The sequence below is a fragment of the Brevibacillus sp. HD3.3A genome (assembly GCF_013284375.2).
GTDB classification, from domain to species: domain Bacteria; phylum Bacillota; class Bacilli; order Brevibacillales; family Brevibacillaceae; genus Brevibacillus; species Brevibacillus parabrevis.
Genome location: NZ_CP085874.1, coordinates 3230102 through 3345444, shown reverse-complemented (window position 1 = coordinate 3345444; position 115343 = coordinate 3230102). Strand labels below are relative to the sequence as shown.

The window sequence follows — 115343 nt, the reverse complement described above, 5'->3', positions numbered from 1 at the left end:
CATGGTCGGCATGGGCGACGAGTTGTTCAGCTGGCTCGCTACAGGTGCCCGGCAGGAGGCGCTCAAAACACTTCGGCCGAAAATCAACGAACTGCTGCATGAACAAATGAAACAGGTGAAGCAATTGGTGCGTCAATACGCCGATTTCGTGCACGCCATCGCGGAGGAGCTGTTGAAGCGAGGCGACCTGACCGGAGAAGAAATCGAGGAACTGTACGTGCAGTTGTACGGCGACAAGCGGCCTGCTTTGTCGTAAACTTTCATCCATGTGCCTTCGGGCCGTATCGAACCGCCAGTCACTTCGGTGTCTTGGCGGTTTTTTGTGTTGATCGACAACTGTGAGCATACGTCGGTTTGCTCAGGGGTTGGAAAGTTTTATCACTTTTTTAGGGAAAATGGGAAAGAAAATCGCGGGATGTTCGTTATACTTGGTGAACATGTCAAAAGTCTGGGAAAATTGGCAACCTGCAACAAGTCCGAGCAGTGGGAGAGTCTGGTGAAAAAACAGACAGACGTGTTTGGACCAAAAAGGCACAAGCTGCGCAGCAAGCCTTTTACATGGGAGGAACAGAGGGAAGATGCAAGACGATAACGAGCTCGTTCGTCTGGTGCAGGGCGGAAATCAGCAAGCCTATGCACGACTTGTCGACAAGTATAAAGGAAAAATCTTTGCCCGCCTGTACCGGATGATTGGACAGAAACAGGATGCCCAAGATCTCGCCCAGGAGGTTTTTACAAAAGCGTATTTCCAGTTGGAAAAGCTTGAGCCGGACGGTAATTTTTCCGCATGGCTCTACCGGATTGCCATCAACCATTGCCTGGATGAACTGAGGAAACGGAAGCGAAGCGTCAAGACGTCGGACGAAGAGGTGGAACTGATCGGGTCAGAGACACCGGAGGAAGCTTTCCTGCAAAAAGAGCAGCAGCAAGTTCTGCTTCGTCACATCATGGGGCTGGAAGAGGAATATCGCGCGGTCGTTGTCCTGCGCTACATCGATCAGCTCAGCTACAAAGAGATCAGCGAGATGTTAGTGCTGCCAACGACGACGGTGCAGATGAGACTGCATCGGGCGAAAAAGAAGCACTCGCCGATCCAACGCGGATCGCTCTGATTTTTGATTTTGTCGACAAGGACGGGAAAAAGCTCGCTTGCAGCCTGGATGACATTGATGTGGACTTCACGCTGACAGACGAAACCGGCCAAGACTTGAATCCGGAGGGAGACGGCTGGACATTGGGAGAATACGGGGGCTACATTTTGGTCGAACAGGAAGTGATCGAACTGTTCAACACCGCACAGAAATCCCCGGACACACTGACGGTCGGAGTCCAGTTCAACGATATCAAAGGGAAGGGCGGTTCTTGGAAGCTGGATGTTCCTATCGACATGAAAAAAGCAAAGGAAGTCGCGAAGACCGTCGCAATCAATCGCGAGTACACGTCACCTCAAGGAGTCGTGGTCAAGCTGGATAAACTGACGAACGTTCCAAGCAACAGCTTATTGTCACTTACGACCAGTTGGAACGAGCAGCGCAAAAAGGAGTATCAAAGCATGGCGGAAAACGCTTCTGGTGAGCTGGGCGACTATTTGAACCGTCACAGTTTGGCATACGAAATTCTTGACGAGAACGGAAAGCTGCTTGCCGGTCGGGATGACACCGTGCTCGATTCGCTGAACGGCATTCGCAAAAATGCGGTAACGATTACCACAAAAGGCGAAGGAGACAGCGATGCGATGATGTGGAGGTGGTGGGACGGATTTACGCCATTTGCCGACCAAAAAAAGGTGACCTTCAAGCTCCACTCGATCTACATGAATGAATTGGCAACTTTCCAGGGCAAGCTTTCGCTGGATGCGTTGAGCAAACAACCCGTCACGGTAGAAGGCAGCGGCAGCCGTTTTACCTTCCACAAGTTTCATCTGAAAACGAACGATCAGCAGGAGAAGATCGCCGGACCGTACGAAGTGAGAAACAAAGGCGGGATCATTGAATTTGAAGCACTGCTGCCAAAAGACATCATCTACATCACGGAATGGAGTGCAACAGACGAGACAGGGAAAACATACAGAGTGAGCATGGACAACGGCGATGGAGAGTACGTCCGCGATCAAGACGGACGAGTGCGGATCAAAAGCGCTCTTTACATCAACGGGTTGGAAAAACAGCCGAAAGAACTGACGATCTCCTACGCGATCCAGGAGCGCCAGTACCGCGATGTGGATATGGAGGTTCCGATTCAGTTGGGCAACTAGGCTGTATGTTTGTGAGAGTTTAATTGGCTTTTTTACAAGCCGGAAGACCGTCAGAGAAATGTTCTGGCGGTTTTTTGGTGTGCGAACAAGTAAGGCTTTTATTGTTAATGCAACCAATATTTAAGCCAAGGCAATAGCTGAACGGATTGATATACTATCGTATGTTGTTTTTGATAGCTGACAGATATAGCTGAGGTGATGGAATACATAATCTTTTTCGTAAAATAGCACGTCGCTGACCCAAATATGCCCTTCATTCATTTCGTTTAAGTTCAAGGAAAGTAGTGAGCAAGAAATGTCCAGAAAGATCATGAAAAGCACAAGTGCAATCCTTCTTTTCCTTCTCTTTTTTCTCGTTTTCGTTCCTCTAGCGAGAGCTTCTGCCGAAGAGAATCCCGCGACAGCGATTCCTCAGATGGATCAAGAGATTTACGGTTTGCTGAACACATTGACTTTCTTTCAAGAGCTTGCCCTGCAAAAAGGCGACAAGAAGCTCGCGAAAAAAATCGAAAAACAATCAGCTGCCTTTTCACAGAAGAACCTCAAGCTGCATCAGACACCGATTGATTCCAACAGGCAAATCCGCCAAGAGAAAATTAACAAGTCTTTGCAAAAACAAGCAGCACACATTTACTCCCTGCAAAAACAACTGGAAGAACAAGTTGATAAATATTGGGAACAGTTGATCCCCGAACTTTCGCTGAAGCAAAAGCCGCAGGAACAGGAGCTTCAACCTCAGTTGGCAAGCAGAACCGCAACCGCTTTTGCCGCTGCTGCTTCTGTCTTGGACCCGTTTGAACCGAACGACGATGTAGACACAAGTTACCCTGTAACAAGTGGAAATTTTTACAATTCGAAGCTGTCTACAGCGAAGGATCTCGATATGTACCGTTTTGATTCAGGGGCGCAATCTGGCGAGCTTACGGTGACATTGCGCGTTCCCGAAGATAAAAACTTCGACCTGGCAGTCATGCAAGCGCCGAACAAAGTAGTGGGCATGAGTACGCGAGGAGGAGTTGGGGTAACGGAAAACGTCACTTTTCAGGTGCAACCGAATACGACCTATTATTTCTCTGTATTTAGCATGAGCCGCGATTTTAGTGAAACGACCTCCTATTTATTGTCATTCAGTAAGATTACGACTGTACTCAATCTGGCTCAACCTATTGATATCAGTCTTCCTACCGGGGAAACCCCTGGCTACCGCTTTACGGCTCCTGTAACTGGTACTTACCGTTTTTATACAAGTCCATACGGAGGATTTGGCGCCCCGTTTGATACGGTTTTGTCCGTGTTTCGTGACGAGCAGTTGCAGCAAGCCCTGAAGTTTAATGATGAGGCAGTCGATGGTTCTCTCTTTTCCGAAATTAAAGTGTCACTGGACGCAGGCGTGACCTATTTTGTTCTGGCTACTTCTTTTGATTCGACAAAAGGACTTCACGCCCGGTTGACAGCTGCTTTGGATGCCAGTGCCAGTGTCGTTTCCGCTGCGCTTCACGAGTCTTCTGCAAACGATGGGACGCTGACAGAAACGCAGACTGTCGTCTTAAAAAATGGCACCTTTACTTCCGATGCAGCCTCTTTTGTGACAGTACACAACGTCGCAACTGGTTTGCAGCCGCTTGTTACACGTGTCAACAGCACGCAGTTAAGCATTCAATTTACGGGAAAAGCGGTTGAACACGAGCAGAAACACCGCGCAACGAATCTGTTTGTGACGATCCCGAAGGCAAAAATAGCTGGTGCAGATGCAGATGTGACGACAGACACATTCGCGCTGGAGTTTACCAATACAGACTCGTTCACGCTCGCAGCGCCGCCCGATCTCGATCTTGCCAAAGGCTCCAAAAAAATCTACAAATTTACGGCGCCTTCCTCTGGAGATTTTGAACTCTCAACCACCTATTTTGGGGGAGTGGAAGGGAGCGGGCCAAGCAATACCAAGCTGGCAATCTATGAAGACTTCGGAGAGACCAGGCTGCTTGCCGCCAATGACGACGGGGATCACCCGCCATTTTCCAAAGCGATTGTATCCATGGAAAAAGGCCGGGATTACTATGTTGTCGTCTCTTCCGCTGACAACAATGCCGTTCACACACGTTTGCTCGCCCGTTATACGGGGGTCGAATACGTGTATAACGCCAAAGGACAACTGACTCAAATCAGGCAAAATGGACAAGTCCTCTCCGAGTTTACGTATGACAGCAACGGAAATCTCAGCAAGAAAACGGACTATTAAGTGAAGAGGAGCATTGGCGCTATGAGAATCAGGTACGGGTGGTCAAAAATGATCACAATCTTGTTGGGGCTTTCTTTGCTGACCCCCAATCTGGCATTGGCGAAGACAGAGGCCGTTCAAGCCAATCCGGAAGCGGCACAACAAGATGAGAATCAGAAGGCGGCGACCAAAAAATGGCTTGCAGCCTATCAAAACGCAAAGCAGCAAGGCAACGCGCTCAAACAGCAAAATCCGGAGGAACAACCTATTTTTACGCAAGAACAAGTGGCGAGTAAAGAGTGGGACTCGATCCGCCCCGAAGATGCTTGGAAGCTCTATCAATGGAAGGATAGAAGCGTGTTGCAGCTTGCAGCCTATTTTTATCCTCAATTCGATCGCTTTTTGTCGCATCACGAGCAAGTAGAGAAATATGGATGGTCGGATGATACCGTCAATCAAAAGTTGGACAAGCTGACAAAAGCACAAATGACGAAACTATCAACACTCCTTCCAGCAATCAAGACGTATCAGGAGCGTCGCAACGAACAAGCAGCCGTTCCGCAAGCCAGAGCTTTGGCTGCGCAAGCGACCACGCTTCCAGAAGACGCCATGTTCGAAACGGAAGGCTTGACCTACAAATACCAGCGCACCAATACCGACAATCCGGTGGACGAGCTGTACCGGGCGGCAAACGTGCAGGAAGTGGATGTGCAGCTGGAAGGCAAGCATGGCATGGACTTGACGGTCGAACGCCGCTACTCGTCGCTGGATGCGATGACGGAAAGGATTTACTTTTCCACATCAGGCAAAAACAAAACAGCTCCGCTGCAAGGAAACAACGATGGTTTGCCGGAAGGCTGGAGCTTTAATTTTCCGCAGTTTCAGGAAGTGTCCAAAGAAAACGCGAAGTGCACGTTCCGGTCGGATGATTCCAAATATACATGCGGTGCGGTCAGTGAGGGAAAGCGCTACATTTTTACGTTGGAAGACGGGACGATTCTTGAGTCTTCTTCCATTAAAGGGGAATGGGTGAATACGCCGTACAAGCCAAATGCCGGCATGTTATCCTACCGCCAGCCTTCCGGGGAGTTTGGCGAGAAGCATATTGTGACGCTGTCCGTGGATGGCAACACGTATGAATTTGGCGAAGATGAAAACTATCGCGGTGATGTCATGTACCGGATTTTCCTGGTCAAAAAGACGAATGCCTACGGAGATACAATCCGCTACCGCATTCCTGAGGACTACCAGGATTCGATTCGAATCACAGACAGCGTCGGCCGCCTGATCGTTATGGAACGAGGCGGTGGTGTCGTTCTCAAAGTTTACCAGGATGCCAGCGAGACAAAGCTGCTGAAACATCTCGAATACGATTCGGATTACGCTACCAACAAAGATCGGGTTGTCGAGCATAGCGTCACAGGGGGAGAGAGCAAGGTCATTGCCGAGTACAGCTATCTCGATCCGAAAACATACGGGAAAGCCGAGTTCGATCTGCATGCCGGATATAGCTTCCCTGCGCCGAATGGCGTGATTGACTTCAACGACGGCGGCCTGGAATCTACCGCGTATACGAATCTCGACAAGGAGAGAAGAAACACCGTCGAATACAAGCTGCTCAAGCAAGTCAACTATCCGGTCGAAGGCTTGTCCATGACCTATACGTACAGCTTGTACCAGCCGGATGCTCCAGGGTTCCTCGACCAGGGCGTGACGCGGATTTATCACGACAAGGAAGCGCTGACGTACACCAGCTATTTGCCTGTCACAGCGGTCAACTTCCGTTTTGCGAAAACGCCGCATCCCGATCAGCCTGCGACAGAATGGTATTCGTATACGAAGTATTATCCGCACATTACAAAAGAAATCTGGAAGTCGCCCAAAGCGCAAGCGGTTCGGTTTGCCAAGCAGTCGCTTGCGAGAGACGGGGCATTGGTCGTGTCCAGAACGTTGCAGGACGGGCTGCCAAGTGAAGATAAAAGCTACACCCCTAATCAGGATCGCAATTTCGTGCTGCAATCGGTAAAAAACTACGTGGGCAACGGAGGAGACAACGAGACGATTCCGGGAGAGCTTTCCTTCACGGAAGAGGGCAAGACCTATCGCTACAACCCGGTTAGTTACACGAGCTATTTGTACAAGGAACGGGATACAAAACCGTCTTACGTCTACAGCTTCTTAGGGCGTCCAGCCTCCATGACCGCCGATGCAGATGTGTATGCGTTTCTTTTGTCGCCCAGCCTTAATCGATTATCGAAGGTGCAAGCACGTTTGGATCGCTACGCGCAAACGATACAATACAATTACAACGCTTACGGCGATGTCACCAAAGAGATAGATCCGAAAGGCAACATCACAACGAGAGAATATGTAAATCCGCTTCTCCTTTCTGCGCTGCGTATGCCTGCCAGTATAACGAAGACGGCCGCAGACAATCCGGAGCACTACCACAAGGAAACGTATGCGTATAATTCCAAAGGGCTTTTGGCAACGGAAAAAATCATCGATTCTTATCCGGATGGCGGATCAGCAAAGGTCATGCAGGTAGACAGAGCTTATACGTATAACGATAACAAACAGCTGACCTCCGCAACGGAAACGAGTACGGGACCAGACGCGAAGACAGTGACGCAAAATATTACCGGGTACGATCCGCTGGGGCTGTATCCTGTTGACATCAACCTGCGAGTCGAAGTGTCGACTGGGCAAATGCAAACTTTGCACCACGGCTTCGCCTACGATGGAATGGGCCGACTGACAAATCGTGTTTACCCGGATGATATGGCTGTCTTGTACGAATATGATTTGCTAGGCCGTCGAACGAAAGAAAGCGTAACGAGCAAGGAACAAACCAGGACAACTACCTACGCCTATGACGATACGGCGCGCAAGGTCACAATGGTACTCCCGAACGGCACCAAGCTGGTCACTCAGTTCACGCCATTCGGAGAAATCGAATATAAAGAGCAAGTTGCAGCAAACGGAACTTCGCGTCCTTTGCTGTACAACACCTATACGCTAGACGGCAACCATCTTTTGTCCAGTGCGCCATACGCCGATCAAGAACGTGCGACCACGTATGTCTACAATACAGACGGAAGTATCTGGCAGAAAAAAGACCCTGTTGGCACCACCGTATACTTGACTGCCAATTCGATCAGCGATGGTACCAGCTTCGCACCCGCACTCACCCGTATGACACTTGCGCCAAACGGGTTGCAAACAGTTCAATATCACGACCGACAAGGCCAGCTCGAAAAAGAAATTCAGCGAGCAGGAGACGGAGCCAAAAACCTGACCGCCGAGCTTGTCCGAAACTCGTTTGATCAAGTGAAGCAGAAGACAGAAAAAGACCAGTCAGGCAAGACACGCGTTTGGGAGTACCGCTACACCAATGACGGCAACCTTACCTATTTGCTGGACCCGGAACAAAACAGCTATCAGTACGAATACGATGCGCTCGGAAATTTGTTGACCGTCACTGAAAATCAGATGCAGACAACCAAAAATCATTACAATGCTCTATCCTGGAAGCTTAGCGAACAGGATGTGCCATCGGGAGCAACTGAATCTTATTCTTTTAATCAAAATGGCACGCTGAACACCTTTACCGACAAGACAGGAAATCGCCACGCTTATCGATATACGCCGTTTAACGAGCTGGCAAGCCTGATGACCCGCAATGCTTCCGGTTCCGTGACCAACTTGGAAACCAGAGACTACGTCCCGAACACGTCACTGGTCCAGAAGGAAACAAACAGCAATGGGGCGGACATCAACCCGGCGGCCAACAACTATCGGGAGATCACGTACAGCTACGATGCGTTTCAGCGGTTGAAAAGCCAAACGGTATTTGGCCGCACGTATCAATTGGGATATACGGACAATGACGATGCGAAAGACTCACTGACCTATCCGGACGGAACCGTAATCCACTATGAATATGATCCGGCAGGGCGGTTACAGGAAGTAAACAGCCCGCTGACAGGAAAAATTCAGTACGACTACCATATGAAAGCCAGCGGGGAAAGCTATCAGCTTGCGTATCCGAACGGTTTCAAAGTAGAACGGGATTTGGACTCGTTTGGGCAAGTAGAAAAAATGACGCATCGAAAAGAAAGTCCCGTGTGGAGTGAAAACAACGAGTATTCGTTCGGCAATGTCGTTTCCAGCGAAAAAAATGGAACGCTGTACCGATACGATTATGACAAAGTCGATCGTCTGACCAAGGAAGTTGTTCCAGGAACCACGAACCAGTATACGTATGACGGCCGCGGGAATCGCTCCGCTTTTGCAGGAAAACGACCTGCCGACAAAGGTGTGACCACCTATACGTTTGACGAACGGAATCGACTGCGAAGTGCGACCAACCATACGACCGGATTGGATGCGACCTACACGTATTTCGGGAACGGGCTGCGTGCCACCAAGACGGAAAATGGTGTGCAAACAAAATACGTGTACATGGACGGAAACGTCTTGGAGGAGCTGGATGCGAACGGCTATGCGATTGCCCGCAATGTTTGGGGTAATGAGCTGCTGTTCCGCAAAGACTTCCTCACCGATAAAGGCGGATATTACGCGTATAACAGCCATGGGGATGTCGTCTCGATTTTGGACGAATCAGGACAAGAACAAAACAAATACGAGTACGACACGTGGGGCAATGTCATCTCCAAGACAGAGGGAATGTCCAACCCGTTTCAGTACAGCGGAGAAATCTACGACGAGAAGAGCGGCTTTTACTATTTGCGTGCCCGGTATTATGATCCGAGGGTCGGGAGGTTTATTTCGGAGGATACGTATAAGGGTACGGTGGATAATCCGTTGTCGTTGAATCGGTATACGTATGTTCTTAACAATCCATTGATTTTTATTGATCCTACTGGACATGCTGAGATTTCTTTACGAGCAGTTTGGCTTGGAATGACCAAAGCTGGTGACGAATTACCAGGGGCTTTGAAAAAAGCAGGAGTCGAATATGTAGGAGTAGAAAATGTTAACACACTTTCAAACGGGAACTGGGATTCAGATGATGCCTTTGCAGCTGGTAGTGTTGCCATTAATATTGTTCCTGTAGGGAAGTTGCTTAAAACCACTAAAGCAGGAACTAAAACTGCAGTAAATGCATTTAAGAGTTCAAAAGGATTACCGCAAAGTATTCGCGATATGATGAAATCCCAGAAGATTGCACCTGACATTTTAGATAAGGGAGTCCATTTTAATGTAGGAAAAATCGAAATAACTGTTGTTCCTACAAATCAAGGAGGTATTGCTTTTAAACCGACTCATCCAGGGATGGCAGCAAAAAATCCTAGTCAATATAATTCTGCTCTTAAACAAGCAGAAGAAGCTATTCAACATCCAGAATTTAGAGAATGGTTATTGAAACATGCTCAAAGAGGATTGGAGTTATCTAAATCGGGAAAACCAGGGAAAGGAGCAGAGTTTAATTTCCTGATAAAAGCATTGGAGGATATGAAGTGAGGATAACAATTGACTTTATGAAATTACTAACAACAGGTAGCCTAGGAAACTTTACAGGAGGAGAAACGGAAGAAGAAATCATAAATTTGATTGGACAACCTGAAATTTATACACCCGAAAGGAAGTCATATCCCGCTTTTGTTATTTATGGGGACTTGGAATTTCGACTCCGTAAAAATAAGATAGAAACAGTAGTGATTACTCTTAATAATGGCACTATAAACATGCCTAATAGTATTGAAATCAAAAACTTCAATGGAGGAAATGAACTAACAATTGATTTCATTAAGGGACTATTAAGCGAGAATGGTGTGTCGTGGACACTAGATAGTGTAATGTCCGATCAATATCAAGCTAATTATGTATCGGACAAAGGTGTTCACTTTGCATTTGATTTAGAAGAGTCAGGAGTTTTAACTAAGATCGGTATCGAGTATAAATTGATGGCTAATTCTTAATCAAGGTATCCCAAACGAGTAATTTACGCTCGTTTGGGGTTCTTTAATTTTTCCTAAAGAAGCAAGGTGAAAATTTATAGTATTCCTGTTTCATAAAGACAGGTGTGTGAACATGTTTAAGCCCGAAACAAAAACAGCCATTCTTCAAGGATACAAAGTAAATACTCAAAAAGCTTATTCAAGAGTTTTTCAACCTAACAATGAAGTTCGAAGTGGAACAAGATAAGGATTTGCTCATAAATCCCTAACGCCAAACCCTCACTGGCAGCCTCACCAGGGCTTGACCAGCAGCGGAAGGTTGCAAATTCGCCTCCAGATCGAAGCCCGGAACAGGTTCAATGCGCGAGAACGCCTTGATGAAGTGGTGAAAAGCTTTGTTTGCTTCCATTCTCGCCAAGGGGGCACCGAGACAGATATGCGGTCCATTGCTGAACGATTGATGCCGATTGTTGTTTTTCCGGTGGATGTTCAAAGCAAAAGGGTCTTCAAACACAGCCTGATCAAAATTGGCTGCGCTCATCCAGGCAATCACGACATCTCCTTTTTTCAACTCAACACCCAAGACATCGTTATCTTCCTTCACCGTGCGATCCATTTTGCTAATGTGAAAACGATAGCGCAGCATCTCCTCGACAAAAAGCGGGACGAGGTCGAGGTCGCTTCTCAGTTCAGCGTAAAGGTTCGGATTGTCGTACAGCAAGGAATAAAACGAGTTGGCCAACAGGAGGCTGGTTGTCTCGATGCCCGCCCCCAAAATAAACATCGTGATGGTAACAATATCTTCATCCGTCAACTTGTCTCCCTCGTATTCTGCCTGAATCAGATCAGAAATGATGTCGTCTGCAAGGTGCGTTCTTTTATCGACCACGAAAGGGTGCAAGTAAGCAAAAAACTCTTTTGCCGCCTGTTCCTTCTGTTGATGAACTTCCTCGTTCTTTTCCTTTTGAATCGGCATGAACAAAAGATCGACCCATTTTTTGAACAGCCATTTGTCTTGATGCGGCACGCCAAGCAGCTCGGCCATGATGATGATGGGCAGCGGAGTGGTAAAATCTTGGACGATATCCACTTCCGTTTTTGCTTCCATTTCGCGAATCAGCTCGTTCACGACTTGTTCGACACGCGGCTCCCACTCTTTTAGGCTGCGCGGCGTGAAAGCAGCCGAAAACAAGGAGCGCGCCTTGCGATGTTCGGGAGGATCACTGTCGTGGATATTGAGACGTTCTGGAAAAGAGCCTTCCTTAGTACCAGCCCCGACATTGACAAGCGTCCGTTGGCGTACGCTCGAAAACAAAGCATAGTCGGTCAGCACCCGCTTCACATCTTCATAGCGGAACACATTCCACGTATTCGTGCCCGCATGATAAAAAACGGGCTGCTCTGCAAGCATTTTCTTGTACCATGCCACCGGAAAAAAATGTTCGGATTTCGTTTGGAAATCCGTTATCTCAGACGGTGAATACGCCTGCTTTTCCATCTACATCACCTCTTGAATTTGTCCATTATAGGGTGGATAATAAAGGGAATTTTATGCGCAAAAGCTTTTCAAAAGGGAATGGAGAAGGACAAGGAGAAGAACAAACATGACGTTAAAAATAGCTTTGGACAGCGTAGTGATTCATGAAACACCGCTGGAAGAAATCCACTTTGACACCAATACCATTGCGGTTACATTTGATGACGCAGATGAAAAAAGATGGAAACTGACGTTTAAACCTTACCAGGCGATCCAAACGACGACAATCGATTGCTACCCGTTTTCCAATCTGGTCATCGACGAGGCGATTGACGAGAACGGATATTTCCAGCGCTATTTGCTGGAAGTGACGGATTCCCAATGGATAAAAGCGTTACAGGATGAACTGAGGTTGATCGACCCGCATGCTACTTTCCTGGAGAAAGCGCATCATTACATTTTCCCATTTCAAGATATTGTCGTGGAAATCATAGCTTGGGGCTATGAGCTGGAGGAAGTGTAATGAGTCTTTTGCGCACCTGACCACATTTTTTTATCGACAAACAATTCCAATCCGAGCAAAGAGCAAATCCAAACCTTCCAGCAGACCAAGGCGTGGTCTAGCTTGCGGGTTTCTTGGGGAGAAGTCGTTCCTACTTGAAAGGAGAGGTCATCATGAAAGTTGCGATCATGCTTTTCGATGGAATCACCGCGCTGGATGCGATCGGCCCATACGACGTTTTTGCTGCTACCTTGCAGTGGGAAGTGAAGTTTGTCGCCAAGCAAAAAGGATTGGTCAAACTAGATTCGAACATGGGCTACCTGCACGCGGATTACGATTTTTCCGAAGTGACTTCCGCCGACATCCTGGTTGTGCCCGGATGCAGCCCGCCTCACTATAAAACGCCGATGAATGACGAAGAAACGTTGGAGTGGATTCGCCGCATCCACGAGACGAGCAAATGGACGACGTCGGTGTGCAACGGCTCCCTGATTTTAAGTGCCGCAGGGCTGCTGAAAGGCGTCGTTGCCACCAGCCATTGGGGGTCGTTCGATTTGCTCGCATCACTTGGCGCCATCCCGACGGAAGAGAGAGTCGTTCGCCAGGAGAAAATCGTCACAGCAGCGGGCGTTTCCTCCGGGATCGACATGGCCCTCCAATTGGTCGCATGGGAATTGGGCGAACAGATGGGACAAGCTGTACAGCTGATTTTGGAATACGATCCCAAGCCGCCGTTTGACACAGGTTCACCGCAGAAAGCGCCAGCGCAATTGGTGGAGCAAATCAGAGCAATGCTGCAAGCGTTTGCCAAAAAGGAACCAAGCATGTAAATACAAAGACCAGCAAGAAAAGAAGGAGCATTCAGCGCTCCTTCTTTTTTGATTGCTCGTTAGCTCCGTCTTTCCACATAATAAACTCTTATAGTATAAAACCCGATCGGAATGATATTATTTATCGCAGTGATAGAACAGTCGCTTCGCAGCAACCGCAACGAGGAGCTGGCAAAATGGACGATCTGTATGTTTTTGTCATTTTCCCGGGAACCAGGGCTTTCTGTTTTGCATAATACAGGCAGAAAACAAAGGAGGTGGTTCAACTGGATGAGAGTCAATTAGAAGCGTGGGTGGAGGCGTACACGGACCGGCTTGTGCGGCTTGCCTATACATATGTGCGCGATTGGGCGCTTGCCGAGGATCGGGTGCAAGATGCGTTTCTCAAAGCGTACTGCCAATACCACCAATTTCAGCCCGGAAAAGACCCGTTTCCTTGGCTGGCCCGCATTACGATCAACGAATGCAAGATGTCCTGGCGAAGAACGTGGCGCGAAGTCGTGACAGAAATTTTTCCGCCCCGCATGAGCAAAAGCGCCGAGATCATCACGATGGAAAAGCTGGATGCAGCGCTCTGCTACCAGTTTGTGCTAGACCTGGTGGAACCATTTCGCACGCCTATCATCCTCTACTATTTTGAAGATTTGTCCATTGAACAAATCAGTGACATCCTCAGCGTAAGCAAAGGCACTGTCAAATCCCGTTTGGCCCGGGGCAGAGAGAAGCTTTACCGGACCATGGTGAAGGAGGGTAGCCATGGAAAAGCAGTTGAAAAATGCGAAACATCAATATGAGTCACATTCAGTGGACATGGAAGCTTTCAAAAAGAGGTTGAACCAAAAAATACAGAAGGCCGAAAGGGAGGGACTGTCCCGTAAAGGGGATGGGTGGACGTTGAAAAAAATAGCGCTTGTGAGTGCTGCTGTTCTGGCAATCGGATTTTCGGGAAGTGTGGCCGTGTCACCGACTTTTGCCAGCTACATCTCGTCTTTGTGGACGAAGAAGATTGACCCGGGTGTCCAGGAAGCCGTGAACAAAGGGTACGCCAAGCTGGCGAAGGCGAGTGTGACAGACCAGGGCATTACAATTGAAACATCTGAAGTGATCGCCGACCCCGCCCGGCTGATCGTCGCCATTTCGATGAAAAATGCGCAGGGAGAGTTTATTTTCCCTGATCCCGATATCGCCGCGAACGAGAACAAGCTGTTTGTGACAGATGAGAACGGCAACGTGATCGCAGACGACATCCAATCGTATTATAAAGAAGGAGATATCGGGTATTTCCAGTTTGTTTTAAACGATGCTGTCTCCAAAAAGATGCAGCTGCGAATGGACGTGAAACGAATCCGTCTCAGCGGCAACCAATACAAGGAAGGCTCATGGAAGCTGACTGTGCCGATCGACATCGAGCAGAGCATGGCGGCAACCACAACTGTCTCTTTGAATCAGACATACACCACCCCGCAGGGAATCACCGTTGCGGCTAAATCTATTGTATATTCGCCAAGTGCGACAAGACTTACGTTTGAGACAAGCTGGACAAAAGCGGCGCGGGAGAGAATCGAGCGAACTGCAAAAAGCGTGGGAGCAACTGCGCAAGAGCGTGAGCTGCTGCATCATCAAAGCCTGGTTTTCCGGATTCTCGATCAAAATGGAAAAGACATGGTGAAGCTTGACGATCTGCTGGTTGTAAGCGAGGGGGATTCTCCAGCGCCGACCGTGTACGCAAGCCAGAAAATCGTAAAAGAAGGCAGCACAGAAAAAACGATCCATGAATACGTCTTTTTCTCCGGCCAGACTGAGAAACCGTTGACCTTTGTGCTGACTGGCGTGTCGACGTTTGAACCAAACGATTTCCGCCTTGCACTCGATCCGGCAACTTTGAAAACAAAGCCTGTCTCTGGCACGAAGGGAAACCATGCCGTCACCGTTACCGACTTGTCTGTGCAACAAAATCCCGCAACGGGACAAAAAGAGGTCGCTCTGCGAATGAAGGAGCAATCCACCAACTTGCGCATATGGAAGTGGTATTTGACAGACGACAAGGGCCAAGCGTATGAGCTGGTGGAAAATCGCGATGGCGAAGGAGAATGCAGCGCGAGCAAAGGGGCGGATGGCGTCTATGTAGAGCAATGCGACAATCAATACTTTGCCAAAGGAATGACCGCCTTGCCCAAAAAAGCGGCGCTGACGATCCGCTTAGAGCCGGTTCAGCACAGCGATTCCCAGTGGCGAGTCGAGCTGCCTGCTGCCACGCCTGCGAAAAAGTAATCGGCTACGCCTGGCTTGCCTTTTTTCCTTGGACGGAAGCGGAGCATTCTCTCCATTCGAAGTCCACGGCAAGAGGAAAAAGCTCTTTTTCGCAACTGTCGACCAATTCATACTTTACAAATAGGATTTATGTGTTTTAAACTGAAACTATAGAAAACCACTCCATCACATCAATCCATTCGGCCGATCAGTCTACTGAAGGCTCCCGCGTCTGTTTTGTTCAAGCGCGCGGGAGCCGTTTTGTATTCGGAAACATTTTTCGATTCGACAGGGGGGACGCACGTGGAATATTATTGTCTGACTTGCCGCCATGTCTTCGCGCCCGGACAAGAGCTGTGCGGACATCTGCAGCAGCTGTTCACATCTGTGCAAGGGGAAAAAATATGGCGGATACGCTTCTTGCATCGGTTTGCGTATGAATTTTACAGCGATGGGCAAATTCAGGAGCTGATTCGCGACCAGCCTCTGATGGTTTCCGAAGTGCTGTGCGTCGATCAGTTTGATACGAGGACACACACGGGGCTGAACGCGATTGGCCAGCGGGTGTCCATTTTCGAGTAGCTGTTTCCTGTCATTGACAAACAGAAATCACCGCTTTAGTATAGTTTTATGACTATCAAACAATCGAACGAGGATGAAAAGCGCGTCAAAATCTTCAAAGCGTTGGCGGATGTGAAGCGGATTGAGATTGTTCGATTTTTGTATCGCGCAAAAGCAATGCATACGTGCGGCCACATCGGGAATACGCACGGGTTGAACAAGTCCAACACGACGTACCATCTGAAAATTTTGCATGATGCCGAGCTGATTGACATTATCCGCGACGGGCAATTCAAATTAATTCAATTGAGGGAGGAGACATTTCAAGCGTTTTTGCCGGGTTATTTGGACACGCTGTAGTGCCGGATAACCATTTTTTTTGGACGACAGTTAAAGAGTTTTAGAACTATCGCAAAACACGAAAATGCGTGCGCATTGTCTGTTCGTCGGCTATTTAGTTCGAAAGTTTTAATACTATAAAATCTTTGGGGTGTCCATGATGCTTGAACAAAAGAAAAGCTTGTATTCGACTTGGCTCGTTTTGACCTTATGCTTTGTGATCATGCTGGCCGTGATCAATGCCGTCCTGTTTAATGTCGCACTCGCGGATATTTCCGAAGAATTGTCAATCGGTCCGTCGCAGGTCAGCTGGATTGTCGTCGGATACTCGATGATGGTCGCGATCGGTTCGATTACGTATGGCAAACTGGCGGATCGCTTTCGCGTCAAAAGCCTGCTGATCTTCGCTCTCGTCTTGTTTCTTGCCGGGTCGCTGATCGGTTTTGGTTTTTCTTCCTTTGCAGCGGTCATCATCGGGCGGATCATTCAGGCAAGCGGCGGCTCCGCGTTTATTTCCTTGTCGATGATCTCGGTAGCGAGATTTTTGCAGCCGGAGAAGCGGCCTGGCGCTTTGGCGATGTTCAGTGCGACGATTGCGTTGGCGGCGGGGATCGGCCCACTGGTTGGGGGAGCCGTTACGCACACGCTGGGATGGCGGTACTTGTTTTTGCTCATGGTCATCGCTATCGTTGCCATCGCTCTTTTGTTCAAGTTCATGCCAAAAGAGGAGCAGCAGTCGTCAACGTCGCTTCCGTTTGATTTTGCCGGAGCAGGGCTGTTGTTTGGCGTCATCGTTTCCGTTTTGTTTGCGGTCAATCTGAACGGACTGTTCTTTCTTTTGGCGCTCGCGTTCGCTTTTGGCCTCAAATGGTGGCTGCCCAGGACTTCTGCGCCATTCGTGGAACGCGACTTGTTTGCCAACCAGGCTTACTTGCGATTGATCGGAATCGGCTTTTTGATGAATGTCGGCGCGATGGCCAACATGTTCCTTGCGCCGCTCTATTTGATCCATGTGCACAAGCTTTCGCCGTTTGTTGTCGGTTTGCTGTTGTTCCTCGGGGGCATTTCGGGCGTTTTGTCCAGCTTTGCCAGCGGAAAGCTGCTGCCGCGAGTCGGAGGGGGAAAAATCATTTTCGCGGCGACCGTGATGATGATGACAGGCTTCCTCGCGATGGGAGTGATTCCGCGGCCAGATATCATCGTCGTCACGATCTTGTTACTGCTGACCATGATGAGCTACTCCGCGATTCAAGTTTCGCTGAACAATCTCGTTCCGCGAACATTGCTGCCAAGCAAAATCGGCGTAGGGCTAGGCTTTTACAACTTGCTGAACTTCGTCGGGATGGCCTTTGGTCCGGCGGCAGCGAGCAGGCTTTTTGAAAAAACAGGCAACTACAGCCTGATTTTTCTCGGCATGGCCGTCGTGATTTGCTTGCATTTCCTGTTAGTGGCGAAACCTGCGGCAGTACAACAGCAGTCTCATTGACAGGCTTATTGGCGCGATAGCGATTGCAGACGCAGATGCTTCACAACCGCAACAAAAAAGCCGCTCTTTTCCTGCGAAGGAGCGGCTTTTGCTTGGCTTATTTGGCTGGCGTGCTTTCGGCTGGCCCTGGATGTGCTTTGACGTACTCCAGCGCATTGTAGATGATTTCCGCTGCTTCTTGGCGCGTAATCGCATCGCGCGGGTGCATTTTTTGCCCGTCATCCAGCTTGGCGATTCCGAGAACGAGCGCCCGCTGAATCGTGCCCTGGTAGCTTGGGTTCAGTTGCTCCAGATCGGCGAAGTCGCGGGGAGCGATTTTGATCATCGGCAAATCGTAGTGTGTTTCCATCGCCAGCATGAGCTGATGAATGAACTGTTCTTTCGTCCAAATCTGCTCCGGTTCAAGGTCGGCTGGCAGATCGAGTCCGTTGTTTGCGGCGATGATCAACACGTTGGAGTACCAGGCATCGTTATCGGCCTTGGCAAAATAGTCGGTTGCTTTCGGCTCTTTGATAAAGCGAATGTTGTCGATGTTGAGACGGAACGCACTGACGATCAACTGGATGCCTTGGGCAGCCGTAATCGTCGCATCCGGCATAAAGCGATGATCGTCCACGCCCCGTAAAATTCCTTGTTGTTGCAACGCCATGATTTTATTTTTAGCCGCTACATTTTGCAAATCGGTAAACGGAGCGGAGGCGGCAAAGCCTTGTTGGGCCATAGACAGTGTCAGTAAGGCAAAAGTAGAAAAGGCGAGCAGTTTGCGAGTGGCTTTCATGATTATCACCTCGGCTGTTTTTGAAAAGCTTCACCTGTAGGACGACGGTTTTTCGCGAATGTTTCACGGAGTCATTTTGCAGAATAAATAGACTGCCTTTTCTGTTTATTATATAATGTTATAAGACGTACTAATTAACTCACAGGGGGAAACGTGATGAAACTGATTGCGATTGGCGATAATGTGGTGGATTACTACAAAGACCGCGGCGAAATTTTTCCCGGGGGAAATGCGCTGAACGTAGCGGTGCTGGGCAAACGGTATCAGGCAGACGTGTCCTCGTACATTGGCATCATCGGCAACGACCAGGCGGCTGATCATGTCAGACAGACTCTGCTTTTGGAAAAGATCGATATTTCCCGCTTGCGTCAAGCGATCGGCCCGAATGGAGAAGCGATCGTTTCCCTCAACGCCGACGGTGATCGCGTGTTCGTCGGTTCCAACAAAGGCGGTGTGCAAGCGTACATGGGGCTAAGGCTGACCGATGACGACAAGGCGTACATAGCCAGGCATGAGCTGCTGCACACGAGCATTTACAGCAATCTGGAGCACGAGTTGCCCGAATTGCACAAAGCGATCCGCATTTCCTTCGACTTTTCGACGCGTTGGACGTCTGCCTATTTGGAGCGAGTATGCCCTTATGTCGACTACGGCTTTTTCTCGGGGAGCGACCTGACAGAAGACGAGTGCCACCAGCTCATCCAGCAAGTGCATCGTCTGGGAACAAAAGTCGTCGGGGTGACGCGCGGCGCGCAAGGAGCGATTTTTTCCGAAGCAGGCAAGCTGTACCGCCAAGAAATTGTTCCGACCGAGGTCGTAGACACGTTGGGTGCGGGAGACTCGTTTATCGCCATGTTTTTAATGAAGTACCATCCAGACGGCGACATGCAAGCGGCGCTGAGGCAGGCGTCAGTAGCGGCGGCCCAGACGTGCGGACATTACGGCGCTTTCGGATACGGCGTTCCCAAAGTTGGTTGATCGGTCAAAAAAAAGAAGCTAGAGACATCTTCTAGCTTCTTTTATCCTTTTATGCCCCCGCTCGTCAGGCCCCTGACGAAGTATTTTTGCATGAACAAAAAGAGCAGGATGATCGGCAGCGCAGAGATGGTCAAGCCAGCGAGCAGCACGCCCCAATCGGTTTGCAGCATGTCCCGGAACGCCATCAAGCCGGAAGGGATCGTCTTCAGCTTGTTATCGTCAATGAAGATGATGGAAAACAAAAACTCGTTCCAGGAAAAGTAAGCCGTCAACAGCGCAGACGTCAGCAGGATCGGGGTGCTGAGCGGCAAGAAAATGCGGGTGAACACGCTGAAGCTGCTACAGCCATCCATGTAAGCCGCTTCCTCGATTTCTTTCGGGATCGTCAGGAAGTGCGCGCGGATCAACAGCACGGTAAAAGGAAGCCGGTAGGCGACGTACGGGATGATCAACGCCCAGTACGTGTTGAACAGCCCGAGACTCTGGATCAGTTTGTAAAGGGGAATCAGGCTGACTTGCGGAGAGAGCATCAATCCGCCGAGAATCAAAACCAGCACGAGCCGCTTGCCGCGAAACGAAAAGCGGGTTAGGCCATACGCCCCGAGAGCGCTTAACAGCACAGTCAAAAAGCAAGTCAGGCTGGTGACGATGACGCTGTTTAAAAAGTAGGCGGAAATCCCTTGCTCCCAGGCTGTCACGTAATTTTCGAACAGCCATTGTGTCGGAAGCGCCCAGCTGTCGCTGAAAATCTCGGAAGATTCCTTGAGCGAGTTCATCACCATCCAGAACAACGGGTAGGCGATGGCGACAAAGTACAGCAGCAAAATGACCAAAAGGCTGGAACTGCCCCATGTCAAGCCTCGTCTGCTGCGCTGTTTCTTCGCTGTCGGCAGGAGGGGAGCTGCGTTTTGCTGTGAAACCGTTTCCATATTTTGCTGCATGTCGATTACTCCTCTCCAGTCTTGGATAGCTTCATTTGCACGAGTGAAATCAACAGCGTGATAGCCAAAATGACATTGGCGATCGTCGACGCGTAGCCCATCTGGTCGTGAACGAAGGCGGACTGGTACAAGTAGGTGCCGAGCACCTCGGAAGCGTGACCGGGGCCACCGCCCGTGAGTATGTAGACTTCATTGAAAACGGTAAAGGCGCCAGCCAGCGTAATCGTGGAGGTAACAAATGTCATCTCCCGCACTTGCGGAACCGTGACGTGAAAAAACATCCGGATTTTGCTTGCGCCGTCGATTTCGGCGGCTTCGTACAGCTCTTGCGGGATTTTCTGGATCGCGACGATGAACAGCATCATGATGTAGCCGATGCTTTGCCACTGGGAGACGGCAATCGCCGCAAAGATGGCTGTCGCAGAATCTCCAACCCACGCCCGTGTCCAGCTCTCCAGTCCGATGGCGGACAAAAAGCCGTTCAGCAAGCCGACTTGCGGATGGTAGATGAAGTCAAACAGCAGAGCGATGACGGTGATCGAGATGATGACAGGCGTGAAGTAAATCGTGCGAAAGAGCGGGGAGATTTTGCGAAACACTTTGTCTTCCAGAACAGCCGCCAGGACAAGCCCGCCAAAAACTTGGAAGATGAGAGAAATGACGGCGTAGTAGATGTTGTTCACAAGGGCCTGGTAAAAGATCGGGTCGTGAAACAGCTTCGCGTATTGGGCCAGTCCGACGAACGTTTTGTCTGCGGAGAAAGCGCTCCATTCAAACAAGCTGAACTGGATGTTTTGGACAATCGGGAAGTAAATAAAAAGGAGGATCAACAAAAAGCCTGGAAGGACATACAAGTAACCCGCATATTTTCGCTGGAGCATATCGTTCCCCCCTAAGTGTATGAAGAGACAGTGGAGCCGCTCGGGACTCCACTGCCGTGCTTTTTGGGCGCTTACCTTGTTACTTGGACTGTTCCCGCACCTGCTGCGCTGCCTTGCGAACATCTTGCATGATTTCCTCCGGCGATTTTTCTCCGTTGAGCATTTGCTGCGTGCCTGCGAGATAGGCGTCGACAATTTTGATATCGAGATCGGTATCGAGCCACAAAGCCAAGCCTTCTGCTGCGTTCACGCGCTCTACAGCCTCGATGCCGAGCGGAGTGGCGGTATTTGCGTTGACAGCCCCTTTGACGGCGCTATACTTGCCGACATCCTTGACGAATTTTTCGGCTTGCGCTTTCGAGGTCAAAAATTGCAGGAACTTCACGGCTTCTTTTGGATGCTTCGTGGTGGCCGAAATCATGAAGCCCTCGGGAGCGCCTGTCAAAAATTTCGGATTGCCTTTGCCGCCTTCGATCGCCGGGAAGTCGAGGAATCCCCATGGAAACTTCGTCTTCGGTTCTACCAGCCGCACTTCTGCGGTCTCGGCGTAAAAAATCGCCGCTTTCTGGTCGATGAACATTTGTCTGGCAAACTCATGATCCAGGCCGTTGACATCTTTGTTGAAATAGGGGATTAGCTCCTGCATTTTTTTCAACGCCTCTATATAGCCTGGATCTTCAAACGTTCCGGTGGCGCGGTTGTAGTCTTTTTCCCGCGTGCTTTCATCGACCATGCGCTGGTTCAGCGTGCCGATGTAGTGGGAAGAAGCCCATGGCGCCTTGTTGCCGAAGGTGATCGGAGTATAGCCGTTGTCCTTTAGCGTTTGCAGGGTGGAGAGGAACTCTGACCAGGTGGTTGGGACGGCGAGATTCAGCTTGGCGAAAATGTCTTTGTTGTAGAAAAACGTTTTGCCGTCGATCGTGAGTGGCACGCCGTACAGCTTGTTGTCCAGCGTAAACGGCACGAGCTGGGATTCCATCAGCTGATCATACCAGGCTTTGTCTTCCTGGGCGTAGCCGGTCAAATCGAGCGCTTTGCCGCCTCGCACAAACTTGTAGGCGTATTCGCCGCTCCACGAAAAGTAAATGTCAGGGGGATTGTCCGTGCCGAGCAGGACGCTGATTTTTTCCTTGTAGGCGTCGTTTAGCACCGCCTCTGTTTCAATCTTGATGTTCGGATTTTCCTGTTCAAACGCTTTGACGACTTGTTCGAAGTAGGTTTTGTCAGGGTCTCTGGGCCAGCGGTGGAAAAAACGCAAGGTGACCTGCTGATCCGCAGCGGGGGAGACTTGATTTCCGCCAGGGTCTGCAGAAGCTTGCTTGGGCGTATCAGCAGTCGAGCAGCCAGTTGCGAGCGAGAAAATAAGCAAAAGACCAGTGGCGAACCGAAGTATCCTTTTCAAGACATTGCCCCCTTTTATCTTGTAGGAATCGTGCAGGAAAATTTTATATCATATTATGACATTATATTATGATATAAAATTAAGAATTGTCAAACAACGAATGTTCTCCGCGTCTTAGTAAGCGACTTTCCACATGTAACGTCTGGTCGAAAGCGGGTGGTTGCGGGCATCTGCGAGTTCATTGGCAAACTGGCGCAAAACGTAATTCAATACGAGCGGAGCGATATAGCCGCGCAGATCGTCGGCGATTTCGGACAGGTCGAACTCTTTGGCATCCAATGTGATCAGCTTTTCGCCGTACTGCTGATTGAACGTCTGCACGCGCTCTTCCAGCGGGCGAGTCTCGTCCAGCCCAAGCAGTTGAATGACGGGCACGTTTTTGTCGAGAATTTCGAACGGACCATGGAAATATTCTCCGGCGTGGATCGCATGCGAGTGAATCCACTGCATTTCCATCAGGATGCAGATCGCGAAGGAGTAGGCTACGCCGAAATTGGCTCCGCTGGCGATGGTGTAGATGATGTTTTCGTCCTTGTTGGCTTCCCCGAACGCTTTTGCCCGGTCCATAAACTGACTTTTCGCCCGATCATACACGGTTTGCAAGCTTTGCAGGGACTGGATGAAGCGGTGGAATTTGGCGTTTTCTTCTTTGACGTAGAGCAGTCCTGTCACGAGTTGATACATGATCGAGTAGTTGGTTTCAAAAGCGGGCGCGTCCGGGCCATAGCTGTACGTGATGACGTGCTCCGACGCTTCGGCCAATGGGGAGGACGGTTCGTGGGTCAAGGAAACGGTGAGGGCGCCTTTGCTGCGGGCAAATTTGGCTGCTTCGGCCGTCTCAGGCGTATTGCCGGAGTGGGAGCACAAGATGACGAGCGACTTCGCGCCGAGCGTGGCGGGGTTGCGGTGAATAAATTCATTGGAGCTGTACAAGTCCGAGTAGATCGTTTTCGCTTCGCGGTCGAGCCAGTATTTGCTTGGATACATCAAGGCAGATGATCCGCCGCAAGCGACGAGAAAGACGTTTTCGATCGGGCGGGAGCTGATTGCATCCAAAGCTTGCTGAACGTGAGGATGTAACATGAGAAGACCTCCTTGAAATGAATGGATTGGTTATATAACAATATATAACATCTTATAAACAGACAATCAACTGATTTTTCGAAAAATTTACCAAGAAGCCGTCCACAACAAAAACACTGGATGCTTCGTCCAGTGTCATTGGCTGCGGTTTTGCCCGGTATTGATGGTAAACGTGACGCGATCGGTCGGGATCAGCGAGCTGGAAGAGTGGAAGGGACTGCCTGTGTTATCGTAAGCTACCTTGTCGATCTGGTAGAGCGGCGTGCCGATGGAACAGCGCAGCAGTTCGGCTTCTTCCTGGGTTGCCATGATCACATTCAGCGTTTTCAGGTTGGAGGCAGGCTCGACCTGGTAGTATTTTTTCAGCACCTGATACGTCGAAATCGACTCGGCAATATACTTTTCCAGTTGGGGGAAGCGCGTCAGCGGATAGTAGACGGTTTCCCAAACAAGCGGGGCGTCGTTGACGTAGTGCAGCCGCTTCAATTGCAGGATCGGCGTCCCGACGGCTATTTGCAAAGGGGACGCGATCGCTTCGTCCGCCTCGATCAGCGCGGTTGAAATAATTTGCGGCTGCGGCAACTGCCCGGTCTGGGTGAGAAACTCGGAAAAGCCGTTGACTGCGATCAGCTCACGCTTCAATTTGGTAGCCGTGACGAACGTGCCTTTTCCTTGCTGGCGCTGCAAAATGCCAGCCTCGACCAGCTCCGTGATGGCTCGGCGGGTCGTAATCCGGCTCACCCCGTACATTTCGCACAGTTCTCCTTCCGGCGGGAGTTGCTGACCTGACTTGTATACGCCACGATTGATATCTTCTTTGATGACTTCCTTGAGTTGGAGGTAGAGCGGCTTGTGACTCGCGTTATTTAATTTCATCGCTTTTGTCTCCGATCAAAAAATTTTAAATCGTCTTATAATAATATATCATATTTCGGTCATGCAAGCATTTTCGCAAAAAGGCGCTTCACTGGCATTACGCTTGACGGGACGCTATGATAAACATAATTGTTGGTGGAAAGGACTGGTACATATGGCTCGTGTCTTATTCGTTAACGGCGGCTCGGAAGGACATGTCAACCCGACAGTCGGCGTGGTCCAAGAGCTTGTTTCGCGGGGGGAAGAGGTCGCGTACGTTGCGATTGAAGCTTATCGGGAACGCTTGGAGCAGGCGGGCGCTACGGTATGGACTTTTGACGGACAAAAATTCATCCAGGCGTTCATCTCAGGGGGCAGAAATTACTTGCTGCAGAGAGTCAACGGACTTTTGCACACAGCGGATATCGTCATCCCGAGCGTTTTGGAGCAGATAAAAGGCGAGCAGTTTGATTATATCATTCACGACTCCATGTTTGGCTGCGGCCGATTGCTTGCCGAGATGCTCCAGCTTCCGGCGATTAGCTCTTGTACTTCTTTTGCCCAGACGAAAGCTTCTTTCGAGGAGACGCTGGAGCAGCTTTCGCGCGAAATGTCTCTAGAGTTGAGGAAAGCGAGCGAAGAAGAATTTCAACGCCTGACAGCCAGCGTGCAGGAAAAGTACGGGGTACAGATTCATTCGCCTTACGAAGTGTTTTGCAATCCGGCACCATTGAGCATTGTTTACACATCAAGGGAGTTTCAACCTTTTGCAGAAGCGTTCGACCATACATACAAATTTGTCGGCCCATCGATCGCTCCGCGCTACTCGCAAGATCGCTTCGATCTAGCGCAAATCAAAAAGAACCATCCGATTTACATCTCATTGGGCACCATCGTGAACCACTCGATTGACTTTTATCAGCTTTGCTTTCAGGCATTCGGCAATACAGAGCATACTGTTGTCATGTCGATCGGGAACAGAGTGCAGCTTGCTGATCTGGGAGACATCCCTGAAAACTTCTTGGTGAAAAGCTATGTTCCCCAGCTCGATGTGCTCCAGCATGCCAAACTGTTTATTACGCATGGCGGGATGAACAGTGCGAGCGAGGGGCTTTACTACGGGGTGCCGCTCGTTGTTCTCCCGCAAGGCGCGGATCAGCCCGTCATTGCCGGACAAGTTGCCAAGCTGGGGGCAGGACTTGCTTTGGACATGCAAAACTTGACCGCAAGCGAACTGCGCGAAGCCGCCGAGCAGGTGCTTCAGCAGCCGTCCTTCCGCAAAGCTGCTGCAACGGTCAGCGAATCGTTTCAACGAGCAGGCGGTTATCGGCAAGCGGTGGATGAGATTTTGCAGTGGAGAGGTCGGTAGCGGTTGGAAGGAACTCGCAGACGACCAGAGCTTGTATCGCAATGGACGCCTGAGAGATTGCCACGACATTTTCTCGTCACAAGTTTGTCATTTCTATAAAAAAGTGGAAAAAGATTGAAATTGACTGGCGGATGGATTAAAATTTTTCTAAAGGAATTACGGACGTTAGCAAACATGCGATCATGAGAAGTCAGGGAAGTATTCGTTCGAAAAAGCCCCGTTTGAATCTAATAGCACAGCAACCTGAGTGAATCTATTGAAGCTTAGGCACTTTAGAGGAATGAAGGGGTCATACGGCAATGCAGCGCAGTGGAGTGTATCGGCAGATTGATACATGAAAGGGCGAAGCATTGCCGTTTTTGGTATGTTTGCCATTCAAAAGCGAAAGAAGTTTCAAAGATGATGGAGGAATCGCTAGACATGGAGCAAATCACGTACTATCCACTGACTCATCCGCAAAAAAGAATCTGGTCAATCGAGCAGATTTATCCTGACACTCCTTTGCACAACATTGGCGGAACCGTAATGATAAAAGGCACTGTACAGATGCCCGCGCTTGAAAAAGCGATTCATCTGCTTATGGAAAAACATGAAGCTTTGCGGCTGCGAGTTTTGAACCGCAGCGGAGAGCCGCAGCAATACGTGAGTCCGTTTGCCCCGTTCCCACTGGACTATATCGATTTCTCAACAGGCAAAGAGCCGCGAAAAGATTTTGCCGATTGGGTGCAAGCGGAAGCGAGAAAGCCGTTCGTCATCGAAAACGAGAGGCTTTTTTATTTTGCCCTGTTTCGCATCTCGGACGAAGAGCATGGCTACCTGGTCAAGTTGCATCACATGATCGCCGATGGCTGGTCGATCAACATTATGACCGAGCATATTCGAGAACATTACGGCAAGCTTGTGCGCGGAGAGGAAGTCTCTGACCATCAGCCTGCCCCGAGCTACCTGGCGTACATCGACCACGAGCGGGACTATCTTGCGTCGGAGCGCTTCTGGAAAAACCGGACGTTTTGGAACGAGAAATTCCGCGATCTTCCTGACGCGTATGTGGAAAAAAGCTCAGACACGTTGCCGGGAAACCGCATCACGCATGAATGGAGTGCCGAGCTTTCCAATCAAGTAAAAGAGTGGGCAAAAGTAAACAACTGGTCGCTGAATACCATTTTTGTGGCGCTGTACTTGCTGTATGTACACAAGTTTACCGGGCGCGAGGATCTCGTGATTGGCACGCCGGTGCTCAATCGATCCGGGAAGCAGCAAAAGAGCATGTTTGGCATGTTTACCAGCACGATGCCGTTTCGTTTTACCATCGACGATCGCTGTTCTGTCGCGGACATGGTGGCTCGGGTCAACAGGGAGCTTTTGGATTGCTTTTTCCATCAGCGCTATCCGTATGACTTGCTGATCCAGGACGTGGAGCTGAAAAAAAGAGGCTACCATCAGCTGTTTGATGTGTGTATCAATTACTACAACACAGCGCTCCAGACGGATTGGGACGGCTGCGCGGTCGAGAATGTCGAGTTTTACAGCGGGCACCAAATTTATTCGATGCAGCTCGTCATCAAGGAATGGTCGGACTCCGGTCGCATCAGCATCAGTTTTGACTACAAAACGAGCGACTACGCGGAAGAGCAGATCGAGGATTTGTTTGCTCGTCTGACCGCTTTGACCCGGAAAATCGTGGCCCGGCCCGACGAGCCGATCAAGCAGCTTACGCTTTTCTCCGAGGAAGAGCAGCAAAAACTGGTAGTGGAGTACAACCGGACGGATGCCTTTTATCCGCGCGACCAAACGATCTATCAGCTTTTTGAAGCGCAGGCAGCAAAAACGCCGGACAAGCTCGCCGTCCAATATGGCGAAAAGTTTTTGACCTACCAGCAATTGAACGAGAAAGCCAACCAGCTTGCCAGATATTTAAAAGAACAAGGGGTTGGACGAGAAACGATCGTAGGCTTGTTGACCACGCACTCTTTGGAAACCGTGATCGGGCTGATTGCCGTCGGAAAAGCGGGCGGCGCCTTCATGCCGATCGATCCTGACAATCCAGCCGAGCGAACTCGCTATTTGCTGCAAAACTCCGGCACCCAGCTTTTGCTGACGAATGTGGACCCGGCGGACGAGTGGGGCTTCACTGGACAGATCATCCGCCTGCCGGACGTCGACTGCACAGCGTATGCATCCACTAACTTGCAGGCTGAAAGCGCGCCTGCGGATATGGTGTACATGATTTATACATCCGGTTCTACGGGCAGGCCGAAGGGCACGATGGTGGAACACCGCGGGCTGGTCAATTACATTTGCTGGGCGAAAAAGATGTATGTCAAGCAGGATGACGAGGTGTTCCCGCTCTATTCGTCTTTGGCGTTCGACCTGACGATTACCTCCGTGTTTACTCCGCTGATTAGCGGCGGCACGATCATGGTCTACAGCCACACAGAAGACGAGTATGTGCTGTTTCGCATTTTGCGTGAGAACAAAGCGACAATCGTCAAGCTTACGCCATCGCATTTATCTTTGTTAACAGATCGTGACAATCGGAATTGTTCGGTGAAAAGGTTCATCGTAGGCGGTGAAAATTTGAAGGTCAGCCTCGCCAAAAGCGTCTGCGACAGCTTCGGAGGAAACATCGAGATTCTCAACGAGTACGGCCCAACCGAGACGGTGGTCGGGTGCATGATTCACGCTTTTGATCCCGTGACGGACACAAGAGCCGCTGTGCCCATCGGGAAGCCGGCCGACAATGTCCGCATATACGTACTGGACAAACAGTTGGCTCCTGTCCCGACCTACGCTGTCGGGGAAATGTATATTGCGGGCGACGGAGTGGCGAGAGGGTACTTCCGCAATGAGGAGCTGACCAGAGAGAAATTTATCGACGACCCGTTCGTTCCTGGCGAGCGGATGTACAAGACGGGAGACCTTGGCAGGTTTTTGCCGGATGGCAAGCTGGAGTATTTGGGCAGAGGCGACCAGCAAGTCAAGATCAGAGGCTACCGGGTTGAATTGGGCGAAATCGAAAACCAGTTGCTCCAGCACCCGCTTGTAAAAAAGGCGGTTGTCCTCGACAGGGAAGACAAACAGCAAACCGTGATGCTGTGCGCCTATTACGTCGCGGCGGGCGAGATCGCCAGTTTTGAGCTGAAACAGCATTTGGCACGGCAGCTGCCGGATTACCTTGTCCCTCATCATTTCATCGAGGTAAAGGAAATCCCGCTCACAGCCAACGGCAAGGTCGACACGCGCTCCTTGGCTGAGATCGAGTTGCCAAGCACGGAACACATCGAATATGACGCTTATTCGAGCGAAAAAGAAAAGCAGTTCATTCAGACAGTGGAAGAAGTTCTTGGCGTCCGGCAGATCGGTCGCAAGCACAACTTTTACCATATGGGCGGAGACTCGATCAAAGCTATTCAGATCGCTTCCAAGCTGAGTGCGAAAGGCTACCAGATCAAGGTCAAGGAGATGCTGTCCACCCCCATCATGGAGGAGATGGCCATGCTTGTCGAAGAAGTTCAGCTGACTGTTGTCGAGCAGGGGCTGGCGGAGGGCAGCATTTTGCCTACGCCGATCGTTGCCTGGTTTTTTGCCCGGTCATTCCCCAGCCCGCAGCATTATCATCAGACTGTTTTCGTGGAAATCAGCCCGGCCGTTACGGTAGAAATGCTGGAACGAGCGCTGTTCAAGCTTGTGGAGCACCACGACAGCTTGCGCATGAACGTCAGAGCTGCTCACGGCGATTTGTTCTACAACAATGACCACTTGCTGGCCCCGTATCCAATCGAACAGCGCGAGTTTACGGACATTGCTCATTCCGAGCGCTATGACAGGCTAGAGCAGGTGGCGCATGAACTGGCGGAGCGCACAGACTTGTCCCGCGACCTTTTGCTGAAAGCTTGCCTGATTCATCTCGGAAGCACGCGCCATTTGCTGCTGTCTGCCCATCATCTGCTAGTAGATGGCGTCTCCTGGCGAATCATCCTGGAAGATTTGAACGCGCTGCTCAAGCAAATTTGTCTCGGACAAGCGGTGGAACTTCCTTTGAAGACGCATTCCTATCAAAAATGGGCAGAGTCTTTGGCTGGCTACTGGCGAGGCGAGGGAGAGGCGGGGGCAGAAAAAGAAAAAGCGTACTGGGAAGCGGTCTTGCAAAAGTTTGTGCCGTTTCCGACTGACCATGATTACGGCGCAGACCGTTTGGCTGTCAGCTGCCCCCTTTCTGCCGAGCTGGGCAAGCAGGAAACGCTGGCACTTTTGACCGAAGCCAATGCTTCCTACAATACGGAGCCTGTCGATCTGCTGTTGACGGCTTTATTCATCGCGATCCGCGAACATACAGGACAGACGGATATCGTAATCGAGACGGAGGGGCATGGGCGAGAACAGCTTGCGGAAAAGCTGGATATCGGCAGGACGGTCGGATGGTTCACGAGTCTCTACCCGTTTGGCCTCTCGCTCACAGACGGAGCTTTGTCCGAGCAGATCAAGCATGTCAAGGAGACGCGAAGAAACGTACCAAACAACGGAATCGGTTACGGCATTTTGCGCTATTTGGCAAAGACTGTCCCGGACTACGCCCCCCAGACGGTCAGGTTTAATTACTTGGGCGAGTTTGCCCAAACGTTTGACGGCGGCTACGTGAAACTGCTCGGCGGTGCTTTCCAGCAAAACACCAGCCCGGACAACCCGCTCACTTGCCTGATCGATGTGAACTGCTTTGTTCTGGATGGTCAGTTGCAAATACGGCTTGCCTTTAGCCGGAACAAGTTTACGGAAAGCAGCATGCAGCGCTTTTTGGGCAACTTCCAGCGCCATCTGGGCGAGATCATTCTGCATGGCAGCCAGCACGGAGCGAAGGAGTTTACCCCTTCTGATTTTGACACAGTGGAGCTTACGCAAGAAGAGTTGGACAATCTGTTCATTTGACGGCGGAAAATTCGGGATGAGAGGTTAAGTGTATGAGAAAAGGAATCGCGGCATGGCTTGTCCTGCTTTTGCTCACCATGACTTTTCCCTGGAAATTACAGGCAGAAACAGCGGCAACAACCAGTTTGGACGAACAAAAAATCGCAGCCATCGAAGCTTGGATCGAGGAAAAAATGCAGGACGGCAAAATACCGGGGGCATCTGTCGTCATTGTCAAAGGCGAAGAGACGATCTACAACCGCGGGTTTGGCTATGCGGACGTGGCCGCGCAACGCCCGGTGACGACACAAACGCTGTTTGAGCTTGGTTCTACGAGCAAAGCGTTTACTGGCCTGATCATGCTGGCGCTGGAAGAACAAGGACTGCTCAGCTTACAAGACCCGGTGCAAAAATATCTCCCGTGGTTTCAGATGAAGGATGCCAGAGGAAATACGCCGCCTATTACGCTGGAACAATTGCTCCACCATACTAGCGGAATCCCGTTCCGCTCGATTGGCGAGATTCCGGCAGGCGAAGAGGCAGACGCGCTGGAGCGGACAGTCAGGGCAGCCGCAGGACAGACGCTCGATTTTTCTCCGGGAGAACGCTTCCTGTATGCGTCGATCAACTACGATGTCCTCGGATTGGTCGTAGAAAAAGTGACGGGGAAGTCTTTTGAACAAGTGGCAAAAGACAACGTGCTGACGCCGCTCGGCATGCAGCATTCCTACCTGTTCCGTCAGGAAGCCGAGCAGCATGAAATGGCCAAAGGCTATAAAATCGGCTTTTTGGGAGCGCGAGAATACGAGGCTCCTGTGTATCGGGGCAATACGCCAGCCGGATACATCATTTCCAATAGCGAGGATATGGCAATCTGGCTGAAAAAGCAGCTCGGTTCGGGAGCAAACGAACAGGTGAGCAGCGAGCTGATTAGAAGGTCCCATCAGCCGGATCGCTCTGTTTTTCCGGGCGGCGACGGCTCCTCGTACGCTGCGGGCTGGTTCGTCTACCAAAAAGGCAGCGGCGAGCTGTCCCACGGCGGAAGCAACCCGAATTACTCTTCCTCGGTCGTCATTCGCCCGGGCGAGCAGCTGGGAGTAGCGGTATTAACCAATATCAACTCGGCTCACACACAGGCGATGGGTCAGGGAATCATGGAAATTTTGCAAGGCAAGCAACCGCCGGAAAACGTTTCCGACCTTTACAGCAGTGTCGACAAGGTGGCGGTTGTCATTTTGTGCATCGCGATCCCGTTGATTGCGGTTACCGCCTGGTTTGCCGCCAAGGCGCTCGGCGAAATCGCCCGAAAACAGCGGCGTCCATCCGCAGGGTTTGTGAAAAACGCGTATCGCTTTGCCGTGCTGCTCGTCTGTTTAGGGCTGTGCGGATACTGTTTTTGGCAAATTCCTTCCGTCTTGTTTGACGGGCTGTCCTGGAGCTTCGTCGACGTCTGGGCGCCTGCAAGCTTTGTGGTCGCCATCTTTAGTTTGTTTGTGGGGATTGTGCTGTTTTCCGTCTATTACTGGATGACGGTTGTGTTTCCAAAAGCGAATGACCGGACCTTTTTTCCGATCATCGTCCTCAGTACCGTCAGTGGATTGGGCAATGCGCTGATTATTTTTATCATCAACGAGGCGCTCAACCATACTGACCGTTTTCAGGGCGGCTTGTTTTCCTTTTTTATCATGGGCATCCTCATCTACGTGTGCGGACAAAGGTTGGTCAGGGCCAAACTGATTACGATCACAAACGAGATGGTGTTCCAAAAAAGAACAGAGTTGATCGACAAAATTCTCAACTCTCCGTACCAAAACATTGAAGCCATCGAAAAAGAGCGCATCTACTCCGTGTTGAACAACGATACGGAAACGATCAGCGGCGTGTCCAACATCTTGATTTTCGGGGTCACCAGTCTGGTTACTTTGCTGTGTTGCTTCATTTATTTAGGCATGGTCAATCTGTATGGCCTGCTCATTTCCATTGTCGTGATTTTGGTCGCCGCCGGGCTTTATTTTCTCGCAGGTCGGTATGCCAATCGCGTGTGGGAAGAGACGAGGGACATACAAAATGCCTTTTTCAAGTTCATCAATCACATGATTGGCGGTTTCAAGGAGCTGAGCATCCATAAGGGAAAGAAAGGGCAATTCCAGCAGGAGTTGCAACAAAGCTGCGACACGTACCGGATCAAGCGGATTCAGGGGGATTTGAGTTTCGCCAACGTGTTTGTGATGGGCGAGCTGCTGTTCACCTTCGTGATCGGGGTCGTTGCGTTCATTTTCCCTGTCGTCTTTACGGATATTGCCAGCAGTTCCTTGCGAGCCTACATTTTTGTGTTCCTGTATATGACAGGCCCTGTGCACGGCGTTTTGGATGCGATCCCGAATTTTATTCGCGTGCGGATTAGCTGGAATCGGTTGAATGAACTGTCGAGACAGCTAGAAGTCGGTGAGGACAAACAGGAGGGGCAAAAGACAGAAGCACTTCCATCTGGGGGAGACATTCATTTGGAGGCCAGAGCTGTTGAATATCATTATAAAAACGCCGAGGGCGAGCAGTTTACTGTCGGTCCGGTCAACCTGAGCTTCCATTCTGGTCAGGTCACTTTCATTACGGGCGGGAACGGGAGCGGGAAATCGACATTAGGCAAGCTGTTGGTGGGATTGTACAAGCCCGACCGGGGTGAACTGTTGGTGAATGGTCAGCGCCAGGAAGAGCTGGGGCAACATTTTGCCGCCATTTTCAGCGATTTTCACTTGTTCGAGAAGTTGTACGGCATCAACGTCAATCAAAAAGAACAAGAAATACAAGAATATTTGCTGAAACTCGGCATCGACCATAAGCTGCACATCCAGAATGGCGGCTTCAGCACGGTCAATCTGTCTACGGGCCAAAGAAAACGGTTGGCCTTGTTAGTCAGTTGCATGGAGGATCGACCGATCTATTTCTTTGACGAATGGGCTGCCGATCAGGACCCTGAGTTTAGAGAATATTTTTACAACACACTTCTGCCTGAGATGAAGCAAAAAGGCAAGTGCGTCATTGCGATTACGCATGACGACAGGTATTTCCATGTAGCCGATCAGCTTTTGAAAATGGAAGTCGGGCAGATCGCTCATGAACATGTGAAACAGCATGCATGAGAATCTCTGGGTAATGCGGGAGAGGAGGGGAGGCGGCAGAGCGCAAAATGAGAGAAGCCACAGGATAGGATGAGTTCGTTACGCTGTCTACTATGAGAAAAGGATGATTGCTGAAAATGAAAACATTCGAATCGATTGGGATTGTCGGAGCCGGGATAATGGGCTCGGATTTGGCTTTGGACCTGGCTAGTCACGGATATCGCGTCATTTTGAAAGATTTGCATCCCGACATTGTGGAAAAAGCGAAGCAGAAGATGCGCGAAGACTTCAAGCTGGTCAAGCTGATGAAAAAAGAGATTCCGGTAAAAGACATAGAGCAGGTGCTCGCCAACGTATTGTTCACCACGACTTACGATGATTTTTCTGCCGTGCCGTTCGTAATTGAAAACATCACCGAAAATTGGGAGGCCAAGAAGCAGGTCTACCTTGAGCTGAAACAATATTGCCCGGAAGACACGATTTATGGCGTCAATACAAGCTGCATCTCCATCACGAAGGTCGGCTCGCTGCTGCCCAAGCCGGAAAATGTCATCGGGATGCACTTCATGAATCCGGTGCCGCTCAAGCAGATGGTGGAGATCATCCGTGGCTACTACACGTCCGAGCAAACGATCGAGAAAATCAAAAGCTTCCTGAAATCAGTCGACAAAAAGCCTGTACTGGTCAACGACTCGCCCGGCTTTGTCACAAACCGCGTGCTGATGCTGATGATTAATGAATGTATTTGGGCGATTCACGATCAGGTGGCGACGCCGCAGGACCTCGACAAAATATTCCGCTTGGGGTTCAGCCATAAAATGGGTCCGTTGGCAACCGCGGACTTGATCGGGCTCGATACGATTTTGCACTCGATTGAAGTGTTGTACGAGAGCTTCAACGATCCTAAGTATCGCCCGTGCCCGCTGCTGGTCAAAATGGTCGACGCCGGACTGCTTGGCAAGAAAAGCGGGAAAGGGTTTTTCGATTATACGGCGGCGTCTCCATTGGCGCACAGTGCCAGATAAGCCGTGTGCCGGACGAAGCCGATCAAAATTTCATGTAAAGGAACATGCAAATGGAGCTGAAAAACGGGATTAAATGTGTCGTCTGGGATTTGGACAACACGGTCTGGAAGGGCGTTTTGTCGGAAGGAGACGATGTTGCCCTCTATCCGCAAATCAAGGAAATCATGGAACAACTCGATCAGCGCGGCATTTTGCAGTCGGTGGCAAGCAAAAACAATTACGCTGACGCGATGCGCAAGCTGAAAGAGTTTGAGATTGACCACTATTTTTTGTACCCGCAAATTCATTGGGAGCCGAAGTCCAAATCCATCGGGGCGATCCAGCAGGCGATCAACATCGGGATGGACACGCTGTTGTTCGTCGATGACCAGCCTTTTGAACTGGACGAAGTGAAAAGCGTGCACGATTCGATCAACTGCCTGCACGCCGAGCGCTATACCGAGCTGCTGACACACCCTTCGCTGATTCCGGCTTTTATTACGGAGGACTCGAAAAAACGGCGGTTAATGTATTTGCAAGACATGGAGCGTCAGCAGGAGGAAGAGTCTTTCACAGGCACGAGCGAAGAGTTTTTGAAAACGTTGGACATGAAGTTCATAATCAGCGAGGCGCAGGAAGATTGCCTGAAACGCGCGGAGGAGCTTACGGTCCGCACGAATCAGCTGAACTCGACGGGGCGGATATACAGCTACGACGAGCTGAATTATTTCCGCCATTCGCCCGACCACAAGCTGTTCGTGTGCGAGCTGACCGATAAGTATGGCTCGTACGGAAAAATCGGAATCGCCCTGGTCGAAATGAACGAGACGCACTGGCATATCAAATTGCTCATCATGTCTTGCCGGGTGATTTCCAGAGGCGTTGGCACCGTATTGCTGGCACACATCATGCAGCAGGCCAAGCAAGCCGGCAAACGATTGCTGGCCGACTTTAAAAATACGGAAAGAAACAAAATGATGTACGTTTCCTATCGTTTTTCCAACTTTAAGGAGGTTTCCAAAGAAGAAGATGGCTTTGTCATCTTGGAAAACGATTTGACCCAGATTCAAAAATTCCCGCCTTATATCGATGTGCTCGTTTCGTAGGAATGACTATCCAACCCAAAAAAGGAGAGTTTACACATGCAACTTCAAGAACAAATTCGCAACTTTATTCTGGCCAATCTGGTTGTATTCGACGATGAAGTGGAATTTAGCGATGACGACAATATTTTTGAACTGGGCTTCGTCAATTCCTTGTTCGCGATGAAGCTGGTCACGTTTATCGAAAGCGAATTTCAGCTGACGATTGAAAGCGACGAAATGGAAATTTCCAACTTCAATACGATCAACAACATCGTGAACTTTATCCAGTCCAAATCGGTGTACAAATAAGTGAAGCAGATGATTTACACGACGAAAAATACAAGTGCTGATTTCAATTGGACGGAGTATTTTACCACGCTTAACAGCGGAGAGACACCCGGTGTCGATGCAAACCTATATTTTCAAAACGTCCGGGAACTTTTGCGCGAAAATGCTCACTTGCTCGGCTTGGTGCTTGGCGACGTGCTTCGAAAGCTGTTGCGAGACGTTCCGGTCAAGCCCGAGCCGAGAGTGCTGGAGCTTGGCGCAGGCACCGGATTTTTGACGCGGCTTTTGCTGACGATGTACCAAGGAAGCGGGGTTTTGGTCGATAATTGCCAAACCTCCTTCGACGCCTATAACCAAGTCGCGCATAACCATGCGGATCGCATTACGTACTTGCTCGAAGACTTGTTCACGCTGAAGCTGACAGAAACGTTTGATCTTGTTTGCAGTTTTGGTTTGATTGAACATTTTAAAGAGAAGGCCGAAATCTTGTCCATCCACAAACAGTTTTGCAAGGAGGATGGATATTTGATTTTGATCGTTCCGATGGATAGCTTTTTGACGCGTGCCTATTACGAAGTTCACCCAGAAATCAACCTGGGATACCGAGAGCTGCTGACCAAAAAAATCGCTTTGGAGCAGCTCAGAGCCAGTGGTTTGCAGCCGATTCGCGCAGAAGTCAGTCAGGGCTATGTCTACGATTTTTTGACGATTTTATGCAAATAAGCAAAGCGTAGACAGAAGCACATTTTGAATGATGGGGATTGAATAAATATGACAATAACAAGCCCACACAGCATTCTGGAAGAAGTAAAACAGTTTGCAGAAGAAGAAATCAGACCGTTTGCTGCCGAATTTGAACAACAAAAAGCGCTTTCACGCGAGCTGATCAAAAAAATGGGGGAAAAGCGCTACTTGGCTGCAAGCTTTCCAGCACAGTACGGGGGCTTGCAGCTGCACCCCCTCGAATACGGGAACCTGGTTGAAGAGATCGGAAAAGGCGCTCTGTCTGCCGCGATGCTGCTGACGGTTACGACCGGGCTGGTAGGCGAAACGCTCATCCGTTGGGGCAGCGACTACCAAAAAGCACAGTACGTGCTGCCCATCGCAAGGGGCGAGAAGGTCGGGGCTTTTGCTTTAACCGAACCGGGAGTAGGAAGCGGCGCCAAGGATGTGAAAACTTCCTACGAAAAAGCGGGCGACAAGTATCGGATTACCGGGCGCAAAAAATGGATCTCGTTTGGGGAGATCGCCGACTTTTTTATCGTCATTGCCTCCGATCCGACGACGAACGCGATCAGTGCTTTCCTCGTCGACCGCGAGCAAGAGGGTGTCCACATTCGCAAAATCGAAGGGCTGCTTTCCTGCGCAGCTTCCCAGCTTGCCGATATCGAGCTGCACGATGTGGAAGTGGACGCGGACAAGCTGATCGGCAAGGAAGGAATGGGCTTCACGGGCATTGCCAACTTCGCGCTCGACCAGGGGCGGTTTAATGTCGCCTGGATGGGCGTCGGACTGGCGCAGGAAGCCCTGGAAGTGATGGTTACGTATGCGCGCAAAAGAAACCAGTCCGGGCAGAAAATTTTCAACTTTCAACTGATCAAAGGCATCATCGGCGATGCCGTGACGAACGTTCATGCTGCTCGCTCGCTCTGCCGGGAAGCCGCGCGCATGCGCGCCGACAATCATCCGGACGCGATTGTGCAAACGACGATGGCGAAATACTTTTCCTCGGTAGTAGCCAACAAGGTTGCCTCCGATGCCGTTCAGGTGCTTGGCGCGAACGGCTGCTGCAACCTGTATCCAGTCGAACGTCTTTTCCGGGAGGCGAAAATTTTGGAGATCATTGAAGGGTCTTCGCAAATTCAGCAGCAAATCATCGCCATGCACGGCGCGAACCGCTACTATCAGCCAAAAAGGATTACGGAAGTATGAAAAAATTAGATGCCAATCAAGTCAGCGACATCATTTCTCTCAGTCCGATGCAAGAAGGGATGCTGTTTCATTACTTGAAAGAACCGGACAGCTCCCTCTATTTTGAGCAAATCAGCTTGCATGTTTCCTCGGCTGTCCATATCGCTGCATTTCAACAGGCATGGCGGCACGTCGTCTCCGTCAACGAGATGCTGCGTGCCGTTTTTCGATGGGAAGGGGTCAAAGCGCCTCTTCTCATCATCCTCAAAGAGCTGCCGGACTTTTTGCGCTATGTGGATGTATCGGCACAGGTGACCGCGGACCGCGACACGTTTGTGGCTAACCTGCTGGACGAAGATCGGGCAAACAAGTTTGATCTGCGGGAAGGCGCGTTTCGCGTCAGTTTGTACAAATTGGGAGACGAGGACTATCAGCTAATCCTGAGTCACCACCATATTTTGTTCGACGGGTGGAGCACGGGCATTCTTTTGGCTGAGTTCATGGAGACGTATCAGCAGTTGCTGGAGCAGCGCCAGCCGACCGTTGCGGCGAAGCGAAAATTCAAAGACTTTATCAAGTCGGTCCAGCAAAAAGACAAGGCAGAGCAAGAAACGTTCTGGAAAACCTATCTGCAAGAAGTAAATCCGCTCTGGTTGCAAGAGATTATCCCAGCCAATCAGTCTCATGCAAGCAAGCACGCCGCGGAGAAAAAACAGGCCCGGCTGGACATTCCGCAGTCGCTTCATGCTGAAATCAAACGCCAAGGAAAACATGCGATCAGCTGCTACCTGTACGGGGCATGGGCGTTGCTCCACTATTTTTATGCAGACAGCAAAGACGTGGTTTTTGGCACGACCGTCTCGGGGAGGGAGGAGTCTCTCGATGGCATAGACAAGATGGTGGGCTTGTTCATCAATACGTTGCCGCTCCGATTGGCGATCGACCCGGACGAATCCCTCCAGGCATTTTTGGAGCGGGTGTTTGCTTCCATGAATGCCCGCAAGCATTATGGCTCCACACCGTTGCGGGATATTAAAAAATACAGTGGACTGCCTTTTGAAAAAGAGCTGTTTGATACGGTGCTCGTCATTGAAAATTATCCGCTTCAACCGCATTCGAAAAATCGGAATTTCGTCATCGATTCCTTTTCATATAGAGAAGAAACCAATTATCCGCTCACGATCTTTATTACGTTGTGGGAGACGATCGAGCTTGTTGTCGACTACGACTGCCGCGTCTACAGCGAAGCGTTCGTGCAGGAGCTTTGTGCGCGCTACAAAATGATTTTGACGTATCTGGTGGAGCAGCCACTGGAAACGATTCGCACGGTTGACTTTCTGTTTCCCGAAGAGAAACAGAAGCTGCTGGGCGAATGGGTCAATACGAAAGTGGCTCTGCCCACGGGGAAAACGATCCATCAGCTATTCGAAGAGCAAGTGGACAAAACGCCTGAGCGCATCGCCCTGACATACGAAGGGCGTTCTTTTACGTATCGGCAAATGAATGAGCAGGCGAACCAGTTGGCGAATTTGTTGCAGGACGCGGGCGTTCAACCGAACCAGGTCGTGGGCTTGTTCATGGATAGGCGGCCGGAGCTGGTGATCGCGCTGCTCGGTATTTTGAAATCCGGTGGCGCTTATTTGCCGTTGGAGCCGACGTTGCCGCTGGAACGCTGCGCGGCGATGCTTTCCGACGCTTGTGCCAATGTGGTGGTGTCCGTCCAGAAATTCACGGATGTGTTGGCTGGACTTAAAACCAAGTGTCCGCTACTCCAAACCGTTGTGTGCATGGATCAGGCAGAAAGCGAAGCAGAGTACAGTCTGCGCGACTTGCAGCAATACGCTCGGGAAGTAGCGGTAACAGTCCCTCAAGCGACTTCCGATGATCTGGCATACGTGATCTATACTTCTGGATCGACCGGAGTGCCCAAGGGCGTCATGATCTCGCATGAAAACGTCGTGAATTTTCTGTACGCAATGGAACGGGAAATCGGTTTTGAACCCGAACATACCGTTCTGGCGCTCGCTGCCTACTCGTTTGATATTTTTGTCCTGGAGTCATTGGCGCCGCTCTGCTGGGGAATGAAAATGACACTGGCGAGCGATGCGGTGCTCAAGGACCCGGATGAAATCATGAAGCTGATCGAAGCTGAGTCGGTGACGATTCTCCAGGCGACGCCATCGCGGATGAAGCTGCTTGTGCAATCGGCGCGAGCGAGCAGTCTGCAGCAGCTGCAAAAGATTTTGATCGGCGGAGAAACGTTATCGGAAGATTTGTACAAATCGTTGCGCGCGATCACAAAGCAGTCTATCTACAATGTGTACGGCCCGACGGAAACGACAGTATGGTCTACGATCCAGCGGCTTGAAGAAACGATTTCTGTCGGCAAGCCGATTGCCAATGTAGGCATCTATCTTTTGTCGAATGAGAGAACGCTGCGCCCGCTTGGCTATCCGGGAGAAGTGTGTATTTTCGGGAAAGGTCTGGGGAAGGGGTACTTGAACCAGCCGCTGCTCACTGCGGAAAAGTTCATAGCCAACCCGTTTCAGCCGGGCGAGCGGTTATATTGTACGGGCGACTACGCCTATTGGCTGCCGGATGGCTCCTTGCAGTTTGTCGGGAGAAAAGACCATCAGGTCAAAATCCGCGGGCACCGCATAGAGATGGCCGAGGTGGAAAGCGCCTTGAAGGATTTTTCCCCGGTCAAAGATGTCGTCGTCATCGAAATAAAAGAAAAGAACGAGTCAGCCCTGGCTGCCTACTTGGTGGTCGACAGCGGTTTCAACTGGACAGCTTGCAAAGCGTTTCTCAAAACGAGGCTGCCTCATTACGCCATTCCGTCTGCTTGCTACCGGATACCGGAAATTCCGTACACCCGCAATTTGAAAGTGGATCGCAAAGCGTTGGTGCAAATGCAAAAAGAGCCGCTGCATTTGTTGGAACATACGATCGAGCCGAAAAGCAAGCTGGAAGCGAAGATTGCTGAGACGTGGAAAAACGTGCTGGAAATCGAGCGGGTGGGCATACACGATCGGTTTTTTGATGTCGGCGGCGACTCGATCAACGTCATCCGCTTGTGCAATGAGTTGAAAGCGGAAATGAACACGGACGTTCCGGTGCAGACCATTTTCACCTATCCGACGATTCATGAATTGGCAAACTACTTCCACGCAAAAGCAACAGGGGAGAGCCGGACGGCCAAGCCTTCAGCCGAAAAGCCCAAAGCGGCCAAGCCCCGCACTGTGGATATTCAAGACACCGATGTTGCGATCATCGGAATGGCAGGCCGATTTCCGGGAGCGGCTGACAAGGAGCAGTTTTGGCGCAATCTCGTCAGCGGCAACGAGGCAATCAAGTTTTACAGCGATGAAGAAATGGAAGCGCTCGGCATCGATCGCGAACTGTGGAACAATCCGCATTATGTCAAGGCGAAAGGAAAGCTCGACGATATCGATTGCTTTGACGCCGAATTTTTTGGCTATACCGTAGCGGAAGCCGAGTGGATGGACCCGCAAATTCGCTTGCTGCATGAGTGCGCGTGGCATGCCCTGGAGGATGCGGGGTACGAGCCGGAAGCGTATCCAGGCTCCATCGGTTTGTACGTCGGCTCTGCCTACAATATTTACTGGGTGCCGGAGACGTTCTCTCCATCGCTTTACGCTTCTGAGCAATACCAAATTTATCACGTCAACAGCAATTCGTTCGCGACGCTGATTGCTTACCGGATGAATTTGCGCGGGCCAGCGATCACTGTCCAGGCAGCCTGCTCGACTTCGCTCGTGGCAGTTGATCGGGCTTACAAGGACTTGCTTTTTGGAGACTGCGACATCGCCGTTGCAGGGGCGGCTGCGGTTACTTTGCTGGATGAAGCCGGATATGTCCATCAGGAAGGGATGGTTTTATCCAAAGACGGACATTGCCGCGCCTTTGACAAGAAAGCGACCGGGACTGTTACCGGAAACGGGGTTGGGCTAGTCGTCTTAAAACGTCTCAAAGATGCGCTGGCAGATGGAGATCATATTTACTCTGTTTTGAAGTCCACGGCTGTCAATAATGACGGAAACCGCAAAGTGGGCTATTCGGCTCCAAGTGCGGAAGGACAAGCGGCCGTGATTCAAAAAGCGATCGAACGGTCCGGGATCGAAGCGGCGCAGATTCACTATGTCGAAGCGCATGGAACGGGAACGGCATTGGGCGATCCTGTTGAAGTGGAAGGGCTCAAACTGGCCTTCGACACGGACAAGAAAAATTACTGCGGGCTCGGCTCCGTCAAGACGAATATCGGGCATCTGGAAGCGGCGGCAGGGATTGCCGGACTGATGAAAACATCGCTCGCGCTCAAAAACCGGATGATCCCGCCGACGATCAATTGTGAAGAGGTCAATGGGCAGATCGATTTCGAAAATTCCCCGTTTTACCTCAATACGCAGCTGCTCGATTTGCAAAACGAAGACATGTTTCCGCTGCGGGCAGGCGTCAGTTCATTCGGGCAAGGAGGCAGCAACGCTCATGTGATTTTGGAGGAAGCGCCGCCAGCGATCGAGACGCCAGCGAAAAGGCGGTACCAAATGATCGCGTTGTCCGCTCACAGCGAAGCAGCGTTGAAAGAGATGAAGGGACGGATTGGCGAGCGGTTCAAGCGCGACGACAGCATCCAGCTGGCCGATGCCGCCTATACGCTGAAGGTAGGGCGCAAACGTTTTTCGCACCGCTCTGTCTTGCTTTGCGCAGAAGTGCGGGAAGCGATTGAAGTTTTGACGGACAAAAACTCCCGGAAATCATGGGATTTTGTCGCTTCCGAGCAAAGCCCTGCGCTTGTGTTCATGTTTTCGGGGCAAGGTGCGGAATATGTGAATATGGCCTTGGACCTTTACCGTCACGAGCCGCTTTTCCGCGAGAAGCTGGATGAATGCTTCGCGATTTTGCAAAACATCTCGGGTGTCCGCTATCAGGACTATTTGTACCCCGACCAGCCTGATGATCAGGGAGCGCGGGAGATACACAGGCAGAGCGTTTCCCAGCCGCTTCATTTTGCCATCGAGTATTCGTTGGCCTGGATGCTGATGGAGTGGGGCGCTGCCCCGTCGAACATGATCGGATACAGCATCGGCGAGTACGTCGCGGCGTGCATAACCGGGGTTTTCTCGTTGGAAGACGCCTTGATTTTGACTTATCACAGAGGCAGGCTCATGGAAAAACTCCCGGAAGGCGTCATGCTGACGGTTCCTTTGGCAGAGGAAGCTCTGCTCTCCATCTTGCCGCATGAGCTGTCGATTGCAGCCGTGAACGAGGAATCGTGTATTGTCGCTGGAAGCAAGGAGGACATCAGCCGATTCGAAGCCGCGTTGAAGGAACAAAAGGTCATCAGCATGCGGCTCGCTATTTCCCACGCGGGGCATTCTAACATGCTGGATTCGATGCTGGCAGAATTTGGCGAATACGTACAGCGCGTTTCGTTCCAGCAGCCTGTGCTGCCGTTTGTGTCCAGCTTGACGGGCAATCCGATTACGCCAGAGGAAGCGGTCGATCCGGGCTACTGGGTGCGGCATTTGCGCGAGCCTGTCCGCTTTGTGGCAGGGCTGCAAAAGCTGGCGCAGCAGGAGCATACGTTATTTATCGAGGTTGGGCCGGGACGAAATCTTTGCATGCTCGCCCAGCGGTTTTTGCGTCCTGAGCGCAACCAAAAGCTGCTCGATACGATCCGGGTGGAGCGAAAGCAAGTGGCGGACGACGAACAGCTTTTGAAGACGGTGGCGCAATTGTGGCTGTATGGGGTCGATCTGGACTGGAAACGGTTTTACGACGGCGAACGGCGCAGAAGAATTTCTTTGCCGGGATACCCGTTTGCGAAAAAGCGTTACTGGAACCATGCGTTTCGTTTTGACACCAGCCAGTTTGGCAAACGGGCGAAAGGCAAGCGCTTGGCAAGCGCAGCGCTACAGTCCGCGGCGTCGCTCTCGTTTTCGCCTGCGCATTCGCAGGAGCGACTGTCTGGACAGGTGGCCGAATCGGCTCCAGTCGTTCATACGTTTGCAAGTGAAGAGGGAAGCGTGATCTCGCGGTTAGTAGGGGAGATCATCGGCGGTCCGAATGTAGGGGAAGACGAGGACTTGTTTGAAGCGGGATTTGACTCGCTCAAGGTTGTATCGTTTATTTCCAAGCTTGTGGATGCGTTCCAGGTGCAACTGACGATGCACGAGGTGTTCGCGCATCCGACGATCCGCGAGCTGGTGCCGCTCATTCGGCAAAAAGCGCCGCAGGCGGCTGTCGTGATTCCGAAAGCGGCAGAAGCGCCGTACTATCCGGCTTCGTCCCAGCAAAAACGGCTGTATGCGTTGCAGCAGTTTGACGAAACGAGCACGGCGTACAACATTCCGGGCGTATTTTTGCTGCACGGGTCTGTCGACCGGGAGCGGATGCAGGCTGCGTGTGAAGGGGTGCTGCAGCGGCATGAGGCGTTGCGGACTTATTTTGAGCTGGACGGGCAGGAGTTGGTGCAGAGGATTGTTGCGGTTGCTTCGTCCTTTGCGCTTGAATGGCGGGAGATGCCGGGCGCGAGCGTGGAAGAAGCAATGGAAGGCTTCATTCGTCCGTTCTCGCTGCACGAAGCGCCTTTGCTGCGGATTCGCCTGGTGAGCGTAGGCACTGACCGCCACGTCATGCTGATCGACATGCACCACATCATTTCCGACGGACTGTCGATTGAACGACTGGTCAGCGATTTTCTCGCTTATTACGACGGACAGACGCTGGCGGAGCCGAAGCGGCAGTACAAAGACTTCGCCGTCTGGCAGCAAAGCCGGGACGCGGCCGATTGGCAAAAGGAAGCGGACTTCTGGCTGCAGCAGTACAGGGACGGCTACGAAACGCTCGATTTGCCAACCGATTACCGCCGTCCGCCGATCAAGCATTTTGCTGGCGACCTGAGGCGGTTTGTGTGGACGGACGAGCAAGCGTCTGCGCTCCGCGAATTTTGCCGCGCACAGCAGTTGACGCCGTACATGCTGCTGTTCGGTTGCTTCTCGATCCTGCTGGCGAAATACAGCGGGCAGCAAGCAATCATGGTCGGGACGCCAGTGGGCGGACGCATCGGCGCGGAGACTGAAGAGACGGTCGGGGCTTTTGTCAATACGCTGGCGCTGCGCAGCTACCCCACAGGGGAAAAGCGCGTAGTCGACTACTTGCAGGAGTTGAAAGCGTACTGCTTGCAAGCGTTTGAGCACCAGACGTACCCGTTTGAAGAGCTGGTGCAGCAGGTGGAAAAAGAGAGAGACCTCAGCCGCAACCCGTTGTTTGACACGATGTTCGCGTGGGAGCAGCGCGATCGCAGTCAACTGCGCATTCGCGGGCTGGACGTGCAACGCCAGGATATCCACAGCGGCATCGCCAAGTTTGACCTGATGTTGCAAGCGTGGGAAGAGCAAGGGCAAATCGGCTTTGCGCTGGAGTACGCGACGGCGTTGTTTGCCGCCACCACGGTGGAGCGCATGGGCAAGCATTATACGCAAATCCTTCAAGAAATTTTGCAGGCTCCTGAGCAACCGATTAAAGAAATTCGCTTGATTTCTGCGGAGGAAGAACAACTGCTGCGGGACGGCTTCAACCAGACGCAGGTGGATGAGGACTGGAGCCGCAGCGTGGTGGCGCTCATCGAAGAGCAGGCAAAAGAGCGTGGCGCCGAGCAAGCAGTGATATGCGAAGGGGAGAGACTGACTTATCGCGAGCTGAACGAACGCGCGAATCAAGTAGCGCGGTTCTTGCTTGAGCAAGGCTGCGAGAAAAACGAGATCGTCGGCATCATGGCAGAGCGCTCCTTGTCGATGATCATCGGGCTGCTGGCGATTGAAAAGGCAGGCGCGGCCTACTTGCCAATCGACCCCGCCACGCCAGCCGAACGGATTCAGTATTTGCTCGAAGATAGCGGCGCTCGTCTCGTATTGACCCAAACAAAGCTGATCGAGCAAATGACTTTTACAGATTCTGCTGAGATTGCCGTCTACGATTTGGAAGACGAAGCGCAGTACGCCAGCTATGAGCGCACTAACCCGGGTGTACCGCTTTTGCCGGATGACCTGGCCTATGTGCTCTACACATCCGGCTCCACAGGCCAGCCAAAAGGAGTCATGCTAACGCACGGCGGCATGTCCAATCGCTTGTGCTGGATGGCGGCGCATTACGGCATGGACGAAAACGAGATCGTGCTGCAAAAGACGACCTATACGTTTGACGTTTCCGTGTGGGAGCTGTTTTTGCCGCTCATGATCGGAGGGGTACTCTGCTTCGCCAAACCAGGCGGAGAAAAAGACCCCGAGTATCTCTATCGTCTCATCAACGAACAAAAAGTGACAACGCTGCACTTTGTACCGTCCATGCTGGCAGCGTTTCTCCACACCTTGCCGGAGAACGCGGACGAAGCTTCCTTTTCCCGCCTCAAGCGCTGCATTTGCAGCGGCGAAGAGCTAAGCATCGAAGTGAAGGACCGCTTCTTCCGAAAAATGCCGGGAGTAGAGCTGCACAACCTGTACGGCCCTACCGAGGCGTCGATTGACGTGACGTTCTATGAAGTGCGGGCAGAAGATCGGCTAATTCCGATCGGCAAACCAGTAGCGAACACCCGCCTGTACATCGTCACCGAAGAAGGCGGCTTGGCACCGATTGGCGTGCCGGGAGAGTTGTGCATCGCTGGCATCCAGCTGGCAAAAGGCTACCTCAACCGCCCGGAACTGACCGCAGAAAAATTCAGGGAACTGCCGCTGCTCCCCGAAGAACGGCTGTACTTCACGGGCGACCTGGCCCGTTGGCTGGAAGACGGAAACATTGCCTACTTGGGCAGAAAAGACACGCAAATCAAGCTGCGCGGTTTCCGAATTGAACTGGGGGAGATCGAATCGGCGATCCAGTCCTATACAGACAAGATCGAGACGGTTGCCGTGGTCAGCCAGGGAACACAAGCGGAGAGCAAGGTGCTGTGCGCGTTTTTCAGCGCGACGGAGAAGGTCGACATTGGCAAGCTGAAAGCACATTTGCAGCGGCATCTGCCTGCTTACATGGTTCCGGTGCACTATCAGCAGCTCGCTGCGCTTCCGCATACGTCCAGCGGCAAGATCGACAGAAAAGCTTTGCCACGCATAACGGCGAGCGACGATGTGGACATGGCCGCGTCGGAAATGTTGGCGGGGGAAGATGGGCAGCTTCTTGCTTCTATTTTCAAAGAAACATTGGGCATCGAGAACATCTCCTCTAGCACTCACTTTTTTGAGTTGGGAGGCAATTCGCTCGCTGCAATTGTGTTGAAAGCGAAAATTTCCGCCGCCTTCCAGGTGCAGCTGACGATGCAAGAGGTGTTCGCGCATCCGACGATCCGGGAGCTGGTGCCGCTCATTCGGCAAAAAGCGCCGCAGGCGGCTGTCGTGATTCCAAAAGCGGCGGAAGCGCCGTACTATCCGGTTTCCTCCCAGCAAAAACGGCTGTATGCGTTGCAGCAGTTTGACGAAACGAGCACGGCTTACAACATTCCGGGCGTATTTTTGCTGCACGGGGCTGTCGACCGGGAGCGGATGCAGGCTGCGTGCGAAGGCTTGCTACAACGGCATGAGGCGTTGCGGACGTATTTTGAGTTAAACGGGCAAGAGTTGGTGCAAAAGATTGTTGCGGCTGCTCCGAGTGGTTTGGCAGTTTTGGGTGCTTCGGCAGTTCCGAGTGCGTTGGCCGCTCCGAGTGCTTCGGCAGTTCCGGGTGCTTCGGCTACTCCGAGTGCGTTGGCTGCTCCGAGTGTTTCGGCAGTTCCAGGTGATTCGGTTGCTCCGAGTGCTTCGGCAGTTCCGGGTGCTTCGGCAGTTCTGGGTGCTTCGGTTGCTCCGAGTGGTTTGGCAGTACCGGGTGCTTCGGCTACTCCGAGTGCCCCGGCTGCTCTGACTACTTCTGCTACTCCGCCCTTTGCGCTTGAATGGCGGGAGATGCCGGGCGCGAGCGTGGAAGAAGCAATGGAAGGCTTCATTCGTCCGTTCTCGCTGCACGAAGTGCCTTTGCTGCGGATTCGCCTGGTGAGCATTGCGCCCGACCGCCACGTCATGCTGATCGACATGCACCACATCATTTCCGACGGATTGTCAATTGAACGACTGGTCAGCGATTTTCTCGCTTATTACGACGGACAGACGCTGGCGGAGCCGAAGCGGCAGTATAAAGACTTCGCTGTCTGGCAACAAAGCCGGGACGCAGCCGATTGGCAAAAGGAAGCGGACTTCTGGCTGCAGCAGTACAGGGACGGCTACGAAACGCTCGATTTGCCAACCGATTACCGCCGTCCGCCGATCAAGCATTTTGCTGGCGACCTGAGGCGGTTTGTGTGGACGGACGAGCAAGCGTCTGCGCTCCGCGAATTTTGCCGCGCACAGCAGTTGACGCCGTACATGCTGCTGTTCGGTTGCTTCTCGATCCTGCTGGCGAAATACAGCGGGCAGCAAGCAATCATGGTCGGGACGCCAGTGGGCGGACGCATCGGCGCGGAGACTGAAGAGACGGTCGGGGCTTTTGTCAATACGCTGGCGCTGCGCAGCTACCCCACAGGGGAAAAGCGCGTAGTCGACTACTTGCAGGAGTTGAAAGCGTACTGCTTGCAAGCGTTTGAGCACCAGACGTACCCGTTTGAAGAGCTGGTGCAGCAGGTGGAAAAAGAGAGAGACCTCAGCCGCAACCCGTTGTTTGACACGATGTTCGCCTGGGAGCAGCGCGATCGCAGCCAATTGCGCATTCGCGGGCTGGACGTGCAACGCCAGGATATCCACAGCGGCATCGCCAAGTTTGACCTGATGCTGCAAGCGTGGGAAGAGCAAGGGCAGATGGGCTTTGCGCTGGAATACGCGACGGCGTTGTTTGCCGCCTCTACGGTGGAGCGCATGGGCAAGCATTATACGCAAATTCTTCAAGAAATTTTGCAGGCTCCTGAGCAACCGATCAAGGAAATTCGCTTGATTTCAGCCGAGGAAGAACAACTGCTGCGGGACGGCTTCAACCAGACGCGTGTAGATGAGGACTGGAGCCGCAGCGTGGTGGCGCTCATCGAAGAGCAGGCAAGCGTGCGCGGCGACGAGCAAGCAGTGATATGCGAAGGACAGAGTCTGACCTATCGCGAGCTGAACGAGCGAGCGAATCAGGTGGCACGCTTTTTGCTCGATCACGGTTGCGAGAAAAACCAGATCGTAGGGATTGTGGCGGAACGCTCCTTGGCGATGATCATCGGGCTGCTTGCGATTGAAAAGGCAGGCGCGGCCTACTTGCCAATCGACCCCGCCACACCAGCCGAACGGATTCAGTATTTGCTCGAAGACAGCGGCGCTCGTCTCGTATTGACCCAAACAAAGCTGATCGAGCAAATGACTTTTACAGATTCTGCTGAGATTGCCGTCTACGATTTGGAAGACGAAGCGCAGTACGCCAGCTATGAGCGCACTAACCCGGGTGTACCGCTTTTGCCGGATGACCTGGCCTATGTGCTCTACACATCCGGCTCCACAGGCCAGCCAAAAGGAGTCATGCTAACGCACGGCGGCATGTCCAATCGCTTGTGCTGGATGGCGGCGCATTACGGCATGGACGAAAACGAGGTCGTGCTGCAAAAGACGACCTATACGTTTGACGTTTCCGTGTGGGAGCTGTTTTTGCCGCTCATGATCGGAGGGGTACTCTGCTTCGCCGAGCCAGGCGGAGAAAAAGACCCCGAGTATCTGTATCGTCTCATCGACGAACAAAAAGTGACAACGCTGCACTTTGTACCGTCCATGCTGGCAGCGTTTCTCCACACCTTGCCGGACAACGCGGATGAAGCTTCCTTTTCCCGCCTCAAGCGCTGCATCTGCAGCGGCGAAGAGCTAAGCATCGAAGTGAAGGACCGCTTCTTCCGAAAAATGCAGGGAGTAGAGCTGCACAACTTGTACGGCCCCACCGAGGCGTCGATTGACGTGACGTTCTATGAAGTGCGGGCAGAAGATCGGCTAATTCCGATCGGCAAACCAGTAGCGAATACCCGCCTGTACATCGTCACCGAAGAAGGCGGCTTGGCGCCGATTGGCGTGCCGGGAGAGCTGTGCATCGCTGGCATCCAGCTGGCAAAAGGCTATCTCAACCGCCCGGAGCTGACCGCAGAAAAATTCAGGGAACTGCCGCTGCTTCCCGGAGAACGGCTGTACTTCACGGGCGACCTGGCCCGTTGGCTGGAAGACGGAAACATTGCCTACTTGGGCAGAAAAGACACCCAAATCAAGCTGCGCGGTTTCCGGATTGAACTGGGGGAGATCGAATCGGCGATCCAGTCCTATACAGACAAGATCGAGACGGTTGCCGTGGTCAGCCAGGGAACACAAGCGGAGAGCAAAATGCTTTGCGCGTATTACGGCGCGACAGAACAGATCGATTCAGGCCAGCTACAGGCGTATTTGCAGCGGCACTTGCCCGTTTACATGGTTCCGCTGCACTATCAGCAGCTCGCTTCGCTTCCGCATACGTCCAGTGGAAAAATCGACAGAAAGGCGCTTTCCCGCATGCCATTGAACGTGGAAAAGGAAAGAGCCGTTCTGCCCAAAACCGAGCAGGAAAAACAACTGTCGCTGATCTGGAAAGAAGTGCTGCAAATCGAGAAGGTCAGCATCCGTGACGACTTTTTCCAGCTCGGAGGAAACTCGCTCAGCGTCATCCACTTGCACAAGCGCTTGACGGAGCAGCTCGATCCAACTATTTCGATCGCCAATCTGTACCGATATCGCACCATCGAATCTTTCCTGGCTTACACGAGTCAGAAGGCGCACGCAGGCAAGTCGCAAACGATGACAGTGCCGGAACGCAAAGAGCGATTGCTGCAAGGCAATGCCAAACGATCACAGCGACTATCAAAAAGAAAAGGGACAAATAGCGATGAGTAAACAAGTAAACGGACTTGAGATTGCCATTATCGGCATGTCGGGAAGATTTCCGGGAGCGCTGGACATCGCAGGCTTTTGGCGCAATCTGGTCAATGGCACAGAAGCGATCGCGTTTTTCTCCCGGGAAGAACTGGAAAAGAGCGGCATCGACCCGGAGCTGCTCGCCCATCCAGACTACGTTCCGGCAAAAGGCTACCTGGAGAACAGCGAATATTTCGACGCCTCCTTTTTCAACTATTCACCGCTTGAAGCAGAGGTCATGGACCCGCAGGTGCGCATTTTTCACGAATGCGTTTGGGAAGCGCTTGAAGATGCGGGTTATTGCACTGACACGTACTCTGGTTTGATCGGTCTGTACGCGGGAGCTGCCAGCAGTCTTTACTGGCAGTCCCTCGCTTTTTTGTCAGAGAGCGCCCAACTGCTCGGTCCGTTTTCGGCCAATCAGCTCGCAAACAAAGATTTTATGTCGATGCAGATTGCCCATCGGCTGAATTTGAAAGGGCCGAGCATGACCGTCAACACAGCCTGCTCGACATCGCTTGTCGCGGTCCATCTCGCCGCGCAGGCATTGCTGAACGGCGAGTGCGACCTTGCTCTGGCTGGGGGTGTCAGCATCTCCTTGCCGTTGAAGTCCGGCTACCAGTATCAGGAGGGCATGATCCTGTCGCCGGACGGGCACTGCAAGCCGTTTGACGCAGATAGTCAAGGCTCCGTGCCAGGCAATGGGGCAGGGGTTGTCGTCTTGAAGCGCTATGAAGAAGCAATCGCGGACGGGGATCACATTTATGCGGTCATCAAAGGTTCCGCGATCAACAACGACGGAGATCGGAAAAGCGCCTACACGGCTCCAAGCGTGGAAGGGCAAGTCGAGGTGATTCAGACGGCCCAGCAATTGGCCGAGGTAGATTTTGCCGACATTCACTTTGTCGAGACGCACGGCACAGGAACCGTACTCGGCGATCCGATTGAGCTGGAAGCATTGCGCACGGCTTTTGCCAGCGAGGAAGGCACGTGCCTGATCGGCTCGGTCAAGTCCAATATCGGCCACCTCGACGCAGCGGCAGGAGTTGCAGGGCTCATCAAGGCAACGCTCAGTTTGCAGCATAAGTTACTGCCGCCGACTTTGCACTTTCAAAAGCTGAATCCGAAAATTGACTTGTCTGACTCGCCCTTTGAGATCAATGCCAGGCTGTTCGATTTGACTGCCATCCAAGACACATTGCGGGCCGGAGTAAGCTCTTTCGGGATCGGCGGTACAAACGCCCATGTCATCCTGGAGGAAGCGCCGCCGCTGCCTAAGTCCGCGAAGGGCAGAGACGCGCAGCTTATCCTGCTTTCGGCGAAAAGTGAAACCGCCCTGGACCAGTCCAGCCTGAATCTGCTCGACTATATCCGTAAAAACCCGGATGTTTCCTTGGCAGATTTGGCGTTTACTCTCCAGGTTGGAAGAAAGGCTTTCGAGCACAGGCGCTTTGTCGTCGCCAGCCATACGGATGAATTGACTGAGGTTTTGCAGTCCGTTGGAAACGAAACAGGAAAGCGCTCGCGGAAGCTGTTTACAAGCGTTGTCGAGCAGGCCGACAAGAAAATCGTCTTCATGTTTCCGGGGCTGGGCAATCAATACGTGGAGATGGGCCTCGGGCTGTACCGATCTGAGCCGTTGTTCCGCAAAGAGCTGGATCACTGCTTTGCGATACTCGACCGTTACTTGGATGTGCCGAGCAAGGAGTGGTTCTTTCCACAAACGGATCGCGAGCAGGCCATGCAAAAAATCAGGCAGATCGACATTAGCCAGCTTGTGGTCTTCATTTTCGAGTACGCTCTCGGCAAGTATCTGATGGAGCTAGACGTCAAGCCTGATTATATGATCGGCTACAGCTTCGGGGAATTTGCAGCCGCCTGCCTGGCAGGGGTGTTTGCGCTAGAGGACGCCATCCGCGTGATTATCCGAAGAGGCCAGCTCATCAAGCAGACCGAAGAGGGAGCCATGCTGAGCGTCCCGCTGACAGAAGCAGAGCTTTTGCCATTGCTTCCGGAAACGCTCTCCTTGTGCATCGTCAACGGGCCGTCTTGTGTCGTCGGAGGAACGCGAGCAGCGGTAGAGCAGTTTGAGGAACAGCTGAAGTCCCGAAAACAGCTAGGCATTCGCCTGGACACTGCCCATGCGCTGCACTCGGCTTTAATGGAGCCGATCAGACAGGCGTTCGAGGAGGAAATGCGGCAGATTCAGTTACATCCGCCTCATATCTCGTTTATTTCCAATATGACCGGGGAGTGGATCACGGCTGAACAGGCAACAGACCCTGGCTACTGGGCGAGACAGCTGACGGACCCGATCCGCTTTGCTCGCGGTCTGCAACACATTTTGCAAGAAGACGCGCTAACTTTTGTCGAAGTGGGACCAGACCGGAATCTGAGTGCTCTGCTGCGCTATTTTGTTCAACGCGACTCGGCCCATACGATTCTCAATATCATCCGAAATCCGCAGGAAAAAGTAGACGACCTGTATTACTTGTACACCCGTCTGGGCCAACTGTGGGGAGCAGGCCATACTGTCGACTGGACGAAGCTGTACCAGTCCGAGAAGCGAAACAGACTTTCCTTGCCGACTTATCCGTTTGAGCGTGACTATCATTGGCTGGACGGCAATCCGTTTCACATGCTGCACGACAAGCAAGCATCTGCGAAAAAGAACTTGCAAAAGAAGCTGCAGATCGAGGATTGGTTTTATGCCCCTCTTTGGCAGCAAAAAGTGTTGCCGCTTGCCGCTCAGCCGCCAGCTCACCAAACGTATCTCGTCTTCGCCAATCGGGACTCGCTTTGCGACGAGTTGATTCGCCAGCTGTCGTCTGCCGGACAAGTTCCCATCGTCGTTTACAGCGGTGCGGAATTTGCCGCGAGCAGTCAAGGATATGTGGTAAATCCGGCTTCTTCCGCGGATTACGAAAATCTTTTTGCCAGCATGCAAGAGCAAAAGCTGCGAATCGACCATGTGCTGCATTTGTGGAGCGCCGGACAAAAGCCGAGCGCCTCTCTGGATGTGTTTGCCTTGCACAAGACGCAGCAAACAGGCTTTTACAGCGTCATGCATACAGCGCGAGGCTTGCAGCGCCTGGACAGGCACAGAGTCGTCCGCATGGCAGTCGTGACGAATGAAGCCGTGGCTGTGACCGGACAGGAGACGCTGTTTCCCGAGCACTCGCCGCTGATTGGGTTAGGGCACGTCATTCCCCAAGAGATGCACAACATCCGCCAGCTGACCGTTGATATTTCGACCGCCGAGCTCGAAGCCGGGGAAGCTGCCAAACAGATGGCCCAGATGCTGCTGGAAGAGCTTGCGCACGAGTCGGCAGATCGGTTGGTCGCGTACCGTCATTTCCAGCGCTGGGTTCCAAGTTATCAGCCTGTCAAGGTGACAGAGCCGAAGACAGAGCCTTTTCGCCAAAACGGCGTTTATGTAATTACCGGGGGCGCAGGCATGATCGGCTGGATGATCGGCAGCTATTTGGCCAAGCATTATCAGGCGACGATTGCCATCATTCAACGATCATTCCCGGTGAAGCAGGAATGGGCAGCATGGCTTGCCGAGCACGGAGAAAAGGACGAGCGAAGCATGCGCATCCGCGAAATGCTCGACGCAGAGCAAGCGGGAGCCACTATCGAGGTTTACCGGGCGCAAGTCGACGACTATTTGCAGATGTCCAATGCGATAGCCGAGATCGAAGCCGCTCACGGGATGATCCATGGCGTCTTCCATTGCGCAGCGAACATGGGAGATCACTTTTTCCATGCGATTGACCAGCTGGACGAGGGGCTTTGCCAGGCGATTTTTCAGCCGAAAATGGACGGGGTGCTCGTCCTCGATCAAATATTGGAGCAAAAATCACTTGATTTTTGTCTGCTTATGTCCTCGACAGCGGCTGTGCTGGGCGGGTATGGCTTTGCTGCGTATGCGGCGGCGAATGTGTTCATGGATGCCTATACGAACAAGCGAAACAGACAGCGCAGCGTGAAATGGAAAACGATTGACTGGGAAGCATGGCGGAGCCGTGAGAAAGCGGCGGCGAGGTATCAGTCTTCGATCGGCGATCTGGCCATGACGCCGGAAGAAGGGATCGAAGCTCTCCGCAGAGTATTATCAATGGATCGCTTGCACCATCTTGTGCATTCCCCCGGTGATTTGGAAGCGCGGCTGGATCAGTGGATACGGTTCCTGGAGCAGCCCGCAGGAAAAGCCAATGCTGTCGCCATGCCGAAAAGCGCTCGCCAAAAACGGAAAAGCACTTCCGCGATGGTCGACTATGAAAAGCCGTCCAATCACGTCGAACAAAGAATCGCAGAAATTTGGGAGACGTTTTTGGGGATTGAGGAGATCAGCACCAACGACAACTTTTTTGAGTTGGGTGCCACCTCTTTGACATTGATTCGCATCAAATCGCTTCTGGAAGAAGAGTTCCACAAGCCGATCCCGATTGTCGACCTGTTTGCCAATCCGACCATTGCCAGCTTGGCGAAAAGCATCCAGGCAGGTGAAACCGGAACAGGCGATGAAGGCGAGGCAACAAGGCTGAAAGAGCGGGAAGTCGCCGGAAGGGAGCTTTTGGCCAGACAAGCAGAGCTGAGAAAGAGAGAGTGAGAACGAGAACGAGCTAATCCATGGGCATGTAAACGGTCAAGACGTTTTCCCCATTTAACCAAAAAGGTGATTAACTGTGAGCGCAATCTTAGATATCATTCCCCTTCACCACGATTCACGAAACTGCAAAGAGGACACCATCGTTACCGTCGCCACTTGGTGGAAGCGTGACTACGCCTTGATGTTTTTGGAATCGTGGGGATTTGCATTTGATCAAACGCAATGGAAACAATCAGGGAAGCTGTACCAGAGCATTACGCCAGGCATCGGAGACATGTTGAACTTACTCAGGCACCTTCACGGCATCGAAATCTTTGTTAAGGGGAGTGTATCCTTGCAGGACACAGTCGCTTTGGTGGAAAGCGAGCTGCAAGAATCAAGGCCGGTTGCCATCGATTTGGATTCTTATTACTGCCCGTGGAGCCACGGCTATCAGAAGTACCACTCGATTCATACGTGTTTGATCGTAGGAGCAGACAAGGCCAGCCAGACTTATACGCTGGTAGATTGCTTTTACGAAAGGCAAAACGTCACGATTTCGATCGCGGATTGTTTTCGGCAAGAGTGCCGAGGGATCGCGCTTTTCCGCAAGCTGCCAGAACATGAGCAAGCCTTCGACTGGAAACAGACGATCCTGTATGCGCTGAAACAAACGCTGTATCGGGAGCGAGAGGCGACTGCTTTTGAGAAGATGCGAGAGTTTGCCGATGTGTTGCAGCAGTTGCCAACAGTCGCTGGCGAGTTTAACGATTCGCAGCAAGTATGGATGTCGCCGCTCTTGTCCATCTTGCACGCAATCAGCAACGGCAGAAAGCATTTTGCCTCTGCCTTGCAATATGTGCATGACCGCTTTCAAATAGACAGCCTTGCTCCACTGATCCAGGACTTGACTTACTCGGCGGCTCAGTGGAGCACGGTGCTGTCCATGCTGACGAAAGCGTATTATCAATCGGGCGACAGCAAGCTGATTCAGCGGGCGGCCAGCAAAGTCCGGATGGTTGCCGAACTGGAGGAAAAGGTTGCCGATCAACTGCAAAACATCTGCGGAGAGAGGCCCCATCATCTGGCGGACGACAAGCGCGAGCGATCGAAAGCGGGTGCGGGCTACAGCAGGATGACGTTCATCGACCTGGCTGATTCCTGCAATAACAAAGGGTTCAGTCATGTGGCTGCGTCTGCTTGTACCGCCGATTTGACGCTGATGGGCGAGGTTTTCTTGCTAGAGGATGTGCCGGAGCAACCGATCTGGAATGTAAACGGGATGGAGTTTTCTCTGCCTGCGCTTGCGGAAAACAGAAACGATAACATCTCCTGCGCGGGACAAGAGATCAACGTCCCGGAAGGCTACTATTCCAGCCTGCTGATCTTGGGCTGCTCAGAGTGCGGGAGCTACACGGAGAGAATCGAGATTTTGTACGAGGACAACGTCGTCAGATACATTCCGATTCAATTTACCGACTGGTATATGGAGCCGATGTTCGGGGAAACAACCGCATGGGTAGGCAAGGGCGCGGCGCGAAGAGAGGGCCAGGTGGAAATCCTCGATTTTCCGGTCAGACTGCTGGTGCAGCAATACTATTTGAATCCGAGCCGAAAAATGCTGCGGATCAAATTGCCTGATTGCCCCAATATACATATTTTTGCCATGACCTTGATGGCAAAGGGATAAGCATAGCTTGTCAAACCGCCACCCTTGGTGGACAAGCAATTTTGGCTTGATTTGGCCAGCCGCCTGGAAAAGAAACCGGGAGAAAAGGAGGGGAACCATGAACGAGAACGCAAGAACAGGCTTGGAAGTCGCCATCATCGGGATGTCGGGCGCTTTTCCAGGTGCGAAAAATCTGGAGCAGTTTTTTCATAATATGAAAAATGGCGTGGAAAGCATCTCCTTTTTCTCGGACGAAGAATTGGAAGAAGCGGGCGTACCGGCAGCGGTGTACAAGGCGGAAAACTTCGTGAACGCAAAAGGTCACCTAGAAGAGAGCGACTATTTTGACAACAACTTTTTTGGCTATACCCCGAACGAAGCCCAATATATGGACCCGCAGACCCGCTTGCTGCACGAGCATACGTGGAAAGCGCTGGAGGATGCCGGTTATCCGCCGGGTACGACCAATGACGCTGTCGGCGTATATGTGGGAGGGCGCCCGCACTTTCGCTGGGAGGCGTTGTCCTTATCGGTAGGCTCGCATAACGGGGCCGAGGAGTTTGAGATCGCCCACCTGAACGATAAAGATTTGATGAGCACGAGAGTATCCTACAAGCTGCATCTGACAGGGCCGAGCTATACGCTGTTTACCGCCTGCTCCACGTCATTGGTCGCGGTGCATGTAGCCTGCCAAGGCGTGCTCAGCGGGGAATGCGAGCTTGCAGTGGCTGGCGGCGTATCCATCACCAGCCCCTTGAAAAACGGATACGTCTATCAGGACGGGATGATTTTGTCAGCCGACGGTCATTGCCGTGCTTTTGCTGCCGACTCTAGCGGAACGGTGGTGGGCAATGGGATCGGACTGGTCATTTTAAAGCGGCTGGAAGATGCCTTGCGCGACAACGACCATATATACGCGGTCATCAAAGGAACGGCGATTAACAACGATGGCAACCGCAAAGTCGGGTACACCGCTCCAAGCGTAGACGGACAAGTCGAGGTCATTCGTGCCGCTCATCGCGTGGCCAGAGTAGATCCGGCGACGATCAGCTACATCGAGGCTCACGGAACCGGGACAGCTTTGGGTGATCCGATCGAAGTCAAAGCGCTGACCCGGGCTTTTCAGACGGGAAGAAAAAATTACTGCGGGCTAGGCTCGGTCAAAACGAATATCGGACATCTGGACAGTGCGGCGGGGATCGCCGGATTGATCAAGACGGTACTGGCAATCGACAACAAATGCTTGCTGCCTACGCTGCACTTTTCCAAGCCGAACCAAAACCTCGAACTGGAAAATACCCCCTTTTTCCTGGTGGACCAGCCGGCAGAGTGGGATCATTCGGCAGGCCCCTTGCGAGCAGGGGTCAGCTCGTTTGGCGTTGGCGGAACGAATGCGCATGTGGTGCTGGAAGAGTCGCCTGTCAGACAAGCAGCCAAGTCAAAAACGCATGAGAGCAAGCTGCTTGTCTTCTCCGCCAAGACCCGGGAAGAGCTGGAGCGTGCGACGGACGACTTTGTGACATTTGTCAAAAGGAACCCACGTGCCGAGCTTTCCGACATCGCCTACACCTTGCAAATGGGGCGGGCGCATTTTTCCCATCGTCGCTATGTAGTCTGCGCTGCCATGTCAGATGCTTGCGCTGCGCTTGAGCAAAACGAGCCGCAAGCTTTTGGGCTGGTGGCGAAAAAGGCAGTCCCGCCGATTGCTTTTGTGTTTTCCGAGATGGACGCGGAGGAAGCGGCTTTGCTCTACCAAGCTGGTTTGCAAAGTGCGTATTGCCGGGACGAATTTGAAGCGTTGCTGCTACAGGCAAGCGAACTGCAAGGAACCGCAGGCTCGCTTCTTCTCGATGCTCCTACGCGGTATGGGCAGATGCTGCCTTTTCTTTTCCAGCTCGCCACGGCCAAATGGTTGCTCCGCATGGGAGTACAGCCTGCTGCTGCCACGGGAGTCGGAAGCGGAGAGTACGTGGCAGGGTGTCTCGCCGACGTGTTTTCCTTTGAGGATGCGTTGCTGCTTGTGGGAAAAAGGGACGAGCTATTGGAAGAATGGAGCGGCAGCGAAGGCGATCTGTTCTTGCTGGAAGCTCTCCAGAGCGAGCTGTTTGAAGTTGTTCACACCGTCCCACTCGCTTTGCCATCAATCCCTGTGGTGTCCTACGATGCGGGGAAAACGATTTCTCGCGAAGTGACGCTTCCTGACTACTGGGTGAACCGCTTCGGGGGAGGCAGTGAAGGACAAGGGGCGTTTGTTGCCTGGCAGGAAGCTGCCGAGGAAGTTCAGTATCTGTTGTTTGGCCCAGAGCGGGAAGGCGGAGGAGAAGTGCTTGCAACGGAGGAAGACGGAAGTCAGTGCAACTTTTTGTCTCTTGTAGCAGGCCCTTCCGGTATCGAGCAGCGCCTTCTTGAAGCGATCGGTCATTTGTGGTCAAAAGGCTGCCCGATCAAATGGGCCGAGCTGAACAAGCATCTCGGGCAATCGCGTGTCTCGCTTCCCACTTATCCGTTTACGCGGAAAAATTACGGGATGGACCCCGAGCAGCTGAAACAACTGAACGATCTGCTGCAAGGTCAAGCGCCAGCGCAAACAGCGGGCAAGGCGGAGGAAGTAAAGCAGAGCAGGGAAGACTGGCTGTACATTCCATCATGGACCCGCTCAGATTACGACGAGGCAGCAGGGGAGCTTGCGCCTTGTCTCTTTGTCGTTTTCGCTACCAAAAACTCTAGCGTGATCCGGTGGATCGAGCAGATCGAGACATCAGGTCACACCGTTGTCCGCGTCGAAACAGGCGAAGGCTTCTCCAAGCAAGCGGAAGCGACCTATACGGTAAACCCGGACAATCCCGCCGATCTGGTCAAACTGCTCGAAACGCTGGCGCTACCCGCTGACCAGCCCTTGAAATTCGTTCATTTTTGGTGCTACGACCAGCAGGTGGACGCTGACGACGCCAAGCGGGCGGCGCAGCAATGGAATCGGCTTGGCTATCACACTTTATTGAACCTGGCAAAAGCGATCGGACAGCTCCGGCTCCAGCAGAAAATTGCCGTCGATATCGTCGCCAGCGACGTTTTTGAAGTCATTGGAGACGAGGCGGTCGTGCCAGCCAAAGCTACTCTGCTAGGCCCGGTTCGCGTCATTCCCAAAGAGTACGAAAACATCAGTTGCAGGCTGATCGATGCCGACCGCCGCGAAAACCAGCGCGTAGCTCGCTTGCTGCAACAGTGGATGGGGGAGAGCTTCGCTGACGTGCTGGCCATTCGCCATGCGTACATTTGGGAGCCTGCCTTCAAGCAAATTCAGCTGCCTGCTTCTGCCGCTCCGGCTTCCCAGCGTCTCAAGCACGGGGGAGTGTACGTCATTACCGGAGGTCTGGGAGCCATCGGATTGCAAGTAGCGAAATTTTTGGCGGAAAAGTACCACGCGAAGCTCGTCCTTATCAATCGCTCGCACTTTTTGCCGGAAGCGGAATGGGACAGGTGGCGTGCGCTCCACGGAGAGGACGATCCAGTCAGCCAAAAAATCGCGCTGCTGCGGGAACTGCAGGCTTCCGCGAAGCAGCTTTTCTTGTATCAGGCGGATATTGCCGACGAGGAGCAGATATTGCGAATTTTCAGCCGGATCATGGAGGACAATCAGTTAATTGACGGGATCTTCCATATTGCTGGCGTTCCCGATGGAGCTGTCATCCAGCGCAGAACAAGCGAGCTGTGCGAAGCCGTGTTTGCGACAAAAGTTTACGGTACGGCGGTCTTGCAAAAAGCGATTGAGCAGTTGGCGCTACCCGTCGACTTCTTGTTGCTCTTTTCCTCCTTAAGCTCGGTCATCGCTCCACCCGCGCAAGTAGCGTACAGCGCCGCGAATGCCTTTTTGGATGCATTTGCCTTGACGAATACGAAAAACGGCGTTTTCACCCAGGCGATCAACTGGGATACGTGGGAAAATACCGGAATGGCCAGCATCTCGGCGACATTCCGTCCGGACAGCTCCGCGCTACCCGGCATTTCGTACCACAAGCTGGCGCATCCGTTTTTCCAGTACGCCGTGAAAGAAAATACAGGACGCACGACGTTTTTGTCCCATTTTCAGACGAGCAAAGACTGGATTTTGGCTGAGCATCGGGTAGGAGACAAAGCGGTATTGCCGGGAACGAGCTATGTGGAAATGGCCTGCGCCGCCTACGCATCGCTGCATCCCGGCATGGAAGCAGCGATGCGCCTCCAGGACGTGTTCTTTTTGACGCCGCTTCTCCTTGAGGACGGGGCTGCTGTTCATGTGCGCACCGTGCTGCTGCGGGAAAACCAGGGCTATCGTTTTTCGATCGAAAGCTGCTCGGACGTGCAAAAGGCAAGCTGGATTACCCATGCTCGCGGCTATGTCGGTGCGGGGCAGAGCCAGCTGCGCGATTATCAGCTCGCTGCTGTTCGCGATGCCTGCGCTCAAAGCCAGTACGGCCCAAGCGACTACAACAATCTGCGCGACAGCCAGTTCACATACGGGCCGCGCTGGAACAGCTATTGCTGGGGAACGTTTGCACAAGCGCAAGGACTGTCGCTGATCGAACTGCCAGCGGAGTTTGCGGAGGATACCGCTATTTATCGTTTCCATCCGGCGATCATCGACGTGGCATTGGTCTATATGAATCGCGCTGAAACGGCTGGCGGTCCATACGTGCCGTTCTCCTACAAAAGCATTACGATCCACGGCAAAGTGCCCTCCAAAGTGTACAGCCATATTCGCTGCCGGACAGCTTCACGGCCGGACAGCAAAATCGTCGAGTTCGACCTGACGATTATGGATGAACAGGGGCGGGGGATCGTCGAAATCGAAGGCTACCAGGTGGCGGCCGTCTCGGCTCAACAGCCGGACAAGGATAGCCATGGGATGCCACAGGCACAGCCAAAGTCACAACCGCAACCGCAGTTGCCGTTGCAGACGAAATCGGCTTCTTTACAGGCAGAAGATGAGGCGGCGCTCGCCACTTCGGCCCCGTCTTTGACGGTGGAAGAAGGACTGCAGCTGCTCGATACGGCGCTCGCCGCCAGTTACAGTCAGCTGCTCGTCTCGACCGTGGATTTGCCTGCGCGGTTTTTGGCGTACAAGCGCCAGCGGGTGAGCGCATTGGCTGAAAGCAGCAAAGAGTCTGCTGCTGAGCCGCTGATGGCCAGCAAGCCGCGCCTGTCGCTTGCGGAGGCGGAAAAGCTCATCGCGAGCATTTGGCAGGCGATCTTGGGCCATGAACACATTTCCCGCGACGACGACTTTTTTGAGCTTGGCGGAGACTCGCTGAAAGTATTGACTGTTGCTGAGCGGATTTACCAGGCCAGCAGCATCAAAATTCCGATCACGGTCTTCTTCCAGTCAACTACCGTCGAGAAGCTGGCCCGCTACATTGCGGATACGCATGATGACGGACAAGCGTACACGGCGATTCCAAAAGCAGCGCCGCAAGCGTACTATCCGTTGTCGTCGGCGCAAAAGCGGCTGTATTTTCAGCAGCAAGTCCAGCCGGATAACGTCGCTTACAACATTCCGGAAATCACCTACATGGAGGGCGATTTCGACCTGGACAAACTGCAACACGCCTTCGAGCAGGTCATTCAACGCCACGCCATTTTGCGTACAGGCTTTGACGTCATCGATGGCGAGATGGTGCAGATCATTGCAGACGAGGTCGCATTTCAAGTGGAGTACCAAGAGCTGGCCGAATCGGACGTGCAGCAGACGGTCGAGCAGTTTATGCAACCGTTTGACTTGCGGCATCCGCCCCTGATGCGGGTAAAAGTCGTCCGCTACGCTGCGCAAAAATACGTGTGGCTCTTCGATATCCACCATATCGTAGCCGACAATATCTCGGTTTCGCTTTTGCAAAACGAGCTGATCCATTTCTACAACAATCAACCGGAAGCGCTTGACCCCGTTTCGTTGGAGTATGCCGATTTTGTCGCGTGGCAAAATGAACGAATTGAGCGCGGAGATTATGACAAACAAACCGAGTATTGGCTCCGGCAACTATCAGGGAAGCTCCCGGAGGCATTGCTTCCGACCGATTTTCCCCGTCCGTCTGTGTTGAGCTATCGCGGCGACATTTATACGTTCCATCTGGAAGAGGAGACGACGGCCAGGCTGAAAGCAGGCATGAAACGCAACACGACCACTTTGTTCATGAACATGCTCGCCATTTTTCATATCTTGCTGCACAAATATACTGGCCAAGAGGAAATGATCATCGGAGCGAGTCTCGCCGGAAGAAACCACGCCGATTTGACGAAAATGGTCGGAATGTTTGCGAATGTGCTGCCGTTTTATTCGCGACTGGAGCAAACCGCCACGTTTGAAGATTACGTAAGCGAAGTAAAAGAGAAGAGCTTGGAACTGTTCGAGAATCAGGACGTGCAGTTTGAGATTTTGGTGGAGAAGCTGGGGTTGACTCACCAGTTAAGCGCCCATCCGCTGTTTACGGTCATGCTTGTGCTGCCCGATTTCAAGCCTGCCGAGATCGCGATGCAGGGGCTTGTGTTGAAGTCCTATCCTTTCCGCAACCCTTCCGCGAAATTCGATTTGACTCTCTGGGTGTACGATTACGACAGCAAAATCGAAATGCGCATGGAATACTCGACAGATTTGTTTACCCGCAAGACGATCGAGACGATGACGGGACATTTTCTCGCCATTGCCAAGCAAGTCGTCGACAACCCCGACGTGCTTGTAAAAGAGATTGTGCTGGATACGAGACTTGCCAAAGCAGCAGCAGAAGCGTTGCTGGAAGATGGAAACGATTTTGCCTTTTGAGCAATCGAGAGCATAGGAGTGGTAGCGTATGGGAGGTCATTTCGATACGAACGTGTCGTATTTGAATGACATGTATAAAAAAGAATATGAGTATTGGCAAAACAAGCTGGCAGGCGCAGCAGAGAAAAGCTGCTTTTTTGCCGGAGCGCATGACACAAAAGCAGAGGAACTGCGCATGGAGACGGCAGACTTTGTCCTCCCGAGCCATTGCGCCAATCGACTGGTGCAAATCAGCAACCACTCCGATGCCAGATTGCACGTGCTGCTGCTGGCTTATACAGCCGTGTTGCTGATGAAGCACACGGGGCAGACGGATATCGTGCTCGGAACCAGCATCTACCGTCAGCAAGCGAATGAAGAGTTTATCAATACGGTGCTGCCGATCCGCATTCCGCTCACCAACGAAATGCCGCTGCTTGACGTGATTACGGACGTCAGGCAAACCGTTTCCGAGGCTATCGAGCATCAAAACTACCCGATTGAGCTGATCTTGAAAAATGCGAAGCAGCCTGCGGATTTTCTGGACGTCTCTGTTATTTTGGCGAACATTCAGGAGCTGTCATACTTGGACAGGGCCTCGTCCAACCTCATTCTGGCTTTTGACAGACAGCACGACGAGCTGCGTGTCCGCATCCATTACAATGCCTTGCTTTACCAAAAAGAGCAGGTCGAGAGGCTGGTGGAACAGCTCTCGATTTTGTTGGAACATTCACTCAACAATCCGCGAGTGCCACTGAAAGAGCTGTCGATCCTCACCGCGAGAGAGCAGGAGCTTTTCGCTCGGATCAATGAGACGGCGGTGCGTTTTCCCGAAAAGGCGACGATCTCGTCGCTTTTTGAGGAAGCTGTCCAGGCGTATCCGCAGCATACAGCTGTTGTGTTTGAACAAAAGCGGCTGTCGTATGACCAGCTCAATCAAAAGGCGAATCAACTGGCCCATTGTTTACGGGAGCGGGGCGTAACCGCCGAATCGATAGTAGCCGTGTTGATGCCGCCGTCCGTGGACATGATCGTCGCCATTTTGGCCGTATTGAAGGCGGGCGGCGCGTATTTGCCGATTGACCCGGATCTTCCCGCGCACAGAGTTGAGTACATGAGACAAGACAGCCAGGCCGCCTATGTCGTGACACTGCAAGCGCAATCGTTGGCCAGCGGTTTTGCTGACGTGATCTTTGCCGACGACGAGCGACTCAATCATTATTCTGTTGCCAATCTAGAGCCGATCCACCAACCGAACCAGCTTGCCTACATTATTTACACGTCGGGAACCACGGGCAAGCCCAAAGGAGTCATGATCGAGCACAGAAACGTAGTCCGCTTGTTTTTTCATGACAACAATCGCTTCGCTTTTTCCTGCGACGATACGTGGGTGCTGTTTCACTCGTTCGGCTTCGATTTTTCCGTTTGGGAAATATTCGGAGCTTTGCTGCACGGAGGCAAGCTTTTGCTGCTATCGAACGTGCTGAAGCGGGATTATCGGCAACTCGTACAGCGGTTGCGAGAAGAACAGGTGACCGTCTGGAATCAAACGCCTTCCTCTTTTTACCAGTTTATCGAGGAAGAGCTGAAACAGCCGGACAAAAAGCTTTGCTTGCGCTACGTCATTTTTGGCGGGGAAGCTCTGCTGCCTGCGAAGCTCGCCGCGTGGCATGACAAATATCCCGAAACAAAGCTTATCAATATGTATGGAATTACAGAGACGACTGTCCATACGACTTACAAGGAAATTGCCGCGGAGCAGATTCGCTCGAATGAAAAGCGGATTGGCGTGCCGTTTTCCACCGTCCACTTGCACATTTTGAACAGGCAAGGAGACGTCGTGCCCACAGGTGTCGTCGGTGAAATCTGCATTGGCGGCGAAGGAGTCGCGCGTGGCTATTTGAACAAACCGGAATTGACAGCGGAACGGTTTCAGCTATGCCAGCTTGGCGGCCAGATGCAGCGGCTTTATCGCTCCGGCGATTTAGGGCGGTATTCGTCTGACGGAGAAGTGGAATACATCGGGCGCAGGGACAAGCAAGTGAAAATCAGGGGGTATCGCATCGAACTGGATGAGGTGCGCTCCCATCTGTTGACGATGGAAGGCATTCAAGAGGCTGTGGTGATGGCTCGGGAAATCGAGGAAGACGGCAAAATTCTTTGCGCCTATGTCGTGATGAAAGAAGAACAGGCAGAGCGCTTCGATCCGGTGGAAATCAGGCAGTATATGCAAACGCGCGTCGCCGACTATATGATCCCGTCCTTTATCCTTTTGCTCGACAAAATACCGTTAACGATCAATGGAAAAGTGGACGACAACCAATTGCTCCAGATGGAGTTCAGACAGAGCGGCAAGCGCGATGTTGTTCAACCAGGCACCGAGCTGGAAAAACAGCTCGCAGAGGCTTGGGGCAAGGTTCTCAAAACCGATTCCATCGGCATTCATTCCACGATTTTTGATTTGGGCGGGACTTCTTTTGACGTGCTCAAGATCAGCAAAGAGCTGACGGATCAACTGGGGCGAGAGGTGACTGTCGTGACTTTGTTTACTTATCCGACGATCAGCATGCTGGCAAACGTACTGGAAGCAGAAGTCACTACCCGGAAGCTGCAAGCCGACGCCCGGCTCGACTCGATCGAGGACGGGAAAAAAGCCCGATTGCAAAAATTACGTCTGTTAAAAAAGTAGGGATGATATGGGACACGAATACAATGGCCTGGAAATAGCCGTAATCGGCCTGGCAGGAAGGTTTCCGGGAGCAAGCAATGTCACGGCGTACTGGGAAAACTTGAAAAACGGCGTGCACTCCATCCAGACGTTTTCCGAAGCCGAGCTGATCGAGGCGGGGGTAGACCCGCAAGCCGTCAAAAGCGCAGAGTACGTCAAGGCAAAAGGGTATCTGGAGAGCGGGAATCGCTTCGATGCCCGTTTTTTTGATTATACGCCACTGGAAGCGGAGCTTATGGACCCGCAAATGAAGGTGTTTCACGAGTGCATTTGGGAAGCGCTGGAGGATGCCGGCTATGCCGCGCAGGTCGAGCAGAAGCTGATCGGCTTGTTTGCAGGAGCTTCCCCGAACCATATGTGGGAAGCGCTGATGAGCCTGTCGGGAAAAAGCGAGGCGATCGGCCACTGGGCTGCCACCCAGCTTGTGGACAAGGACTATTTGAGCCTGCGGATCGCGCATAAATTAAACCTGAAAGGCCCTGCCTTGACGATTTATACCGCTTGCTCGACTTCGCTTGTCGCTGTGCACATGGCGGCCCAGTCGCTGTTGAACGGCGAGTGCGATCTGGCATTGGCTGGCGGGGTTACCGTGACGCTGCCAGGAAAAAGCGGCTATGTCTATCAGGAAGGAATGATTTTGTCGCCAGACGGCAAATGCAAGGCGTTTGATGCAAACGGACAGGGCATTGTCGGCGGAGACGGGGCGGGCGTCGTCGTATTGAAGCGGTTGCAGGATGCCATCGATGATCGCGATCAGATTCACGCCGTCATCAAAGGCTCCGCTGTCAACAATGACGGTATGCAAAAAACCGGGTTTACGGCCCCGAGCACAATCGGACAGGCGGAAGTGATTCGCACCGCGCTCAAGGTAGCGGAAGTAGCGCCAGAGAGCGTCGCTTACATCGAGTGTCACGGAACAGGGACACCGCTTGGCGATCCGATTGAACTGGAAGCGCTGGAGCTGGCCTATCAGCCTTCGCAAAAACACTCGTGCGCGCTCGGCTCGGTCAAGACCAACATCGGTCATCTGGACAGCGCAGCCGGGATCGCTTCCTTCATTAAGGCGGTGCTGGCTATCAAGCATCGCCAGCTTCCGCCTTCGCTGCATTTTCAAAGCCCGAATCCGCATTTGGACGTAATTGAGAAAGGCTTTTACATCAATGACAAGCTGACGGAGTGGGAAAAAACGCATGAGCCGCTGCGGGCCGGGATCAGCGCATTCGGAATCGGGGGAACCAATGCCCATGTGATTATCGAAGAAGCGCCTGCCGTGCGGGAAGCAAGCGCTGGCCGAAGCTGGCAACTGATGTTGCTCTCGGCCAAAACAGAGCAAGCCCTGGAGCGATATAAGCAAAATGTTGAGGAATACTTGCATGCTAATCCAGATGCACGTCTTGAAGATGTTGCCTATTCGCTGCAGGTGGGACGAAAGCATTTTCCCGTTCGAGAAATCGCGCTTTGCAACCAGACGCTGGCACAGCCGCTCCGCTTTATCGGGCAAGATTCCAAAGCTGCTTTCGCCAAGGAAAAGCTTTCCGTCGCTTTTGTATTCCCTGACTTTGCCGCAGACAACTGGGAGGAGGGCGAGCTTGCAGAAATCGTCCATCTGTGCCAGGAAGAGCCTGCCGTCCAGCAAGTAATGGCACAAGCGCTGCGCTTGTTGAATCAGCAAGTGTTTGGGCAGGCGGCTGTGTCCATCGCGGAGCAGTTGCGCGCGCCGAAGCACGGGCAAGCTTTGCGCTTTGCGTTCTACTATGCGATCGCCAAACTGTTCAAAGACTGGGGCGTTGAACCGCAAAGCATGTGGGGATACGGCAAAGGCAATCTGCTAGTCGAGTGCCTGGAGGGGCGTCTTGCTTTTGGTGATGCGATTCACGCGCTCGTGGGTCGCGATCGGCTTGACCACTTTGCGCAAACAGAAAGCAATCGCCCTGTTTCCAAACCGGATGGGCTGTGCCTGATCTTTGGCTCGGCACAGGCTGGGGAACCTGGCATGGAACAAGTCGCGGCTTATGGTCACCAGCTCAGGCTGGAGCGCATCCATTCCTACGCCATTTTGGAAGCGCTGGGAACGATGTGGTTGTACGGTCAGGAGATCAATTGGACTGCCTATTATCAACACGAAGAGCGAAATCGTGTGTCTTTGCCAACCTACGCCTTTGACTCGCAGGAATTTCCTGTGGATAAAAGTCTGTTCAACTTCGGGCAGTTCGCCAGCCGTCTTCAGCCCAGCGAGAGCAGCGCGGCGCACAGAAGGGAAGACATCCGTTCATGGTTTTACGTGCCTGCATGGGAAAGCTCTGCTTTGCCAGCCTATGCAGAAAAAGCGATTTCTAGCGAGGCGACCTGGCTCATTTTCCAGGATCAGGCTGGCTTGGGAGAAGCGCTGGCGAGCGAGCTGAAAGAGCGCGGCGCCACGTATATTATCGTCGAGCAGGCCGAGCGCTACCAGCGAGTGACGTCTGCCCACTATCGACTGAATCCGCAAAAGCCGGAAGAGTTGGACAGCTTGCTGGACGATTTGCAGACGGTACCGGATTGTATCAGCTATCTATGGACAGTGACACCGCCAATCGAACCGGAGCTGGCGGCCGTTGAGCCGAGCCAGCAGCAGTTTTTTTACAGCCTGTTGCAGCTTGCCCGGTACATCGGGAGCAAGGCTGGCAGCAAAAAGATGCGCTTGCAGATCGTGACGAACGGGCTGTATTCCGTTACCCAGGACGAACCAATCTGCCCGCTGAAAGGGGTCGTGCTCGGGGCAAGCAAGATCATTCCTTACGAATACCCCAACAGCAAAGTTTGCACGGTCGACATCGAGCTTCCAGCGGGCGGCAAGCAGACAGGTAACCATATGGCGCTGGCGGCGAATCTGCTTCGGGAATTTCAGTTTGATTTTCCGCACAAGCAAGTGGCGCTCCGCGGCAAAAGCAGGTGGATTGAAGCGGTGCGCGAGCCTGTGCTCGTGAAACAGCCGGAAAAGCTGCCGCTGCTCAAAGAAAAGCTCGTCTGCCTGATTACCGGGGGACTGGGCGGAATGGGCTTCGCCTTGGCGGAGTATTTGGCGAAGAGCTATCAGGCGCGGCTCGTCTTGATCGGACGCTCTGCTTTTCCGCCGCGCGAGCAATGGACGCAATGGATCGAGGACAAGCCCGATCATCACTTGTCCGGCAAAATTCGCACGATCCTGTCGCTGGAACAAGCCGGGGCGATGATCGACGTTTACAGCGTGGATATTTCCGATTATTCCGCCATGCAAAAGGTAGTTCGTGAGGCGGAGATGCGGTTTGGGCCGATTACTGGCGTTTTGCACACGGCCGGGGTTCCTGACTACGCAGGGGTAATCCAGCGCAGGACGAAGGAAATGACCGACCCGATCTTGCTGCCCAAAGTACAGGGAACGATCGTGCTGGATACGCTTTTTGCAGAACGCGCACTCGATTTCTTTATCTTGTTTTCCTCCATCGGCAACTACATTTACGGGCGCAAATTCGGTCAAGTCGGCTACAACGCAGCGAATGAGTTTTTGGATGCGTTCGCCGCGTATCGCTTGCAGAAACGGGCTGGCTACACAGCTTCGATCAACTGGAACGACTGGGCAGAGGTAGGGATGTCCGTCACCGCGATGGAAAAAAACCGCAGCATGAATCGGCAAGTCAACGAGCGGCAATTTGCCGAAGAGGCGATCTCGCCGCAGCAAGGGGTAGAAGTGCTGCGCTACCTTTTGGAAAACCAGTTTCACCGGGCCATCGTCTCTGTCCTTGAGCTTCCTGCTTTAATGGAAGAAAGCAATCAGCTCAGCGAAGAGTTCATCCTGGAAAAAGAAGCGGCAGTCGCCGTGCAGACTGAGCTGGTGCCCGCCAAAATCAATCGCGCAACGCTGTCCGAAGCCGAGCTGACAGAGATTATCGCGGACGTATGGCGCAGTGTATTGGGAATCGCAGCGATCAGGAGCGACGAGGACTTCTTCGCTCTAGGCGGAGACTCGCTGAAGGCGATCACGATGATTGCGCTTCTCTATAAAAAGCTGGATGTCAAACTGCCTCTGCCGACCTTTTTCAACAAGCCGACGATTGGCGAGATCGCCTGCTTTATCCGCGGGGCGGACCGGACAGATTTCTCGCAGATTCCCAAGGCGCAAGAAAAAGCGGGCTATCCTTTGACTTCCGGACAAAAACGACTGTATTTCCTCAGCCAAATGGAGGAAGCGAACAAGCAGTATAACAATATCATTGCGTTGCGCGTGAAAGGTTCGCTTTCCTACGAAAAATTGGAGCGATGCCTGAACGAGCTGATTCGCAGACATGAAAGCTTGCGCACCTCGTTCCAGCGCATTGATGGGGAGCTGCTGCAGGTCATTCACGAGCCGTTCCCGTTTCCTGCTGACTACAGAGAACTCAACGAGCCAATCCGCGATGCGCACATCGAAGCGTGGATACAGCCGTTTGATCTCGGCGTTGCTCCTGTATGGAAGGTGGGCATTTTCAAGGAAAGCGAGCAAAGCCACGTGCTCGTCTTCAACATTCACCATATCATCACAGACGGCACCTCCAACTCGATCTTGATTGACGAGTTTACGGCTTTGTACCAGCAGGATGGACAGTCTTCTGGACTTCCCGCTTTGTCTGTTCAATACAAGGATTACGCAGAGTGGCAGCAGGAAAAGACAACGCTCGCCGGACACCAGGCGGACCAGGAGTATTGGACCGGGATGTTTTCCGGCGAAATTCCGCTGCTTGACCTGCCGACGGACTTTTCCCGCCCGCCTTACAAAACGTATCGCGGAGGCATGGAGATGTTTTCCATCCCGCAACGCCAAGCCGACGAAATCAAGCGGATGGCCACGAGCCATGAAGCGACGCTGTACATGGTTTTGCTGGCGGCATGGAACGTTCTTTTGGCGAAGCTCGGCAATCAGGACGAGATTATCGTAGGGATTCCGACTTCGGGACGGAATCACAGCGATATTCAAAATGTGATCGGCATGTTCGTTCAAACGCTTCCGCTCAAAAGCACCGTACGCAGCGACATGACCTTTGCCGAGCTGCTGAACGCGATCAAAGGAAACATGTCCCACGCCCTGGAGCACCAAGACTATCCGTTTGAAGAGCTGGTCAGCCAGATCGAGCTTTCCCGGGACTTCGGGCGCAACCCGTTGTTTGATGTGATGTTCGCGTTTCAAAATGTCAGCCGTCAAGGGAGCGGTGAGAACCATTCGTCTGCCGGGCTGCAAATCGAGCCGTATTCGTTCAAAACAAACACAGCCCGCTTTGACTTGACCTTGGATGGCGAAGAACGGGAAGGCGAGCTGTTTTTTACCGTAGAGTACGCAAGCGATCTGTTTACAAAAGAAACGATTACCCGTTTTATCCGCTATTTCCAAAAGCTTTTGCAAGATGTGATCGCGCAGCCGCAGCAAAAAATGAGCCAGCTTTCCTTGCTGGATGCCGACGAGCGGGAGCGGCTAGTCAGCGGGTTCAATCAGACAGCAGGGGAATATCCCGAGCAACTGCTGGTGCATGAGCTTTTTGAAGCCATGGCCGAAAAATGCGCTGACCAGCCTGCGCTAACGTTCCACAACCAGACGATGACGTACCGTGAACTGGATGCGCGGGCCAACCAGCTCGCTCATGCGCTCAAATCGCATGGCGTCGGCGCGGGCCAGGTCGTCGCCCTCATCGCTACCCGATCGTGCGACATGACTGCGGGACTACTGGCGATCGGCAAGGCGGGCGGCGCGTATTTGCCTGTCGATCCGAGTCTGCCAGCCAATCGAGTCGCCTATATGCTTGCGGACAGCCGTGTCCGGGTCATTTTGACCAATACGACCGTGGAGGCAGCAGGCGAGCGGCAGGTCATTGACATGCGCGATCCTTACGTTGCGGCGCAGCCTCAAGAACGGCTGCCGCTGGAAAACAGCAGCACCGATGTGGCGTATTGCATGTATACCTCAGGCACGACCGGATTTCCCAAAGGAATTTTGATCGAGCACCGCGCCTTGATCAATTTCCTTCACGGCATGACCGATGTGCTTTCTTTCGGCGAAAACGAGAAGTTTTTATCCTTGACGACCGTTTCTTTCGATATTTTCTGGCTGGAGAGCATCCTGCCGCTGTTGACAGGCCATCAGGTGGTGATTGCCGATGAAGACTGCCAGCGAGATGTGCTCAAGCTGGCAAGCCTGGTCAGACGTGAAAAAATTACCGTGATGCAGACGACGCCATCGCGCTTGAAGTTGTTGCTGGCGGAGCCGGAATTGGCCGGGCAGCTCAGTCGCCTGCGCTACTTGCTGATCGGGGGAGAAGCTTTGCCGCAGCCGTTGGCAGATGCAGCCGTGCGACTGTTGCCGGAGGGTCGAGTCTACAACCTGTACGGTCCTACCGAAACGACCATTTGGTCCACGATTCAGGAAGTGGCGGCGACGCAGCCTGTGACCATCGGCAGACCGCTCAAAAATACTCAAGTCTATGTTCTAAGTCCAGAGCTGATGCCGCAACCTGTCGGCGTCCCTGGCCTTTTGTATATCGGCGGGCACGGTTTGGCCCGTGGGTATCAGAACAATCCAGAGCTGACCCGAGAGAAGTTTATCGACAACCCGTTTCGACCTGGCGAAAAAATGTACGCGACCGGAGACATGGCAAGGTGGACGCGGGAAGGCTTGCTCGACTATTTGGGACGAACCGATTTTCAGGTGAAAATACGCGGTTACCGGATTGAGCAAAGCGAAATCGAAAATTTGCTCGATGCCCATCCTGCTGTTGAAAAAGCCGTGGTGCATGTCCAGCAGGACGCTCAGCACGAACAGCTGCTGGTCGCGTACTATACGGCTGCCTATCCGGTAACGAGCCAGGAGCTGCGGGACTATTTGCGCCAACAGCTGCCGGAATATATGATTCCGTCCTTGTTCATGCCGCTTGCGCAGATTCCGCTGACCATCAACGGCAAAATCGACCGGAAGTCGCTTCCGGAGGTAACCGGGGTCGCAGCAGAGCAAAAAGAACTGGTCGAGCCGAGGGACGAAGTGGAAGCGAAGCTGTACGACATTTGGCGAAACGTGCTGCGCAGCGAAAGCATGAGCGTCCGCGACCGATTTTTTGAGCTGGGCGGAAACTCGATTCAAATCATGCAGCTCGTGTATGAAATCAACAACAGCTTTGCATGCTCTATGCAGTTCAAAGACTTTATCGAACTGCAAACAATCGAGGCGATTGCCGGTTTTATTCGCGAAGCGATCCACGAAGAGCGCGTAGCCGACTTGCCAACCCTGATACCGGAACCAAGCCAATTGCATGAACCGTTTCCGTTAACGAATGTGCAAATGGCCTATTATTTGGGCAGAAGCAGCAGCTTCGAGCTGGGCGGAGTCTCGACGCATTCGTATCAGGAGATTGTCACCAGGCTCGATATCTTGCGTCTCAATCATTGCCTGAATTTGTTGATCCGCAGGCATCCCGCGCTGCGCACGATCTTTTTGCCCGATGCCCGCCAGCAAATTTTGGCAGACATACCCGAATACGCTATCGACATCCGCGATTTGCAAGGATGCGACAAGGAAGAAAAAGCGGCGATTCTGGCAAAAGAAAGAGAGCGCATGTCCCATGCGATTTTCCGTCCGGGACAATGGCCGCTTTTTGAAATCAAAGCGTTTCGCTTGAACGGGCAAGAAAGTTTGCTGTGCATCAGCTTTGACTTGCTCATCATGGATGCGTACAGCCTGGAGATTTTAGGGAAAGAGCTGCAAAAGCTGTATGAAGGCGCTGCGGACGAGCTGGATGAATTATCGATTTCCTTCCGGGATTACATGATCGGCTACGAGCGACTGAAGACCAGCAGCTTGTATTTGCAGGACAAGGAATACTGGATGGCAAAGCTGGACGATTTTCCGCTGGCACCGGAAATCCCGGTGCAGGTGCAACCGTCCCACGTCAAAAACCCGTACTTCCAAAGAAAGTCGAAGCGATACGCCAAAGAAAGCTGGCAAGTTTTGAAAAAGGCGGCCCAGAAGCACAATTTGACTCCTTCGGCGGTTTTGTGCACGGCATATGCCGAAGTGCTGGCGAATTGGAGCAATCAACTGGACTTTAGCCTGAATTTGACCTTGTTCAATCGTCTGCCGTTGCACCCGGATGTGGATAAGCTGGTCGGAGACTTTACGTCCGTTGCGCTGGTCGAGGTACGGCTGCATCCAGCGGATACGTTCTGGGAGAAGGCAAGAAAAGTTCAGCAATCGCTGATGGAGGCGTTGGCTCATCGCCATTTTGACGGGATCGATGTGATGCGGGAGATCAGCAAGCAGCGAGAGTTGGGGAACAAGGCTGTCTTGCCCATCGTGTTTACGAGTGCCTTGTTTGAAAATGAAGACATTGTCCAGCAAGCGACTGACGATGCGGAGTACACATCCGAATGGGAAAGCGATACAAGCGGCATCACGCAAACTTCCCAAGTCTATCTCGACAATCAGGTGGCGCTCCTTGACGGAAACATCGTCATCAACTGGGACTACATCAGCGAGTTGTTTGACCCGGTGGTGATTGACACGATGTTCGCCCAGTACCTGACCCGGATCGATACGATCTTGAACGACGAGGCCGAAAAGGAGTTGCCTTCGGTATCCGTCAGTGACAGAGCTGCGATTGATGCGTACAACGATACGGCTGTGGACATTGCGAGCAAAACGTTGCACGGGCTGTTCGAGGAAACTGTGGCACAAACTCCTTTTGCCGTCGCAATCGAGGACGGCGAGACGCAGATCACGTACGAAGCGCTGAACGAGCGCGCAAACAAAGTCGCGAGCTGCTTGCGGCACATCGGCGTCGCTCCCGGCGATCTGATTGGCGTCATTGCCAAACGGGAAATCGCCACCTTTGCCTATTTGCTCGGCATTTTAAAAAGCGGCGCTGCCTATGTGCCGATTGATCCTGACTACCCGGCGGATCGTGTGGACTACATCCGCAGACACAGCCAATGCAAGCTCGTGCTTGAGTCTGACTTTTACGAGCGGAACGAGCTGGAGCATGCTGCAAAAAAATACGAGGCTGCGGCTGTTCAGCCGGAACAGTTGGCCTACGTGATCTACACCTCGGGAAGCACGGGCAATCCAAAAGGAGTCATGATTCGGCATGTAGCCGCCTGCAATACGATCCAAGATATCAATCAAAAATTCCATGTTGCCGCTCATGATCGGATTTTGGGCGTATCTTCGCTCTGCTTCGACTTGTCCGTCTATGACATTTTTGGCGCGTTTGCCGCCGGAGCGACACTCGTGCTTGTCAAAGACCAAAAGGATATGGCCCAGCTTGCCGACACGATTACGGCGAAAAACATTACGATCTGGAACTCCGTCCCTGCAATCATGGATCGCGTGGCAGCGGAGAAAAAGGAGCGCGGCGAGCAGCGAGATGAGCAGCTTCGTCTGGTCATGCTGAGCGGCGACTGGATTCCGCTCACGCTGCCGCAAGCGATTCGCGAAAGCTTCCCTGGGGCGGAAGTCATCAGCTTGGGCGGGGCTACCGAGGCATCCATCTGGTCGATCTACTACCCGATCGACGAGGTTGGACCCGAGTGGAAGAGCATTTTTTACGGAAAGCCATTAGCCAACCAGCAGTTTTACGTGCTCAACTCGCGGATGGAGCTTTGCCCGCTTTCTGTACCGGGCGAACTGTATATCGGAGGAAGAGGGGTTGCGGACGGTTACCTGCATGACGCCGAAAAGACCAATCGCTCCTTTGTTCATCATCCGCAATTCGGCTATATATACAGGACAGGGGATTACGGGGTGCTGCACCGCAACGGGCTGATTGAGTTTTTGGGCAGAAAGGACCAGCAGGTAAAAATTGGTGGATATAGAATAGAATTAGGAGAGGTAGAATCACGTCTGCTGCAAATCGACACGGTGAGAAATGCGATCGTGCTGGTGGCGGGAGAAGCAGACAAGCGATTGTATGCGTATCTCGTGCCGGAAACCGAACCGCACGACCGGGATGCTTTTATAAATGAGATCAGGAGCAGGCTTGCCAAAGCTTTGCCCGATTACATGATACCGTATCATTTTATCGTCGTGGAGCAACTGCCGCTGACGGCCAACGGAAAAGTGGATGTACAGGCTCTCTTGAAGCTGAAACCGACTGGCACGAGCACCGGAACGGCATACGTCGCTCCCCGCAATGAAGTGGAAGCGAGCATCGTCGCTGTGTTTCAGGAAGTTCTGGAGACTGATCGTGTAGGTGTGCTCGACAACTTTTTTGAGATGGGCATTCATTCGTTGCAGATCGGAATGATTAACAGCAAGTTGAAAGACGTATTTGCCAGGGAAATCCCGATCCTCGCCATGTTCGAGCACGCCAATATCCATGCGCTGGCTGCCTATTTGACAGCGGAAAACGACGACCAGCCAGACGAAGGACAGGAAGAGACGATCAACGTCCGCAACCAGGGAAGAGAGCGGATCAAGCAAAGAAATGCGAAAAGAAGGAGGAACTCTGAAAGTGAATAAAGCCGAACTGCTGCATTTTTATACGACATTTACTCCCAACACCGATCCCGGTGAATACGGCTATCTCTTTCATGAGTTGCCCCAAGGCTTGCCAGAGCTGTGCCGATTAATCAAGTGCCAATTGATCCATCCCACGATGATCAAAAAAGTGAGGCATTTGCTGACCGATTATACGCGCAATGAAGACGAGAAATTTTACAAGATCACGGAAATGCTGGAGGCTCTGGTCGAACGCAACGCAGATGGCCTCACGTTTGAACGTTTGCCAAGCGAGCGGCTGCTCATTTCTTGCCGCTTTCATTCGCTGCTGCTGATTTCCATGCTGCGCTCCCGGGGACTCCCGGTGCGCAGCCGGGTCGGCTTTGCCAGCTATTTGTCCGAGAACGGCAGGAAATATATCGATCACTGGATTTGCGAAGTGTGGGAAGAAGCCGAAAAACGGTGGATCAGGGTCGATCCCGATTGGGAACTCATCGATATTCAGGGCGATGAGTTCCTGATGGCGGGTGACGCGTGGCTGATGGCACGCGACAAAGAAATCAATCCCCAGCTTTTCGGGGTCAAAAAATCGTGGGGGATGCACTACATCCGCAACAACTTGTGCTATGACCTGAATGCCGTTCTTGGAAACGAGCTGTGCTACTGGGACTATCCTCCGCTTTGCCAAAAAGAGATGGACGAGCTGGACTGGGAAGAGCTGCAACTGCTCGATGAGATCGCTCTTTATTTGCAAGACCCCGATGAAAATTACGCACAACTGCAAGCGTTGTTTTCCGAGCATAAGTTCCTGCACTTCAAAAGATAGGGCAGTTGTTCGATTAAACTCTAAGCGGTGATACGAAGATGGATAAATTGAAGAAGTACATTTACGAGCTGGTCGCAGCCAAGAAGCTATCGGCCAAGGAAGCGACGGAATACATCACGAGCCTGCAAAAAGCAAGCGAAGCCAAGACTGACGAGATCGCGATTATCGGCATCTCGGGACGCTTTCCCAAGGCGAATACGGTACAGCAGTTTTGGGAAAACATTCGCTTGGGAAGAGAATGCCTCGACGACTTTCCTGTCCATCGCCGCGAAGATGGACAGGCGTTGTTTTCCGACCAGCGATTTGCCCATAAACGCTTTAAAAAGGCCGGATATTTGGACGAAATCAGCTTCTTTGATCCAGACATGTTTCGCATCTCGCCGAAAGAAGCGCTGTCCATGGAGCCTTATCAGCGAATCATGCTGGAGCTTGCCTATGAGACTTTGCTCAATGCCGGTTACGAGACGCGGGATATCATCGGCTCGAAAACAGGCGTTTTTATCGGGAAAGACCATGTGACAGGGATCGAGTACCGCCATTACGTCAGCCCGGATATTTTTAGCCTGACCGGCTCCTGGCCGGGGATTTTGGCGAGCAGAATCTCCTATGTCTACAATCTGAAAGGGCCGAGCATCGTCTTCGATACATCGTGCTCCTCCGGTTTGGTAGGGCTTCATTTTGCTTGCGAATCGTTGCGCAGAAATGAATGTGACATGGCATTTGTAGGCGGCATAAGCGGCCTTTTCTATTTTCCGCCAGTCAAGGAAGACGGGTCGCTGGATCAGGTCGAATCCGCCGAAGAGAAGATTCGGGCGTTTGACAAGGAGGCGACAGGCACCGTATGGGGCGAAGGGGGCGGAGGGCTGCTCCTGAAGCCGTTGTCAAAGGCGCTTGCGGACAACGACGTCGTGTACGCGGTCATAAAAGGCAGCGGGATCAACAACAACGGTCTGTCCAAAGGCATTACAGCTCCGAATGGCGAGGCGCAGGAAGAGCTTCTGAAAAGCGTCTGGAAGCAGGCGCAAATCAATCCGGAAACGATTCGTTACATCGAAGCCCACGGGACAGGCACGGTATTGGGCGATTCCATCGAGCTGCAGTCGATTATCAACGCCTTTCAAGCATTTACGTCCAAAAAGCAGTTTTGCGGGGTTGGCTCCGTCAAAACGAACATTGGGCACCTGGTGGGCGCTTCCGGGATTGTCTCTTTAATCAAAGCGGTCATGATGCTCCAGCACGGGGAAATACCGCCTTCGTTGCATTTCCAGTCGCCCAGCCCGTACATGGACTTGGCCAACTCAGCCGTCTTTGTCAATGACGTGCAGACCAAATGGCAGCAGCAGGATCATCCTGTCCGCATCGGAATTAATTCGTTTGGATTCAGTGGGACCAATTGCCATGTTTTGCTGGAGGAGCCGCCAAAGGCTGTCCGGCAAGCCAGTCACGGACAAGGCAGCTACTTGCTGGTTTTATCGGCGAGAAGCGAGCACAAGCTTCAGGAGCTGGCAAAAGAATACCAGCAGTTTTTGCTAACAAACCGGGACGTCGACCTGGGGGATTTGTGCTTTACCGTCAGCTCGTCCCGCAACCATTACTCCCACCGGGCCACGATTAGTTTCGACAGCTACGAGGATTTGCTGGAGAAGCTAAACGAGCTGAAAACGGCGAACAGCGTATCCGCGTGGACGGAAAACCCGGCGATCAGCTACCAAAGGCACGAGGTCGTGCCGGATAACAAACAAGCGGTCGAAGCGTGGGAAATCAGGGAACGAGAGAAAAAATCGTTAGATAGGCAAGCAAACGAAGCGATCAAGGAATGGCTCGGGAAGACTACTGACGGGAAAATGATCCGGGAGCAGGTTGCGTCGTTTTACATAAAGGGAGCGAGTATGGACTGGAAGCTGCTGTACCAAGGCGGCCGCAAGTTGTCATTGCCGGGAAATATACTGGAACGGCAAAAGTTTTGGCCTGTTGGCGTGCAGCCCAAGAAAGCAGAAGCAGAGCTTTTTTATCGTACTGTCTGGAAAGAAGAAGCTCTTGCCGACATGGACAACCAGCAGCCCGCTGCTCGCGATACCGTTCTGCTGATCGTCGATGCGGCAGATACAGCCAGTTGGCGGCCGCTTTTTTCGGAAAAATACCAGGCCAAGCGGTTGATTACGGTCGAGCTGGGAGCATGCTCTGCACAAGTGTCGCCGGACTATTTCCAAGTTTCGCGCACGCTTGAAGACATCGCTGCCTTCTGCACGCAGCTTGATTTTTCGTCACTGGAGCAAATTTTATTTATGTCCCCGGCTCTCGCTGAACTGCCGGAATCACGGACGGCGTTTCAAGCGTCCATGAATCAGACAGCAGGGTCGCTTTTGCTTTTCGCCAAAGCGCTGGCAATGACGGGGAAGCTGACAAAAGAACTGGATGTCGTCCTGATGACGCAAAATGCCCAGGCCGTGCAGCCGAGCGATGCGATCTGCGATCCTTTTCAGCATATGCTGGGCGGACTCGGGAAATCGATTCGCCAGGAAAACTACGGCTTGTCCATGCGCCATATCGACATCAGCCCGGACGGCTTCGAGCCTGAGCCGCTGTTCGCCGAGCTACAGCGGAAGGGTACGGATTACTCCGTAGCGCTGCGCCAGCACCGCCGCTACATCGAGATTATCGAAAGAGTGGCGGAGGCGGGTGCACAGGAAGACGCATTTACTGTCAAAGCGGGCGATGTGTTCCTGATTACGGGCGGCTTGGGCCAATTGGGAACGGAAGTGTGCAAATACCTAAGCCAGAAAAACAAAGTGAAGCTGATCGTGCTCGGCAAGACGATGCTGCCGGACAAAGAGACATGGCCAGCGGTAGTCCGGGAGCAGACAGACAAAAGTTTGGCGGATAAACTCAATGCGGTGCTGGCTGTGGAAGCGCTCGGCTCCACGCTGGACTATCACTGTGTAGACATATGCGACGAAGCAGACATGAAACGAACGATTCAGACGATCCGCCAGACGCACCAACGCCTTGACGGAATCATTCATTGCGCGGGCGTCGGCGTTGGCGATCTCGAAGATTTGGCGATGAGCGAAGTGGAATTTGAGCGCAGACATGCCGTGAAAACATACGGAAGCTGGCTATTGTACACCCTCACGCAGGGGATCGACACAGGATTTTACCTGTTCTTTTCCTCGGCGGTTTCTGTCACCGGGGGACGCGGGGCTATTGGCTATGCCACTGGCAATGCCTTTTTGGACGGCTGGGCAGAAGTGATCAAGCGGCAAGGCAAAAAAGTGCTTTCGATCAACTGGGCTACGTGGGAAGAGACGGCGGCAAGGCTCTCCATGCAAGAGGACAGGCACGTTTTCCGCTTCCTGCCGACCCATCAGGCGCTGCAAGCGCTCGACTACATTCTCCGCCGCCAGCTGTTCAAAACGATCGTCGGCCAGTTCAATCATGCCAACGAGCTTTTGGAGCTTTCGCACATCTGGCCGTTCCGTCTGGCGGATGACGTGAAGAAAGACGTGTTCAAGCATACGGCAAAACCGGGGCGCACAGCTGCTGCCGCACCTGTACCTGTGGCGCTCAAGGAGCAGGACGGATTTACAGCGACGCAAAAAGAGCTGGCGCAATTGTGGGCAGAGGTGCTCGGACTGTCGTCCATCAGCCTGTTCGATACGTTCCATCAATTGGGCGGCGATTCGATCCACGCTGCGCAATTGTACAAGCAATGGAACGAGAAGTACCCGGGCACGCTGCACGTCGCAGACCTTTATTTGTACCCGACCATTTTTGAACTGGCGAATTACTTGGACAGCCAGAAGGCGCCGGAACCTGCCACGCTTACAGTCGAGTCGATCCTGGAAGGGTACAAACAGAGCAAATATTCGCAGGAAGAGACGAAAAGACTGCTGGAACAGTGGACCGCTTTCTCCGCAGGCCAGACTGTGCCGTCTGAGCAAAAGGACGAGTACGCCATCATCGGCTATGCCTGCCAATTCCCGTTGGCGGAAAATGCCGAGCAGTTTTGGACCAATCTGACCGCGGGCATCAATGCCATCCGGCCGTTTCCCGCCTCCAGAAGAAAGGACACGGACCGTTATTTGAGCGCAGCCCAATCCTACTGTCAGGGCGGTTACCTGGAAACTATCGATCGGTTTGATTCTAGTTTCTTCCATATTTCGCCCAAAGAGGCCGAGCTGATGGACCCTGAACAGCGCCTGCTTTTGCAAAACGTGTATGAAGCTGTGGAAAACAGCGGGCTTGGCGGGAAAAGCCTGTTCGGGACGAAAACGGGCGTGTACATCGGCAAAGATACGACTGGACGCAATGAGTACAACAATATGATTGATATTCAGCATCCTTTGAAGGTTACCTCTGGCTCGACAGGGATACTGGCAAGCCGGATCGCGTATTTCCTCAACTTGAAAGGACCTTGCCTGGTCGTGGACACGGCGTGCTCTTCCAGTCTCGCAGCCATGTGCTTGGCTGCACAGGCTTTGAAGGCAGGAGAAATCGATGTGGCGATTGTAGCAGGCGTTTCTTTGGCGTACTTGCCTACCCAGCACAATTCGCTGATTGATTCCGCAGATGAAACGATACGCCCGTTTGATGCGCAGGCGAACGGCACGATGTGGGGAGAGGGAGTAGGCACCGTCGTGTTGAAGCGCATGGATCAGGCCGTGCGCGACAACCATCTGATCCACGCTGTCGTCAAAGGCTCGGCCATGAACAACAACGGAGCGTCGAACGGAATTACCGCACCGAATGCGGAAGCGCAGGAAAAAGCATTGATCGAGGCGTGGAAAGCAGCCGACATCGATCCGGAAACGATTTCGTATATCGAAGCGCACGCCACCGGAACGAGATTGGGCGATCCGATCGAGATGAAGGGCATCGCCAACGCTTTCCGCAGATTCACGGACAAAAAGCAATTTTGCGGGGTAGGTACGGTAAAAGCCAATATCGGCCACCTGGTAGGAGCGTCGGGGATGGCTTCGGTCATCAAAATGATTATGGCCTTCAAGCATGGACAATTGCCTCCGGTCGCAAACTTCCAGCAGCCGAATCCATTTATCGAATTTGCGGATTCCCCCGTTTACGTCAACGACAAGCTGCAGGATTGGACCGCAACGGAGTCGCCGCGTCGATGCGGCATCAGCTCGTTTGGGTTCAGCGGGACGAACTGCCATGTTTTGCTGGAAGAGCCGCCTGCCGCCCCTGTGCAGAGCGAGGACAAGCAAGGCTGGCACCTGCTGGCTTTGTCGGCGAGAACAAAAGGCTCCTTGCGTGCGCTAATCAGCCGCTACGCCAACTATCTCAACGAGACGACTGCGGTCGATGTGCAAAATTTGTGCTATACAGCCAATGCGACTCGCGGACATTACGAGCACAGGATCGCGATCTTGTTCCGCGACCAGGCCGAGCTGCGGGAAAAATGCCAGTACGCGGATGCGACAGGGCTGGAAAATAGGCAGCAGGCCGCCGAGCAAGGGATTTTGTACAAGGTGAGCCGCGTCATCCTTGACCAAAATGATCCCTCTGAACACGGACTGCTGGAGGAAGAAAAAGTAAAGCGGACGGCGATTGCGGAAAGGACGATCCAGCAATACAAGGAAATCGGGACAGCTTTTGCGCTGGACAGCCTGCAAAACATCGCTGCCATGTACACAGACGGGGCAGATATCCAGTGGCAGCGCCTGTATGAAAAAGCGCAGCATCGAATCATCGAATTGCCAGCCTACCCGTACGAGTCGGTTCGGCACTGGATCGGGGCGCAAAACCACGAAGGTGCTACGCGAGCAGATGTAACTTATCGCCTGCAATGGGTGCGCGACGACAAAGCGAAAGCGCCGTTGCGGCAAGCTGGCGCGAAAAAGGGCACGTGGCTGTTTTTGAGCGGAACGGGCATCAGGAGTCATCAGTTGCTCCAGGAGCTGCAAGCGCGGGAAGCGGATGTCATCGAAGTTGCTTTCGGTGCTGCTTTTCAAAAAGGCAGCGATCATCGATACGAGGTCGGCTCGGCGGACGATTTTTCGCGTTTGCTGCAAGAGCTTGCGCATCGGGACATTCGCCATATCGTCCACTGCATGGGCGTGACGGAGGAGAAGCTCGCGTGTGCGGACGACTTTCATGAGTGGGAAAACCGGAGCGTCTACAGCTTCTACCAGCTTGTGTGCGAGCTGTTGAAACAGTCGTATCACCAGGAGATCAGCCTGTATCTGTTGGGCGACCACGCGTTTTCCGTAACCAGGCAGGAAGCGGCCTTGAAGCCGCAGCATGCCGTTTTGTTTGGCATGGCAAAAGTGATCGCCCAGGAGTACCCGCAATGGAAATGCCGCTGCCTCGATCTCGATAGCGCTACTTCGCCGTCTACACTTTGGCATGAGTTGGTGTCGGAACAGGAAGACTTCCAGGTGGCGTATCGGGAAAATGTCCGGTATGTCGAACGATTGGAAGTGCAGACGCTGCAACAGGCAGAGCGTCAGGACATATCGATCCGGGAAAACGGCGTCTACCTGATTACGGGCGGACTTGGCGACATCGGGCTTGCAGTCGCTCACTATCTCGCTGGGAAGCGGCCAGTACACCTGTGCTTGCTCGGCAGAAGTGCTTTTCCTCCACGCGGACAATGGGCGGAAATCGTCCGGGAACAGCCTGATTCCGCACTAGCGGGCCAGATCGAACAAATCCGCAGCCTTGAGGAAAAGGGAGCCTCTGTAGAGGTGTATACGGTTGATGTGGCTGACGAGCGCAGGCTGGCAGCTGCTTTGGCCATGATTCGCCAGCAGTACGGGGCGATCCATGGCGTTTTCCATTGCGCGGGTGTGGCTGGTGAAGGTCTGCTTATCAACAAAGGGCAAGCCCAAATAGCTCACGTGCTCGATCCAAAGGTCGTCGGCACCTGGCTTTTGGATCGTTACACCGAGCAAGACAACCTCGACTTTTTTGTCCTGTTTTCCTCTGTGACCAGCTTGCTTGGCGGGCTTGGACAGGCTGATTATACGGCTGCCAACGCTTACTTGGACGCTTTTAGCGATTACAGGCACGCCAAAGGCCAACGGAGCGTGACGATCAACTGGCCTGCCTGGAACGAGACTGGCATGGCGGGGAGATACCGCATTCAGAAAGAAGCTTCGCCGTTTCACGGCATGCATCCGGACCAAGCGATCGAGATTTTGGATGCCGTTTTAACGAGAAAACTTGCGCGCGTAATCGTCGGCGAGCTGAACGAGGCGCATTTTCAGACGCACAGCTATCACTTGCCGTTTTCGATTTCGCCGGAAATCAGCAGCTTGTTCACACAGACGGTTGCTGCGCAGACGACGGAAGTCCAGCCGCTTGTGCCGATATTGAGCGGGCGAAACGACCACAGATACAGCGCTGTAGAAACGCAACTGGCTGCTGTTTGGCAAAAAGTATTGGGGATACCGGAAGCGAATGTGTACCAGTCTTTTCAGGAGGCGGGAGGAAACTCCATTCTCGCGACGAGTCTCGTCAAGGAAATCGAGCAGTTGTACCCGGGGCGGATCAACATCGCCACGCTGTTCGCCTATCCTTCGATTGCCAAAATGGCGGAGTATCTCGAAAACAAAGACAAGCCGAATGCACACGAACCGTCCCGCAAAGTCGGAGAGAGCGAAAGTGTTCCCTTGCAGGACAAGCTGAGCGACTTTATCAAGGGCGATGTTTCGATGGAAAACATATTGGACTACCTAGACAAGAAAGCGTGGGGAGAAGAAGATGAGTAGCCGAAAAGAGATGAATGACAGCATTTTGCAGTTGCTGAAATCGGGACATCTCAATCAGGAAATGGCGATTTCCATGTTGGAAAAGCTGAATCGCAGTCCAGAGCGAAAGCACCGTCAGGACATTGCCGTCATTGGAATGGCCTGCCGCTTCCCCGGAGCAAGCAATCCCCAGCAGTTTTGGCACAATTTGGTCCAGGGGGTAAACAGCATCGGGTATTTCCCGGAAGAGCGGTTGCACGATTTATCCGGCTTCGTTCCAGAGCTGGAAGAGCTTTTGGCAAACGCCAATCATCAAGCTGGCTACTTGGATCAAATTTCCTGCTTCGATCACTCTTTTTTCCATATCGGACACAAAGAAGCGATGGCGATGGAGCCGTATCAGCGACTGTTTCTTGAGACGGCCTACCATGCGATCGAGGATGCCGGGTATGGGGGAGCCAGACTGAAACATTCCAACACGGGCGTATTTGTCGGATTGGAGACGGCCTACCAGTCTCATTACCGCTCCCTGCTGCAAAACGAAGATATTTCGTCGCTTGTCGGTTCCCTGGTAGGACTTTTGTCCAATCGGATCTCGTATTTTCTCGACTTGCGCGGGCCTGCTTTCGTGCTGAACACAGCGTGCTCATCGGGGCTGGTCGCCTTGCATCAGGCGTGCACGGCTCTGGCGAACAACGAGTGTGAAACGGCGCTGGTCGGCGGGGTGAATCTGATGGTCATTCCGCAAGTGACCGGAAAGCTGCACGATTTGGAGACGTCCGATGGAAGAGTGAAGGCTTTTGACAAAAATGCCGACGGAACGATCTGGAGCGAAGGAATCACAGCGCTCATGCTCAAGCCGTTAGCGAAGGCGCGGGAAGATCGCGATCCCGTCTATGCGGTTATCAAAGGAAGCGGCGTCAATGCAGACGGCGCTTCCAACGGCTTGACCGCCCCCAATCCGGATGCCGAGACGCAACTGTTTTTGCGCACGTGGGAAAAAGCCAAAATCGATCCGCTGTCCATCTCCTATATCGAAGCGCATGGCACAGGCACGCTGTTGGGCGATTCGATCGAGTTGCAGGCGATCAACGACGCGTTTCAACAAGCTGCGTCCCGGCCTCATGTGTGCGGGGTCGGTTCTGTCAAGACGAATATCGGCCATACCGTTGCCGCATCAGGTCTGGCTTCGCTCATCAAAGTCGTGCTGGCTCTCCGGCACAAAAAAATTCCTGCTACGCTGCACTATCAGTCTGCAAACCCTTTTCTCGATCCGCAAAACGCTGCGGTCGAAATCGTCGCCGAGCTGAGAGACTGGAAAAGAGCGGATGGGGAGGCACTGCTTCGTGCCGGGGTCAACTCGTTTGGCTTCAGTGGAACCAATTGCCATGTCGTCGTGGAGGAAGCGCCGGAAAGCGACCGTCTGGAAGCGGAGACAGAAGCAGAGCTTTTGCCGCCAGTTCATCTTTTGACGCTCTCCGCCAAGAGCAAGCCAGCACTGGTTGAATTGCTGAAATCCTACCATTCCTATTTGCATACGCATCCATCAACCAATCTTGAAGATCTTTGCTATACAGCAAACACAGGCAGAGGGCAATACGAGAACCGGATCGCGTTCGTGTTCCAGTCCGAAGAACAATTGCTGCAGCAGTTGCGCCAGGCAGATTTGTCCCAAGCAGAAGCAGCGAGAGACAAAGGAATTTACCTCTATCTGCGTGCCGAATCCAGCCGTGACGGCGGCAATCCCGCCAGCTCTTTTGCTGTCCCGGACGTGTCGGCCACGACCGACCGTGACGGCTGGCAGACGAGAGCGTCACTGGAAAAGCTGGCGGAGCAATACGTCGCGGGGATGTCGATCCCGTGGGAGCTGGTGTACCGTCAACCGCGGCAAAAGCTGAACTTGCCTGTGTATCCATTTGACAAAATCAAAATCTGGCCAAAAGCGGACAAACAAGCGAACGGCTCCGTGCCAAACGCAGCGGGAAGCAGCGCGCTTGCGAGCGAAGCGCCATCCGTACTACCCGCAGCCGAGCATGCTCTTTATCAGCGCATCCAGTGGGTCCCTGCCGAGCCTTTCTCCGCACAACCGGAGAGAACAGAGAATGTGCTGGTCATTACCGACTCTACCGATTGGGGCTACGAGCTGGCCGACGCCATCGCTGCGCGCAGCCAGCATGTCGTTCATGCCCGGCTGACGACGACAGCCTATCGTCAGGAGAACGCCTCCCGGTATGGACTGGCATGCTCGCAAGCCGATTTTGACCAGCTCATTCGCGATACAAGCCAGGCAGCACTCAGCAAAGTCGTCTTCGCTGTCGCCGTCGGAAAAACACCCGACTATGAACATGCCGATGCCGGGCAGCTTTTGCACGCGCTGTTTTATTTGACGAAAGCATTAGGAAAAACTCGCTCTACTCCAATCGAGCTCGTCCTGGTCGGGAAAAACGCGCAGCGAGTCCTGGCTGACGATGTCAGCGTCCAGCCGGAATTTGCTGCCTTGTTTGGGCTGGGAAAAGTCATTCGGGAGGAAAACAGCGGACTGCCTTGCAGGTGCATCGACTTCGATGATGCTACAACTGTCAGCGATATCGCGGCGGAAGCTTTGGGAAGCACCGGACATTATCAGATCGCGCATCGTGTTGGTCAAAGATACTATCCCCAGCTGGCGCCGTTGGACTTGTCAGCGGTTGACGACAGCGGCCTGCGCTTCAAGGAGCAAGGCGTGTACGTCATTACCGGCGGCACGGGCGGAATCGGCCTGGAGCTTGCGAAGCATATTGCCCTCACGTACAAGGTAAAGCTGGTTCTCATCAGCCGCACCAAATTGCCCGAGCGTTCCTTGTGGGACGAGTTCAGCCAGCACGAGCAATGGGGCAAGTTGCTGCATCAACTGAAAAGCTTGGAGAGCAACGATTCCCAGGTGTATACATACAGCGCCGATGTAGCCAACCGCGATGAGATAGCCTCGGCCATACGCGACATCTACCGCGTCCACGGAAAAATCGACGGCATCATTCACGCCGCAGGCTTGCCGGGAAGCGGCATGCTCGTGGACAAGAACGAAGCGGCATTTTCGGCCGGGCTGGCTGCGAAAATTAGCGGGACAGAGCATCTGCATGCGTTGACGCGCGAAAATCCGCCTGAGTTTCTCGTTTTGTTTTCGTCCATCGCGGCGGTAGTCGGGGGCATTTACCTGGGGGATTACGCGGCGGCCAATAGCTACCTCGATGCTTTTTCCGGAGTCGCAAGCTCGCCTACGCGGATCATCACGATCAACTGGACGACGTGGATGAATACAGGCATGGCAAAACATTCGGGCGCCAGCCTTGATGCTGCTTTTCGCTCCATTTCGCCTCGCCGGGCGATCAAGGCATTCGAGCAAGTCCTGCACAAGAACCTGACAAGCGTCGTCATCGGGGAAATCAATACGGACAATGACTTGTTCTGGAACAACGCGCTGCCGATCGCACTGGCTCCCGAAATTCGGGCGAAGATCAAATTGCCGGAGGTCGAGATAAACGTAGAGCTGACGGGCAGAGCCGATGACACCTATACCGATCTCGAACAGCAGATTGCACAAATCTGGGGCAACGTCTTCCGCATGCCGACCATCGATATTCACGATCATTTTTACGAACTGGGCGGAACCTCGATCATGGGCATCAAGATTGCCAATCGGATCAACGAGCAATGCCAGGTGACCTTGTCGGTACAGGATGTGTTTACGCATTTGACCATTCCCGATTTGGCCGAGTTTGTCCGGCAGAAGCAGCAGGAACGCAGCGGGGGAGAAGCAGCCAAGCCAAGAGAAGCGGTTCCAGACAAGCGGGTCATGCCGCTGTCGCACGCGCAGAGACGCATCTGGTTTTTGCAAAAAATGACTCCTGAGCTGGTCGCCTACAATCTGCCGTTTATTCGCACGTATGAGATGGCGATTGACGTCGCGCTTCTGGAACGGGCTGTCGCTTATCTCGCTGCCCGACACGTCATGCTGCGCACACGATTTACGCTCAAAGACGGAAGTCCCGTGCAGGAAGCGTTGCCGGAGTACCGTCCGACTATCCAGGTGATGAATCTCACTGAACAGACAGACCAGGCGCTTTTGCTGGAAAAAAGCATCCACGAGCAAAAAATGAAGCCGTTCGATCTGGAGTCGCCTCCGTATCGCATCTATCTTTACCAGCTTGCCAAGGAGAGGTTTTGCCTCTACGTCAATTTTCACCATATTCTTACGGACGGCTGGAGCATCGATATTTTTTACCGGGAGCTGTTCGGCGTTTACCAGTCGTTTTTGCAGCAGCAGTCGCCAAGGCTGGCCGAGGCGAAGCACGATTACTTTGACTGGATTGCCGCACAAAAAGACTGGGAAAACAGCGGGGAGTTCACGGAGCACGAAAGCTACTGGCTGAACGAACTGGCGAAGCCGTTGCCGACGTTGGCGTTGCCTGCTGACAAAAAGCGTCCTTCCGTGCAAACGTACAACGGCAGCTATTACAAGTTCGAGATCGGCGGCGAGCTGTATGAAAAGCTCAAGACCCACACGGAGCAAGAGCAGATTACGTATAGCAATGTTTTGCTGAGCGCCTACTTCCTGTTGCTGCACAAGCTGTCGCAGGACGAAGACATTATCGTCGGTGTGCCTACTGCTGGAAGAAACCAAAAGAAATGGGAAGAAGTAGTGGGGATATTCATCAACACTTTGTGCATTCGCGTTTCTTTCAAGGACATCTCCACGTTCTCACAGCTGCAGCATGTCGTACAGCAAAAGGTTTGGGCGGCGATCGACAAAGCGCAATACCCGTTTGATCTGCTGGTGGAAAAGGTCAATCCGGAGCGTGATTTGGCGAGAAATCCCGTCTACAATGTGCTGTTCCAGTTTTTTGACAAGCTGCATCTGGAAAATGACGGGATCAGTCAGTTTGAACTGAGTTGCCTCGCGAAGGAAAGCGATCAGCGAATCGAGATTTCCTTTGAGTACAATTCGGACTTGTATACGGACAGCACGATCCGGCAGTTTGCCCGCTTTTTCCTGCACATACTCGCACAAGTGACAGAGCGCCCGGAAATCCCGCTCAAAGAAGCGGCCCTGCTGACTGGCTCAGAGGCGGAGGAGCTGCTGCACCGTTTTCAAGGGGCGCAGATGGACTGGCAGGAGCCTCTGCCGATCCACAAGCAGTTTGAAGCCCAGGCGCAAAAAACGCCGCATGCGATCGCGCTAGTATGCGAAGACGAGCAAATGACGTATCAAGCGTTAAACGAACAGGCCAATCAGCTCGCCTGGCTGCTCATACACAAGGGCGTCGGCAAAAATGTGCCCGTCGGTATTTTGGTCGACCGAAGCTTCCAGACAGTCGTGGGCATTTTGGCGATTTTGAAAGCGGGTGGCGCCTACGTGCCGCTCGATCCAGGCTATCCCGAGGAGCGCATTGCTTACATTCTCGCGCACAGCGGAGCCAAGCTGTTGCTGACCGAAAATCGCTTGCTGGAAAAAGCGGGGCGAATCGGACAGGAGCAACAGATCGAGCTCGTCAATCTGAGCCTGTTCCAAGAGGACTATGCTGCAAGCGCGATGGATGCCGCTCGCCGGGAGCAAGCACTGTCCACGTCCAATCCGCCGACAACGAGCAGCGGAGCTGACTGGATGTATATCATGTACACTTCTGGTTCAACAGGCAAGCCAAAAGGCGTGCTGGTTACCCATGCCAACGTCCATAATTTTTTGGCGTGGAGCATAGCTGACTTCCGGCTCCGGGCCGACGATGTGTTCATGCTGGTCACCTCGATCAGCTTTGATATCTCGGTCTTTGAACTATTCGGGGCGCTGTTGAGCGGAGGGCGTCTTTGCATCTTGACGCAAGACAGGCTCAAGGATATGGACCGATTGCTGGCGTACATGGAGCAGCAGCAGGTCTCGATCTGGCATTCGGTACCGAGCTTGATGGTGCAGCTCACGACTTATTTGAAAGCCAACAAGGAGCGGCATGGTCATTCCTTCGTGCTGCCATCGATCAGACACGTGCTGCTGGGCGGAGAAGCGTGGAGCTTTGCCTTGGCCAAACAAGTACGGCAAGTGCTGCCGTCCGCTGACATTCGCAACATGTACGGACCGACCGAGACGACGATCTGGGTGTCCAGCTACCAAGTGGAGCCAGAGGCAGACGCAGAGGCTCCGTATGGGGCTGTGCTCATTGGCAAACCGATTGCCAATAATCAAATCATGATCTTGGCGCCGGATGGCAACGTTTGCCCGCCGGGAGTGATCGGTGAAATTTACGTAGCCGGGCAAAATGTGACCAGCGGCTACTTCCAGGACGAGGAACGGACGAGTCAAGCATTCATCCAGCGAGCCAGCGGCCAGCTTTGCTACAAAACAGGCGATCTCGGTCGTTACTTGCCGGATGGCAACATCGAATTTATCGGCAGAAGAGATCAGTTGGTAAAAGTGCGCGGTTACCGTATCGAGCTTGGCGAGATCGAACATGCGCTCCGGGATGCGGCGGCGCTGCAACAGATCGCCGTGACGACGGTAAAAGACGGGGAGACAAGCAAAATCGTTTGCTACTACACAGCAGACAGGCCGCTCCCGATGGGTCAATTGAAGGAGTACGCGCGGAAAAAACTGCCGGAATACATGGTTCCCGCCCAATTTTTCCACGTCGAGCAGTTCTGGTTGACCCCGAACGGCAAAATGGACTGGAAGGCAATGGAGCAGCATTGCCAGTATGCAGAGGCCAGCCCTCTGTTTGCAGAAGCCCGGGATGAGGTCGAGAAAAAGCTCGTGGAAATCTGGAGAAAGCTGCTTGGCGCGCCTAACATCGGGATTCACGAAAACTTTTTTGATATAGGTGGAAACTCCTTGCTGATCGTGCAATTGCAGGAGCTGATCCAGACGGAGCTGTCCCACGACATGTCGATTGTGGAGCTTTTCCAATATACGACGATCGAAAAGATTGCCGAGCAGATCAAAGCAACTGCCGTGAACCGTTCAAGCGTGGAAGCGGGACAAAAAAGAGCAGAACTGCGAAAAAGACGAAGAACCATGCGAAGCTAAGGAGCCGTTTGGGGGAAAGGAAAATCGCGATGGAAAATGCTCATGCGCTCAGCGAGAAAATCGCCATCATCGGCATGGCGGGAAAATTTCCGCAAGCGGAAAACATTCAGCGGTACTGGCACAATCTGGTCGAAGGCGTGGAAGGAATCCGCTTTTTCACAAAAGAGGAGCTGTTGGAGTCGGGCGTAGACCCGGCTCTGCTCGATCGGCCGGACTATGTGCCGGCTTGCGGTCAACTGACAGAGATCGAATGGTTTGATGCAGCCTTTTTCCAATATACGCCGCGAGAAGCGGAAATCATTGATCCCCAGCAGCGCCTGTTTCTGGAAGCTGCCTGGAATGCGCTGGAGGATGCCGGACAAAGCGTGTCGCAGCTTGACGGAGCGGTAGGCGTATTCGCCGGGATCGGGGCGAACAAATATTTGACGCATGTGGTCAGCCGTCCCGACTTGCTGCGCATTTTGGACCATCGCCAAATCGAGGTCGGAAACGACAAAGATTTTTTGACGACACGCGTTTCCTACAAATTGAATTTGACTGGCCCGAGCTTTTCTGTACAGACGGCTTGCTCCTCCTCGTTGGTGAGCGTGCACCTGGCATGCCAGAGCTTGCTGAACGGGGAGTGCGACATGGCCTTGGCGGGAGGCGTGTCTGTCCAGTTTCTCGGCAAGCATGGCTATTTGTACAAGCAAGGGGGCATCGAATCGCCGGATGGACACTGCCGCTGCTTCGATGAAAAAGCGGAAGGAACTGTCTTCGGCGATGGCGTGGGCGTGATTGTGCTCAAAAGGCTGGATGAGGCCATCCAGGACAAGGATCATATTTACGCAGTCATTAGCGGTTCGGCCATTAACAACGACGGCGCAGGCAAAGTGGGATACACCGCTCCCGGGTTCGAGGGCCAGATTCAAGTCATTTCCGAAGCGATGGAAGTGGCCGGAGTGACTCCGCACGAGATTGGCTATGTGGAGGCACACGGCACAGGAACGAAATTGGGGGATCGGGTAGAGATGGCGGCCCTCAAGGAAGTTTTCAAGGAGCGCGATCCGGCCGATCCATGCTACATCGGATCGGTCAAAGCGAATGTGGGACATCTGAACACCGCTTCCGGCATCGCTGGCCTGATCAAAACCGTTCTCGCCATCCACCACGAAACGATCCCGCCGCTCTTGCATCTGCAAAAGCCGAATCCGCAGCTCGAATTGGAGAACAGCCCGTTCCGGTTGAATAACACCCCGGTGAGCTGGCGTGCGGAGGCAAGCAAAAGGGTGGCTGGCGTCAGCTCGTTTGGCATCGGCGGGACCAATGCGCACGTAATTGTCGAAGCGCCTCCAGCGATGCACTTCCGGGAAGAAGCGAACGAGTGGCAACTGCTGACGATTTCGGGGAAAACAAGTGCGGCGAGACAGCGCAACTATGAAAATGTGCTCGCTTTTCTGCGGGAAAATCCGCAAATTAACCTCGCACAAGTAGCCTACACGCTGCAAACAGGCCGGGAGTCGTTCGATTTTCGCGGGATTGTCCTGTGCCATGGGCAAGAGGCGCTTGCCCATCCAGAGAAGCTGCGGTTCGTTTGCAACGAGATAGAGGGGAGCGCGGAAGAGAAGGCGGTCGTTTTTGTCTTTTCACCAGCAGGGAGCGCCACGCATGGCGACTTGTATCAGCAAATCCCTTTCTTGCGGGAGCAGATGAATCAATGCTTCCGGTTCGCGGAACGCATGTTTCGGCTGGATGCCAACGCGATGCTGGACAATGATTCGCCCCATGGCACAATCGCACTGTTCATCCTAGAATACTCGCTGGCGCAGCTATGGCTTCACTGGGGAGTGGCGCCAAAAGCGATGGCGGGGGATTGGCTCGGGGAGTACGTCAGTGCGTGTCTCGCAGGCGTTTTGGCTTGGGAAGACGCTTTGCAGCTGCTGTTTTTCCGCGGGGATTTCCATGCAGACATCGCGCTTGCTCAACCGACGATTCCGTTCTTGTCGAATCGAAGCGGCACGTGGATAACGGAAGAACAGGCGACCTCCTTGGACTATTGGCGGGAGCTGCTCGGCTTTTCCGGTCAAGGGATGGATGTCGCCAGCTTGCCTGCACTTGCCCAGGTGAAAAAGCCCGTGTTTCTCGAAGTCGGTCCAGGGAACAAGCAGCTTGAACGGCTGGCAGCAAGCGAACAGTTCCACTCCGCGCCATTGCTGCCTTCCTTGCCTGCTTCCACGGAAAGCGAATCCGCCTGCAAAACGCTGCTTGGCTCGTTAGGGCGACTGTGGCTGTACAAGGCGAGCATCAACTGGAAAAACGTCCATGCGCCACAGCACCCGCGCCGACTGCCTTTGCCGACGTACGCTTTTGACAGGCAGTATTACTGGATTGAGCGATCGTTCGCAGCGCCTGTGGACACATCTGGCAGCGAAAAGCGGCTGTCTCCATCTGCGCTTCTGATCAAACAGGGCGACCAGTTCATCCGGGACGGACAGGCCAGCTACACGCTAAATGCGCTCCAGATGCGGCAACTGGAAGAACTGCTGGCGAGCTTTTCTACTGACTCTCCCGCAGAAAAGCTCGCACCGCTCGTCAGCGCTTCGGCTCCCGCGCAGCCGCCGCGTCAGCAGCGACAGGAGGACATGGCCGCGTGGCTGTGTACCATTTTAGAGGAACTGCTCGGCAAAAAACCAATCGGCGTCCATGACGACTTTTTTGACCTGGGCGGCGATTCCGTGACGGCCATCCAGTTCGCTTCGCGGTTGAAAGAACAGCAGATTGAGATTGCCTCCGATCTGCTGTTTGATTACTCGACGATGGAGGAATTGGCGAAGCAAATTCGACTGGAAAGCGACAGCCAGCCGTCGACGGAAGCAGTGGCGGGGGAAGACCTGACCATACAGGAGCAGCAGGCGAGGCAGATCAGCCTGGAAAGCAACAGCGAATCATCCGGGAACGCTCTGCCAGATGTCACGCCAGGCACGCTGTTTTTCAGCATCGGTCAGGCCGATCAGGAAATTTTGCGGGGTACAGTGGATGCGCAAGAAGTGGAAAGCGTCTATCCGCTGACCTTCATGCAGCTGCTTGTCTTGAACCACAATATTCTTCACGCCAGACAAGGCACTGTCAACGTGCTCTCGTTCCCGATTGCGGAGGAACTGAGGCTCCACGATTTCCGGATGGCCTGGCAGAGAGTGATCGACCGCCATTCTGTGCTGCGAACCGGGTTTATCTGGAGAAGGATATCCAACCCGGTGCAATTCGTGAAAAGACAAGTAGAGGTTTCTATCGACGTGCTTGATTGGACAAAACTGTCTGAGGCAGAGCAGCAGCGCGCTTTGGGCGAATGGATTGCAGAGGAACGACAACAAAACTTCAAGGTGGATGAAGTTCCGCAGATGCGTTTCCAGCTCATCCAATACAGCAAGGCAAGCTATCAATTTGTCTGGACCTATCAAAATTCCCTGTTTGACGGCTGGAGCATGAATCTCATTTTGCAGGAAGTATGGGCAAACTATCAGCTTGGCGAATCGCTCATCAGCGAGCCGCACATGCAGGCGACTCCTTTCCTCGACTATGTGAAGTGGCAAAAACGGCAGGATGACCAGGAAGCGAAGCGTTTTTGGACAGAGGAGCTAGGCAAGTTCCGCTATCAGGAGCAGTTTGTGCAGACGACACCAAGCCAGCGAAACAGCTACGTGAGTGCTGTGAAAAGTGTTGCCCTTGCGCAAGACGAGGTCTATACTGTAAGAGAATTTTCCAGAAAGAACCAATTAACGATAAATACGGTAGTCTTAGGTGCGTGGGGATTGGCGCAAGCGCGCTTGTTCGCACAGCATGACGTGCTGATCGGGATGATTACATCGGGACGGGTCCCGGAAATCGAGCAAATGGACAAAATGGTCGGATTGTTCACAAACAGTCTGCCAGTCCGGCTGACCTACAGCGACACCGATCAGGTCAAAGCGTGGTTTGTCGCCTTGCAGAAAAAAATCGTGACCATCAGGCGCTACGAGTACATTACGTTGCAGCAAATTGCCCAGTGGTCGCAAATCCCGCTCGATTTTTTGCAAACGGTGATCAACACGCGAAGCCTCGTGTATACGCATTTCCCGTTTCAGGGGCAAGCTGGCGAGCAAAGGCCGTTTCAAGCCGAGAGCAGCGGTCAACTCCATCTTCCGCTGCGCCTGTTTGTCAACCCGGGAGAGGAACACTTTACGATCCGGGCCGAATACGACAGCAACCAATTTGCCCACGACACTGTCGCGCAATTGTTGGACGAAGTGAAACGTCTGCTGGTGGCTATCCCCAGCGCTGACGGAGTCGCCGATTTGTGGGCAGAGGCAAAAAATCAGATAAAGTAGGGCGCATGCCACGTAGGAGAATGATTAACGATATGAAAATTGCCATTGTCAATGGACCGAACATGAATCTGCTCGGATTGCGGGAAACCGGAATTTACGGGACCGTCACCTGGAAGCAAATCGAGGACAGGCTGAACAAACTGGCTGGTGAATGGCAAGTGGACGTCCTCTTTTTTCAATCCAATCACGAAGGGGAAATTGTCGATTTCATTCAACAGCAACTGCATGCCCTGGACGGTGTGGTTATAAATCCGGCGGGTTTCTCCAAGACCGGATACTCAATACTGGACGCGTTGACCGCAGTCGGCATTCCCTATGTCGAGGTGCACATGTCCAATATTTTTGAACGGGGCGGCTGGCATGCTGAATCGATCTTTTTCGCAAACGCTGTGGGACATGTGATCGGCTTGAAGGCCAATGTGTACGAGCTTGGTTTGCGAGGGATCATGCAGCACGTCAAGGAACAGCGAACATCGATCAGTGGGAAGGAATGGAGAACGGGTGCACATTGAAGTCTACAACGCCAAGCTGCATAATCTGAAAAACATTACAACGACGATTCCCAAGCAGCAATTTATCGTGGTCACGGGAGTCAGCGGGTCGGGGAAATCCAGCTTTATTTTTGACACCTTGCATCACGAGGGACAGCGCATTTATTTGGAAGCGCTGGGCATTGCGCACGATGTGCTGCACTACGACTCGTTTGACATGATCCAGGGACTGAGTCCGACGATTGCCGTACAGCAGAGAACGGTCAGCAATCTGAACCCGCGATCGGTCGTCGGCTCCGTCACCCGCATCCTCAACTTGTTGGCGATCATTTATGCCCAGGAGGGACAACGAGCGGGCAAAGAGGCAAGCCCTTACCAACTGGACGAATTTGTGCCGGGGCTGTTCATGTTCAACTCTCCGCACGGCTCATGCCCGGCTTGCGGAGGGCGGGGCAGCGTGGTCGAGGTGAACGTGGAGAAGATTTTGCCGTCTGAGCGCGAAACGATTGAACGCTGGCATCAGTTCGCCTACCAATTCCCCAACGCGAAAAAAGAGGAAAAGGAGTACGTGTACAAGCGGCTGGACAATTTCACCAAGCACTTTCAGTTGAGCGCGGACACGCCTTTTGCCGATTTGCCGAGGGAAGCCAAGGAAACGTTTTTGCATTATCGCCCCAAGCGGACGCAGAGCAAAGGCCACCTGATCTTTTACGGAGTCAGTGTCGTCATTGAAGAAAAGCTGAAAAAGATCAACGTACAGCAAATTCCCGATCTACAGACGACGCGGCCGTGCACGAGATGCCAAGGGTTCCGGCTTGGACCAAAAGCGCTTTCCATCACGATCGAAAACAAGCATATCGGACAGCTTAGCCAAATGAACGTAGGCGACCTGGCAGCGTTCCTCCGGCATTACCAGACGGCGCGGCCGCATACTCCTTTTATTGCCCATTTGCTTGGAGAGATTTTGCGCAAGCTGGATTGTCTGGAGACGGTCGGCTTGTCCTATTTGAACCTGTATCGCGAAATCCCGACGCTGAGCGGAGGGGAGACCCAGCGGCTGCACATCATGTCGCATTTGTCGGCTAAGGTCGATTCGATCATCTACATTTTTGACGAGCCTACAGCCGGATTGCACGAAAAGGAAAAAGAAAAGATCATCGAAAGCTTTCATCGGTTAAAGCAACAGGGAAATACGGTCATTGTCGTAGAGCATGATGAAAGCGTCATCAAGCATGCCGACTACATCATCGACTTTGGCCCTTTGGCTGGCCAGCTTGGCGGTACGATCGTCTATCAGGGGAGCTTCCCCGGCTTTCTCCATTCCCGCAATTCGATCACTGCCCAGTATTTGCGCGAGAAAAAGCATCCTCGCAAAGAATACGCATGCGGTGTGGACGCGTCTGCTGCCAAGCTGTCGATCCGAAACGCGCGAACAAACAACCTGAAAAACATCGACGTCGATATACCGCTACACGCCATCGTCGGAATCAGCGGACTGTCCGGCAGCGGCAAAAGCTCCTTGGTGATCGATACGCTCATTCCCAAGCTCCAGTCATCGTTCAAGGCAAAAGCGGGCAAGCAAAAACCGCTGGTGGAGGAGGAAGAGGAGCACGACGACGACTTTGCCCATGCGCAAGCCGACGCCAAGCTTTCCGGAGCCGAAAACATTGATGGCTGCATCGTCGTTACGCAAAAGCTGGCACGCCGCCATGAAAATTCTTGCGTAGCCACGTTTTTGGGGGTATGGGACCACATCCGGCATATTTTTTCCATGCAGGAGGAGGCCATCGCCCTTCAGTTTACGCGCAGCTCTTTTTCGTTCAACTCGACAGGCTCGTGTCCGGTTTGCAACGGAAACGGGCATATCAAAAGATGGCTGGGGCAGCTGACGTTCAGCGACCCGTGCCCTTCCTGCCGAGGCAAGAGATTCAAGCAGGAAGTGATGCAAGTTCGCTACAAAGAGCGCACGATCTCCGACATTCTGGAGATGTCGATTTCCGAAGCGCACGAGTTTTTCCAGGATCACGCCAAAATCAGCAAAATGCTCGGCACAATCGAAGAGCTTGGCATGGGCTATATCCTCATCGGGCAAAGCCTCACTACATTGAGCGGCGGGGAAGCCCAGCGCTTGAAATTGGCGAGAGAGCTGGGGAAAAGCAGCAAAGGAAGCTACTTGTACATTTTGGATGAACCGACTGTCGGACTCAGCTACTATGACACCGAAAAATTGCTGGTGATTCTCGGCAAGCTGATCGCAAGCGGGCACTCTGTCCTGCTCATCGAGCACGATCCGTACGTGCTCTCCTATTGTGACTACTTGATCGAGCTGGGACCAGGCGCGGGCCACAAGGGCGGAGAAATCATCGCCAAAGGAGCGCCCGCAGAAATCAAAAAGCTGGCTGGCTCGATGATCGCTCCCTTTTTGGAATAAAAGGCACAACTTGCTTGTAGCCATGCACGAAAAATCCTGATTCGAAACGGAAAAGAGGAGATGCTTGTGAAGAGCGTAACGCTGCCAGTCGTCCAGCCGCCCATTTACGGCTATCAATTTTTTGCCTTTCCTCTATGTATCGTCTTGCAGGACAAACGAAGTCTGCCCTGGCTATACAGCAATTTTATCCAGGTGTGCTTCGACAAGCGCCCTGATCCGCCTGTTCCGTTTACGTTTTACATTCACGACTACACGCTGAATCCATGGCTGCACGTCGAGCAATTGCAGCGGGGCACGATGGGCATCGTCAACAGAAACATCGTCGATTTCGTTCGCGATTGCCTCTTGGAAGGCTACTATGTGTACCTGAATGTCGATGAGTTTTACATTCCCGAGCGCGCGGTCTATCAAAAAAGCCATTTCTCCCACGATGTGCTGGTGCACGGAGTCGATCTTCAGAACGAAACCTTTCAATTGCTCGGCTTTACAGACAAACAGATGCTGGCCACGACGAGCGCGTCCTTCCAAGACTTTGCGCTGGCGTATGACAGCATCGCCCAGATTGATCACCAGGCCGTTTGCAATCGCATCTACTTGTACAAGGTGAAGGATGCGGGAGCGTATGAGTTTGATCTGGCATTGGTGCAGGAAACGCTGGAAGAATATTTGAAGTCGAGCAACACGTCCAGGCGATTTCGCATGGTTGCCAATCCGTGGGATCATTGCGCCTACGGATTGGACACATACCCGTGCCTGCAAGACTATTACGAGCGCTTGCTTGCGGGCAAAGCCAGCCTCGACGTTCGTCACGTCCACAGCTTGTGGGAGCACAAAAGCTTGATGGTAGCCCGGATCAAGTACATGGAGGAACACACCGACTATCTGACCTCGCCCAATCAGCTTCGTGCGGCGTATGGCGAAATCGAGCGCAAAGCGCGGAATACGCGCAATCTCATGCTGAAATTTTACATGCAGCAGGAAGAGGCGATCTTGCATAAAATCATGCGGTATCTCGATGAACTAGCGGAAGCGGAAGCGCTGGCGATCGAGGAGTTTTTGAGCGTGCTGAAAAGGCATCAGCCGCAACTATTGTAGTTTTTCGCGTTTCCTCGGCCGTTTGCCCAAGCAGAGCAAAGCCTTTTCTATTTTCCAAACAATGAACGGAGGATACTTGGATGATAACCAAAAACGAAATTGAAGAAAAATTGGTGCACATCTACATGAGCCAGATGCAAGAGCTGCAAGTAGGTCCAGAACAAGTGCAGCAGAGCGGAGTCGATTTCTCTTCCCAGCACATTCGCTTGCAGGATGTCGGGATCAACTCGCTCGGCTTTATTCGCTTGGTGGTAGCGATTGAAAACGAATTTGGGTTTCAATTTGACGATGACATGTTAAATGTCGAACTGTTTGAAACGATCCAGCAGTTGATTGCCTACATCGAGGGCAAAGTGAGCCAGTAAGACGACAACCGCTCGGCTCTTTTGCCAGAGCATATCATTCCTTTTGAAAGGTGGAAAAACCGATGAAATTTTATGCAGATTTACCGATGTGGCTCCATCACCATGACCAAAATCAGCTCCAGATCATCCATGAGGCCGCGAATTTGCTGGAGGCAAACGGTTTTACCGGGTCCTTGCTGTTTTATCAGCACACGACTCTCGATCCGTGGATTGTGGCGACCAGCACCTTGCAAGCTACGAAGGAGCATTTGCCGATCATCGCCTTGCAGCCAAATACGATTCCGCCGTTCACAGCAGCGAAAATGATCCACTCGCTTGTGCATTTGTTCGGGCGCAAGGTGGCGTTAAATATGATCCCCGGTCAATCGCCATCGGAGCTTAGACAAGTCCATGATACGGTTCCGGCCGAAGAGCGGTTTGATCGGCTGGTCGAATATATCGAGATTTTGCGAGCCTTGCTCGACTCGAATGAGCCTTTGACCTACGAAGGCAAATACTTCACCTATCATGACCTGCAAGTGTTTGCCAAGGTCGAGGAAGATTTGAAGCCGATTATTTTTATGCCAGGCGCTTCCACTTTGTTTCAAAAGGCTGCCCACCAGTCGGTCGATGTCGCCATCCAGTTGGCAAGCCCGGTCTCGCAGCTTGTCAAAAGCTTTGACATTCTTTACGACTCCCATGTGGAATTGTGTTGCCGGCTGGGGATTATCGCGCGCCCGACTTCTCAGGAAGCGCTGGAGATTGCCAAAGAGGAAGTTCCGATGCGCTTCATGCAAATTGTGAAAAAGCAGGGGAGAATGGCCGGATTTTATACGGAAGAAGAAGAGCGGATTTATTTTCCTGTCGAGCAAGGCAAGGCGTTCCGCGGCCCGTTGCTGGTCGGCTCTTACGACGAGGTGGCGAGCTATTTCCGCCAATACAAAGAGCTGGGAATCAAGCATGTCATTTTAAGCTGCATACGTTCCCAGGAAGATTTGCATCATGTGAGACAGGTGCTTGATCGAGCAGGCGTGATGGACGCGGTTCAGCCTGTTTCCTAAAAACAGCCAACCTTTCCTCGCATTGACAAGGAGGACGGGCATGAGGTAGTATATTCGTAATGGTTTCCATATAAATGCATTTTTGTTATTTTGAACTATACATGATATACGGTGATTTTAGAAAGATAACTTTAGCCAGACAAAAGTTATCTTTCTAAAATTTATTTGTGATAAAACTTGCCCTGCCAGATGAAAGCGAACGAGAGGGAAAGTTTTTTCCTATATCCTCGTCAAAACAACCTGATGTATTTTATTGAAGCTTAGGCACATTAGAGTAACTCAGGGGCCATACGACATGGTGTAGTGTATACAGATTCGATACACGAAATGGCGGAGCTATGCCCGAAAATAGGCTTGATCAATCATGCTTGGCTTGAACAAAGGGGAAAACAAAGTGGAAAATAATAGCGGCTCTACGGATTGCATGAAGTTGTTTTGCTTGCCGTATGCAGGCGGATCGGCCACTGCTTTTAGCAAGTGGAAACGGGGGCTGGACCCCAGAATTGAGCTGGTGCCAGTAGAGCTGGCGGGAAGAGGGCGGCGTTTTCGCGAACCTTTTTATCCTTCTTTGCCAGACGGCGTCAAAGACATTTTTCCGTTTATCAGGGAGCAGAACGGCGATGGCGAATATTCGTTGTTTGGACACAGCATGGGAACGCTGTACATTTGTGAGCTGATGAACCAAATCTGCGAGCACGGCTGGAAAAAGCCGCGCCATCTGTTTTTATCCGGGATGTATCCCCCGCATATTCGCGACAAGAAAAAGATTCATCACTTGCCGGATGACGAGTTCATCCAGGAAATCATCCAGCTTGGCGGCACGCCCAAGGAAGTGGCGGAAAACCGGGAGCTGATGCAAATTTTCACGCCTGTTCTGCGGGGCGACTACAAAAACGTCGAAAACTATTTGCTGGAAGCGGCCCCGGAAATGTGGGACATCAATGTGACGGTTTTGACAGGCGATGACGATGACCTCGTGACGGCAGACGATATTAGCCAATGGAGAGCGTACACAAGCGAATCCTGTACGATCGTGACCCTCCACGGCGGACATTTTTTCATCCACGAGGAAGAAGAGAAAGTGATTGAAATTATCAATCGCACCTTAACTGCATAAGACGCGCGTATGCGAGCAGCTAACCCTTGCCAGTGACTGGTGAAGGGTTCGTTTTATTTTGGCTGTAAACAAATTTGAAAAGGGAAATGGGAGTTTACCATGGGGCATAAATACGACGATCAGACGTATACAGGGCTGGAAATCGCTGTCATTGGCATGGATTGCAAATTTCCAAAAGCAAATGATGCCAACCAATTTTGGGACAATCTCAAAAATGGAGTCGAAGGGATCTCGTTTTTTTCCGAGGAGGAAATGCTGCAATCCGGAATCGATCCAGCGCTATGCAACGACCCGAATTATGTAAAAGCAAAAGGGTATCTGGAAGGGATCGACCAGTTTGACTCGGCCTTCTTTGATTATACCCCCCGTGAAGCAACCGTACTGGACCCGCAAATCAGAGTTTTTCACGAAGTGGTCCTAAACGCCCTGGAGCATGCGGGCTACAATCCTGAGGTGTACAAAGGCCAGATCGGCTTGTACGCAGGAAGTACTGAAAATGTAAACTGGCTGCTGAGACAAATGCTCGCTAATGAAACCCCCACTTTCAATGTAAGCTTTCGCGAGTACCTGTGCACATCTATTTCCTACAAGTTAAAGTTGAAAGGTCCAAGCGTCTCCGTGTTGAGCGCTTGCTCGACGTCGCTGGTTGCCGTTCACCTGGCCAGCCAGGCTTTGCTAAACGGCGAGTGCAGTATCGCGGTTGCGGGCGGTGTCCACATCTCCCTTCCGTCGAAAAAAGGCTACTACTATTCCGACGACCTCATTTACTCGCCAGATGGTCATTGCCGCGCCTTTGACGCCTCTTCCGCAGGGACGCTCATCAGTGACGGCGCGGGAGTGGTCGTCTTGAAAACGTTGCAGGACGCGATCAAGGACCAGGATCATATTTACGCCGTCATCAAAGGATCAGCGATCAATAACGACGGCCATCGCAAGGCTGGTTTTTCTGCCCCGAGCATTCAAGGGCAAAAAGAAGTCATCGAAGCAGCGCTCCAGATGGCGGAAGTGGATGCGGAATCCATCACCATGGTAGAAGCCCACGGGACCGGGACGAAAATTGGTGATTCCATCGAAGTCGAAGCGCTCAAACGAGCTTTTCAAACGAATAAAAAGGCGTACTGCGCGATCGGCTCGGTAAAGTCGAGCATTGGGCACCTGAATGAAGCGGCTGGGATTGCAGGCTTGATCAAAACGATTCTTTCGTTGGCCAACAAACAAATTCCCCCGTCGCTTCATGTGCTCAATCCGAATCCGAAAATCGAGTTCGAGAATACGCCGTTTTACATCAATCATTCCTTGCGCGACTGGAATCAGGCAACCACTCCGCGCCGGGCAGCCGTCAGCTCCTTTGGCATCGGCGGGACGAATGCGCATGTCATTTTGGAAGAAGCGCCCATACGCGAAAAGCGAGCAGCCACAGAGGAAGCTCGCTTGTTTGTCTTTTCCGCCAAAACGAAAACGGCTTTGCAGGAGCAAATCAGCCGCTTCAAAAGCCACCTGAAGCAACAGCCCAATATCGACCTGCGCGATGCCGCATATACGCTGCAAGCAGGGAGAATGGCTTTGTCCAATCGTGCTTATTTGATTGCGCGAAGTTATCAGGAGCTGCTTCCGCAATTGGATGCGAAAAGTCTTCCGCTCCGCACCGTGGAAAAGGGGGAAGCGACTGCCCTGTATCTCGTGCCGGAGATTAGCGGGGATGCGCACATCGCGCAACTTGCGCTCACACTGTACCAAAACTACCGACCGTTTCGAGAGGAAATGACGCAATGTCTGGGCAAAATCGGTTCGCACAGCAAGCTGGATTTGCAACAGTTGTTTGCTCCGGGGGTAAAGGACGCGACACAGCTTCGAGCGATCCACTTCCTGTTTGTTTATGCCTTTGCAAAAGTCACCTTTGCTTGCCAGGAGCAGCCTTTCGGAATCGTTGGCTTCCGAAGCGGAAATTTCGTAGCAGTCACGCTGGCAGAGGCGGTAGCGCTTGAGCATGCTTTTGTTGCTTTCCTGGATAACGAGATCACAGCGATTACGGAGAACCCGATTTCCCAACCGCGCATCCCGCTGTTTTCTGCCGGAAACGGCGAAAAGCTGTTCCGCGAGCATTGCCAGGATCGCAGCTTTTGGCATGCAGCGCTGACTGCGCCGCTCTCGTTTGCAGCCGGGCTTGCCGCTCTTTGCCAAACGCCGAAGATGATCGTCGCTTTCCTAGGAAATAACACAGAAACGGCAGGCGATTACGCTGGCTGGCCTGTGCAGGAATGGGTTTCGTTGTCTGCGTGTGAAGCTGCTGTTTGGACATGGATCGGGGAGCTGTGGAGCAGGGGAGCAACTATCCATTGGGAAGCGTTGCATAAACGAGCGGAAAAAGGGCGGATTCCGTTGCCTACGTATCCTTTTGAGCGGAATCGCTACTTTTTGGATGATGACCCGGTAAAGCTGGGGAACGCGTTTTTGCAGCAAATAAAGGAGCAAGCGTCGGCGCAAAAGGATGCCGCCGATTGGTATTACGCACCGACATGGAAACGGGCGACGTTTTCAGAATCGTCCGCAAAGTCTGCGCCAAAGCTGCGGCGGTCCGCAATCATTTTCCACGATACAAGGCTGGACGAAGCGGTTGTGGAAGCGTGCAAGCGCCATTTTGAGCAGCCCTTTTTTGTAGCTCGGAACGGCGCTCCTGTCGCTGGGGCTGACAACGGATACGGGCTGGCAGATAATAGCAAAGCAGCCTACCAAGATGCTTTGCAAGCGTTTGATCAGAAAACGCAAGCGGAACCGGATGCGATCCTGTACTTTTCGCTTTCAGAAGAAGACTTCGTGGAAGAGGATCAGGAGCAAGCAGAGCGCATGCTGGAAGCAACCTACGACAGTCTCCTGCATCTCGTACAAGCGCTGGATGAACGGGATGGCTCGACGGCGATTCAACTTGCTGTCGTGGCGAATCGTCTCTTTGATGTGCTCGGCAGCGAAGAGATTAACCCTTGGAAAGCGACGCTGCTTGGCCTCGTTCGCGGCATTCCGTTGGAGTTTCCCGATCGAAGCTGCCAGTTGATCGATATTTCCGGCCAGGAGCAGCTTGTCGCTTCTGGTCTGGTCGATCAGCTTTTGCAAGAGATCGAGGGAAGGCAAGATGAGCTGTTCGCTCTGCGCGGAAAGGCGAAATGGCTTCCCCACTATGATCGGACATCGCCCGTATCCCGTTCCGGGGCAAAGCTCAAAGACGATGGCGTTTATTTGCTTACCGGGGGAATCGGCGGCATCGGACTGGAGCTGGCCGATTACATCGCCAGCCAATGCAAGTCCAGCATCATTCTTGTAGGGCGGTCGTTCTTCCCTGCAAAAGAAGAGTGGGGCAACTGGCTGCGGGATCACGGCAAGCAAGACCCAATCTCGGTTAAAATCGCCCGCATGCAAAAGCTGGAGCAAAAAGGAGCGCGAGTTTTCGTCTATCAGGCGGATGTGTCCGACTTCTCCGCGCTTGCTGCGACACTGCGGCGCGCCCAGCAGGAAGCAGGAGCGATTCAAGGTGTGATCCATGCCGCCGGGCTTCCGGGCAGCAGCTTGATCCAGCAGGCAACCAAGGAGGCGACGCACCGGGTCATTCACTCCAAAGCCACGGGTTGCCTGAATTTGAGCCGGATTCTGCGGGAAAACGACCTGGACTTTTTTGTGCTCTGCTCATCCATCAGCACGATTTCCCCGATGATCGGGCAGTCCGATTACAATGCGGCCAATGCCTTTTTGGACGCGTATGCCGACTATCGCAACCGGGAAGACAAAGTGGCTATCACCAATCTGAAATGGGATATATGGAAAAACGTAGGGATGGCCGTCAAGTCCGGGATCGCGCCAGCTTCGAAGCAAGTGCTGGAGCATCCGCTGTTTGACTACAGCTTTCAGGCGGGGGGCAAAGAGCTGTTTTTTGCCAGGCTGAGCTTGCAGCAGCACTGGGTTTTGCAGGATCATCGCACAGAGGAACATGGGGTGCTGTCGGGAACGGCGTTGATCGAAATGGTGCGGGAAGCTGCCGGCAAAAGCATGCTGAAAAAGCCTTACGTCCTGCAAAACGTGCATTTCCACACGCCGATAACGGTACGCGAGCAAGAGGAAAAAGAAGTGTTGCTCCTGTTCACTCCGAATAGTCGTGAAGGCTATTCCTTTACAGTGTACAGCCGTATGCGTCCAGAAGCAGATACATGGCTGCCTCATGTTACCGGGACAGTCGAGACGGTCGAGCAGCCGTTTGAGACAATCCATCTGGAAGCGCTGAAAGAGCGTTGTGCCGATAAGGATGTGCTGTTTACCGACGCGGATCACAAGAGGCACGGAGGTTATCTGATCTTCGGGGAAAGATGGCGCAACATTCGCCAGGTCATGGCCGGGAAAGCAGAAGGACTAGCGGTGATTGAGCTGCCCGAAAAATATGCAGCCGATCTGGACGACTATCACTTGCACCCGGGGATGCTCGACTCGGCAACGAGCTTTTTGCTCGGCTTTATCGACAAAACAGAAATGTTCATTCCGCTGTCCTACGAATCGCTTGCCGTTTATGGCAAAATGCCGCGGCGCATTTACAGCTACTGCAAGTATTTGGACGTAGAGTTCCCGCAAGACGGCCTGGCGAGCTTCGATATCCAGATCATGGACGAGGCGGGACGTGTGCTCGTTGAGATTCGCAACTACACGATGATCGCCGTATCCGGTTCGGTCGCCGAACGGATCAGTGACGGAAACAGGCAAAGCATCACGCTCGATCTCGCCAAATGGATGACGGCAGGTACATCTGGACATGATCTCGGCCAGGTCGGCATCTTGCCGGAAGAGGGACGTGAAATATTCGGCAAAATGCTCGCGTCTGGCGCTTCTACTGTCATCATTTCCACGACAGACCTCGAAAGCCGTGTGCAGAAAAGGCGCGACAGCAATCAGGACGGATGGGGCAGGAGCGACGAGCAGCAATCGACGAGCGTACGGATTCAGGGAAAAAGGCCGCCGCTATCCGTTGAGTATGTCCCGCCGCAAACTGACTTGCAAAAAGCACTGTGCGCCATTTACGAAAATGATTTAGGCATAGCCCCAATCGGGATAGCGGATGATTTTTTTGAACTGGGCGGCGATTCGCTCAAGGCGATTCACGTCAGCACGAGCATCCGCAAGCAATTCCATGCCAATATGACGTTGACAGACTTTTTTCAGGAAAAAACGATTGAGCACATCGCGGCATTCATTCAAAACAACCAGCAGGCGAGACAGCAGGCCATAGCGCCAGTCGCGGCCAAGCCTCATTACATGACCTCGCTTGCGCAACAGCGGGTCTTTTTCTTGCAGGGGCTTGTGCCGAATACAGTGGGATACAACGAGTCGACCGCTGTTTTGCTGGAAGGATCGATTGAACCCGAAAAAATCGAACGCATATTTGCGAAAATCATCGAGCGACATGAAAGCTTGCGTACCTCGTTTCAAGCAGTGGACGGCGAGATTGTCCAGATTGTGCACCCGCATGTTGACTTCCGGGTAATCTCGCTGACATCGGATGAGCATTCCGTGGAGCGCGATGTGGAACAGTTTATTCAGCCGTTCGATCTGACTCAGGCACCGCTGTTCCGCGTAGGGCTGATCAAGCTCGGGGAACAAAAAAGCGTTCTGGCACTCGACATCCATCACATCATTTCCGACGGAACGTCCATTAATTTGTTGATAAAAGACTTTGCGGAACTGTACAGCGGCAAGTCGCTTCCGCCATTGGCCGTCCAGTACAAAGATTACGCCGAGTGGCAGCACGCGTTTGCCCAGTCAGCCGCTTACCGGGCACAGAAAGCGTACTGGTTGCAGCAACTGGAAGGGAAATTGCCTGTCCTGCATCTGCCGACAGATTTTCCCCGCCCGGCTTCGCTTAGCTTTGACGGCAACCGGATTATTGTAGAGCTGGATCAACAATTGAGCGAGAACATCAAGAAATTTTCCCAGGAACAACAGGTCACCTGGTTTATGACGATGCTTGCGGCTTATTACGCCTGGCTGGCGAGACTCAGCGGAGAATCGGACATACTGGTAGGCATTCCGCAAGCAGGCCGAAACCACGAGGACGTGAAAGAGATCGTCGGCATGTTCGTCAATTCGCTCGTCCTGCGCAATCGACCGGAGAGGGAAAAAAGCTTCCGCGGCTTCCTCCACGAAGTAAAGGCGAGCCTGCTGGCAGCTTTGGAAAATCAGGACTTTCACATTGAACTGATTTTGGATCAGCTCGACGTGAAGCGCGACCCGAGCCGCACCTTTTTGTACGATACGATCTTCAACTACCAGAGCATGAAAAACCGGGCAGAGGATGCAGGAACGCATGACGGAGACTTGCAGCTTTCTGCGTATCCGGTCACGGCAAAAACAACGAAAGCCGATCTGAATATCCATTTATACGAGACAGGCGCAGGCATTTGTCTGGAATGCTTTTACCGCACAGACTTGTTCAGGCAGGAGACGGTCGAGTACCTGTTTGCCGAGTACCGCAAATTGCTTGCGAGCATCACGCAAAATCCGGACTCGCTGATCGGCGAATTGCCGATTTTGCAGCAAAGCGAAGTGCGGGGCAGGGAAAAGGCGGTTGTGCCGTCTTGCGAGTACCAGCCTTTTTCCTTCGACGAACCTGCTGCAACGGTCGTGTCGCGGTTTGAACAGCAAGTCGCGCAGTACCCCGACCAGATCGCCGTCAAACACGGCTCCGCTGTTCTGGATTACAGACAGCTCAATGCCAAGGCGAATCGCGTTGCCCGGAAAATCGCAGAGCATACGGCTCAAACAAGCGGACACGCACCTGTTGCCCTGCTCTTTGGCAACACGCTGGACATGGCCGTTGCCTTGATCGGCGCGCTGAAAGCAGGGGTGCCCTTCGTGCCGCTGGATCGAAGCGCTCCAGCAGAGCGGTTGGCTTACATGCTCGGCGATACGCAATCGGCTATCCTGCTGACCGATTCGCAAAACCTCGCTTTGGCAGCAGAAGTGGCGGGCAAGGCGATGCTCGACATCACCACGATCAATCTGTCGGAAGAAACTGGCGGTGCTTGGGAAGAGAACCTGGAGCTGAGCATCAAGGGCGAGGACATCGCCTTTATCCTCTACACGTCAGGCTCCACGGGAAGGCCAAAGGGAGTGATGCAGAGCCATGCAAACGTCTACTACTATCTGGCGCAGCTCAGCAAGGAACTGCGGCTTCATTCGCAAGATCGCATCGCCTTGCTGACTTCGTACAGTCACGCCATTGGCATTCTCGATATTTTGGGCAGCCTGCTGAACGGGGCTGCGCTGCATCTTTACGATTTCAAGCTGGACGGAAGCATGCCGCGATTCGCGCACTGGCTGAATCAGGAGCAGATTACGCTGTTCCATTCCGTCCCTTCCGTCTTCCGCTTTTTCATGAAGAATCTGGACGACGCTGTACAGCTTCCCCACATCCGCATGGTTTTGCTGGGGGGCGAGGTCGTTTCCGGCACCGATTTTGATTTGTACAAGCAAAAATGCGCGGACGACTGCCTGTTTGTCAATTTCCTGGGCTGCTCCGAATTGATGGTCATTTCCTTTTACATCATGAACAAAAACATGGCCGTCCCGCAGGCCAAAACGCCAGCCGGATATGTCGTGGATGGCATAGAGCTGCGGATTCTCGACGAAAGCGGCCGGGAAGTGAGCATTTTCGAATCGGGCCAGCTTTTTTATCAAAGCGCCTACTTGTCTCCGGGCTACTGGAATCGGCCGGAAGAGACGGCCAACGCTTTTGTCGGCGATCCGCGAACAGGGACGGGCAGGCTGTACAGAAGCGGTGACTACGGTCGACTGTTGCCGGACGGCTGCCTGGAATACAACGGCCGAAACGATTCGCAACTGAAAATCCGCGGCTACCGCGTAGACCTGAACGAGATCGAGAGCGTGATCGACGGGCTGGATTGCATGTTGAAAAGCGTTGTCAAAGCGATCTACGACGAGAACGGCGAGCCGATGATTGTCGCCTACTATGTGCTGAAACAAAGCGAAGCGGAAAAAGCGATCATCGGCCAAGTGAAGCAACTGCTGCCGAGCTATCTCGTTCCGTCCTTTTGGCTGGAACTGCAATCGTTTCCGATGGTCGGCCCGAACAAAATCGACCGCAATGCTTTGCCAGCCGTTGAGGCCAACAGACCGAGAAGCTCGCACATCGTTCCTCCGCAAAATCGCATGGAAGAGCTGCTCGTGAGCATCTGGCAAGACATATTGGGAAAAGAGCCTGTCGGCGTAGACGACGGATTTTTTGAGCTGGGCGGACACTCGCTGTTGCTGATGCAAGTGCAAAACCGTTTGGAAAAGGAATGGCAAACGACGATTGAGATGGCCGACTTGTTCAAATATCCGACGATCCGCTCATTGGCTTCGTTTTTACAGGACAAACAGATCAGCAAAACCGATTACTTGCAGCAAAGCACGCAGCGGGGCGAGCTGCGGAAAAGCCTGCGCCAGCAACGGGGAAAACGGTAAAAATCCATCGGGGAGACAGCTGTCCGGAGTGCCTCGCGCTTCCGATGGCTGCTCCCGCTTTGGACAATGACAGGATTAAAGGAGAAGCGTATGCAAAAAAGTGTCGTGTTTGACTTCGATGGAGTGATTATTGATTCGCTTGAGGTGCAGCGCAAGGCGTTCTATGACAGCTTTCAGCTCGTTTCCGACGGTCCGCTCCCTTCCTTTGAGGAGTTTCTTGGACACAGCGGCGATTCGATTCCGAATATTTTCGCCAAAATGAACCTGCCCCAGAGCATGGTCGAGCATTATCGCAAAATCGCCAGCTCCAACATCCACCTGATCGAGATTGTGGCGGGGATGGAAGACGTGCTGCGATTCATTCAACAGGAAGGCTGGAAATGCGGATTGTGTACGGGAAAGGATCGCAAGCGCACCATCCACATCCTGGAGGAATTTCGCTTGATCGATTATTTTGATGGGGTGGTCTGTTCCGATGATGTCACCCATCCAAAGCCGCACCCGGAAAGTCTGCTTGTTGCCATTGAGCAATTGCAATCCGGTATTGATCACTCCGTCTTTGTTGGCGACGGGAAAAACGACCTGATCTGTGCCAGGGAGGCGCAAGTGAAAAGCATCGCAGTCGCCTGGGGCCATAATTCGGTAGAGGTGCTCCAGCAGGAAGCTCCTACTTTTTTTGCGTACAGTGTCGACGAACTGAGACAGGCATTGCAAACCCTTTTTCAACACCCGAGAGTGTCATTATAAATAAACGGGAGTGAGTGGAGTGGTGGATGAAGAGTTGATCCATTCAAAAATCGCGATCGTCGGCATGTCCTGCCGTGTTCCCGATGGCGATACCCCTTTGGCTTTTTGGCAAAACATCGTCCGCGGTGTGGAATCGATCAAGACGTTTACGGATGAGGAATTGAAGGAGGCAGGCGTTCCTGCTGATCTCCTTCACGACCCGCACTATGTAAAAAGAGGGGCCGTCCTGAACGATACAGCGTATTTCGACGCGGGCTTTTTCCGTTATACAGCCAAGGATGCCGAGATTACCGATCCGCAGCATCGCGTCTTTCTCGAATGCGCCTGGGAAGCGCTTGAGGATGCGGGCTGCGTCCAGGATATCGAGCGTCTTGTCGTGGGCGTGTACGCCAGCTCGTGCATCAGCAGCTACTTTTTGCGTCTGTACGAAGATCAGGAGCTGGTAAAACGGCTTGGGCACGTGCAAATCGGCATCGGCAACGAAAAAGATTTTCTCGCTTCCAAGGTGTCGTTCAAGCTCGGCTTGCGCGGTCCTTCCGTCAATGTGCAGACAGCGTGCTCTTCCTCCTTGGTCGCGGTTCATTTGGCCAGCCAAAGTCTGCTGAATGGCGAGTGTGACATGGCGCTGGCAGGGGGCGTGACGATCCGCAGTGAACAGACAGCAGGCTATGTCTACCAAAAAGAAGGCATGGTTTCTCCGGATGGACATTGCCGTGTCTTTGATGCCGACTCTGCGGGAACGGTTTTTGGCAATGGCATCGGCATCGTGGTCTTGAAGCGGTTGGCAGATGCGATTCGCGATCGCGACAACATTCAGGCGGTCATCTGCGGCACGGCGGTCAACAATGACGGAGAAGAAAAAATCGGGTACACCGCGCCGAGTCCAATCGGTCAGGCGCAGGTCATTCACGAGGCGCTCACCGTCGCCAACGTTTCGCCGCGGGAAATCAGCTATATCGAAACACACGGAACCGGAACCGAGCTGGGCGACGCGATTGAAATAAAAGCACTCAAAGAGGTTTTCCAGGCCGAGGCGACCTCGCGCCAATTTTGCGCCATCGGGTCTGTCAAACCGAATATCGGCCACCTGGATACGGCAGCGGGCATCATCGGTCTAATCAAGACAGCTCTCGCGCTGAAACATCAAGTGATCCCGCCTTGCATTCACCACGAGCAGCCGAACCCGAAGCTGGCATTGGAGCATAGTCCCTTTTACGTCAACACACGTCCGCGTTCGTGGAAAGACGTCAGCGATTCGCCGAAGGCAGGCGTCAGTTCGTTTGGCATTGGCGGGACAAACGCCCATGTCGTTCTGGAAGCAGCTCCTGTCTATGCTTCCGATGCTTCTGCGAGACAGCAGCATCTGTTTTTGTTCTCAGCCAAAACAGAAAAGGCATTGGCGAATACGTGCCGGAAAATGGCGCAATTTTTCCGTGCCCAGCCTGCGCTTTCCCCTGCGGATGTGTCGTATACGTTGCAGACGGGGCGCGCTCATTTTTCGCATCGGAAAATGGTGGTTTGCTCTTCCGTAGGAGAAGCTGCTCGCTTGCTGGAAGCAGCCGCAATCGGCACGGCAAGCGAAAGCAGGCAGGAGGAGCTTCGCACGGCTTTTTGGTTTTCAGCGCAAAACCAAGCGCTTTGCACGATGGCGCGCGAGCTGTACCAGACTGAACAGTGCTTTGCCCGCATCTTGGACGGTTATGTCCACGACTTGTCCAAAGCTGCGTTGGCTGCGCCCAGCCTGGATCGCCTTTTGACGGGTGCCGACCTGCTGCATCATGGCGACGCTTTTGACCCGATGTACGGGGAACTGAGCCAGTTTCTTTGCCAAAGTGCCTTGGCCGACTTTTTGGTTTCTCTCGGAATCAAGCCGCAGGTGGCGATTGCGGACGGGGCAGGCTTGTTTGCGGCTGTCTATCAGGCGAAGCTGGCAACCGTGTCCGACCTCGCGAAAATCATCGTCCTGAAACACAAGTGGCTTCGGGCAGCAGAAGAACAACAAAGCCGGATCGAAGCTGCACTGGCTTCG

At 52.8% G+C, this 115343-nt stretch carries 48 protein-coding genes (2 of these 48 running past the window's edge); 41 read left to right on the top strand and 7 right to left on the bottom strand.

Annotated elements, in window-relative coordinates; all coding sequences use genetic code 11:
• The 6 genes from HP435_RS15340 to HP435_RS15315 form a co-directional block, all read left to right on the top strand.
• Positions 1-256, top strand: partial view of an AAA family ATPase gene (locus HP435_RS15340; protein ID WP_173599821.1) — the end only. 1382 nt of this gene lie to the left of the window's left edge; 256 of the gene's 1638 nt are visible here — the last part of the coding sequence; its start codon lies off the left edge, out of view; its stop codon occupies positions 254-256.
• A gap of 322 nt (positions 257-578) precedes the next feature.
• Positions 579-1112: an RNA polymerase sigma factor gene (locus HP435_RS15335; RefSeq protein ID WP_122966434.1), complete on the top strand. Its 534-nt coding sequence runs from the start codon at positions 579-581 to the stop codon at positions 1110-1112.
• A gap of 59 nt (positions 1113-1171) precedes the next feature.
• The gene (locus HP435_RS15330) at positions 1172-2254 is read left to right on the top strand and encodes a hypothetical protein (protein WP_173599822.1); all 1083 of its coding nucleotides are present in this window, start codon (positions 1172-1174) and stop codon (positions 2252-2254) included.
• A gap of 415 nt (positions 2255-2669) precedes the next feature.
• Positions 2670-4493, top strand: a complete 1824-nt coding sequence (locus HP435_RS15325) for an RHS repeat domain-containing protein (protein ID WP_173599823.1) — start codon at positions 2670-2672, stop codon at positions 4491-4493.
• Positions 4494-4541: 48 nt separating this feature from the next.
• Positions 4542-9959, top strand: a complete 5418-nt coding sequence (locus HP435_RS15320) for an RHS repeat-associated core domain-containing protein (protein WP_229049689.1) — start codon at positions 4542-4544, stop codon at positions 9957-9959.
• On the top strand, positions 9956-10417 hold the full coding sequence (locus HP435_RS15315) for a hypothetical protein (RefSeq protein ID WP_122966438.1): 462 nt from the start codon (positions 9956-9958) through the stop codon (positions 10415-10417). The genes HP435_RS15320 and HP435_RS15315 overlap by 4 nt, the downstream gene beginning before the upstream one ends.
• Positions 10418-10661: 244 nt before the next feature.
• On the opposite strand, the gene HP435_RS15310 is transcribed toward HP435_RS15315, so the two are convergent.
• A complete protein-coding gene (locus HP435_RS15310; protein WP_122966439.1) occupies positions 10662-11894 on the bottom strand; it encodes a cytochrome P450 in 1233 nt (410 codons plus the stop codon).
• Between the two features lie 106 nt (positions 11895-12000).
• On the opposite strand from HP435_RS15310, the gene HP435_RS15305 reads away from it, so the two are divergent.
• The 7 genes from HP435_RS15305 to HP435_RS15275 all read left to right on the top strand — a co-directional run bounded on the left by HP435_RS15305 (position 12001) and on the right by HP435_RS15275 (position 17841).
• Complete coding sequence (locus HP435_RS15305) at positions 12001-12396, top strand: hypothetical protein (RefSeq protein WP_173598176.1); 396 nt, start codon at positions 12001-12003, stop codon at positions 12394-12396.
• Positions 12397-12548: 152 nt separating this feature from the next.
• A complete protein-coding gene (locus HP435_RS15300) occupies positions 12549-13205 on the top strand; it encodes a DJ-1/PfpI family protein (RefSeq protein ID WP_173599999.1) in 657 nt (218 codons plus the stop codon).
• Between the two features lie 257 nt (positions 13206-13462).
• The gene (locus tag HP435_RS15295) at positions 13463-13999 is read left to right on the top strand and encodes an RNA polymerase sigma factor (protein ID WP_122966442.1); all 537 of its coding nucleotides are present in this window, start codon (positions 13463-13465) and stop codon (positions 13997-13999) included.
• Between the two features lie 100 nt (positions 14000-14099).
• Complete coding sequence (locus tag HP435_RS15290) at positions 14100-15476, top strand: DUF4179 domain-containing protein (protein ID WP_167470384.1); 1377 nt, start codon at positions 14100-14102, stop codon at positions 15474-15476.
• A 282-nt stretch (positions 15477-15758) separates the two neighbouring features.
• The gene (locus HP435_RS15285) at positions 15759-16037 is read left to right on the top strand and encodes a hypothetical protein (RefSeq protein WP_229049688.1); all 279 of its coding nucleotides are present in this window, start codon (positions 15759-15761) and stop codon (positions 16035-16037) included.
• A gap of 48 nt (positions 16038-16085) precedes the next feature.
• Positions 16086-16376 (top strand): ArsR/SmtB family transcription factor, encoded by a 291-nt coding sequence (locus tag HP435_RS15280; protein WP_063228204.1) that lies wholly within the window; start codon positions 16086-16088, stop codon positions 16374-16376.
• Between the two features lie 136 nt (positions 16377-16512).
• Entirely contained in the window at positions 16513-17841 is a 1329-nt protein-coding gene (locus HP435_RS15275) for an MFS transporter (RefSeq protein ID WP_229049687.1), read from the top strand.
• Positions 17842-17938: 97 nt separating this feature from the next.
• Here the strand turns inward: HP435_RS15275 and HP435_RS15270 are convergent, their stop codons facing one another.
• Entirely contained in the window at positions 17939-18619 is a 681-nt protein-coding gene (locus tag HP435_RS15270; RefSeq protein WP_173599997.1) for an S-layer homology domain-containing protein, read from the bottom strand.
• A 156-nt stretch (positions 18620-18775) separates the two neighbouring features.
• Between HP435_RS15270 and HP435_RS15265 the strand changes: the two genes are divergently transcribed.
• On the top strand, positions 18776-19597 hold the full coding sequence (locus tag HP435_RS15265) for a PfkB family carbohydrate kinase (RefSeq protein ID WP_173599996.1): 822 nt from the start codon (positions 18776-18778) through the stop codon (positions 19595-19597).
• A gap of 41 nt (positions 19598-19638) precedes the next feature.
• On the opposite strand, the gene HP435_RS15260 is transcribed toward HP435_RS15265, so the two are convergent.
• The 5 genes from HP435_RS15260 to HP435_RS15240 all read right to left on the bottom strand — a co-directional run bounded on the left by HP435_RS15260 (position 19639) and on the right by HP435_RS15240 (position 24780).
• Positions 19639-20538: a carbohydrate ABC transporter permease gene (locus HP435_RS15260; protein WP_370641076.1), complete on the bottom strand. Its 900-nt coding sequence runs from the start codon at positions 20536-20538 to the stop codon at positions 19639-19641.
• A gap of 5 nt (positions 20539-20543) precedes the next feature.
• Entirely contained in the window at positions 20544-21419 is an 876-nt protein-coding gene (locus tag HP435_RS15255) for a carbohydrate ABC transporter permease (RefSeq protein WP_122966448.1), read from the bottom strand.
• A gap of 79 nt (positions 21420-21498) precedes the next feature.
• On the bottom strand, positions 21499-22821 hold the full coding sequence (locus HP435_RS15250; RefSeq protein ID WP_229049686.1) for an ABC transporter substrate-binding protein: 1323 nt from the start codon (positions 22819-22821) through the stop codon (positions 21499-21501).
• 114 nt (positions 22822-22935) lie between these two features.
• Positions 22936-23904 (bottom strand): SIS domain-containing protein, encoded by a 969-nt coding sequence (locus HP435_RS15245; RefSeq protein ID WP_173598181.1) that lies wholly within the window; start codon positions 23902-23904, stop codon positions 22936-22938.
• Positions 23905-24039: 135 nt separating this feature from the next.
• Entirely contained in the window at positions 24040-24780 is a 741-nt protein-coding gene (locus HP435_RS15240) for a GntR family transcriptional regulator (RefSeq protein ID WP_122966451.1), read from the bottom strand.
• 154 nt (positions 24781-24934) lie between these two features.
• Between HP435_RS15240 and HP435_RS15235 the strand changes: the two genes are divergently transcribed.
• The 27 genes from HP435_RS15235 to HP435_RS15105 form a co-directional block, all read left to right on the top strand.
• Entirely contained in the window at positions 24935-26128 is a 1194-nt protein-coding gene (locus HP435_RS15235) for a macrolide family glycosyltransferase (protein WP_173599995.1), read from the top strand.
• Positions 26129-26548: 420 nt separating this feature from the next.
• The gene (locus HP435_RS15230) at positions 26549-31051 is read left to right on the top strand and encodes a non-ribosomal peptide synthetase (protein WP_229049685.1); all 4503 of its coding nucleotides are present in this window, start codon (positions 26549-26551) and stop codon (positions 31049-31051) included.
• Between the two features lie 32 nt (positions 31052-31083).
• Positions 31084-34170 (top strand): cyclic peptide export ABC transporter, encoded by a 3087-nt coding sequence (locus HP435_RS15225; RefSeq protein ID WP_173599994.1) that lies wholly within the window; start codon positions 31084-31086, stop codon positions 34168-34170.
• Between the two features lie 116 nt (positions 34171-34286).
• Positions 34287-35174, top strand: a complete 888-nt coding sequence (locus tag HP435_RS15220) for a 3-hydroxyacyl-CoA dehydrogenase family protein (RefSeq protein WP_173599993.1) — start codon at positions 34287-34289, stop codon at positions 35172-35174.
• Between the two features lie 56 nt (positions 35175-35230).
• The gene (locus HP435_RS15215) at positions 35231-36259 is read left to right on the top strand and encodes an HAD-IIIC family phosphatase (RefSeq protein WP_173598188.1); all 1029 of its coding nucleotides are present in this window, start codon (positions 35231-35233) and stop codon (positions 36257-36259) included.
• A 36-nt stretch (positions 36260-36295) separates the two neighbouring features.
• The gene (locus HP435_RS15210; RefSeq protein WP_122966456.1) at positions 36296-36547 is read left to right on the top strand and encodes an acyl carrier protein; all 252 of its coding nucleotides are present in this window, start codon (positions 36296-36298) and stop codon (positions 36545-36547) included.
• A 9-nt stretch (positions 36548-36556) separates the two neighbouring features.
• On the top strand, positions 36557-37249 hold the full coding sequence (locus HP435_RS15205) for an SAM-dependent methyltransferase (RefSeq protein WP_229049952.1): 693 nt from the start codon (positions 36557-36559) through the stop codon (positions 37247-37249).
• A 48-nt stretch (positions 37250-37297) separates the two neighbouring features.
• A complete protein-coding gene (locus HP435_RS15200) occupies positions 37298-38458 on the top strand; it encodes an acyl-CoA dehydrogenase family protein (protein WP_122966458.1) in 1161 nt (386 codons plus the stop codon).
• Entirely contained in the window at positions 38455-51354 is a 12900-nt protein-coding gene (locus HP435_RS15195; protein WP_229049684.1) for a non-ribosomal peptide synthetase/type I polyketide synthase, read from the top strand. The genes HP435_RS15200 and HP435_RS15195 overlap by 4 nt, the downstream gene beginning before the upstream one ends.
• A complete protein-coding gene (locus HP435_RS15190) occupies positions 51347-55990 on the top strand; it encodes a type I polyketide synthase (RefSeq protein ID WP_173599521.1) in 4644 nt (1547 codons plus the stop codon). Before HP435_RS15195 ends, HP435_RS15190 begins: the two co-directional genes overlap by 8 nt.
• 76 nt (positions 55991-56066) lie before the next feature.
• Entirely contained in the window at positions 56067-57659 is a 1593-nt protein-coding gene (locus tag HP435_RS15185) for a BtrH N-terminal domain-containing protein (protein ID WP_173599522.1), read from the top strand.
• 97 nt (positions 57660-57756) lie between these two features.
• Positions 57757-64428 (top strand): SDR family NAD(P)-dependent oxidoreductase, encoded by a 6672-nt coding sequence (locus HP435_RS15180; RefSeq protein ID WP_173597305.1) that lies wholly within the window; start codon positions 57757-57759, stop codon positions 64426-64428.
• Between the two features lie 28 nt (positions 64429-64456).
• Entirely contained in the window at positions 64457-67096 is a 2640-nt protein-coding gene (locus HP435_RS15175) for a non-ribosomal peptide synthetase (RefSeq protein ID WP_173597306.1), read from the top strand.
• A 7-nt stretch (positions 67097-67103) separates the two neighbouring features.
• Positions 67104-77624, top strand: coding sequence for a hybrid non-ribosomal peptide synthetase/type I polyketide synthase (locus HP435_RS15170; protein WP_173599523.1), 10521 nt, complete (start codon positions 67104-67106; stop codon positions 77622-77624).
• Positions 77617-78429, top strand: coding sequence for a transglutaminase family protein (locus HP435_RS15165; RefSeq protein ID WP_122966465.1), 813 nt, complete (start codon positions 77617-77619; stop codon positions 78427-78429). Before HP435_RS15170 ends, HP435_RS15165 begins: the two co-directional genes overlap by 8 nt.
• Before the next feature lie 38 nt (positions 78430-78467).
• The gene (locus HP435_RS15160; protein ID WP_173599524.1) at positions 78468-86159 is read left to right on the top strand and encodes an SDR family oxidoreductase; all 7692 of its coding nucleotides are present in this window, start codon (positions 78468-78470) and stop codon (positions 86157-86159) included.
• On the top strand, positions 86152-93189 hold the full coding sequence (locus tag HP435_RS15155; protein WP_173599525.1) for a non-ribosomal peptide synthetase: 7038 nt from the start codon (positions 86152-86154) through the stop codon (positions 93187-93189). Before HP435_RS15160 ends, HP435_RS15155 begins: the two co-directional genes overlap by 8 nt.
• 29 nt (positions 93190-93218) lie before the next feature.
• A complete protein-coding gene (locus tag HP435_RS15150) occupies positions 93219-97532 on the top strand; it encodes a beta-ketoacyl synthase N-terminal-like domain-containing protein (protein WP_122966468.1) in 4314 nt (1437 codons plus the stop codon).
• 32 nt (positions 97533-97564) lie between these two features.
• The gene (locus HP435_RS15145) at positions 97565-98044 is read left to right on the top strand and encodes a type II 3-dehydroquinate dehydratase (RefSeq protein ID WP_122966469.1); all 480 of its coding nucleotides are present in this window, start codon (positions 97565-97567) and stop codon (positions 98042-98044) included.
• Positions 98034-100454: an ATP-binding cassette domain-containing protein gene (locus tag HP435_RS15140; RefSeq protein WP_122966470.1), complete on the top strand. Its 2421-nt coding sequence runs from the start codon at positions 98034-98036 to the stop codon at positions 100452-100454. The genes HP435_RS15145 and HP435_RS15140 overlap by 11 nt, the downstream gene beginning before the upstream one ends.
• A 60-nt stretch (positions 100455-100514) precedes the next feature.
• On the top strand, positions 100515-101549 hold the full coding sequence (locus HP435_RS15135) for a BtrH N-terminal domain-containing protein (protein ID WP_217365768.1): 1035 nt from the start codon (positions 100515-100517) through the stop codon (positions 101547-101549).
• A gap of 80 nt (positions 101550-101629) precedes the next feature.
• Positions 101630-101914, top strand: a complete 285-nt coding sequence (locus HP435_RS15130) for an acyl carrier protein (protein WP_173597314.1) — start codon at positions 101630-101632, stop codon at positions 101912-101914.
• A 62-nt stretch (positions 101915-101976) separates the two neighbouring features.
• Positions 101977-102954: an LLM class flavin-dependent oxidoreductase gene (locus tag HP435_RS15125; RefSeq protein WP_173597315.1), complete on the top strand. Its 978-nt coding sequence runs from the start codon at positions 101977-101979 to the stop codon at positions 102952-102954.
• A gap of 394 nt (positions 102955-103348) precedes the next feature.
• Complete coding sequence (locus HP435_RS15120) at positions 103349-104071, top strand: thioesterase II family protein (protein WP_173597316.1); 723 nt, start codon at positions 103349-103351, stop codon at positions 104069-104071.
• 99 nt (positions 104072-104170) lie between these two features.
• A complete protein-coding gene (locus HP435_RS15115; RefSeq protein WP_173599527.1) occupies positions 104171-112567 on the top strand; it encodes an SDR family NAD(P)-dependent oxidoreductase in 8397 nt (2798 codons plus the stop codon).
• Between the two features lie 90 nt (positions 112568-112657).
• Positions 112658-113314, top strand: coding sequence for an HAD family hydrolase (locus HP435_RS15110; protein WP_173599528.1), 657 nt, complete (start codon positions 112658-112660; stop codon positions 113312-113314).
• 19 nt (positions 113315-113333) lie between these two features.
• Positions 113334-115343: the beginning of an SDR family NAD(P)-dependent oxidoreductase gene (locus HP435_RS15105; protein ID WP_229049683.1), read on the top strand. The gene runs 2334 nt beyond the window's last position; only the first 2010 of its 4344 coding nucleotides appear in the window; it begins with the start codon at positions 113334-113336; its stop codon lies beyond the right edge, outside the window.

Coding starts and splice junctions, on each gene's coding strand:
- HP435_RS15115 (WP_173599527.1), top strand. CDS start 104,171: ATGGGGCATAAATACGACGATCAGACGTATACAGGGCTGGAAATCGCT.
- HP435_RS15200 (WP_122966458.1), top strand. CDS start 37,298: ATGACAATAACAAGCCCACACAGCATTCTGGAAGAAGTAAAACAGTTT.
- HP435_RS15275 (WP_229049687.1), top strand. CDS start 16,513: ATGATGCTTGAACAAAAGAAAAGCTTGTATTCGACTTGGCTCGTTTTG.
- HP435_RS15145 (WP_122966469.1), top strand. CDS start 97,565: ATGAAAATTGCCATTGTCAATGGACCGAACATGAATCTGCTCGGATTG.
- HP435_RS15225 (WP_173599994.1), top strand. CDS start 31,084: ATGAGAAAAGGAATCGCGGCATGGCTTGTCCTGCTTTTGCTCACCATG.
- HP435_RS15310 (WP_122966439.1), bottom strand. CDS start 11,894: ATGGAAAAGCAGGCGTATTCACCGTCTGAGATAACGGATTTCCAAACG.
- HP435_RS15150 (WP_122966468.1), top strand. CDS start 93,219: ATGGAAAATGCTCATGCGCTCAGCGAGAAAATCGCCATCATCGGCATG.
- HP435_RS15160 (WP_173599524.1), top strand. CDS start 78,468: ATGGATAAATTGAAGAAGTACATTTACGAGCTGGTCGCAGCCAAGAAG.
- HP435_RS15205 (WP_229049952.1), top strand. CDS start 36,557: ATGATTTACACGACGAAAAATACAAGTGCTGATTTCAATTGGACGGAG.
- HP435_RS15235 (WP_173599995.1), top strand. CDS start 24,935: ATGGCTCGTGTCTTATTCGTTAACGGCGGCTCGGAAGGACATGTCAAC.
- HP435_RS15255 (WP_122966448.1), bottom strand. CDS start 21,419: ATGCTCCAGCGAAAATATGCGGGTTACTTGTATGTCCTTCCAGGCTTT.
- HP435_RS15280 (WP_063228204.1), top strand. CDS start 16,086: ATGACTATCAAACAATCGAACGAGGATGAAAAGCGCGTCAAAATCTTC.
- HP435_RS15110 (WP_173599528.1), top strand. CDS start 112,658: ATGCAAAAAAGTGTCGTGTTTGACTTCGATGGAGTGATTATTGATTCG.
- HP435_RS15195 (WP_229049684.1), top strand. CDS start 38,455: ATGAAAAAATTAGATGCCAATCAAGTCAGCGACATCATTTCTCTCAGT.
- HP435_RS15180 (WP_173597305.1), top strand. CDS start 57,757: ATGAACGAGAACGCAAGAACAGGCTTGGAAGTCGCCATCATCGGGATG.
- HP435_RS15240 (WP_122966451.1), bottom strand. CDS start 24,780: ATGAAATTAAATAACGCGAGTCACAAGCCGCTCTACCTCCAACTCAAG.
- HP435_RS15320 (WP_229049689.1), top strand. CDS start 4,542: ATGATCACAATCTTGTTGGGGCTTTCTTTGCTGACCCCCAATCTGGCA.
- HP435_RS15125 (WP_173597315.1), top strand. CDS start 101,977: ATGAAATTTTATGCAGATTTACCGATGTGGCTCCATCACCATGACCAA.
- HP435_RS15220 (WP_173599993.1), top strand. CDS start 34,287: ATGAAAACATTCGAATCGATTGGGATTGTCGGAGCCGGGATAATGGGC.
- HP435_RS15135 (WP_217365768.1), top strand. CDS start 100,515: ATGCTTGTGAAGAGCGTAACGCTGCCAGTCGTCCAGCCGCCCATTTAC.
- HP435_RS15190 (WP_173599521.1), top strand. CDS start 51,347: ATGAGTAAACAAGTAAACGGACTTGAGATTGCCATTATCGGCATGTCG.
- HP435_RS15335 (WP_122966434.1), top strand. CDS start 579: ATGCAAGACGATAACGAGCTCGTTCGTCTGGTGCAGGGCGGAAATCAG.
- HP435_RS15170 (WP_173599523.1), top strand. CDS start 67,104: ATGGGACACGAATACAATGGCCTGGAAATAGCCGTAATCGGCCTGGCA.
- HP435_RS15260 (WP_370641076.1), bottom strand. CDS start 20,538: ATGCAGCAAAATATGGAAACGGTTTCACAGCAAAACGCAGCTCCCCTC.
- HP435_RS15210 (WP_122966456.1), top strand. CDS start 36,296: ATGCAACTTCAAGAACAAATTCGCAACTTTATTCTGGCCAATCTGGTT.
- HP435_RS15270 (WP_173599997.1), bottom strand. CDS start 18,619: ATGAAAGCCACTCGCAAACTGCTCGCCTTTTCTACTTTTGCCTTACTG.
- HP435_RS15265 (WP_173599996.1), top strand. CDS start 18,776: ATGAAACTGATTGCGATTGGCGATAATGTGGTGGATTACTACAAAGAC.
- HP435_RS15305 (WP_173598176.1), top strand. CDS start 12,001: ATGACGTTAAAAATAGCTTTGGACAGCGTAGTGATTCATGAAACACCG.
- HP435_RS15130 (WP_173597314.1), top strand. CDS start 101,630: ATGATAACCAAAAACGAAATTGAAGAAAAATTGGTGCACATCTACATG.
- HP435_RS15175 (WP_173597306.1), top strand. CDS start 64,457: ATGGGAGGTCATTTCGATACGAACGTGTCGTATTTGAATGACATGTAT.
- HP435_RS15155 (WP_173599525.1), top strand. CDS start 86,152: ATGAGTAGCCGAAAAGAGATGAATGACAGCATTTTGCAGTTGCTGAAA.
- HP435_RS15230 (WP_229049685.1), top strand. CDS start 26,549: ATGGAGCAAATCACGTACTATCCACTGACTCATCCGCAAAAAAGAATC.
- HP435_RS15325 (WP_173599823.1), top strand. CDS start 2,670: ATGGATCAAGAGATTTACGGTTTGCTGAACACATTGACTTTCTTTCAA.
- HP435_RS15300 (WP_173599999.1), top strand. CDS start 12,549: ATGAAAGTTGCGATCATGCTTTTCGATGGAATCACCGCGCTGGATGCG.
- HP435_RS15245 (WP_173598181.1), bottom strand. CDS start 23,904: ATGTTACATCCTCACGTTCAGCAAGCTTTGGATGCAATCAGCTCCCGC.